This is a genomic window from Leptospirillum ferrooxidans C2-3, assembly GCF_000284315.1.
Taxonomy (GTDB): Bacteria; Nitrospirota; Leptospirillia; order Leptospirillales; family Leptospirillaceae; genus Leptospirillum; species Leptospirillum ferrooxidans.
This window is the reverse complement of record NC_017094.1, coordinates 1727974-1843316: the sequence shown is the minus strand read 5'-3', so window position 1 is coordinate 1843316 and position 115343 is coordinate 1727974. Positions and strand designations below refer to the sequence as shown.

Sequence of the window (115343 nt, the reverse complement as noted above, 5' to 3'; positions counted from 1 at the left end):
AATGAGTGAAAGAACTGAAGGGTCCTCAACAAAAAACTGGAGAACATCCGTTGCAGGACAAGTGGATGGAAAAACTGTAGTACGGGGGTATCCCCTAGATGATCTGATTGGAAATGTTTCTTTTGCAGAGGGGATTTATCTGGTTTTGAAAGGCGAACTTCCTTCGGAAAAAGAACGAAAAATGATGGAAGCAATGCTGGTTGCTTGTATTGACCATGGGATCGGTCCACCATCAGTGGTTTCGGCCCGAACGGTTTACTCCGGGGGGAATCCATTGAATGCAGCTGTTGCCGCCGGGGTTTTGACTTTGGGTGACCACCATGGCGGAGCGATTGAGCAATGTGCAAAAATCTATCAGGAACAATTGGGTGCTGATGTAACGGATGTGACAGCCCATGCACGCCAGGTTGTTGAAGACTTTTCCAAAAAGAAAAAACGTTTTCCGGGATACGGCCATAAGCTTTACAAGCGAGATCCCAGAACCCTCCGTATTCTTGACCTGGCTAAAGAATATGGGTTTTCCGGGCGTTACGTGGAGTTTGCTGTTGCCATCCAGGATGCCTTGGAAGCGCAGTCACAAAAACCGCTTCCCTTGAATGTCGATGGAATGATTGCAGCGGTTATTTCCGAAATGGGACTTTCCTGGAAGACAGGGAAAGGGATCTTTATCATCGGCAGGATTCCAGGACTTGTTGCCCATATCGTTGAAGAATGGAATAGGGAAAAGCCGTTCAGACGTCTTGAGGAAGGCTCCTATGAATATGATGGTCCAGGAGTGAGACCCGTTCCCAAGAAATCCTGATTTTGGGATAGGATTGATTTCTTGATGTCTCCTTTTTTCCAATGGTTTAAGATAGAGCTGACTCTCTTTAAGGGGTCAGCTCTTTTTCTTCCTTTCATGTTTCATGATCCTTCCCATTCATCACCCATCTTCTCTATAAGGAAGCTCAATGATTGAGGATAATGCGGATCTTCCAGGACAGGTAACTGTACCGATTCCCGATGCTGTTTCTTCCGCGCCAACAGGGGCAGGGGAAGATGAACCACCGTCTACCCATAATGTGGTTCCAGGATGGTATGTGAAGGGAATCAAGCTTGTTCTCCTGAGTCTTCTATTGATCCAGGTGGTTGCCATGATATGGGGAACGGTAGAAACGGCTCTTGCTGCCTTCCGCCAAGTTCCGAACGGTCTTTTGATGGTTTTGAAAAGCCTTGTGGTGAACTCCTTGTTAGTATTGGCCCTTCTGGAGGTTTCCCGAACGGTTATGGCCTATTTTATTCTTGGTCGTGTCAAAGTGACTTTTATTGTGGATACCGTTCTGGCACTCCTTTTATCTGAAGCTGTGGTGACATGGTTTTCGGGTGAGGGAATTGAGAGAATTCTTGAACTGATCGTTCTGATTCTCTCTCTGGCTGTGCTCCGGTTTGTTGCAATCCGCTATCAGCCTCCCCGCCAGGAGGGACCCGATTTCTCCGCTCATTCTCTTGCACTCCAGAAGCTCCTGGAAGTAGTTCGTCGAAAAGGGAACGGGAAAAAAAACTCCGGATCGACGCAATGAGACGATTTTTGTCGGTGCATGGGCGTTGATGATGACAGGGCTGATCTGTTAAAATCCCCACACGAATTAAAATAGAAGATCATTGGTTCATTCAGATTGCTTCTGGTGGTGTGTCTTGAGCGAGTAACCTCAAATAGGGGAGTTTCCATGTTCAAGTATGAGAAACCCGATAATGCGAAAATGATCAAGGTGGGTATCAATGGGAAAGACTGGAGTGTTCCAGAAGGTCTGACCATGATTCAGGCCATGTGGTACACCGGCCATGAAGTCATCCATGGAATCGGTTGTCTGGGTGGCGTTTGCGGAGCCTGTGCAGCCGTATATAGAATGCCCGGGGACTTCCATCTTCATAATGCGCTGGCTTGCCAGACTCTTGTCAAGGAAAATATGGCGTTTAGCCTGATTCCATCCTTCCCTTCCCAGCGCGCTGATTACAAGATCGAGGCCATTGCGGATACGAAGGAAGAACTTTTCAATCTTTATCCTGAATCGGCTACCTGCAGAAATTGTAATGCCTGTACAGAGGTCTGTCCGCAGGGAATTGATGTAAGGGATGCTGTATGGAGATCTGTTTTTGGGGATTTCAAGGGTGTGACGGAAGGGACAATGAGTTGCGTCATGTGCGGATTATGTGTTTCCCGTTGCATAGCCGAGATGGCTCCTCATGAAATTGCGCTATACGCAAGAAGAGCTTACGGAAGTCAGGAGCTGAAGTTCCCGGATAATCTTCTCCATCGAATGGAAGCTATCGAGTCCGGAGATTTTGATGCAGAATTATTCAGGCTTATCTCCCTTTCACCGGAAAAGTTAAAATCCGAATGTGAGGTGAAATGAGTCAGGATCAGAAATCGGCCCTCCCGTTGTACGATCGTCTTCCAACCTTTATCACGGATGAACCACCCTCACTCACTTCTGAACAGCGAAGGGAGCTTCTGGACCGCTATTATCCCGACTATCGCCCGGAGGGAAAAACAACCCTCAGGGTCGGTCCTAACAAAGGCAATGTCGTTCCAGAAGAAATCGCCAATATTCTGGAAACCCGAAGTCGACTGCTTCACCCTGATGTAGCTGAAAAACCTTCCGATCCGGATATTGAAGTGGATCTCCTGATCGTCGGAGGGGGGGGAGCAGGGATTGTTGCCGCTCTTTTTGCAAAAGAGACGGGTGCATCTGTTCTTCTCGCAACAAAACTCCGAATCGGAGATTCCAACACTGTAATGGCAGAAGGTGGCATTCAGGTTGCATTGGGTGATGATGACAGCCCAGCCCAGCATCTGAAGGATGCCTACAGGGGGGGACATTTTACTGGCGATCCTGAGCTTCTTTCTGTTTTGGTGAAAGAAGGCCCCGAAGTGATTTCATGGTTGGTCAAGAAGGGGGTCCTTTTTGATCGGGATGCTCATGGAAGTCTTGCTCTCAGAAAAGGCGGGGGAACAACGCGTCCGCGTTTGATCTCTGCAAAGGATTATACGGGCCTTGAGCTTGTCAGGGTTCTGAAAGAAGATCTTTTGAATTCGGGGATTCCGCTTTGGGAGTTCAGTCCCGCTGTTGAACTGCTGGAAGGTCCGGATGGTTCATGTGCAGGGGCGGTCCTCCTGGATGTTGACAGCGGAAAGCTGAAATGGGTGAAAGCCAAGTCTGTGCTCCTCGCGACGGGCGGAACCGGTCGTCTCCACATTGGTGGATTTGCTACTTCCAATCATTTTGGGGCAACAGGAGATGGTCTTGGAATGGCCTATAGAATGGGCTCACCTCTCTTGCATATGGAAAGTTTCCAGTATCATCCGACCGGAGTCATTTACCCTTCTGAAATGGCCGGGATGCTCATTACCGAAGCTGTTCGCGGTGCCGGAGCGAGACTTTACAATAAAGAAGGCAAAAGATTTGTCAATGAACTTGAGACAAGAGATATCGTGGCGTCCGCCATTATTCGCGAGTGTTCGGAGGGTCGGGGAGTCAGAACCCCAGCGGGGCACTTCGGCGTTTATCTCGATTTGTCGGAAATTGACAGGGAAATGGGGGAGGGGACTGTGGCCAGACGGTTCCCCAATATTCTGAAGTTGATGTCCAAGCACGATGTGGACTGCTCCACCCATCCGATCCTGGTGTACCCGACTCTCCACTACCAGAACGGTGGAATCTCTGGGGACAAGGAGGGGCGCAGTCCTGTCAAACATCTTTATGTGGCAGGAGAAACGGCAGGAGGTTTGCACGGTAAAAATCGTTTGATGGGCAACTCTCTCCTCGAAGTTTTGGTCTTTGGCCATCGTGTGGGGTTGGCTGCCGCCAAGGAAGGGATGACTCGTAAGCCTTTTTCATGGCAAGAGGTCGGTTTCGGTCACGTTAAACGATTTGAGTCAGCGCTTGATTCTGAGTTCCATGGAGTAGAGCGTCCCGAGGGGCCCTTGCTATTCCCGGATTATCGCCGGAAAGCATCAGGCGATAATGCTTGATGTTTTTAATCATTGACAATGCATCCGGAAGGAGCGTCGTTTGAATATTCATGAATACCAAGCCAAAGAACTTTTTGGCCAGTATCAGATCCCTGTCCCCAAAGGTGTGATGGTTGAATCAGTTGCTGAAGCAGAAAATATGATCAAGACCAACCCTCTTTTTCAGGGAGCCAGTGGTCAAGTTTTTGCTGTCAAGGCACAAATCCATGCAGGCGGTCGGGGTAAGGCTGGCGGAGTCAAGATCACAAAGGAATTCTCAAACATTCCCGAAATTGTCTCCGGTCTCCTCGGTAAGGTTCTTGTGACCCACCAAACTGGTCCGGAGGGTAGGCAGGTTGGCAAGGTCTGGATAGAGCAAGGCTCCCGGATCGATAAAGAGTTTTACCTTGGTATGGTTGTTGACCGAAATCTCCGAAGAGTGACCCTGATTGCGAGCACTGAAGGGGGGATGGAAATCGAGGAAGTGGCCCAAAAACATCCCGAGCGGATTTTCCATCTTTCTGTAGACCCTTGTGAAGGGTACTCTCCTCATATCGGGCGACGCTTGTTTTATTTTCTGGGACTTCCTGCGGAGACACAGACTGCTTTTGTCAAGCTGGTGGGGGATCTTGTCCGATTCTTCCATGAGAAGGATGCAAGTATGGTTGAAATCAACCCACTTGTTCTGACAGCGGAAAAAACGCTGATCGCTTTGGATGCGAAGGTCGGATTTGATGACAATGCCATCTATCGCCAGCCTGTCACAAAGGTGTTGAGAGATCTCGCCGAAGAAAATCCCCTCGAGATCGAGGCCTCAAAATATAATCTCAATTATGTCAAGCTTGATGGAAATATTGCCTGCATGGTGAATGGTGCAGGTCTTGCGATGGCGACAATGGATGTCATTGCCTTGGCCGGAGGATCTCCTGCGAACTTCCTGGATGTTGGAGGAGGCGCGAGCAAGGATACTGTTGAGCAGGCATTCAGGCTGATCTTGAGCGATCCTCACGTCAAGGGGATTTTTGTCAATATTTTTGGTGGAATTGTGAGGTGCGAACGAATCGCTGGCGGTATTATTGCAGCAGCTCAGGATGTCAAAATCAATGTTCCCCTGGTTGTTCGACTTCAGGGTACAAACGCTTCTGAAGGCCGAGAGATGTTGCGTACGTCCGGGCTTGCCATTGAAGTTGCCGAAGAATTGTTTGAAGGTGCCGAAAAAATTGTCCTTGCGGTGAAGAAGGGGGGGAAATGAGCATTCTTGTCGACCGCTCCACAAAGGTTATTGTTCAGGGTATTACCGGAAAAGAAGGCTCTTATCATGCAGGAGCATGCAGGGACTATGGCACTCATATTATCGGAGGTGTTACCCCGGGAAAAGGCGGGACAACCCATGAGGGTTTCCCCGTTTGGAACTCTGTGCATGAAGCGGTCGAGGCAGAGTCTCCGGATGTCTCCCTGATTTTTGTGCCCCCTGCATTTGCTGCTGATGCCGTTCTGGAGTCGATCGCCGCAGAGATTCCTTTGATTGTTTGCATTACTGAAGGTATCCCTGTTCTGGATATGGTCCGTGTCCGACGCGTTCTGGATACGAAGAACGCTGAAGGATCAGTCATTCGCCTGATTGGCCCCAATTGTCCCGGGATCATTACACCCGATGGTGCAAAAATAGGCATTATGCCCGGCTATATCCACAAGCGGGGAAAAGTTGGTGTTGTTTCGAGAAGTGGGACTCTGACTTATGAGGCTGTATGGCAGCTGACTCAGCTTGGTCTTGGTGAGTCGACTTGTGTCGGGATCGGAGGAGATCCGGTAAGGGGCTTGAATTTCATCGATGTTCTGGCGTTGTTCGAAAATGATCCGGAAACGGAAGCCATTGTCATGATCGGAGAAATTGGCGGAGAAGATGAAGAAAAGGCCGCAGCCTTCGCAAAATGCCATATGAAAAAACCTGTTGTCGGCTTCATAGCTGGTCAGACAGCTCCTCCTGGAAGGCGTATGGGACATGCAGGGGCCATTGTTTCTGGCGGGCAGGGAACAGCGAAAGACAAGATGAAGACGCTTGAAGGGATGGGTGTTACTGTTGTTCAAAATCCTTCAATGATTGGTCAGACAGTTCTTGAGGTCCTGAAACGGTCCTGAGAAGGGGTCGGCCCTCCGATCGCTTGGAGGGTGGCATAAGAGGGCCCGGAGTTGTTCTCCAGGCCTGGAGTTGAGATGAATACCACTTTCAATCTGGAGGAGTTTACGCATGGCAGCTGAAATAAAAGTTGGAGATATCGCACCTGATTTTACCCTTGAAGATCAAGACAAAAACAAGGTTACCCTCTCTTCTTTCAAAGGAAAAAAGAATGTCGTACTGGCCTTCTACCCATTGGATTGGAGCCCCGTTTGCACAAATGAGAATGCCTGTTTTTCAAATGATCTTCCGAGGTTCTCCGATGCAAACGCAGAGATTTTTGGTATCAGCACCGACAGCACCTGGTGCCATAAGGCATGGAAAGATGCCCTTAAACTCAAGCATAACCTCCTGTCTGACATCAAGAGAGAGGTTTCTCGCAATTATGGACTCTTGATTGAAGAAGCCAACATCAACAAGCGCGCGACTGTGATCGTCGATAAGTCAGGTGTGGTTCGTTATGTTAAGGTTCAGGAAATTCTGACAGCTCGTGACGATCAGGATATCCTGAAGGCATTGGCTACTTTATAAGGTATTTCTTTTTTGGATTGGGGAGGGGGTGAGCAACTGCTCATCCCCTCTTTTTGATTTTTGATCAGCGCGAGTCGGTCAGAAGAAGGCCGGAATGTTTCCAAGGCTGGAATTTTGTTTGGTTGTGGTTTTATTTTTGGGATGGGGATTGCGGTAAATCGAGAATGATCTCATCGTTGGAAGCCGTTTGTGGGTATGAGTAGACCAGATGAAGGGTCATATGGGCGAGCCCTGTGAGTGTTCCCCTGTATAGATAGAGCATGGGAATGAATTTCTGGTTTTCGGCCGGAACAACGGCATCCTTGTGGGCCATCACCCGGTCCACCCAGGACTCCTTCCAGATGACAGGATAAATATCCGCATATTTTTTATCTGAATGATGCAATACAAAGTCAGAAGTGTCCGAGCCTCTCAGTCGATAATTCCTCTTGTCATCGGTGGTGAGATCCAAAATGCTGTGTCTCAGGTGGACCCTCAGTGTCCTGGATCCTTTATCAAGGACACCAAGTGGTACGAGAATGAATGTGATGCCATTTTTGGAAATCATCTGGACATTTTGTGGCTCAATCTGAATAGGCGATTCTGTGCTGAGGTGACATCCTGATAAAAGAAGCAGCCCCCACGCAAAAGACGTGAAAGCCTTCCGAATGGAAAAGTTTGAAGTTGTCGCTCCCATCCCCTTGCTCACCCGCAGCAGGAACCACCGCCGCAGCAAGAACCTCCCCCTGATGGTGGCGGTGAACTCATGCCACCGGAATCCATTCCGGACATCTGGGATCCTGCGACTGAACTGCTGAAACTTGACGGTATTTTTTTAAGATGGTGGCTTTGGCAATGGATACAGGCTGTTTCCCCTTCCTGGACCCTGATGGACTGAAGCAATGAAAATGTGTGATGGCATTCGTCGCACCGATATTCATAAATAGGCATTGTAAGGCTCCCCCGGAAATTTCATTCAAACAGAAAGACAATTGTTTTTCTGTAATCAATCTATCAGAAGGAAGGAGAGATCATCAAGGAGAGGGTGAAAATTGCTGACGCTTTCCTTTTCCCTGTGCGCCTGCGAGTGGCGGGTCCTTGTCCTTTTTGATGGGTTCTGGAGGTGTTTTGGGGAAGTGTAGGGGAATCGTTGCGGATAATCTGGCGGGAGGATGTCGGACCCTTTTCTCTCGCAATTGGCTCGGGATTGTTCCCGGGGGATATTTTGAAAGATCCGTGTGACAGGAAGATCAATATTATGTCTTCGGACTGTCATCTTTCTTTTAAATGGCTCCTCAATTTCAATGGAAAGCCATTCAGGTCCTTTTTTCCGTCTGATGAAAAATTGAGCGAGGTACGATGGAAAAAATTTTTTATCGAATTTTATCTGTGGGGAGAGCCTTGTTGACATCTTTTTTTTGAGATCTATAATGGGGTCAAGTGGTGGAAAGTGGGGGATTGTGGTGAGTCTTTTTCGTGGTCGATATCAGCATGCATTGGATGACAAGGGTCGTGTTGCGATCCCTGGCCGTTATCGGGATGTTCTCGATGAAACAGGCGGGGATTCGACTCTGATTGTGACCGCAGAGCCTGATGAATGCCTTTCCGTTTATCCGTTGGCGGTATGGACCGAGCTTGAAAAAAAGATCATGAATCTTCCCCAGATGAACCCTGATCTGAAGACATACCTTCGTTTCGTTGTCGGATTTGCCACCGAATGTGTTCCTGATCGTCAGGGGAGGATTCTTCTTCCTGCACCCTTAAGAGAGTTTGCCCATCTTGAGCGGGATATCTGGTTTGTCGGAGTCCTTGATAAATTTGAGATATGGAATGGGGATCGCCTGATGGAAGTGACAGGAAAAGACAGAATCCGAAGCGTTTCTCAATCCCTGACAGGATTATTTTAGAGGGGAAGTCTTCTTGAGGGCAGAAGAGATGGATGAGGGTTTATTCGGGGAGCAGGGTGAAGAGGGGGAAGTGGGCGACTCCCATATACCGGTCATGCTGTTTCCGGCGATCGATGCTCTCTTGGTCACCCCGGGGGAATGGTATGTCGATGGCACTTTTGGCCATGGAGGACATTCCGGAGAAATTCTGGCGAGGGGTGGCAATGTTCTCGCATTTGACGTGGATCCAGCAGCTGTTTCAAGAGGAAAGAGCACCTACGAAAAAGAGTATCCCGGCAGGTTTTTGATTGTGTCCGAAAATCATAGAAGGGTGGCGGAGATTGCGAATAGCCATCATATCCGGCCAAGGGGAATCCTGATCGACTCAGGATGGGCAAGTTCCCAGATGACGGATGAAAGCTTGGGTATGTCTTTTTCAAGCGATACTCCTCTCGACATGCGAATGGATCCCACGCTTGATTCGAGTGCACTCGATCTTCTGGAAACACTCGGTCAGGATGAGCTAGTTCAGATCTTTTCTGATCTGGGAGAAGAGCCAATGGCCTGGCTGATTGCCCGGAACATGGTAGAGGCCAGAAGTCGCGGTCATTTGCCCAGAACAGGAAAAGAGCTGGCAGCTTTTGTGTCAGCGGTTTATTACCGTAAGGGTTTTCGGAGAAGTCGTAAACACCCTGCAACAAGGGTTTTTATGGCCCTTCGTATAGCTGTCAACCGGGAGATCGAGTCCCTGACCCTTGGGATAACCGAGGGGAGAAAAGTTCTGCCGGTCGGTGGAAGGATTGTGGTGATTTCGTTTCATTCAAGAGAGGACAGGGTGGTGAAGCATCTGTTCCGGGATTGGAAACAGTCAGGCTGTGGGCAGATCCTTTTTCAGAGGGGGGTTGTTCCGGATCAGGCAGAGATCCTTGCTAATCCCAGAGCCAGGAGTGCCAGAATGAGGGCCTTTTCCATTGATTGAGATACTCCGTCCAGTCCTCTCTCTACGATGGGCTTTATGGTTTTTTTTATTTGCCCTTGCTGTTTTTCTGTTCAGTATGAGTATTTCCATTTTTAGCGTGCACACTGATCATGATGTGATTCGACTCCGGTCCGAGATCGGAAGTCTTATGAGGCAGGAAAAGCTTCTTGAAATCCAGAAGGCGGATCTGATGACCGAAAGCCGAGTTATGTCCTACGCCCGGAGCCATCATCTTGTTCTTGCCAATCCTGCTTCTGTTATTTACTTGCATTAATGTTTTAAACAATCAAATGGTATCTGGAACCACCTTTCTGACAGGATGGGTTCCAAAGGGGGCTGGATGAAGAGCAGGACAAGGGTCATAATGGTATTTGTCCTGTTCGGTTTTCTGGGAGTCGCTCTTCGTTTGGTGTTTGTCCAGGCGGTCGGCCGCGGGAACTATGCCCAGCTTTCCCTGAAGGAACATCAGCGTATTCTCCTTGTCCATGGAGAACGAGGTGTCGTTCTGGATCGAAACGGTGATGTACTGGCCTCCAACCGGTCCTTGCCTGGCCTTGTTTGTGACCCAACTGTCATTAAAAAACATTCTTCGGTTCTGAAAGTTGCCCAGAAGATTTCTTCACCTCTCGGTATTCCAGTCTCCCGCCTCGTCTCAATGTTGAATAAAAAAAGCCGTTTTGTGTGGATACGCCATGACCTCTTTCCCCAGACAGCCTCGGAGATAAGGGATCTGCATATTCCTGGGCTTTATATCATGAACGAAGAGAGGCGTTTTTACCCGGGAGGGGAAGCGTTCCATACCCTGATCGGGACGACCGGAACGGATAATTCCGGACTTTCAGGAATTGAAAGGAAGTTTGACAGGGAGCTTTCGGGCCATACGGGAGGACGCATCATTGAGGTTTCGGCGCGTGGACGTTCTTATTTTTTCAGGGATCTTGTTCCCCCTGAAAAACTGTCCGGAAATGTCATCCGGCTGACAATAGATGGTGAACTGCAAAAATATGCCCAGTTGTCACTTGATGAAGAAGTGGACAAGGTACAGGCGGAAGGAGGAGTTGTTCTCGTTATGAATCCTAAAACGGGAGCTGTCCTTGCAATGGCCTCCAATAACAAGGGAATGGCAGGCCAGATCAATCCTGCCGTTTCAATGGTCTATGAACCAGGGTCCATTTTTAAGCTTGTGACCGCTTCAGCCGCTTTAAACGAGAAGGCCGTCTCTCTGGGAGAGCAGTTTGATGGACATGATGGGGTCTTTTACATTCCCGGAGGCGTCCTTCACGACGATGAGCCCCAGAAAAGCCTCAACCTGGCGGGCATTCTGGCAAAATCCAGCAACATCGGGATTTCCCAGGTTGGTCTTAGGCTTGGTCCCCCCCGATTTTACCATTATATCCGTCTGTTTGGATTTGGAGCCAGGACAGGGATCCCTTACCCGGGAGAGTCTTCCGGAATCCTTCACCCCCTTTCCCGATGGTCACATCGCTCCATTTACAGCATATCCATGGGGCAAGAGATTGGTGTAACACCTATTCAGCTTGTGACAGCGGTCAGCGCCATAGCAAATGGCGGGAAGCTTATGGAACCATTCCTTGTGAGCTCGATCACATCTCCAGATGGAGAAACCATCTGGAAGGGAAAGCCACACTTGGTTCGAGACGTTATTTCCAGAAAAACATCAAGAACCCTCCTCGGGTTGATGGAAAATGTGGTATCACCGGGTGGAACAGGAGCGAATGCCTCCATCAGCGGCTATGATGTGGCTGGAAAAACCGGAACAGCCCAGGTTTATGATCCCCTGAAGAGGGCTTATACCCGAAGGAGAACGATAGACTCCTTTGTCGGCGTTCTTCCTGTGCAGGATCCTTCCCTGGTGATCCTTGCCATTATTGTCAAGCCAAAATCCCTTTCATGGGGAGGGACAGTGGCCGCTCCACTTTTCAGGAAAGTCGCTCAAATGGCTCTGGTTCACTTCGGTATTCCTTCCCCGCCACCCTCCGCTTCTCCAGCAGAGTCCTATCCGGTTCGAATCATAGCTGAGGCCAAAAAGATCAAGGAGGGAGATTGAAAGAGCATCCTGTTCGCAAAGACCGGCAATGGATCAAAAGTGTTCTGCCCGATCCGGCTTGGGGAATGTTTCCGGACAATATAGGGGGGCTATCAGATGATTCCCGATCAGCTTGTGAGGGGGATCTTTTTTTTCTGAGGCATGGAAAAAATGGGGTTAACTGGGCGTTCCTAGAGGATGCGATAAAAGCAGGAGTCCGACTCGTCGTAACGGATTCATCCATTCGTTCCAACTGGTTGACCGAAGCAATTTTCCATTCCGTGCCGGTTGTCTTTGTCGATGATCTCCTCAATACCATGGGACGGGTTGCCTCATCCTTCTGGGGGAATCCTTCGGAAAAGATGAAGGTTGTGGCTGTGACTGGCACCAATGGTAAGACAACTTCCAGTTTTTTGACCCGTTCTGTAATGGTTCAGTCTGGTATCCCCACGGGGTTGATTGGCACTGTTGTTTTTGATATTGGCGATGAAGTTGTTGAAGCCACCCAGACGACTCCGGGAATTCTGGATCTGCACCGATTGTTGGGGGAGGCTTGGTTGAAAGGGCTACGTGGCATGTCCATGGAGGTCTCATCCCATGCTCTTGATCAGGGACGGGTTTCAGGACTTTCTTTTTCGGTGGTGCATTTTACCAACCTGACTCGAGATCATCTGGATTATCATCCTGACATGGAGTCCTACTATCAAGCCAAAAAACGTCTTTTCTCCAGACAAAATCCGGATGGAAGCCATCCGATATGTGTTGTCAATGGCGATGACTCCTGGGGGAAAAGGCTCATCTCCGAACTTGTTTTGGAAAAACGGACCCCTATCATTATTGGCGAAAGTCAAGATGCGGATATCTCTCCCAAAAATGTTTCCATAGGTATCGATGGAATCAGGGGGGTGATCCGCACCCCCAAAGGTGATCTTCATATCGAATCTCCAATGACCGGCCACTATAACCTGATGAATATCATGGGCGTGATTGGGTGCTCTATTGCGCTCGAAATTCCTCTTGATCTGATCTCCAGGGGGATCTCTGCCCAACATGGAGTTCCTGGCCGGTTTGAGGTCATCCGGTCGGATCGGAATATATCGGTGATTGTCGATTATGCCCATACCGATGATGCCCTGGAGAATTTGCTTGGCGCCGTTCGTCCATTATGCAAGGGAAAAGTGATTACTGTTTTTGGATGCGGCGGGGATCGGGACAGGGGGAAGAGACCCCGGATGGGTGAAAAAGCCGGAAGATTGTCAGATATGGTTATGCTGACTTCAGATAATCCGAGAACGGAGGATCCCGAGCGGATCCTTGACGAGATTGAACCGGCTCTCAAGGGGACAGGAACCCCGTATGAGCGTATTGCCGACAGGAAAAGAGCGATATTCCGGGCTATTTCCATTGCCAGACCCGGAGATAGTGTTGTCATTGCCGGTAAGGGCCACGAAAACTATCAGATTCTTGGAAAAATAAAACATCACTTCGATGATCGGGAGGTTGCAAGAGAAGCTCTGGGGATCGATCTGTGAGTCGCCGGATAGTGGAGGATGTCTGGATGACTTCTTCAGAGGTTCTTGAGGCAACCGAAGGAACTTGGTGCAATAACGTGGACTCTTGCCCGGATGATTTCCGGGGAGTGTCAACAGATAGTCGCAATATTAAAAGAGGGGACCTTTTTCTTGCTCTTTGCGGGCAACGATTTGACGGCCACTTCCATCTTCAGGAAGCGATGGAGAAGGGGGCAGCTGCAGCCCTTGTCGAAAGACCGATGTCCGGAATGATTCCGCAGATATTAGTGAAAAACACGCAAAAGTCCATGCTTGATCTTGCGAGAGTCATTCTTCGAAAAAGACGGGCAAACGGCGGGAAGATGGTTGTTCTTACGGGAAGTGCCGGAAAAACGACTACAAGAGAATTGATTCGCCTGGGTTTGTCTTCATCTGGGGAGCCTGTCCTGGCAAGTTCCGGGAATGAAAATAACGAGATTGGGGTTCCCCTGACCATTTGGGGATGGAAGAGCTCGGAACCATACGCTGTCATTGAGGTCGGTGTCCGAAAAAGAGGAGATATCGGATACTTTGGCGATGTCGTTTCATCGGAATGTCTGGTGATTACCTCTATCGGCCCCTCACATCTCGAGACACTCGGAACGCTTCGCGGTGTATGGGAAGAAAAAAGCCAGTTGATCGAAACCATCCGGGACGGTGGATTCCTGATTTTGCCAGAAGATGTTTGGAAACAGTTTGCGACCCCTATGCAGCAAACATTGCTCGAGAAAAGGAAGATCCATCTGGTGTTGACCCGTATGAATGGTCATGGTGTCCCAGCGGCCGGGAAAGATGCGGAAACATCCATCGGCCACAGAACGATGACGATTCTTGAAGGGTCCTTTTGTCTCAGGGAGTCGGGATATTTCTTGCAGGGAAGTTTTGAGTCCACTGATTTTTCGATCAAGATGGAAATTCCCTCCCCGGAGCTTGCCATGGATATGCTTCTTGCCATGGGGGTATGTGGAGTTTTCGGGACTGATCTTTGTAAAGCGTCAGAGGCCATCGGAGATTACAAGGGTGGATCAGGAAGGATGCAGCCTTTAAGGTCCAAAAATGGAATTCTCTATCTTCTTGACCACTACAATGCGAATCCCCTTTCGATGGAAGCGGCTTTTTCCCTTGTTGATAATTATCACCGGGGAGAATGGTCTGGCGGAAAAATATGGGGAATCCTCGGAGAGATGCTTGAATTGGGGGAGGACTCAGAGTCGTGGCATCGATATGTGGGACAAAAAGCGGCACGTCTTCCCTGGGGAGCCATCTGGTTCAAGGGCAACCACTTTGAATCTTTTCTGGAAGGGTTTGTGTCGTCAGGGGGGAATCCATCGCTTCTCCATCGAATTACCGGTAAAGGTGATCCGGATGATCGTTATCGTCTTATTGCTCCGGGAGATATTGTTCTTCTCAAGGCTTCCAGAGGTACCGCCCTGGAGACGGAGTTTTTTCACCTTGGACTGGAGTTGTAATGCTGTATCTTCTTCACTATTTTCATCATGATTTTTCTGCCTTCAATCTATTTCGCTACATAACGTTCAGAACGATATATGCTTCCCTGTCAGCTCTTGTCTTGGTTCTCCTCTTCGGTCCCTTCATGATCCGTCTTCTTGTTCGTTTCCAGATTGGGCAAGAAGTTCGGGATGATGGTCCTCAATCCCATCTTTCAAAAAAGGGCACCCCGACGATGGGCGGGATTCTGATTCTCATAGGAATCATGATTCCGGTTCTTCTTTGGGCTGATCTCTCGAACAGGTTTGTCTGGATGGTTCTGGTGGCGCTTTTGGGTAACGGAGCCATTGGATTTCTGGACGACTATCTGAAGATCATCCGAAAACAGTCGAAGGGGCTTCTGGCCTGGCAAAAGTTTTTGCTCCAGACCGTTCTGGGGCTGATGCTGTCGATCTGGTTCGTGGAAACCTCTCCTGATACGCGCATCATCATTCCTTTTTTTAAAGCGATCAATCCTGATCTCGGGATTTTTTTTCTGCCATTTGCAATCGGAGTCATTTCCGGAACATCAAATGCCGTGAATCTGACCGATGGCCTGGATGGTCTGGCAATTGGTCCGGTCATCGTTGTTTCCATGTCCTTTCTGATCATCTCCTATCTTACGGGGAATCAGGTCTTTGCTCATTATCTGGAGTTGCCGGGAATGCCGGGAGCGGGTGAGCTTTCTATTGTTGCGGGTGCCATGGCCGGAGCTTCGCTGGGATTTTTATGGTTCAACGCCTATCCGGCATCTGTTTTTATGGGGGATGTTGGCGCCCTGGCTTTAGGTGGAGCCCTTGGAATGATGGCAATCATTACCCGGCAGGAACTCCTGCTCCTGATCCTCGGAGGCATTTTTGTTGCAGAGGCACTTTCGGTGATTGCTCAGGTGGCGTCTTACAAGATTCGAAAAAAGAGAGTTCTCAGAATGGCTCCCCTGCATCACCACTTTGAATTGGGGGGAGTGAGTGAGCCAAAACTGATTGTCCGATTCTGGATCGTCGCTCTGGTTCTTGCCTTGGTCAGCCTTAGTACATTGAAAATTCGCTAAAGGGGATAAGCAATGGCTGTTTCGGAGACACGAATGCTTTCAAAGATTTCAGTCAATCAGGAAGAAGCGACTCCCAAGGAAAAAGAACAGGTCATGGTGCTTGGAGCGGGACGATCAGGGATAGCTGCGGCCAGGCTGGCTGTTTATCTTGGTGGGGATGTGACATTGAAGGACGAGAACATCGACTGTCTTTCTCCTCTCCTCAAGGAGCAGCTATCAAAAGAGGGCATTCATCTAGACCTTGGAAAAATCCTGAAGCCGCTCGACTTCGGAACAGCCACGAAGGTGATTGTCAGCCCGGGCCTTCCCCCTGAAAAGTGGTCAGGGCTTGCGGTCCCTGAATATGACAGCAGGGTGATTGGAGAGCTGGAATGGGCTTCGGCACTTTCTCCCTTTCCACTTCTTGCCGTGGGGGGAACAAATGGAAAATCGACAACATCTGCACTGGCGGCTCATTTTCTAAGAGCATGCGGTCTATCGGTTTTCCTCGGAGGGAACTTTGGTACGCCCCTTTCGGAGGCGGTTCTGTCGGAACGCAAGAGAATCGCACAAGAGTTGTCTCCTGAGTATGATGCTGGCGTTGTCGAAATATCGAGCTTTCAGGCAGAAACCATGAGTCCTGTCAGATCCTGGTTCGATCCTGTTGTCCATCTTTTTCTGAATATTACTCCTGATCATCTTGACCGCCATCCTTCAGAGGAAGCGTATCGACGGGCAAAGTGGCAGTCATTTCGAGGAATTTCACCATCTCATTTTACTGTGTTCAACGGTGATCCGGAGTCAGGACTCTACCCTCTCCGAAAAACTCCCGGTCGACCGGCCTTTTTCTTTGCGAGCCGGAAAGGAGCCTCTCCGGAACTTCCTGTTGAAGAAGCTCCGGTCTTTCTTCTATCGGAAGACGGAAAGACCGGAAGAGTCTCGGGATTCCCCGGACAAAAGGGAGAAACAGAGATATGGCAGCTTGACGGCTTTTCTTTGCCGGGTCTTGGAAATCGCCAAAATCTTGCAGCCAGTCTTTTGGGAACGCTGATTTTTTTAAATGAGCAGCGAAAAATTGGGAAAGTTCGAGGCCAGGACTCCGGAGATATGCCGTTTCCAGAAAAGACATTGCTTTTGGAAAGTCTGTCCGGATTCAGAGGGCTCCCCCATAGGATGGAAGTCATAGCAGAAAAAAATGGCATCTGTTTCATCAATGATTCCAAGGCAACAAATGTGGATGCGACATTGATGGCCCTTAAGGGGTTTTCAGTGAAGAGCGGGAACAAGGGCGGAGATGATGCAGATGCAAGATCTCTGATCCTGATTATGGGTGGACGTGACAAGGGTGCTTCCTATTTTCCACTGGCCTCTCCGGTCAAGGATCTTGTCAGGGTGCTGATTGTTCTTGGAGAGTCAAGGGAGGTGATTGCAAAGTCCCTTTCCTCCTTTTGTGAAACGATTCCGGTTTCAAGCATGAAAATGGCTGTCGATGTCGCCTTATCGAAAGGGCGAGAGGGAGACACGGTCCTTCTTTCGCCGGGTTGTTCAAGCTATGACATGTTCCACGGGTATGAAGAGCGTGGAAATGCCTTTGCCATGCTGGTGAGGGAAGCTCTCGGAGTCTATAGGGGAGGGGCTTGATGGTTCAGGACTCAACTTGCCATACGGGTGTTCCGAAAAAGATAGAAGACCCTGAAAAAACTGAAACAATGGATGGGCAGGACGGAACAGGCCCTTTCAGTGTTGACCGGACCCAAAAAATGGACATTGTCCTGATCTGCAGTGTGATCCTTTTGATCTTTGTCGGAGTCGGGATGGTCATGTCGGCTGCAATCGCCACCAATCAACCGTTCCGCCTTTTTAACCGGCAGATGATATCGGCCCTTTTGGCCATTGCCGTAATGCTTGTGACCTCAAAGATTGACTACCATTTCTGGTCCCGCCACCGGTTTCTGGTCTATATGTCCGGACTGGGTCTGTTGATGCTTTTGTATGTTCCCCATGTTGGAATGGTGATGAACGGGGCAAGGCGCTGGATACATCTTCCAGGGTTGACTCTTCAGCCTTCCGAGATTGCCCGCGATGCGATGATCTTTCTTGCTGCGGTTCTTCTGAACAAGGCGTATCAGAAACGCAAGGATTCTCCCGATCAGTCTGGACCCCTCGAGATTCCTTTGAAATCCCTCTTTATTTTCAGTATTCCTCTCTCTATTTATTGCGCTCTGATGCTAAAAGAGCCGGATTTTGGTTCTACAGCATTTATGGTCATGATTCTGGGAACGATGTTTTTTCTGGCCGGTCTCTCATGGAAAAGATTGTTCCAGATCCTTGGCATCACCGTTCCGGCCGCCTTGTTATTTGTGTTTTTTCATCGCTATGCACTTGAACGATTCCATAACTTCACACTGGCCCATCATAGTGCTTCGTCGGCTACGACCCAGCTAGGGCAGTCTCTTGTTGCGCTTGGGGCTGGAGGACTTGCGGGGCTTGGGCTTGGCCACGACTGGGTCGGGGGAGGTATTCTTCCTGAGCCGGGGACGGATTTTATCTTTGCGTTGGTGGGGGAAGAATTTGGGCTTATCGGAACGCTCATGATCCTGTTTTTTTTCCTGCTGATCTTTTTCAGGGGAATGAGTATTGCCGGAAAAGCCCCGGATTTTTTGGGGAGGATTCTGGCACAGGGATTTACTCTGTCAATCGGAGTTGAGGCCATTTTCAACATGGGCGTTGTAACCGGTCTCTTCCCGACAAAGGGAATTCCTCTGCCTTTCCTGTCCTTTGGTGGCTCTTCATTGCTTTCAAATGCGATCGGTGTGGGAATCATCCTTTCTGTGTCCAGATTCTCAGGGAAAGATGCCCGTGAGCTTGCCACAGCTCCTGTCGGGGAGGCGATCACTCATCCGGAAGTTCCGGTTCATGGCCGCTAAAAGGTTCCCTCTTGAACGTGTTCGACGACTTTTGGTGACGGGTGGGGGGACGGGGGGCCATGTCATCCCTGCTATAACCATTCTGGATGAAGCACGGAAAAGGGGGGTTGCGGTCCTTTATGCTGGTGCGCCTGATAGCCTTGAGGAACGACAGGCGAAGAATCGCTCCATTCCTTTCTCGCCACTCAAAGTAACAGGTTTTGCTGGAAAGGGGGTGAGTGAAAAAGTTCGTGCGCTGGGGATTCTTCCCGGAGCGATCAGGAAAGCCAGTCTGCAGATCAGGGCATTTTCTCCCGATCTTTTGATCGGTACCGGAGGATATGTCCAGATTCCATGGGTTGTTTCTGCCGGTTTTTCTGGCGTTCCGGTAGTCCTTCTTGAACCCAACGCGGTTTCGGGTTGGTCGAACAGGATCTTGTCCCCCTTTGCCCAGATCATATCGACAATCCACCAGGATGCTCCATATGGAGGCGTTCCGGTCCGGGGGATTCCTGATGTTGGCTCAGTTGAACGATTCCGGGAGCCTCTAAGGATTGTTGTTGTGGGGGGGAGCCAGGGTGCCAGAGCTCTCAATGAAGGAATACCAAGGATACTCTCCGATCTTTACGGGAAGCCCGGAGTTCCCGCTTTTTCGGTTGTCCATCAAAGTGGAGAAAAATGGCTTGAGATGACTCGCTCCGCATACAACGGGGCCCCTTTTGAGGTTGATGTCTGCGGCTTTCTGGAAAACTTGCCGGAATATTACCGCACGGCATCTCTTGTGATCTGCCGTTCCGGAGCGATGACCGTGACCGAGGTCACCGCAGCTGGCGCTCCGGCAGTTTATATTCCTTATCCGCATGCTATTGGTGACCATCAGAGGCGAAATGCCGAAATCATCGCCAACTGCTCGGGTGGGTGGATATGGAGAGAATCCCTTATCCAGGAATCAGGGTTCTCCCATTTTTTGATCAATGTATTGTCCAATCCGGACCTGCTTTCAAAAACCGGGGAGAATGCCCGCCTCAATACTCCGGCGGTTATGGTGGATCGATGGTTGGAACGGCTATCACCAATATGGGGAAATCTTTCCAATGCCTGAAAATTAATCCATAATGGCAATTGCTTGGGGGCAGCTTGGCCGCCGTGGTGGTGGGGGCTGTTCCTGACTGAACGAGGGAGAATAGGTGTATGCTTAGATACATGGTCAAATCGCTTCATTTAGTGGGAATCGGTGGAAACGGGATGGCTCCCATTGCAGAAATTCTTTTGGCGAAGGGGTTTCGTGTTACGGGATCAGACAGCTACCAGACAGATTTGACCAGAAGGCTTTCGGAGCTTGGCGCCACAGTTTATCTTGGACAAAGAGCCGAGAATGTGGGCGATGTGGATGCGGTTGTTGTTTCAACAGCTATTTCCTCGGAGAACCCTGAGGTTCAGGAGGCTCGGAAACGGGGTATTCCTATTGTCCATCGGGGAGAAATGCTGAGCGAGCTGATGAGAGGGACTGTCGGGGTTTGTGTTGCCGGCTCTCATGGAAAGACGACAACAACTTCGATGATCTCGACTCTCCTTTATCTCGGAAATTTGGATCCGACATGTGTTGTCGGTGGTCGTGTCCATCATTTCGGGGCTCATGCAAGAGTGGGAAAATCCTCTTTTTTTGTTGCAGAAGCTGATGAAAGCGATGGATCCTTCCTGAAGCTTCCGCCAATCATCTCCGTCGTTACGAACATCGATCAGGAGCACATGGATTTTTATGGTTCCTATGATCGTCTCAAGGCGGCGTTTCTGGAGTTCATGAATCATGTTCCATTTTATGGGAAGGTCTTTGCCTGCATAGACGATCCTGGCGTCAGGGAGTTGATCGGGAATGTCAGTCGTCGTGTGATTACTTATGGGGCGAGCCCAGATGCCATGATTCGTGTGGTGGGTGGTGCCGAGGGAATTGTGGTGAATGGTCTTTCCTCAACCTTCTCGGTGGAAGGACATGGCGAGAAATGGGGATCTTTTTCACTGGAAGTTCCTGGCCGTCATAATGTCATTAATTCTCTTGCGGCCATTGGTGTTGGGCGGGAACTGGGAATGCCCATGTCGGAAATCCGCGAAGGACTCTCCCGATTCCGGGGAGTCGGGAGACGATTTACTATAGTGGGTGAAGAGTCGGGTGTCCTGATTGTTGATGATTATGGCCATCACCCGACGGAAATTGAGGCAACTCTATCTGCTGCAAAACAAAGCTTTCCCGACAGAAGGCTTGTGGTTGTTTTTCAGCCGCATCGTTACAGCAGGACGAGAGATCTTCAGTCCCGCTTTGCCCACGCTTTCCTGAAGGCCAACCTGCTGATACTGACTGAAGTCTATGGCGCGGGAGAAAAGCCGATTCCCGGGGTGACCGGAAGATCCCTTTGTGAAGAGACTCAGAAGGTAATGGGGGCTGATCGCGTGCTTTTTGAAGGGGATCGCCAGCGGTTGCCGGCATTCCTATCCGAGATTGTTCGGTCTGGTGATGTTCTTCTGACCCTTGGAGCCGGAGATATTACAAGCCTGGGTCAGGAATATCTGGACATGGTCAGGAGTGTCAGCCGAATTTCATGACAAATTCAGGGGCGATAACGGGGCTCAGGAGAGAGAATCTTTCAAGGCATTCGACGATCCGGATCGGTGGTCCGGCGGAGTATTTCTTTCTTCCTGAGTCTTTTGATGATCTTTCTCGAATTCTGGCAGATGTCGCATCGGGATCACTGCCCTCTCCCCTGCGTTTTTTTGGGAAAGGCTCGAATATTCTTTTTTCGGACGCAGGTCTGTCGGGAACGGTCGTTAGTACAAAACGACTGACAGTGTTGACGGTTCTTCCGGATGGGAGTTTTCTGGCCCAGGCGGGTGTTTCTATGCCTTACCTCTCCAAAGTGGCTGCTTTTAGCGGACGGTCCGGATTTTCTTTTATGGCCGGGATCCCGGGAACAGTCGGGGGTGGTGTCGCTATGAATGCTGGTACTCCGGAGGGGGATTTTTCCCGCATCGTAAAGAAGGTTCGTGTTGTCTCACCAGAGGGTGTTATTACCACCCTTTCAGGGGATGATCTTGACTTTTCTTACCGCCATTCGATTTTTTCGGGTGAAGCTCCGGAGTGTGGGGTGATTCTGGATGTCCTTTTGTCAGGAGAGGCTTCTGATCCTGCTGTTTTGCAGGAGAAAGGGAAGGAATCCCTGATAAGAAGAAATGAACGTCAGCCTCTTGATCGACCGAGTCTGGGATCGGTTTTCAGAAATCCCCAATCAGACCATGCTGGCCACCTTATCGAAATCTCCGGATTGAAGGGAGTCCAGAAAGGGGGCATCAGCATCAGTCGCAAGCACTGTAATTTTTTTGTCAATGAAGGATACGGAACGGCAGCAGAATTTCTTGACCTGATGGAGGAAGTTCGCCAAAGGGTCAAGACTCTTACGGGATTCCTTTTGGTTCCGGAAGTCCAAACACTGTTTTAGTCTGTCACATCGTGAGTGTTTCAACCGATTGTTCAACGGTATTTTCAAGGGGATGATTCGTGGTTTCAAGGTTCGGTCGGGTAGCGGTTCTTTACGGAGGAGATTCTCCTGAGGCGGAAGTTTCAAGAATGACGGGCGAAGGTGTTCTGTCTGTTTTGTCCAGCCTTTCAGTGGTTGCGAGGGGAATGGAAGTCGGGCCAGGACTGCCGGCGCTTCTATCGGAGTTTCATCCTGATGCCTGCTTTCTGGCAACTCATGGAGGAAAAGGGGAAAATGGAGCGCTTCAGGGATTGCTTGAAGTGATGGAGATTCCCTATACCGGGACCGGAGTCCTTGGGTCCGCACTTGGAATGAGCAAAAGTGTGTCCAGGAAACTGTTTCGTTCCGGAGGGCTTGTCGTGCCGGAAACACTTGAATTTTCCTCGAAAGATTTCCCCCGGGATCTGGCCCTTCCTTTTCCGTATCCCGTGATCGTCAAGCCGGAGTCAGCCGGTTCATCGATCGGGATTTTGAAGGTGGATTCTCCTGAATGTCTTCGAGATGCCATTTCTGATGCGATGTCGCATTCCTCTAAAGTGCTCGTGGAGCCTTTTCTTGTCGGGCGCGAAATTCAGGTGGGTCTCTTGTTCGGAGAACCGATTGGCATTATTGAGGTTGTTCCTGATCCCAAAGAGCCTTTTTATACCTTTTCCTCAAAATATCAGCCCGGCGGATCCCGCCATCTTTTTCCGGCTGCGGTTACAGAGCCGGAAGAAAAAGCCTTGCATCATGCGGCAAGTGTGGCTTGGGATCTTTTGGATCTGAGGGGGGTTGCGCGGCTTGACACAATCCTTCTGCCGAGTGGGGATGTCGTTGTTCTGGAGATGAATACTCTTCCCGGAATGACGAAAACATCGCTTTTGCCCGAGATTGCCATGGGGATGGGAATTCCTTTCCCTGACCTGGTCTGCCGCATATTAAATGGGGCATGTCTTGATAGTGCTCCCGTTTCACAACTCAAACAGTAAAAGATGGGTGATCCTGCCCCAAACACTGCTCCCTTAATTCTTAAGGGTAGTATGAGAGGGAAGGGGCGGTGGATTCTCGTCCTCATCTTTTTCCTGTTTCTCGCGATCCTGATCTTCCTGCCATCCCCGAACCGCCGCACTTCATCAAAAGCCTTTCATCTTGTCCTGAAAGGGGGAGTGGCTGTATCAGAGCGGTCGGTGGCTTTCTGGATAGGTCCAGATCCCATCTCCAGAATGGGATCGAATGAGACAATTCGCTTATGGGTCTTGCATCATCCCTGGGTCAGGACTGCGGCTCTTGTTCGTCAGCCATGGGGTGGTGGTTCCGTTATTGTTGATTTGCAGAAGCCTGAAGCGATTCTCCGTCCTCCAACAATATTTTCTCCCGGACAGCCTTCTTTTCCATGGGGACAACCCAAAATCCTACCCTATCTGCTTCCGACAGGAAAAGTTGTGACGGGGTTGTCCGTTTCCCGTTTCAGAAGTCTTCCTGAGGTCATTCTCCAGACACCACTCAAGCTTGGGGATGGTGAACGTGTGCTCAAAACGATCCGGAGAGAACGGAAATGCCAGGATCACGGTGCTCCCGAAGGAAAGACATTCGTTTTTCTGGGGAAACATGAAATCAGGATGCTTCCTGACCATGCTTCTTACTATCTGGTTCTTCCGGAAGGAAAATCATGCGATCCATTCCGAATGCTCGCCAGATTCTTCAAGACGCACCCTATGGATCCAGGAGGCCACCTGAATGTGGGGGAAGGGGGGGCTGTTCTTGGGATCGATCTTCGGTTTTCAAAAATGATCCTTTTGAGACAGCGAGTGGAAGAGAAAGCTCTTTCAGGAAAACATGCACCCAGAAAAAAGTTGTGATCATTTTGAAGGTGTGAGAAAATCACCCGGTCTTGTTGTTGATATCATAAGCGGTCCTGATGGTTCTTTCTGGGGAAATCGGTGGGGAAAAGTGTAATGATGATGAGGGTGGTATTCTTATGGAATTGAAGGAATCGCAACATTTTCCGGAAACGTCTCTGTATGCGGCTCTTGATCTCGGTTCGACGAAGGTTGTTGCGATCGTCGGAAATGCGCTCGAAGACAACTTGTTCGAGATTGTTTCTGTGGGAGTTGCTCCTACAGGAAATTTTATCAGAAATGGGACGATCGTTGATGTCCAGCAGGCTGTATCTGCAATCAACCGGGCGCTGGATCAGGTGGTCAGGGTTGTTGGAAGGCCGGTGAAGAAGGTTGTTGTCGGTTTTGCCGGTGGCGAAGTGGTTGGGACCGATCAGCGTGTGATCGTGGCATTGAGGGACCGGGAAGTTCAGCTTCCGGATATAGAAAAGGTCATGCAGGAAGCCCGTTCAATGGTGAACCGGCCTGTATCGGAAATCCTGCACGTTATTCCGAAATCCTACACAATAGACGACCTTTCCGGAATTCCCAATCCCATCGGGATGGTCGGCAATCGGCTTGAGGCGTCGGTCCATGTGATCAAAGGGTCGGAAATGGTCATTGCCAACCTGAAGAGAACAGTCGAACGGGCCGGGCTTTCGGTATCGGATGGTGATCTGATCCTTCATCCTCTTGCCAGTGCGAGGGTTGTTCTTTCCGAGGATGACAAAGAGCTTGGGGTTGTTTTGGTCGATATCGGTGGCGGAACAACCAATGTTGCGGTTTATGTCAATGGGGCCATTGTCGGGGTGCGGGTCATTCCTCTGGGTGGCATCAATATGACTCGGGATCTGGCTATTGTTCGACGTGTTTCCCAGGAAGAGGCCGAGAGGATCAAGATCCAGACGCTTTCAAGACTCTCTCCTGCCGAACCAGGCCCCGACGGGACCGAAGGGGCTGTTGAGGCTCTCGATGCGCCTTCCAGGGAGGTTGTCGAAATTGTTGAGGCCAGGCTCGTCGAGATTCTGGAGCGGGTTGTGGCCTGCCTCAAGGAGATGAAGGTGGATATCCAGTATCTTCAGCGTGGGGTTGTCCTGACGGGAGGCGTGAGCAATATGCCGCAGATGGTTGAAATTGCCCGGAAGGTTTTGTCTCCCCTTCATATTACCCTCGGGTCTGTGGAGTCCCGTGTTCAGGGAGTGGTGGATCGGGCATCTCTTCCGGAGTACTCTTCGGCGGTGGGGCTTCTGTTCTGCGCAAAGGATCATTGGGGTGAGATGGTTCCTGAATTGGATTCTCCAAAGCAGGAGGTCCTCCTGTCTCCTCCTGAGAAGAAGCCAGCTGGCTCCATCTGGAGCTGGATCAAGGAAATTATTTGATGGAGAGCCCCAAGGGATTTTGTTTTCGAGATAAGCCGGATTCCCGGGTATGAAAACATATGTGAAAGGATCGTTCTGATGGAAGACCAGAAGCCGATGATCGACTATAACCAGTCCGGTCTTTTGAACGCTCGCATTATCGTTGTAGGAGTCGGAGGAGGCGGATGCAACGCTGTTTTGTCGATGATCCAGGCGGAAGTGTCGGGAGTTGAGTTTGTTGCAGTCAATACGGACCTTCAGGCATTGAACAGGGTTCCCGCAAACAGGGTCCAGATCGGCGGGGCAACCAGCCGTGGACTTGGTGCCGGAGCCAACCCCGATATCGGCAGAAAAGCGGCTCTCGAGGACATTGACAAAATCCGGAATGTCCTGAAGGGTGCGGATATGGTTTTTGTCACAGCGGGAATGGGCGGTGGGACCGGTACCGGAGCGGCACCAGTTGTTTCTCAGGTTGCAATGGAGCTTGGAGCCCTCACCGTTGCTGTCGTTACCAGGCCCTTTTCCTTTGAAGGGCCAAAGAGAGAGGCTAATGCCCAAAAAGGGCTGGCGGATCTGAAAAAAAATTCGGACACACTGATCGTTATTCCCAATGACCGGCTGATGTCTGTGGTGGGCAAGGATGTTCCCCTGACAAATGCGTTCAAGACGGCAGATGATATCCTTCGTCAGGGCGTGCAGGGGATATCGGATATCATCACGAAACCCGGGTTGATCAATCTGGACTTTGCCGATGTCCGGACAACGATGTCCAAAATGGGCCGTGCCGTTATGGGAATCGGATCAGGGACCGGAGAAAAGAGGGCCGTTGAAGCCGCCAGAAACGCGATCAACAGTCCCCTTTTGGAAGAGGCTTCCATAAGGGGCGCAAGAGGTGTTCTGGTGAACTTCAGCGGAGGATCAGACATGACTCTCCATGAGGTGATGGAAGCTTCAAATCTTATCCAGGAGGAAGGTCAGAAGGGACTCAATATCATTTTTGGAACAGTGGTTGATGAGTCTCCCCAGGAGGCTATCCATATCACTGTGATTGCGGCAGGTTTTGACCCTCCGGAGTCCGAAACACTTCCGATCTCCGAACCTTTGGCTTCTTCCGGGGAGATTGATCCTGAGGCACTCCAGGCGATTCCCGCCTACCTCAGGAGGCAGACGCCTGTGGTCAACAAGCTTCCTGGTGAGAAGGATGATGGCGAGGATCAGGCAGAGTTCGATCCGGCGCATATTGATACTCCGGCCATATGGAGAAAGAGGGGAGATGCCTAGTGTACCTTCGCCATCCACTCCTGTCTTCATACGGGATTGAACATGGTTTTGGACTTGCTCTTTCCAAGGATCCTGCGAGCAGGCCACTAACAGCCCGTCAGGTCCATGGGGTGGATGTAAGAAGGGTGGATGAAAACAGGGACGCTGCTTTTGAGGCGGATGGTCTATGGACCGAGGCCCCGGGAACAAGAATCGGGATCTGGACGGCAGATTGCCTCCCTGTTTTGTTTGCCGACAAGGGGGGGCGGGTTGTGAGCGCCGTTCACGCCGGATGGCGGGGTGCGGTAAGGGGAATTGTCACCGAAGCTCTTGAGCGCCTCAAAAAAGAGGGAAATGTACCACCTTCCAACCTTCTTGTTGTTCTGGGGCCATCAGCGGGTCGTTGTTGTTATGAGGTCGGTCCGGAGGTTCATTCTGAAGCATTGTCCCGCTATCCGGACTTTTTGGGCCGGAAGGCACATCCGAACCATTTTGACCTTCCTGGACTGGTTCTTCACCAGCTCGCTTCTGCTGGAGTTCCTTCGAGCCAGACAGGTTCGATCGATCTGTGCACGATCTGTCACCCTGAGCTTTTTTTCTCTCATCGTAGACAGGGATCCTTGAGGAGTGGCCGTTCCATGATCAATTGGATTCAATCCGCAACGTGACCCGAGAAGAGATTCTCTCCATTCGACTCGGACTGATTCGTGAGCTGATCGCAGTTGAGTCCTCCGCTCGGGGAGATGCATCTGCCGTGGAGGTTGTGGCAGTAACGAAGGCGGCATCCGATAATGATTTCCTTGCAATGTCGTCCTTGCATCTTCCCCTTGCGGAGAACCGATGGGAAAAGCTCTCGGCAAGGCTTGCGCTACTGGGCAATGCCGGAAAGGGTATCCCTTTTCACTTCATTGGGGCCCTTCAGCGAAGATCGACAAAAGACAAAGGTTTTCCTGTCAACCTGATCTCAAGCGTTGACCGGGAGAATATTTTGCCAATCCTGAATCAAATGGCTCTTCAGTATGGTGTTTTCCAGAATATACTTGTAGAGCTCGATCTCTCCGGGATCCCTGGTCGAAGCGGTGTGTCGCCTGACTCCCTTCCTGTCCTTTTGGACGCGATTTCAAAGTATGGGTCACTTGTTCTCAAGGGACTCCTCGTTATGGGGGTTCCTCCATCTCCTTCGGGAGACCTGTCTGAGACGATCCGGATCTTTGATGGGGGGAGGAGGCTTTTCGATTGGCTATCCGGACAATGTTCAACGGTGGACACTCTTTCCATGGGGATGAGTGGAGATTATCTGGAGGCGGTTCGGGCGGGCTCCACACAGGTTCGCCTTGGAACAATCCTGTTTGGAAAGGAAGAAATCATTGGGAGATCACACCCTGTCTAACCCCTCGGCCATATGGGTGATCGGATGCGGGAAAATGGGGGAAGCCTTTCTGAGAGGGGCTCACGCGTATTTTTCCGGGATGGGCCGGGAGAAAGATCTTCTGGTCATTGAACCGGCTGATGCCACCAGGGAGCGGGTTGCTTCCCTTTATGCTGTTTCCACCTTTTCTTCAGTCGAAAAAGCCATTGAAAATGGACGTTTCCCTGAAATCATATTTCTGGCCGTAAAGCCCGACCGATTCTTATCATTGGCAGGAGAGCTGAAGCGCCTTTCTTCTCCTGTTCTGGCGATTTCTGTTATGGCAGGAATCACTCTGGCACTCCTTGAACGGCATGCTCCGGAGTTCCGATGGGTCAGGACCATGTCTAATCTTGCACTGACAACCGGAGAGGGCATGACCCTGATTGCTCCGGGATCCACGGCAACGTCTTCTGATGAACGACTTGTCTTGGACCTCTTTTCCCGGATGGGGAAAGCGCTCATTCTTGAGGAAAAGGATTTTGATATCGCGACGGCTCTTGCGGGTTCAGGTCCGGGCCTTATGGCTCTCGTTGGCGACGCTCTTGTCGATGCGGGGGTATTGTTTGGTCTCAAGAGGGAGACAGCTTCTCTTCTGGTGGCCCAGATGTTTTTGGGAACGGGAACACTCCTCCTTTCCGGGTGTTCTCCTTCAGAGCTGAAGGGGTATGTCTCTTCCCCCGGTGGAACAACGATTGAAGGAATCGCAAGTCTTGAAGACAGGGCTGTCAGAGGGGCATTCATTGAGTCCATTTCGGCTACAGTGAAAAAGTCCAGACAGTTATCTGGAGATCCCTCCGGCTCTGCCGGAGCCAAAAACTGATTTATGCACCAATATGCAGTTCATCAAGGAGAGGATTGTCAATGCTGCTTTACCGGCTTCTCTATTTATATTCCTGGATCGTGATCATACGCGCCCTGATTTCATGGGTTCTTCCCGATCGGTCCCACCCTGTTGTAAGGTTCCTCGAGATGTTGACCGAGCCTGTTCTGGCTCCGATCCGGAAACTTGTTCCTCCAGAAAAACTAGGAGGAATGGATATCTCGCCGTTGATCGTTATTTTTTTGATTCAGGTTCTTCAGCACTTTATCTACTGATATTGAGCCTGATCTTAACGGATGAAGTCTGGTTTCCATTTCTGAGGAGGTTCTTTGATGATAGACCATAATCGTATCAACGAACTGAGGCACATGGAGTTTGCAAAGGCTTTTCGTGGTTACGAGCCTAAGGAGGTCGATGCTGTTCTGGCCCAAGTTATAGCGGAAATGACGGAGCTTCTGGATGAACGGCGTGGTTTTGAAGAAAGAATTGCAGAATTTTCCGCCCGCTCAGGGGATCTTTCGGGAAAAGAAGCATTGTTGGGATCGACTCTTTTAAAGGCCGAGCAAATAGCCGAGTCACTCAGGGAGTCGGCCCGTCGAGAGTCCGAGTCGATGATCGAGGAAGCTCGCAAGGAAGCTTCCCGTATTCTTGACGAGGCGAGAACAGTCCATGCGAGGTCCGTTCTGGAGATGGAGGGAACAAGAGATGAGTGGTTACTCGGGCTTTCAAGTGTCCGCCAAGATGTCCAGAAGCTTTTGACTGGACTTTCCCAGCTTGAGGAAAAGTGGTTGTTTCTGGATCCTGACCGAAGTTTGGGGACGGGGGAGCCGGAGACTGATTCTTGAGCTCTCGGAAAGATCAAAACAGTTCAAGGTTGTTTGTCAGGGTCCATCCAGGCAAAAAAACTGACCGCTTCTATCTTGTCAATGAAGAGTTTCATATCGATCTTTCCTCAAGAGCCATTGAGGGTCAAGCGAATCAACATCTCTTGAAGTTTCTGGGGAAGATACTCTCTGTTCCGCCATCGTCTCTTGTGATTGAACGAGGGTTGTCAGCCCGTTACAAGGAGGTGGGGTTCCCCATTTCACAGGAGAATTTGATGGAGCGAGTCAGGGGGGCTGTCTCAGTATAATGGGTCAGTCGAAGGTCAGGTTGGCGCTTTTCACTTCATGGCCATCGTCTACTCTGATGTCCAGGGTAATCGAATCAACAGGAGAGCCGCCCAGCCACAACGTTCTTTCCGATGTTTCACCAGGAGCAATCGGCTCAAACAGAAGGTATGTCGGAGGAAGTTTCAGCGGAATGATTGATCCGTTTCCAATTTTGTAATGGGCTCCGAGAATCTGATACTTGATTGGTGATTTTCCTGTCAGATGGATCTTGAAGTAGGCCACCGAAGGGGAAAGCATCATCTGGATGTTCATGTTCCAGTCAACACCCTGTATGCTTTGAAATGTTGTTCTGGTACTGATGCTTCTTTCCGAAACAATCTTGTGTTTTCCAAAAAGGGGCTTTCCGGAGAGTCCCACGATCGATCCGCCGATTCCGGCAACCAATAAAAGACCGACAACAATATAGACGGCAACCGCTGTAGGTGAAAAGCCAGGCTCCTCCCTTGGCTTTGAAGGCTGGAAGAAAGCCTCATCCGGCAACTCCTGATATGGGCTTTGCCCATCCTTCGGGTTTGGCGCGGCAGAAGAATCAATATTTTTTGAAGCATGGCGACTCTGCTCACCATGTTCTTTGGAATCTCTTTTGGGGGGTGTGGCCGGTGAGGAAGTCATCTGGGCTCTGCGGCTCCGAAAAAAATGGTCACTGTCTTTTCTCCTGATCAAACATAATTTATCCATTCTAACGCTAGTCGGGTCTAAGGGCAAGGACATTGTCCCAAAGCACAGTCATTTCCTCCATCGATTGGTGGTTAATCCATGACTGGCAGAAATGGGAACCATAAAAATCATTATTTTCCGATTCTGATGCTCAAGTCTTATACTGGTGTTCAGTTCGTGATCTTTCCTCTATGATCAAGGGGGGGCTTTCGGGAATCGCTCATTCGGAATTTTTTGGGTTGAGGAAAAGGTGGGGATAAGATGGATTATGACCTGATCACGATTGGTGCTGGCGGTGGAGCTTATCCTGCTGCTTTTAGACTGGCACGCTTGGGATTGAAGATCCTGATGGTTGATTCCAAGGGAGTGATGAGCGGGAATTGTCTGGCTGAAGGATGTGTGCCCTCGAAATCTGTTCGAGAGGTTGCTGAACATTGGGAGCGACAACGGCGATTTTCTTCCTTTGGACTCAAGGGTGATCTGGTTCTCGATTTTGAGCGGATGATGAACCACAAGGATTCCGTTCAAAAAGTGCGTTATCAGCAGCATGACGGGGAATTATCCAGAACTCCGGGGCTTTCCCTTTTGAAAGGGAAAGCCAAAATGGTTTCCAAGCACGATATTTCCGTTTTGACCGATGATGGGGAAAGACTGTTTAGGGGAAAACATATTCTGATCGCAAGCGGTTCAGATGTCTTTATTCCTCCGATCCCCGGTGCCAACTTGTGTCTGACAAGCCATGATCTTTATAAAATGAATTCTGCCATTCATTCATGTCCGTCTTCGGTGATTGTGATCGGGGGTGGCTATGTTGGACTTGAAACGGCAACATTCTTTGCGGCATTCGGATCATCTGTTACGGTTCTTGAGCTTGGAGATCAACTGCTTCCGGGAATTGATTCCGAAATCGTTTCAATGCTTGTGCCCCAACTTTCCTCCCTGATTACTCCGGTTCTTTCTGCACAGGTTCTTTCGGTTACATCTCAATCAGAGGGAAAAAAGAGAGTGAAATATCGTCACAATCAGACGGAGGTCGATATTTCCGCCGAGATGGTTTTTATGGCGGCGGGGAGGCGTCCGGTCATCCCGGATGGTGCGAGGGAGGCAGGGGTTGTTATGGGCCCCAGAGGAATTGAAGTCGATGACCGGATGAGAACGAATGTGCCTCATGTTTTCGCGTGTGGGGATGTGAATGGGAGAACACCCCTTTTTCATGCGGCGGTCAGGCAATCTCTGGTCTGCGCACATCAGATCATGGGGGGAGAGCATGCTTCTGACAGGATGGATTTTGGATCGGTGCCAACAACGGTTTTTACCCTGCCGGCAGCTTCTTATGTGGGATTGACGCCATCAATCCTGAAGGAGCGTTCTATCCCCTTTAAAAGAGCCACGTATTTCTTCGAGGAAGATTCTCGAGCCCAGATTTTTGGGGAAACCGCCGGTGGGATCCATCTTTTTTTCCATTCTGAAACACTGAAACTTTTGGGAGGGTATGTCGTCGGAATCGATGCGGAAAATTTAATCGGGGAGATCGGCCTCGCCGTTTCTGCCGGACTGTCAGCCATGGACCTTGCTTCTTTTGCCGACCAACATCCAATGGCATCAGAGGGAATTTCCAAGGCAGCAAGGTCTCTTTTCTAGAAAACCCAGAGATATAAAACCGGTGTGAAGGAAATCGTTTTTTCTGAGTGATCTTTTATGGGTTTTATGGAATCCTAAAGGAGGAGTCATGGCAAAAGAGTTGAGTCCTTTGGATCTTGAAGGTATTGATGGCTATTGGCGCGCGGCAAACTATCTGTCTCTCGGGATGCTGTATTTAAGGGAGAACCCGCTTCTTAGGGAACCTCTCGCACCATCTCATATCAAAAGGCGCCTTCTGGGCCACTGGGGATCCGATCCCGGACAGAGTTTTATCTGGGTCCACCTCAACCGGCTGATACACGAACAGAATCTCAATATGATGTATATCAGTGGACCTGGACATGGAGCGCCTGCGAGCCTTGCCAATGCCTACCTTGAGGGGACCTATTCCGAGGTTTATCCGGATCGTGGACAGGATATCGAAGGTCTCCGGCAGTTTTTCCGAAAATTTTCAAGTCCTGGCGGAGTAGGCAGCCACTGTACTCCCGAACTGCCCGGGTCGATCAATGAGGGCGGGGAACTCGGATACAGCCTGTCCCATGCGTTTGGAGCGGCGTTCGATCATCCGGACCTGATCGTGACAGCTGTTGTGGGTGACGGAGAAGCCGAAACAGGCCCTTTGGCCACCTCCTGGCACTCGAACAAGTTCTTGAACCCGGCACAAGACGGAGCCGTACTTCCGATCCTTCACCTCAACGGGTACAAGATTGCTAACCCAACAATCCTTTCCCGCATTTCCCCTTCAGAGCTGAAAAGTCTTTTTATCGGATATGGATATTCCCCTTATGTTGTGGAGGGGGATATCCCGATGGAGATGCATCGGACGATGGCCAGAACGCTCGACCGGTGTATTCGGGAGATTCGTTCGATCCAGCGTCGTGCCCGGGACGCTGGGGATTGTCGCCGCCCTCGTTGGCCGATGATCATTTTAAGAACACCCAAGGGGTGGACTGCACCAAAAACTCTTGATGGCCACAAGATTGAGGGTTTCTGGAGGGCCCACCAGGTTCCTATCCTTGATGTGGAGAGCAATCCCGCTCATTTGAAAATCCTTTCGGAATGGCTGTCCAGCTATAGGCCAGAAGAGTTGTTCGACCAGAACGGTCAACTTTTTCAAAAGTTCAGGGATCTTGCCCCGAAAGGAAACAAGCGAATGAGCGCGAATCCCCTTGCCAACGGTGGACTTTTGAGAAAACCGCTACGACTTCCCGATTATCGAAACTATCAGGCCACATTTTCCAAGCCAGGAACAAAGTATCTGGGAAATACCACAGTGTTGGGGGAGTTTTTCCGGGATGTCTTTCGTGAAAACCCTGACAATTTTCGTTTGATGGGGCCTGATGAAACCGCTTCGAATCGTTTGAACGCTGTCTATGAAGCTTCCCAAAAAGCCTGGATGGCTGATATCCTTCCGGAAGATGCCGACGGCTCCGAGCTTTCAAAAAACGGTCATGTGATGGAGATGTTGAGCGAGCATACCCTGGAAGGGTGGCTCGAGGGATATCTCCTGACGGGACGGCACGGTTTTTTTAACACTTATGAAGCCTTTGCCCATATTATTGACTCGATGGTCAATCAACATGCCAAATGGCTTGAAAAATGCAAGACGGAGGTTCCCTGGCGTGCGCCTATTTCTTCGTTGAATATTTTGTTGAGTTCAACGGTCTGGCGTCAGGATCATAATGGTTTTACCCATGAAGATCCGGGGTTCATTGATGTCATCTCGAACAAAAGCCCTTATGTCACAAGAGTCTACCTTCCTCCGGATGCAAACTGTCTTTTGTCGGTGGCGGATCACTGCCTGAAAAGTACTGATTACATCAATGTGATTGTGGCGGATAAACAGCCCCATCTCCAGTTTCTGGATATGGACAGCGCCGTTCGCCATTGTGCAAAAGGTGTCGGTCTCTGGGAGTGGGCTTCAAATGATACGGGTAGTGTGCCGGATGTGGTCATGGCGAGTGCCGGAGATGTGGTGACGATCGAGTCGATCGCTGCAGTGGCCATTTTGCGTGAGCATTTTCCGGATCTCAAGATCCGGGTTGTGAATGTTGTCGATCTCTTCAAGCTTCTGCCCGAATCGGAGCATCCGCACGGACTTTCGGACAGGGACTTTGACAGCCTTTTTACGATGGACAAGCCAATCATCTTCAATTTCCATGGTTATCCGTCACTTATTCATAAATTGGCCTACAGGAGAAAAAATCATGGGAACCTTCACGTGCGCGGATACAAGGAGCAGGGAGGACTGAACACCCCTTTGCAATTGGCGATTGCGAACCAGATTGACCGCTTCAATCTGGCGATCGATGTTATCGACCGGGTTCCGCGCCTTCAATGCACAGGTGCCCATGTCAAGGAGTGGCTAAAGGATCAGATTACCGACCACTTGAACTATGCGAGGGAGGAAGGTCTTGACCGGCCGGAAATCACCGACTGGAAATGGCCTTTCTAGCTTTGGAAAACGGCCGGTAAAAAAAGATTTTTTCGATTGATTGAAAACTTTAAAGGAGGTCACTATGACGGCAACAGGTAAAAAGTCTTTACGACTTGATGGATTAACAAAGCTTGGTCAGAGCCTTTGGCTTGACAGCATCAGCCGGGAGCTGATGGACTCCGGGGATTTGAAAAACCTGATTGAAGTGGTCGGGATCAGGGGGATGACATCCAATCCGACCATTTTTGAAAAGGCCATTAATGGAAGTCCCTCCTACGATAATGAGATAGCTCTCCTTTCCCGGAAAGGCTATTCAACCGAGCAGATCGTTCGATTTTTGATGGTGAGAGATATACGGAGAGCTTGCGACTTTTTCTTGCCTCTTCATAAGGAATCGGGTGGAAGTGATGGATTTGTGTCCATTGAAGTGAGCCCACTTTTGTCACGGGAGACAAAAGCAACGATTTCCGAGGCGAAGTTGCTGCATGCGCTTGTTGATCATCCGAACCTGATGGTCAAGGTTCCAGGAACCCCTGAGGGGATGCCGGCCATCGAGGAGCTCACTTCGATCGGCATTTCTATCAATGTGACCCTTCTGTTTTCTCCGGAGGCCTATCGAAATGCGGCAATGGCCTATGTAAAGGGGCTCTCACGCTTTCTTGAAAAAGGTGGAGATATTTCCCGGGTCCATAGTGTTGCGAGTGTTTTTGTCAGCAGAATCGATACAATGGTCGACCGGAAACTTTCCGATCTCAAAAAACCGCAGGCAGATGCTTTGAAAGGTCGTCTGGGAATCGAAAATTGCCGCACAATCTATGCGATATTTGAGGAGATCTTCAAGGGGGAGTTTACACAAAAGCTTTCATCGAAGGGAGGAAATCTTCAAAGGCCTCTATGGGCATCGACCGGCACGAAAAATCCCGACTATTCCGATGTTCTCTATGTGGACTCGCTGATTGCTCCGGATACGGTAAACACCGTACCCATGGCAACATTGAAGGCATTTGTTGACCATGGAAAGATTTCTCCGGCACTGTTGGACAAAAAAGGAAGCGATCAGTCCTTTTACAAAGAGCTTGCCTCTTTTGGAGTTTCTTGTGACCAGGTTTTTCAAACCCTTCTTGAGGAAGGTCTCAAGGCATTCGAGCAGTCTTTTGAGACATTGAATCTGGCGATTCAGGAGAAGGTCAAGTCAATCAACCCTGGCCGACCTTCTCCTGCTGGAGTTACGGAAACACAGCAATGGGCAGATGAAATGAAAGTATTGATCGGGACATGGGAAAAAACGGGAGTTCCAAAACCGTAATACCCCTCACATAAAAAGCCCCTGAAAGCTTTTTTATGCTTTCTGGGGCTTTTCTTTCAACCGAATTCCGTCTATTTTTGCGACAGTATCCACTTGACAACTTCCTCGGCCTGGGGAAGGGGGAGACCTGGATGAGGGGGCATTGCCATACCGCCTGTGTCGGCGGTCCAGTTTCCTCCACCTCCGGTGATGATCTTTTGTGCAAGAACTTTGACAACTCCTTTTTTCCCTCGGTAGCGATCTGCGATCATTTTAAATGAAGGGCCCACCAGCTTTTGGTCAACGCTGTGGCATGAGGCGCAGTCCTGCGACCCCATGATCTTCTGCGCATCATCTGCCTGGGCTGTGGTCGTCACGATAAGTCCTGAAAAGAGTGACGCAAGAATCACCGCTTTTTTAATTTTAACCTCCTTTTTAAACATTTTTAGCCTTTTCTGAGAAGGATAGCAGTATTTTACTCCCTTTGAAGGAAAAGTAAAACCAGTTTTTGGGAGGATTACCCAAGCCTTCTCCTGAAAAAGTGGCTGGCGAGTAGAAGGGTTGTGAGCCCAATGGCCAAAAGAGCCAAATACTCCGGTAATAAAATGGAAATCCCTGCACCCTGAAGAAAAACTTCTCTCAAGATCACCATAAAATACCGGAGCGGATTCAAAAGTGTCAGATCCTGGATGAAAATCGGCATGTTGGCAATAGGGCTTGCGAATCCCGACAGAATGATCGATGGGACAAGAAAAAGGAACGCCCCCAGGAGACCTTGCTGTTGGGTTGAAACAAGGGAGCTGATCATCAGGCCAACTCCGAGACCTGAAAGAATGAACAGGAAAAGACCGAGGTAAAGGGCTTCCAGGGAACCCCTTAGTGGAATGTGGAAGATGAGCACTGCCAGCACGATGATCCCTGTCGCTTCGACCATACCGATGACAAATCCCGGAAGAACCTTTCCCAAAATGATTTCGAACGGAGTCAGTGGAGTGACGAGAAGCTGGTCAAAGGTCCCTTCTTCACGTTCCCGGGCGACGGATAGTGCAGTGACGAGCAAAGTCACCACAAGCGTCAAAAGACCGACGATCCCGGGGACAATGAACCAGCGGCTCTTGAGATTCGGGTTATACCAGGCGCGCAAGGTGATCGGAGCGATCGGTGTCGGAATTCCCCTTGCCGTAGCAATGTCTGTTGTGTAGTTGTTGACGATCGTTTCGACATATCCAAGAAGGATCATCGCGGTATTGGACTGGCGACCATCAAGAAGCGCTTCAACCGTTGCCGGATTTGAGGAAAGCAGGTTCCGGCTGAAATCGCTTCTGATGTGGAGAACCAGCAGGACCTTTCTGTTGTCGATTAACGGGGCCACTTCCTGCTCATGTGTGATTGTCCCCACAAGTTTAAAGTTTGGGGATCCGGAAAACCTGGCAAGAAGCTGCCTTGAGTAAATCCCGGTGTCTTCGTTCCATACGGCATAGGAAATGTTATTCAGGTCAAACGTTGCGGCATAGCTAAAGACAAGCAGCTGGACGGTGGGAGGGACAATCAGGACCATCCGGCTTTTCTTGTCACGAAGAAGAGCCAGAAACTCCTTTTGAACAAGTCGTAGGATCCTTATGATTCTTTGCACTATTCAATCCTTTTTCTACTGATGCGGCGAATCAGGGCGAAAAGAAAGATGCTGAACAGGAGAAGTGCGACCGAGTTGGGAATGATGACCCCAGGAATATCTCCAGCAAGAAAAACCGATTGGAGAATCGTCACGAAATAGCTTGCGGGAATGATATGGGTAATGGCCTGGATGAAGGAGGGCATGGAATGGATATCAAATATAAAACCGGACAGGATAAAAGCCGGAAGAAATGTAAAGACAATGGCGATTTGTCCGGCAACAAACTGGTTTTTGGCTGCAGTGGAGATAAGGAGCCCCATGCCGAGGGCAGAAGTCAGAAAGAGAGATGATGTGATGGTCAGAGTCAAAATCGAACCTCTTAACGGAACTTCAAACAAGAATCGGCTCATGAGGACAGACAGTGCCATTCCGCTCATCCCCAACATGAAGTAGGGAATGAATTTTCCGATTAAGATTTCTCCAATGGAAACAGGTGTGACAAAGAGAGCTTCCATGGTGCCCCTCTCCCATTCCCTTGCGATGACGAGGGCTGTAAGAAGTGCGCCGATCAGGGTCATGATAACAGCAATCAGACCAGGAATGAGAAAATCCCGGCTTCTATTGTCCGGGTTAAACCAGATCCTGACCTTAAGACTTATTGGTAGCGTTGAGGCGAGTCGCCCTCGCTGATTTCGAAGAGTCAGCCACGTTTGCCATGTATTGGTCAGATAGCCCTCGACCAGTCTTGCCGTATTGTCATCAACTCCATCGACGACAACGTGGATGGGTGCGTTGTGAAACGATTCAATACCCCTTCCAAAATTTTCCCGAAGCCAGAGAATGCCTTCCACATCCTGACGTTTGAGAGCACTTATGGCATCGTGAATATTGGCGTATGGCCTGGGTGAAAACCAATGGGAGTTTCTGAGACTTGCGATGAACCCCTCTGATGCAGGAGTCCGGCTGTCCTGAACAACCGCAATGGGGACATGGCTCGCATCGAGCGAAACACCATATCCAAAAATCAAAAGGAGGACAAAGGGCAGGACAAGGGCAATGGCAAGGCTTGAAGGATCTCGCAGAATCTGCAGAGATTCTTTATATACAAGTGCCCGTATCCTGTTTATTTTTAATGATAGAGAAGAGTGACGAGTGGGTTGTCTCATTTTTAATCACCCTGTGTTTTTTTGAAATTCAGACAGAAGGGACACAAAGGCATCTTCAAGAGAGGGGTCGGGGATTTGGGGTGTTCTTGTCTTTTCCTTGATTTCGGCGGGACTGCCCATGGCAAGAAGTGCCCCTTGTGCCATGATGAGCAGTCGGTCACAGTACTCCGCCTCTTCCATAAAGTGCGTTGTCACCAGAACGGATACTCCGACTGTAGCCAATGCATTGATGATATGCCAGAACTCCCTTCTGGCATTGGGATCAACGCCTGAAGTCGGCTCATCAAGAAAGAGAATTGAGGGTTCGTGAATCAGTGCGCAGGAAAGGGCGAGTCTTTGTCGGAAACCCAGCGGGAGTATGCCGGAAGAGACATTTTTATAGGGTTCGAGTTCAAAAAAGTTCAGTGAATCCTGGATTTTCTCTTTTTGCAGGGTGCCGGAAAGACCATAGGCGCTACTGTAAAAGATCAGATTTTGAAAAACCGTCAGCTGAGAGTAAAGCGAAAATTTCTGAGCCATATACCCGATCTTCCCTCTCGCCTGTGCCGCCACTTTTCGCACATCCTCACCGGCTACGATGAGTTTTCCTGCCGTCGGTTCCAAAAGCCCCGCAAGCATCCGGAATGTTGTGGTTTTTCCAGCCCCATTGGCTCCCAGAAGACCAAAGACTTCTCCTTTCTTGACATGGAATGTCAGATTGTTCACGGCTTTGAATGAGTCAAAGTAACGATCAAGATTTTCGACTTCAATGGCGTCGTATATCACGCTATCATTGCCTTGCGTTCTGGACATCTTCTGGTAAAGACGATCGATCGAAATGGATTTGACATTTTCTTTGGTGACTTTTTTGATCCGGGACATAAAGGCATCTTCAAATCGGGGAGGGGCTGATTTCAGAATGATCTTCCCCAGATTCTCAGGAAAGATCGGAGGAGTGTCCCCATCCATGACGATTCGGACGGTCGATCCCTCAAGCACCGTGTCAACAACTCCGGGAAGAAGCGAAATTTGAGGTTCCACGGTCCTGAGTGATCCGGTCGTTTCAGCACGGTATCCCCGTCCAGCCACCTCTTTCCGGAAGGATTCCGGGGGACCACTTCCAAGGACTTTTCCATTGTAGAGAATCAGGATTTCGTCACATCGCTCGGCTTCATCAAGGTAGGAGGTGCTTACAAATAAGGTGGCACCTGACTCACTGACGAGCTTTCGAAGAATTTCCCAGAGCTCTCGACGGGATACAGGGTCAACCCCTACAGTGGGTTCGTCCAGAAGAAGAATCGGAGGCTGATGGACCAGTGAACATGCAACTCCCAGTTTTTGTTTCATCCCCCCCGATAATTGGCCGGCCAGACGTTTTTGAAAAGGAGACAGACCGGTCATCGACAGGAGGGGAGCGTAAAGCTCTTTTCGGCGATCTTTCGGTACACCCTGCAGATTGGCATAGAGATCCAGGTTTTCCTGAACGGAAAGATCCTCATAGAGTCCAAACTTCTGGGGCATATATCCCAAGGATCCCTGAACTGACAGGGGGGCTTTGGATGGGTCGTTTCCCATGATCCGGATATCTCCTCCGTCCGGCCAGAGAAGTCCTGAGAGAAGTCTCATCAGTGTTGTCTTTCCGGCACCGTCAGGACCAATAAGACCAGTGATTGAACCTTTTTTCAGGGAAAAGCTGATCTTGTCGAGCGCTGTAACAATACCTCTTGGAGACGGAAATGTTTTTGTCAGCTCATTGACGGTGATCAGTCCTTCGGAAGTGGGGATATCAGCCACGGGGGGAGAAATCCGGTCGGGAACCATCAGGACATGTTGCCGGTGAAGATTTGGGGGAATGAAGCGGAATGGTGACAGTGACAGGCATTCCCAATCGGAGTTCTGTCGTCGGGCAGCTCAGGTACACTCGCAGTCGATAGACAAGGATTGTTCTCTGGTGGAGTGTCTGAACCTCCTTGGGGGTGAATTCCGATGTCGGAGAAATATATCCGATATAACCGGAATAGATTTTTCCGGGGTATGAATCCGAGGTAATGTCAGCGCCCATGCCTTCATGGACTTTGCCAAGCTCGGGTTCTTCAACATAGACGCGGGCCCAGAGAGGGTGGGATCGTGCGATGGTATAGACTGGGGAGGAGGGGAAAGCCATGTCGCCGGGTTCAAGGATTCGGTTCTGTACAACCCCATCCACAGGTGCATAAACCTTTGTATCAACGAGTTGCCGTTGATCAAAGGCAAGTTGGGCCTCCGCCTGGCTGATCGATGCCTTTGCGGCATCAAGGGCTTCCGTCGCGTCGTCAAGCTTCTGTTCCGAGTTGAACTGGGCATGTGCGAGCTTTTTGACTCTGGTAAAGGTTCTTTGAGCGTCGATCAACTGGATCTTGTTCCGGGCGAGGGTCGCCTTGTCCGCATCCACCATGTCCTGATAACGAATCGGATCCATCGTCGCCATCAGCTCGCCTTTCTTGACGGAGGAGCCTTCAAGATAGAGAAGTTTTTTGATCCTCCCCGTGTCATGAAAGGCGAGCTGGACTTCCCTCAGGTCAATGTTTCCATAAAGAGTCAGGCTGTTTTGGGTGACGTTTCCGGAGGGGAAGATTTTCTTGTGGAAGACTGTAAGGATGATGGCGGTGAGGACGATAATTGCCAGAAGAAACCGTTTTTTGGTGGACATGCCGGGACTCCATGCGAAAGGTTGTGATTCGGTGCAACCAAGTGGCATGATACCACAATCTCCAAAAGGTTAAGCTTTTTATAACCAAGAAAATGGTGCCATAATAATTGTATTGAATGGACTTTGAAATCGATATGTCGGACTTTTTGGGTAGGTTGTTATGGGGCTGGAGGAGGGTGTTCGTGGAGAGCTGTTTCCGTAAAACGATTTCAGCCGTTGCTTTTTTTTGCGTTTTAGTGAAGGCAGTTTTCCCGTTCGGGACCTCACTTGCTCCTGCATTTGGATCGGATGAGATGGTGTCTCTTGTTGAGGCGGTGCAGGAATCACTCTCCAACCGGCCTGATCTCAAGGCCGAGATCTATCGTGTAAAGAGTGCGAAAGAAAGGATCGGGGCGTCAAAATCCAATTATTATCCTCAACTTTCAGCAAGCTTTGAAACAATTTACGGGAACAGTTTCTTCGGTTTTTTTCTGTTTCCTGGGTATAATTATGCCGACCTGAATCTGTTGACCGTTACGCTTTCCCAGACCATCTATGATTTCGGAAGGACCGGTTCTCTTGTTTCACAGAGCCGTTGGGCGTTTGAGCTCGAAAAAAGCCGGGAAGCCGAGATCTATCAGGAGACCATCCGCGCCGCAGAGACGGATTACTTCAACCTCCTTTCAAGCCAGCACCAGGTTTTGGCCGACAAGGAAAATCTTGCCGATGCGGAGGAACAGCTTGCCCGTGCAAAGTACCGCTTTAATGCTGGAACCGGGATCATCCTTGATGTCACAAGGGCTCAGGTCAATGTGGAATCGGACAAGCTCCAGTTGATCCGGGACAAGGATGCGGCAAGGTCGATCGGCATTGATCTTGCCGAAGTCATGGGACGCTCCAAATCGGAACGGCTTGTTGCCGGAGATGTTTTTGTAGACCCAAACAAGGGAACATCTCCCGATTTTCAAGCCGATCTCATTCAGGCAATGAAACATAGGCCCGAAATGATCGAAGCAATGGATCAGGTCCGGATGTCCCAGTCGGCACTGAAAAATGCCAAGTCTCAAAACTATCCCTCTGTGACAGGTCTTTTTCAGTCTTTTACCGCTACAATGCCACAGGGAAGCCTTCCCATTCCCTATGCTCCCAACAACACACCCTATTCGACAGTGAATCTTGGTGGAGTTGTGAACATCCCCATCTTTGAGGGGGGTCTGATGATGCATCAGATATCGCAGGCTCATTACGATCTGTCGTCCTCCATCGAATCCCGAAGGTCGGTTCGCCTGAAGGTCATCACGGATCTGAAGAAGGCCATCCTTGAAATTCGTGATGCCACTCAAAGATTGGTGGAGGCGAGAACCGAACGAATGAATGCAGAGAAAAACGAAAGTCTGGTCGCGGAGGCGTACCGGGTGGGTTCTGTTCATTCGGTTGATGTTATGGATGCCCAGGCTGCCTTGAGACAAGCACGCGAGTCTGTTATCCAGGCCCGATACCAATTGATGGTCGGATACCTCGATTTTCAATACGCCCGTGGAACCTTATCCACTCAAAACTTATTTTCTTCTCAAAAATAGAACCACTTACCTTCTCCTTGGATCTTTTTTGGGATTCTGTGCGATTGACAGATGTTGGAATATTTTTTATCTTGTCTTGAGACTAAGTTTCAATGTTATGGTTTCAGGGCTGTAAGTCATATGGGGAGGTTCGCTGAAAAAGGTTATCTTTACAATCTGCCTCGCCTTGCTCCTTCTTTCGGACCAGGGATGTGCAACGGCTCCGAAAGGTGCCGAGTCGAAGCGCTCCCTCATGGAGGAGTACTCAAGGGATATAAGCTCGCATCACATTGATGCGGCCCGTGCAGCCCTTCTTGAAGGGACCAGACTCTATCCGACCGAGACCGTTTTTTGGAATGATCTCGCTTATCTCGACTTTCTTGAGGGGCATTACCCTTCCGCTGCAAAAATGCTGAATCGCGGCCTCATGATCGACCCTGGCAACCAGGGGCTTCTTCTGAACAAGGCGCGTCTTTATTTGGCGGAAGGGGATGTTGCCAATGCAAAAAAAATTCTCTTTCGGATGTTGCCACGTCACCCATGGCTTCATGGGTACCGTCTTCTTCTTGCCATTGTAGAAGTCAAAGATGGAAATATTGAGGCAGGACGAATTCTTTTTGAGGATCTCAATGATCATCATCCGGGTGATGCCCTGATTAAAAGCTATCTTCAGAAGTTAAACGAATCGGAAAAATAAAGAGCAGATCCGGAAATTGTGTTCAATGTGTTTTGGAGGTCTTGTTTGTCTTTCAGGTCAATACAGCATCGTCGCAGCTTTTGGCGGCAGTTCAGGCTTATTTTTTTGCCTCTGGCTCTCTCGGTCTTGATTCTTTTTTCTTTGGTCAGTTCTGTTCATTTTTATCGTCAGGCATATATTTCCGGATCCCATTTTTCTCCACTGACTCCCAAATCCCAGCGCTCTTTTTCCTTTAATGTGGCAAGGGCCAATCTTCCGGCTGATTCCGGAAGCGAGCTTCTTTTGAAAATCACCAAAGAAAAAAACGCGTTTGGAAGCACCCGATACTGGCATTCTGGAAGCGTTGTTCTCTCTCTTCCTCTTCAGATTTCCACGTGCGGAATTTGCATACGGTTGGCTCTATGGGATCCTGGTGTCTATCGTGTAACGCTTTCCAATCATTCAGGTGATCTGGTTTTTTCGTCTTTGCTGACGGTCATTGCTCCTCTGGCTCTCTATCGGGACGATATCATCCTGATTTTTGTGACGCTTTGGTTGTCCTGGGCTTCTGGACGGCTCGCCGTTTCCATATTGGGTGGGGAAAGGCCATTTATTCCGGTAGACATGCAACGGAAAGTTCAAATGGGACTCATTGCGGCAGGATTGATGGCCCTTGGATTGATTTTTATTCCCTATCCAGAACTTCACACACATCAAGCTTCGAAGACCTCAATCATGTCCATGGGATCGGATTCCCCTTCAGGAAAAGAGCCCTCCACACTAGAGTCCGAAGGACGTATTGATGCTGTTCCGATTGCTCTTTCCCCACCGGGGACGATCATACCTCCCGGATATCTGACAATTCGCCATCATATGGATTCCTGGACGGAGTTTGGTCGCACTCTGACCGTTTTTGAAGGTGCAACGGCTTCGCTTGGGGCAACCGGCTCATTCTTCCTTTTGCCGGATGACGGGCGATATTTTTTATCCCTTTGGGCATCTACCTCTTCGGGAAAATCACTTGCGGACACTCATTGGGTTCTTCGATCCCTACCTGTTTCTCCACCGCTTCCTGTGGCTCTTCTTTCGGGACTTGCCCTTTTTTCCCTTTCCGGATTCTTTTGGGGTTTGCTGATCCGTACGCCATTTTATCGGCACTCCGGAAAGTAGGGGGAAAGAAACTCCCGCATTCCTGAGTTTTTCTCTCACAAAATGATCAATATTATACGCATTTCTTGCAGACAGACTGTTGCACCTGTAGAATGATCCTATTAGACAAAGAATTTCTAGCGAAAAGAGGGGTGCCGGGTTTTTCTAACCTGCTCTCTGGAGGTTTTTTATTATGGCAAGAGTTTATTCCCCAAAGGCGGGGGACAGTTCAGTGCCGTTTGAGGAAAAAATATTTGATAAACCGGAGAAAGCCTCTGATCCGGGATTCCGGGAACGTCTTGAAGAGGCGATAGCGAACGCCACGAGATCTCTCCTTGATCGACAGCATCCCGATGGATATTGGGTCGAACCTCTTGATGCAGATGTCACCATCCCAGCTGAATATGTCATGTTCCAGTTTATTCTCGGGAGAAAGGATGAAGTCTTTTTCCGTGAGGTAGCAGAGTACATTCTTTCCATTCAGGGTGCTGATGGTGGGTGGCCTTTGTTCACTGGAGGGACGGCTGATATCAGTGCCAGTGTCAAAGCGTATTTTGCCTTGAAACTTCTGGGCTATTCCCCCGACCACCCGGCTCTTGTAAAAGCCCGCGCATTGATTCTTGAAAGAGGCGGAGCTACGACCGTAAATGTCTTCACGCGGATTATCCTGGCGCTTTTTGCACAGTACGACTGGAAGGGAATTCCTGCCCTGCCGTGTGAAATGATTCTTTTGCCAAAATGGTTTCCTCTTTCGATCTATACGATTTCCTATTGGTCCAGAACGGTGATTATCCCGTTGTTGATCATCTATCACTATAAGCCGGTCACTCCGATTCCTCACGGGCAAGGGATTGATGAACTTTTTTTAAAGCCCATGGAAGAGGTTCATTTTGGTTATTCCTGGGACAAGAAGGTTTTGTCCTGGAAAAATCTGTTTTTTGTGCTGGATTACTTTATTCAGCACTGGAATCGCCATCCACCTTCCTTTTTAAGAAAAAAAGCTTTGTCGAAAGCGGTTGAATGGCTTATCCCCAGAATGAAGGGGGAGGGAGGTCTTGGAGCGATTTATCCGGCAATGGCCAATAGCGTCATTGCACTTAGGCTTTCGGGCTATTCAGACGATCATCCGCTTGTGAAAAGGGCCATCGCCTCCATTGATGACCTGGTTTTCTCCCGGGACAATATGCAGTCAGTCCAGCCATGCCATTCTCCAATATGGGATACGGCACTCAGCCTTGGGGCCCTTTTTGAGGCCGGAGTTTCTCCGGATCATCCGGCCATTTCCCGTTCTCTTGAGTGGTTTCGGAGAAAAGAAGTGAAAACGGTGGGCGATTGGGCTGTGCATGTAAAAGGTGTTGAGCCAGGTGGATGGGCATTCGAGTTTGAAAATGACTATTATCCAGATGTGGATGACACCGCGGTCATTCTGATGGATTTTGCCAAATGGACAAATGGCTTCAAAGGGTACGAGGATGTTGTCAGGAGAGCGGCCAGGTGGGTTCTCGCAATGCAGTGCACAGATGGCGGATGGGCTTCTTTTGACAAGGACAACGATCTCCTCTTTCTCAACAATATTCCCTTTGCAGACCATGGCGCACTGCTTGATCCGTCAACTGCGGATCTGACCGGACGCGTTCTGGAGTTTTTGGGGCTTTATGGGTATCGCCCTGATTTTCCACCGGTCGCCAGGGCACTGGACTACTTGCGTCGCGAACAGGAAGCTGATGGTTCATGGTATGGTCGGTGGGGAGTCAACTACATTTACGGGACATGGTCGGTGATCTCCGCCTTTAGGGCATTGGGTGTCGATATGAAATCTTCCATGGTCCAGCGTGCGATGAGTTTTTTACTTGATCATCAAAATGACGATGGCGGATGGGGTGAAAGCTGTCTTTCCTATTCCAAAAAGGAAACTGCTGGCGTGGGAGAGTCGACCCCCTCACAAACAGCATGGGCACTGATTGCGCTTATTCATGGAGAGCATGCGGATCATCCACAGGTCAGGAAGGGAATCTCCTGGCTCCTTGAAAACATGCGCCCTGATGGTCGATGGAATGAAACGCTCTACACGGGAACCGGTTTTGCGAGGGTCTTTTATCTTCGTTATAACATGTACAGGGATTACTTCCCGTTGTGGGCGCTAGCCCTTTATCAGAATGTCCATTTCGAAGGGGCTTCCCGGGTTTCCGGGAAAGTGGCCGTCTGGAGGAAGCAACCCTTTGCCCCTCTCTCCTCATTCTTCTAGTCAGGATCTTGATTTCCCTTCCCGACCCATTCTGATTCTGACTCCGCTAGAGGAAGAAGCCCGGTGCTTTCTTTCCGGGCTGATTCCTGTACTGAAAAGACATGGTCGATCAGTTCAAAGGAAAAATGGAGAAATCCTATCGGAGGGGCTCTTCCGGTTGAGAGTCATTGGGATGGGGCCACCAGATCAGGATGATGACGAACTCCTCTCTTCTTTGAACCCGGGAGATATTGTTTTGCTTTCAGGGTTTGGGGGAGGACTTTCAATCCGTGCCCAGAAGGGAAGTGTCTTTTTTTTCTCCTCCATTGAGACTCTTCAAAAGGGAATTTCCCAATCTCTTCCAATGGCTCAGACGATTGATCTCCCTGCTTCGATAGAGATGGGGCGGATATTGGGATTCTCATTGGGAAGGGGCGTTACTCTTCCCCAGATAGTGGGGAGTCCTGATGAAAAAAAAGAGCTGTTTCAGGTAACAGGGGCCGATGTTTGCGATATGGAAACAGGATCATGGGAGAGGGCCATTCACTCCCGGGGTTGCCACTTTGTTGCGTCAAGGGTCATCTTTGATGGCTCGGATGAATATTTGCCGGAATTTTTAGGAGATTTGGTTCAAAAAAATGGAAAACTTTTTCTCCCCAACCTCTTTCGGGCGCTCCTTTCGCCTCCAAAGCTTTTGGCATTGATAAAGCTTGGATTTTCCCAGAAGGTCGCGAGAAAAAGTCTCGCCAATCTGGGCGAGAGGGTTGGGGTTCTCTTGACAGAAGGTTCAGAGGGGAAAAATAAGGAAGCCATCTTCAGGATTCTCCGATTATTGAGCTTGTGTCTTTTCTTTTTGATCAGCCATCCCAACCACTCTTATGCGATTCCTGTCCTTCCCCCGCCTTCTTCGTCAGGTCCCCCCGGAACGGGACCGTTTTTAGCCCCGGGCAATGGTGAGAGTTTTCCACAACTGCCAATTGGTGTTCCCTCTCCGTTTTCCTTTACCAGCCCGACTCAAAACACGGTGGTGATCCCCTTGCCGGCCATTGGTGTCAGTTATAATACGGGGGTTACGATTGGTACGATCGTTCCAATCCTTTCAGCACTCCCAAGTGGCCGGATTACATCCATCCTCGCACCTTCCATCACATACAATCCCTATCTGGGCACTCAAGTGGGTGCACGTTATTACCGTTATTACAAGGGCAACCTTAAAAGATGGCACCTGATCGGTCTCCAGTCCAACTCCATCTGGAATTTTTACGAATTTCACTACAGGGATCTTTCCATGGGAGATGGGAGATACATCCTGGATATCCGCCTGAAGGATTTCAAGAATCCGGCAGCCCGTTTTTATGGACTGGGTCCTGATTCTTCATTCGGCAATCAGACGAACTACACTTTGTCAGAGGCATCAGCTCATGTAACGATTGGTGCCAACCTTGACCATCAAAAAATCAGGGCCTGGTTTATGGAACGACTGAGGGAGTATGGCGCATCACCCGGAGTCATCCCCGGGATGCCATATTCCGGAACAGTTTTTCCAACTGTCAACGGAATTTCGAACAGTCCTGTCATCATTTCCCATCGGGCCAACCTGACTTACGACACGAGGGATAACCACCTCATTCCAACTACCGGAACATATGCGAGGGCCTTTGCCGAGCTTGACCAGAATGAAACGGCCGGTGAGGTCAGTGTCTTTGACCGTTTTAATGCGGAATACAAAACATGGATCCCCCAGGGAGATAATGACCAGAATGTCTTGGCGATAAGAGGGATGGTCAACCTGATGAATGGTCCCAATATTCCTTTTTATGCCCAAAGCATGTTGGGAGGAGCCTATACCCTCGAAGGATTTGGTACAGGCCGTTTTTATGACCTGGATGCAGCTATTTTCAATGTTGAGGAGCGGATCCAGGCTTTTGACATGACGATGCTTGGTGTGACCAGCTCATGGCAGATCGCACCATTTTTGGGGGTCGGAGAGGTTTTTCATGACCAAAGGGAACTGACCAACCCTTCCCTTTATGCGATCAATCCTGGTGTCGGTTTCCGGGCCCTTGTCCAGCCAAATGTGGTCGGACGTCTCGATATAGGCTATTCAACCCAGGCGGGTCCCGTGGAGTTTGTCGGTATCGGATTCCCCTTCTGAAGGGTTTCTCTTATCCTCTCTTCGGCTTTCGTGTCATTTTGTTTGGTGACCGCCTGAATGGTTCGCTTGTTGCTGTCCAGGAGAGTGCATGAGAGGTAAGAGATGGGTGACAGAAACAGGTCGACCGTGCCCATCAGAAGTCCGTCTGTGAAAAAAGTGGGGAGCGAGACATCGCTATAGTGTCTGAAAGTAAAAGCTGGCCGGTCAAAGACACATGTTGCAATGGATGTTGTCTGTGTTTTTCCTAGTTTGTGGACATCCCTGGCGGAATTGACCATGTAACGGTTGATTGTGTATTCGTTCGGAAAAAAACGGGCGGTGTAGCGAGTGATATGCCATTTTTGATTTTGGTCAAACCAGAAGACTTCATCTCCCTTGATGAGATGCTTTCCGATGGTGTATCTGGGGTCTGACCATGCGAATCCGTCTTTTTTCAGGACAGGTTCCATTTGGGACTCCAGTTCGGAGGATGGAAAAACCGTGTCGGGAAGTTCGATCTTGCCTGCATCCAATGCACTCTGGTCTTTCAGGGGGACCGGAGCGGTTGTACAGGAAGCAATGATTAAAAAAAGGGCGGAACTGGTGAGGAACTTTCTGATGACTGTTATCTGCTCGATCAAAAAAACCTCTTTAGAAAATGTCGGTTGAAGTGGGACAATGTCAGGAGACGATGATGGTAGAAAACTGCCTTTCATTTTATCACAGGAGTTCTCTCCTGAAAAAATATGAAATCTTGAAGGAGTTGTGATGGCGAAAGGAAATCGAACAGCCCTTGTTACGGGGGCGACAGGTTTTGTCGGCTCGCATGTGGCAAGATTGCTGATCGAGGAAGGTTACTCGATTCGGTGTTTGATAAGAGACGGCAGTGACAAAAGGAATCTGCCGGAAGAAAGTGAGACCGTTTCCTGGGTAACGGGTGATCTTCTTGATCCGCTGTCTCTCGTTCGTGCTCTTGACGGGATGCAGGAGTTGTATCATGTAGCCGCAGATTATCGATTGTGGACCCCTCGGAAAGGTGAGATCATTCAAACCAATGTTGAGGGGACTCGAAATATGCTGGAAGCTTGCAGAATATGCCGTCCTGAAAGGATTGTCTATTGCTCGAGCGTTGCCGCACTGGGGACTCGGACGGATGGAATCCCGATCAATGAGACGATGGAAGTTGACACAAAAACGCTGATCGGGGAATATAAGCTGTCGAAGTATCTCTCAGAGCAGTTGGTATTGTCTTATGCAGGGGGGCATGATGGGGGAGTATCTCTTCCCATTGTGATCGTCAACCCCAGTGCTCCAATCGGGGAGAGAGACATCAAGCCGACTCCAACGGGCCGGATTGTTCGGGATTACATGCGCAAAATGATGAAGGCGTATGTTCGGACAGGACTCAATGTCATCCATGTTCGGGATGTGGCCAGGGGCCATCTTCTGGCAGCACAAAAGGGTATTCCCGGGCAGAAATACATTTTGGCGAATCAAAATATGCAGTTGATCGAAATATTTCATCTTTTGGCAAAAATAACGGGAGTGCCGGCTCCGAAGGCAGAGATGCCCCGGTCTCTTCTTTTTCCCGTTTCCGTGGTGTCTGAGGGGATCTCCCTCTTGACAGGCCGTGAACCGCTTGTTCCTTTTGATGCGGCTCGAATGGCCCATAAAATGATGTTTTTTTCAGGAGATAGGGCTGTTAGGGAGTTGGGCCTCGTCTTGACTCCTGTTGAAAAAGCTTTTGAAGATGCTGTCGTGTGGTTTTCAAAAGAAGAGTATATGGGAGCCGGGACCTTTCCGGGCTCAGTGGGCTGACCTGAAGTGAGTCGAAGAGCTTGTCCGTTGTCTGACAACCGTTCGAAAGTCGGCTTTTGGCAAGGGTCATTTTAACAATCAGGAGAAATTGATGGATATATTTTTACCGGAATATGCAGGAGTTTGTGTTGGTGTGAAGCTTGCAATCAAACTTGCGAACAAGTCTGCTGAAGAGTCAGTGGGCCCTGTTTTCATTCTCCATGAAATTGTTCACAATACCCATGTCGTAAAGGATTTGGCAAACCGGGGAGTGCAATCGGTCGATGCTGTCTCTGAGGTGGATCGTGGCACGCTGATCATCAGCGCACATGGTGTCGCTCCCGATGTCATCAAGGAAGCCCGGGATAAGAATCTTGAAGTGGTTGATACAACCTGTCCTCTTGTTTCAAAGATCCATCGCATCGTCCGCAATCTTGCCGACAAGAATTACACGATCCTCCTCTTGGGTGAGGAGAGTCATGATGAAGTGATGGGTGTCCAGGGTTGGGCAAAGGAACATATCCATATCTTCCACAAACCGGAAGAGATTGATCGTCTTCCTGTTGTCAGCGGCCCGGTGGCATTGGTTTCCCAGACGACTCAGAGTATCAAGTATTTTGACGAGATCCTTGCCCTCCTGACCGTCAAATATCCCCAGCTCGAGGTCCACAACACCATTTGTGATGCGACCGAAAAGCGTCAGACATCCGCTCTTGAGATTGCCGGCGACATGGATGTGATGATCACTGTCGGCTCCACGACAAGCGCCAATTCCCGCCGTCTTCAGGAGGTGTCTGCCGGTCTTTGTCCAAAATCCTACCTGGTGGACAGTGCCAAGGATATCAACCCGGAGTGGTTTAACGGAAGCGAGCGGGTCGGTGTGACTGCAGGAGCATCCACCCCGGACTGGTTGATTGAGGGTGTGATTGAACGGTTGGGCGAGATCTCGAGCGAGAGAGGCTATGCTGTTACGGTCAATCGCAGTGAGTCTGCAGAAGAAGAGTTCATCTCCACACATTAAATTTTTGTGGATAGATCTTGTTCCCTCGTGTTTTTAGAAATTATGCAAAAGACAGGATATGGGGCTGTTACCGTTCCCGGCGCTTTTTTCTGAGCCGTTCCGGAGAGTCCCCAAAAAAGAAAGGTTTCGGATGCTTAGAACATTATTTTTAAATCCTCCTTCCTTCTCGGATTTTGATGGGGGAGCGGGGGCACGATATCAGGCAACCAGAGAGGTTCGCTCATTCTGGTATCCGACTTGGCTGACCTATCCGGCAGGAATGATGCCAAACTCCCTTGTTCTGGATGCTCCTCCTATGGGGTGGGGAGTGAAGGAAACTCTGCGTTTGGCCAATGACTTCGATATGGTTATTTTATATACAAGCACCCCATCTCTGAATAACGACATTGCGACGGCAAAAGGCTTCAAGGCCATCAATCCATCAATGATTGTCGGTTTTGTCGGACCACACCCGAGTGTGTTGCCGGAGATAACGCTAAAGGCTGATAATGTGATCGATTTCGTTGTCCGGGAAGAATTTGATTATGCAATTCCGGAGATAGCGTCTGGCAAGCCTTGGGATGAGGTTCTGGGGATCAACTTTCGAAAGGATGGAAAGTTTTACGCTACCCCGGATCGAGCGGTCTTGGAAGACCTTGATGTTTTGCCGTTTGCTTCCGAAGTCTACAAGAGGGATCTGGATATTTCCCTGTATGAAATACCCTGGATGAAGCATCCTTACGTTTCCATCTATACCGGAAGGGGTTGTGGTAGCAAGTGCACATTCTGTCTTTGGCCGCAGACCTTTTCAGGGAATGTCTACCGGACCCGATCTGTGGAAAATGTCATCTCGGAAGTTGAGTACATTGTGAAAAACTTCCCGGGGATTCAGGAGCTCTTTTTTGATGATGATACTCTTACGGAATATCGGGACCGTACGCGGGAACTCTCTCATGCCCTGAAGCGATTTAACCTGTCCTGGGGATGTAACTCCAAGGCGAATGTTGATTTTGAGACCCTTAGCATCATGAAGGATTCCGGTTGTCGGGTGATGGTTGTCGGGTATGAGTCTGGTGACCAGCAAATCCTGAATAATGTCAAAAAAGGCATCCGTGTTGACCAGGCCAGGGAGTTTACGAAAAATGCCCATCAACTTGGTATGACAATTCATGGAACCTTTATTGTTGGTCTCCCAGGAGAAACTCCTGAAACAATAGAGAAAACCATTGATTTCGCTTGTGAGATGGATATAGAGACACTGCAGGTTTCTCTGGCTTCTCCCTATCCCGGAACACATTTTTTTGAGCTTGCAAGGGAAAAAGGATATATGAGCGAAATCGATATGGTGAATGGTGACGGAATTCAAAATTGCAATATCAGTTACCCGGAAATCAGTGCCAGAGAGATATTTATGGCCGTTCCAAAGTTTTACCAGCGCTTCTATTATCGTCCCAGCTATATTTTTAAAGTTCTGAAGCGAGCAATGAGGGATGGCAAGGAAGCCCGGAAAATCTTTAGGGAAGCTGTCGCTTACTTTCGCTTCCTTTCTAAAAGGAAAGCAGCTCTTAAAACTCCACCGGCCTCGGTTGCCTGAGTTATTTGCACCTGTGGTCTGACAACAGTATCTGAAACGGTTGGGCTGTGGTGCTGTCTTTCCCGCAGCGCTCAGCCCGGAGCCAAAATTGCCGCCTTTTGTTTTTGATTTTTCTCTCATCCTCCTTTCTCTCGGGGGAATAGGTCTTCTTTTCGATGGTCTGGCCTGGTGGTCAGGCCATCGTCATTTCAAGAAAAAGACTCTCTCTGATCCGTCAATATGGCCTTATGTTTTGATGATCAAGCCGGTTGCCGGTCTGGACATTGGCGCCAGAGAAAACTTCCTCTCGCTTATCCATCAGGATTATCCTCATTTCTCCATTGTTTTTGTTGTTGGTTCTATCGATGACCCCGTTCTCCCCCTCATTGAGGAATTGTGTTCTGCTTTCCCGGATTGTGTTTCCATCAAAATTGTGGATGGACCAAGAGGCACGAACCGGAAAATCAGCAATGTGTTTTTGTTCATGGAGCAGAACTTGTTTCCTGATGCGCCTTATATCCTTTTGAACGATAGTGATATCAGGGTTGGAGCGGATTATCTCCGTTCGATCATGAGGGAAGCTCTTGAAGATCCTAAAATTGGTATGGTGACATGTTTTCAGCGCGGCAACCCCACAGGTCCTGGAACAAGTCAAATGGCTTCTATCATGTTGAACACCGAAGCGATTCCTCAAGGGCTCTTGGCAGCAGCGCTTGCTCCCATCGATTTTGCATATGGCCCAACAATGCTGATGCGAAGGGAGGCACTCTTGAAAATGGGCGGTTTCGGCCCTATCCGGAATCTTTTGGCAGATGATTTTCATTTGGCGCAAGGGATCCTCAGGGAAGGTTTTAGGATTGTTTTGTCAAGATATATTGTTGACGCACAAATTCCGGACCAAAGCTGGCGCTCCTTTTGGGAGCAAGAGAGAAGGTGGGTCATTACCTATAGAAGCTGTCGTCCTCTTGGATACTCTTTTTCCATCATATTAAGGCCTTTTCCATTTCTATTCTCTTCAGGGGTATTGTTCGAATTGGCCGGTGATCCTTTTCTTTTGATCTTTTCACTGTTTTTGTGGTGTTCGCATCTGCTGATCCTCTCTGATCTATCCAAAAGATTCGTATCGCGTCCAATTGGAAAAAGACAATTACATTTGTTGTTCATTAGGGAAATCCTTTCATTGGCGCTTTATTTTGCAAGTTTTGGGCATCAGATCATCTGGCGGGGAAGGCGTTTTTCCGTTCTCAAGGGAGGGCAATTGATGGAATTTCCAAAAGGGCAGTCATAGAATCATGCTTATTCATTATAGTGAGGAAGCTATGCACGGACCGATTGCTTCTATTGGAGGGTGGACATTTTTTTCAGGATTTTTAGTGGCTTTGATTCTGGAACATATCGGTTTTATCGTTCTTTCAAAAGGAATGAGGGAATCAAGAAAAAGCTCAGGGGAATCTGCTGCGGAACGTTTCAGGGGAACGATTGTCAATCCTTGGGTATGGGCTGGAGTCTCTCTGCAGGCGATTTACTACATTATGCTATTGGGATTTCTCCAGCGTCTTCCCGTCAGTCTGGTCATCCCCATGACAGGATTCGGATATGTGTTGACCGCGATGATGGCCAGAATCTTTTTGAAAGAGCATGTCTCCTTTAATCGGTGGGTCGGAGTTCTACTCATTACTTCAGGGGTTATTCTTGTTTCGAGGAGCTAGAATCCTGAAAATATTGCCGGCAAAACATCAAAGGATAAGGGACTTTTTTCATGGAATAGATCCAGCAGATTCATTCCACGGGCTCTGATTCTCCTTGGTCGCTGCAGTACAGCCACCGGCCTTAGCCCGAATTGAGATTGTGTTTCGTTGGGTGTTGCCTCTTCCTAAAGATTGACGAATCTGATCCCAGTCATTCCAAATGCTCTTCCCGTTCCGATAGGCGATATGACGAGAAAATCCTGTTTAGGACTTTTCATGGTTCGGACTCTTTATCGTTTCGTGGTTTCAATAGAATTTTTATAAGCTATTTGCTGAAAAAAACTTGAATATTTGCCCGCGCATTCCCCTTCTTAGGCCATGGGTCAAGAGGGGGTCAAGCGGGCGGTTTTGTTTTTCTTCTTCCCGCTTTTTCAGTTGTTCCTTGGCTTTCGACATAGCGACGGACCGTTTCCAGTGTCGCTGCGCCTACACTCCCCACATAGTAGGCCCGATGCCAGAAATACGGCTTCCAGTAAAATGGCTTCAGATGGTCCGAAAAACGATTGCGAACCCGTCTGGCCGAGGCCGTTTTCAGATTGTTGATCAGTGTGGAGATGTTGAGGGCTGGGTGGATCTCCGCCAGAAGATGCACATGATCCGCTTCCCCTCCGAATTCCAGCAAGGTGCATCGCCAGTCCGACAGGATCTCGCCGAAGGCGCTCTGTAAATATTCCAGAAGATCCGGAGAGAGCACCTTGCGCCGATACTTTGTCACAAAGATAATGTGTAGCTTAAGAGAATAAACGGCATTGGAACTAGACTTGTTTGGTTGAGTTTCCATGTAAGTAAAGGTATCATGCTCTCATGCAGACCGGCAAGCGCTTCCGCGCGTATCCCACTCCCGCCCAAGAAAAGATCTTGCTTCAATGGATCGGACACCAGCGGTTCATTTACAACGCCAAGGTGTCCGAAGACCGGTATGACCGGGCCTTCGCCAAAAAAGCGGTCTCTCTTTCGGGAACGCCCGTTCCCGTCGACCAGGAGTACGCCCGGTTCATCGGACCGGAGACCTCCTGGCTCCGGGAGGTTCCCTCCCCGATCCTCCGCAACGGGGCAGTCCGGTGGAAACAAGCCTACGCCCGCTTCTTTTCCGGCCTGGCCCGGCGGCCCACGTTCAAGGTGAAGGACGGACGGCAGTCGGTCTGGATCACCTCCGAACTGTTCTCCTTCCAGACCAACGATGAAACGCAATGCGGAGAACTGATTCTGGGAACAAAGAAATTCCCGCTCGGGGTTCTGTCCTTCAAGGCCCAGACCCCGTATTCCCGTCCCGCCTCGCTTCACGTCTCGGTCGAGGCGGGGAAGTGGTTCATCTCCTTCTCCTCGGACGATGGACTCCCGGAACCGAAGGAGGAGGACACGGTCTCCTGGCTCCGGATGTTTTCGGAAGAAGAGCTTGAGGGCAAAACCCTGGGCTTCGACCGGGGCGTGACGATTCCGGTGATGGCCAGCTCCGGCCGGAGGATCGACTTTTCCGACATCCAGAAGGCCCGGATGGAGAAAAAGGAACGGACACGGAAACGCTGGCAACGAAAACTCGCCCGGCAACAAAAAGGGTCGCAGAACCGGAAGAAGACGAAACGACGCCTGGCCCGGTCCTTCGAGTATGCCAAGAACGTCCGCAAGGACGTGATCCACAAGGCCACCCGCGACCTTGTGTCCGATCCCGACCGGACCCTTTTCGTTGTTGAGGATCTCAAGGTCAAAAACATGACGAGGAGCCCTGAGCCGAAAAAGGACGAATCCGGACGGAATGTCCGGAACGGAGCCCGCGCCAAGGCCGGACTCAACTGGGCGATCCTGTCGTCCTGCTGGGGTCTGTTCGTGGTGCTCCTGTCCTACAAAGCCCGGAGATCCGGAAAGCTCGTCATCAAGGTCTCTCCTCAATTCAGTTCGCAGGAATGCGCCCGGTGCGGGCACATTCATCCGGACAACCGGCCTTCCCAGGCCGGGTTCGTCTGCCAGCGCTGTGGACTCGCGGACAACGCCGATCTCAACGCCAGCCGTGTCATCGCCAAGAGGGGCATTCGTCTTCTTCTGGAAGGGAAAGTCCCGCAGAAGACGATTCGGCGGTGCGGGATCGGAAAACTCAAAACACTAGGGCCGGAACGGTCCGAAGTCAAAGCCTCCGGAGAGGACGATAAGACGCGAAGGACCAAACGCCTTCGCGCATCCTCGGCGAAAGAGGAACTTCCGCTCGCGAGATCGGAAACCCCTCCTACAGCGCAAAGCGCTTAGGAGCGGGAGAGTTCATTAGAAAAGGGAAAGTAAACGACAGAGAAAGTGTTCATCTCTAGAAAAAGGTCTTAATGGATGGGTATTCAATTTTTTTCGATTATTTCTGGGCATATTGGGAAAGCCTCTTTCCTCTTCAGCCTGTTTCATGATCATTGAATTGTTTCTGATATGATGTGAGAAAAAATATTGAGATTCATTCTCCAAGATCCGGACCTTCCAATAAGAGCTGAGTATCGAGGGCATTAAATCGATATGCTGGAAAAATATTTATCCATTTCTGGTGCCCAATTCTTTTTCTCTTGGAAGGTTTTCATCCTGGGAGTCTTGATCAGCGCTCTTTTTTCCCCCATTGATGCTTCGGCCGTCCAAATTCTTGGTGATGAAAACCCTTATCTGAATATGGGAGCAGGTGTCTTCAATCTGGTTGGTGGAACGAGTGAACACAGGTACGGATATCCTTCGTATGATCATTCTCCGGCGGAGGGTGACGTTGAATACCAGTCAGGCAAGACCTTTTATGGAATTGGATATGCTTTGGGGTTGTTGGCTAATAGTGATGGTGCTGTTGATGGATATGGTGGTATTTATTTTAACATTGCGCTCTCTCCCCACTGGATCTTGACCCCGATGGGTGGCATCGGAGGTTATGATCAGAACAATAGCAAATTTTTGGGAAGTGTGTTTATGTTCAGGCTGGAAATGACCTTTTCTTACCAAATGGATAATGGCGACCGGATTGGTCTGAAATTCGGTCATTTGTCCAATAGTGACATTGCTCACTCCAATCCTGGAGAAAATGAAGTGTTACTCAATTATGCCGTGCCCCTGAAATTTCCTTAGACTGCTTGGGGATAGGGGATTTCCCCGAATGTTCCCAGAAAAGATCGATTTTTCAGGAATGCATACCGCTCACTAGAAATCTTTCATGCGTGCGACGATATTTTTAACGGATTTTCAGGGAGATATTCTTGATTCTTCTTTTTTTGAAGACATTACTGTTCAGGTGGTATGTTTTCTTTTTTCTGTTTCTGGGGTTTGGGTTCCTTCTCCGACAAGTAGGTACATTGGGGGCGAGTGCTCGCTTTGCCCTATCTTTTATTCTCAGTTATTTTTGTGAGTGGAGCTCATCGTTGCCAATGGGGTGGTTCCCTTTTGGCCATTACACTTACTTGCCGACAACGCATGATCGAGAAGTTTGGATTGGTCATCTTCCCTTTATGGACTTTCTTTCGTTTTCTTTTTTAATGGTCGCAAGCCTGGGTGTTGTTGTTCGTGTCTGGGGGCTTTCCATCAGAGAGGCTTTGAGTTGGCCCGTCAGGCTCGTCTGGCCTGTTTTATTTCTTGCGGATCTTCTGTTTTTTGGTATAGATATGGTGATCGATCCTGTTGCACTGAGAGGGAATCGATGGTTTCTAGGTCAAATTTATTATTACCCGGACGGTGGAAGTTACTTTGGCGTTCCCCTCGCCAATTTTTTAGGATGGGCTGTTTTGGGGGCTATGATCTTGTTTTCCTGGCGTATTGTGAGTTTTGTAATTCCTATCCACAAGCTCCCGATTCAAAAATCAGATCATTGGCTGGAAGTTGATCGGTGGGGACCCACTTTTCTCTGGTTTTCCGTTTTCCTGTTCAATCTGGGCATTGCTCTTTACTTGGGTGAATTGTTTTTGTTTTTATCCGATCTGATCGTGATTACTGTTTTGCTCAGTATCGTCTTTTTCACTAAAAATGTATTTTGGAGGCGATTCCCATTACGCTCTTCCGATAAGGTTGATCGATCCTGAGTGTCTGGATTGATGTTAGTAGCAAGTAGAGTTGTCCGGTTTTATAGCAAATGAGTTGTCCGCTTTTTTTCATTTGAAAACTCCGGGTTTCCCCGTTCTCAGACATGAGCTTCGACCGGGCGGATTCCGGTCGAAGGAGCTTTGGTTCGTGGTTCCTTTTTCGTTTTTGGAATCTCCGGTTTTTCGACAGGATAGTCGGAAAGCTTCCGGGGTCCATGAAACAGGGAGAGCGATCCGTCGGGATGCCGGTGGATCTTGACTGTGGCCCGGACGTAATGGAGCCGGTACCGGTCGGAAGGGATCTGAAGGGTCCGTCCTTCGAAAGACACGCAGTTGTCGTTGCCAACAATCCGTTCGTGGTGCTCACAGAGGATCTCGTCTATAGAGTCTCCGGTCCAGGGAACGAAGGCCGATCCTTCCTCCGGGGCCCGATGGGAAAATTCGGTATTGAAGGCTGGAAGATAGACGTCGGACAGATAGCGGTTGGCCGCTTCCATCGTCGTGATTCCCGCCAGGGCGAGCTCTTTGGGAAGACGCTCCTGATGGGTCCGGAAAGCCCGTTCACTGCGTCCCCGCGCTTCGGGGGAGTAGGCGGCAATCATTTCGATGCCCAGCTGTTTCATCGCCCGTCCAAACTGGGTGAGGTTCTTCTTGTCCACCTTCCCTCCCGCTTCCGGCGTGACCCAGTAGTGGCTGCCCCGGTCTGTGTACAGGGAGGAAGGAAGCCCTTTTTTCCCGATCACCTCCCGTATCCCCTGAAGACTGGATGCGGTTCCCTCCTCCTCCACAAAGAACATGCTGTAATGCTCATTGGTCGCATCATCCATCGTCACCACCAGATCCCAGATCTGTCCGGACACCCAGGGATGACTGCTGGCATCCTGATGGATCATCATCCCTTCCCAGGCCGCACGTTCCCGTCTCTTCCGGTGCTTCCCCTTGCCAGGAGCTTTCCGGACCGCTCCGTTCTCCTGAAGCGTCTTCTTGACCCAGGTATAGCTCCGTTTCCCGCCTTCTTTCCGGTACCAGAAGTGAAAGTGTTTCACGTTCCAGCCATCATGCCGGCTCCGGTACTTTTCGACCAGTCCCAGGGCTTCATCGACCGGGGCCCGTCTCGATGAGGCCTGGGTGAGTCGTTTGTCCAGAATCCCCTGGATCCCTTCCTCCTCGACTCGCCGGACATATCTCCGGAAGGTCCTTTCACTCATCCCGAGAATCCGGCCGGCCTCTTCCTGAGTGAGGCATCCTTTCTTCCATTCATTCCAGGTGTCTTCAAAACGCATCTTCCGGATCTCCTGTAGCACATTTGTTCGGTCCATTCTGGCTCCTCCTCGGACCCATTATGGAACCGGACAAGTCTTGCGCTACAAAACCGGACAGATTATGTGCTCCCTACACTGAGTGTCTGGATTGATTGACCTTCCTTCAAGCCAACCCTATAATCTTTTCATGAGCGAACATAACCCAAAAGAGAGTTGTCGACCAGGACCGAACCATTTGCTGAGCCCTGTTTCTGCAGATTTGTCGGGAAAGGGGTGGGGCGTCCTGATTGTTGCCCATGGAAGTCCTGAAGAGAAGGGCAATATTCATTTTCGCCAAACTTTTTCCATGCTCAAAAAAATGCTTCCCGGGGTCGATCTGAAGCAGGGGTTCATCGAGCATGCGGCCCCTTCTGTATTGGATTCCATCCGGGAATTTCCCTCGAACGTGGAGGGGATTGCGATGGTTCCATACCTCCTTTTTGACGCAGGTCATTCCAAAAGTGATGTCCCTTCCTATATTTCTGAAGCCAGAAATCTTTTTCCGGAGTTGCGGGTCATTCGTGAGTGGGCTTTGGGCATAGACCAGGTCCTTGTCGATATTCTTCTGGATATTCTTCCCCCTGCAGACAAAGACAAGAAAGAGGCTCTTGTTCTTATAGGGCGAGGAAGCCTGGATCCGAATGCAAATGCTTCCTTGTACTATCAAGCCCGTCGTTTATGGGAGCGCAGGAGGGGAGGAGATCCAAAAGTCACCTTCATCGGAGTGACAGAGCCCAGATTTGCTTCGGTCATGGCCGAATTGAAGCCGGATTTCGACCGATTGCTAATTGTTCCCGTATTTTTATTTGAGGGCGTTCTGATGGACAGGATTCGACATCAGGCCAGTCAGTTCCAGGAGAGAACCGGATATGATGGCGAGATCCTGATAACCCCGGCTTTTGGAGATCATCCGCTTCTTCTCGCCCACATGGCTAAAAAGATCACCCGTCTGCTTTATCTTGGACGGACTCCAATGCCAAGATGGCCTGTTGTGCGATTTGAGTCTCTGGAGGGTAGTGGTTCATAGAAGTTTTGCCAATAATGAATGGTATCCCAATCAGTATCAAGACCGAGAGGAAAAAAATGCGCCCTTCCGTTAAAAATGATCTCTTTTTAAAAGCATGTCGAGGGGAGGCCACTTCCCGTCCACCCATCTGGATCATGAGACAGGCCGGGCGTTATATGCCGGAATATCAGGCTCTTCGAAAAAATACAACTTTCCTTAATCTCTGCAAGACCCCTGATCTTGCCGCTTCGGCAACGCTTCTTCCCGTCGATATGCTTGGAATCGATGTGGCCATTATTTTCTCGGATATCCTGGTTCCGGTTGAGGCAATGGGACTTGAGTTGATCTTTTCCGAAAAGAAAGGACCTTCTTTTCCATCTCCCGTTCGAACCCGCAAAGATGTTGAAGCCCTTTGCACACCTGATCCACTTGAGAAAACGGGTTTTGTTGCACAGGCAATCAAGGAGTCCAATCGACGAATTGATGGGCGAATTCCATTGATCGGTTTTTCCGGATCACCTTTTACGCTGGCGACCTATATGGTTGAGGGGGAGATCTCAAAGGATTTCAGCCGGGTGAAGAAAATGATGTTCCAAGATCCTGATACCCTGCACCTTCTTCTTGAGCGCGCAACAAAAACCGTTATTGATTATCTGAAAATGCAGGTGGATGCCGGAATCCATGCTTATCAGCTTTTTGATACTTGGGCAGGATCGCTGAATCCTGTTCACTATCGCGAGTTTGCCCTTCCCTATACGAAAAAAATTGTGGAAGCCCTTTCTCGGGAAGGGGTTCCTTCACTTTTGTATGTCAATGGAAGCTGTGCACTTCTTCCGGACATGATTCAAGCGGGTACGGATGTGATATCGGTGGATTGGAGAGTCTCTTTGCCAATGGTGCGAAATATTATTCCGGAGGGGAAAGGCATTCAGGGGAATCTTGACCCTGTCAGTCTTCTGGGAACATCTGAAGCATTGAAGAAGGAGGTCCACAGAATCCTTGCCGAAATGAAAGGACGAAAAGGGTATATCTTTAACCTGGGCCATGGGATCCTTCCGGAAACATCTGTTTCTATGGCTCAGTATTTGGTAAAACTGGTTCAGGAATCCTAAAGAAAAAAAGATCCTGCCCTTCCTGTTTGATTGGGTAGCCTGATTTTGATGAGGACAAGAATGACTCCGAATATGATGGCCGGCACGCAGGTTAGCCGCGAACTTTTAAAAAAATATGATGTGGCTGGTCCACGCTATACCAGTTATCCGACAGCCCCTGTCTGGACAACGGATTTTACAGCTGAAAATTATAGGGATGCCATTAATAGGGGGCAGTCCAAAAAACCAGATAAACCTCTGTCACTCTATTTTCACCTTCCGTTTTGTGACAGCCTTTGCTATTTTTGTGGATGCAGTGTCATTATTTCGAGAGATCGAGGAAAGACGGCTGACTATATTGATCTTCTGGCAACAGAAATGGCTCTTGTCGGTCCTTTATATTCCAAAAAACGCAAAGTGGTTCAGCTACATTTTGGAGGTGGATCCCCTTCCAATCTGACCCCCCCTCAAAATCGGTTGCTTTTTTCTCACATCAATAAATGGTTCAATGTGGATTATTCTCAAGGGGAAATCTCTGTTGAGATTGATCCAAGACACGCATCTAATGATTATCTGGCTTCAATTCGCGATCTTGGTGTCAACCGGATCAGTATGGGTGTTCAGGATTTTGATCCCAAGGTTCAAGCAGCCGTCAACCGGATTCAGCCCGTAGCTTTGACAGAGGGTGTTTTTAATGAGTGCCGCAAGCTCAATTTTAATGGAATCAATATTGATCTGATCTATGGGTTGCCATTTCAGACGGTTGAAGGGTTTGCCCAGACGCTTGATCAAGTCATCCGCATGTCTCCGGACAGGATAGCTGTTTTCAATTATGCGCATGTTCCGTGGTTGAAGAAACACATGGTATTGATCAAGGAGAAAGACCTTCCTTCTCCAGAGGTCAAGTTTGCATTGATGTCGATGATTTTGGATCGCCTCACCGGTGCTGGCTACGTTGTTATCGGAATGGATCATTTTGCCAAGCCAGATGATGAATTGACCAAAGCCCAAAAAGAGCACTCTCTCTATCGAAACTTTCAGGGATATACGACCAAGGCAGAAGCGGATCTGGTCGGAATGGGAGTCACTGCAATCAGCATGGTGGGGGATGTTTACTCCCAGAACCTGAAAAGTCTTCCGGACTATCAGAAGGCTGTTATGGCCGGGGATCTTCCTGTTCATCGGGGATATAAGCTTTCTCTCGATGATGAGATGCGCCGTCTGGTCATTACTCGAATCATGTGTGACCTTGAGATCAACCGTCAGAATGTCCTAGATCCTTTTGGAAAGAACTTCGATCAAGTCTTCACAAAAGAAATTGAGGAGCTAGACAGGTTCCAGCAGGATGGTCTTTTAATCATTACTCCTGAAAAAATCACCCTGACAACAACAGGGAGAATTTTTATGCGAAATATTGCAATGACATTTGACCGTTATCTTAATGTTTCTGCAAAAGGGCCTCTTTTTTCGCGAACGCTTTGATTGCAATCTGAAGAGCTGTTTGATTGGGGTAGATCATGGAGGGGGACTCCCTCTCCCTTCTTGCTCTATTTTGCTTTCCCCGCAAGAACGTTTCCAAAAGTGAGGGGTTGCCATCCCGATTGATGCCGATAACCGCCAAAATTGGCTGCAAGACGGGTTATCTTCGTTAGAAGCAGCCCACCTCCTTGAAATTCATGGCCCGAATCTTACTGCCGATTTTTCCCAGCCACTCTTCTCCCGTATTTTTTCTAAACTCTGGTCACCCGTTCCCTGGATGCTTGAACTTGCGGTTATTCTGGAGTTTTTCCTGGAAAGGTATCTGGAAGGATTTATTATTCTTGTCCTTCTACTTTTCAATGCTATTCTTGGGTTCTTTGAGGAAACGCAAGCACAGAAAACACTCGCTGCACTCCAGTCAAAACTTGCGGTCAATGCATCGGTCTTTCGAGATCACAGCTGGAGCATAGTATCCGCATCCATCCTTGTTCCTGGAGATATTGTCCGGATCACGATGGGTTCAGTTGTTCCCGCAGATATTGTATTGCTTGAAGGGCAGCTCCTTCTCGATGTTTCTCTCTTAACTGGAGAATCTGTTCCCAAAGAGGTGGGAACAGGAGAGAGCGGTTACTCCGGATCTCTTGTTCGTCGTGGTGAAGCTCTTGCAAAAGTCATGAGTACAGGTGTTCATACCCGCTTTGGAAAAACGATTCAGCTCGTCAAGACAGCCTATGTGGAAAGTACTGAGCAAAAAGCGATATTGCAGGTTGTCAGAAATTTGACCTTTGTGAATGGAGCCATTTTTTTCTTTGTGATGGGGGCCGATCATTCGATTCCGGTAACCGAAGTGCTTCCACTTCTTTTGACAATCCTTCTCGCTTCCATTCCGGTCGCGTTGCCAGCAACTTTTACTTTGGCGGCGTCTTTTGGTGCGAGACTTCTCGCCGGAAAAGGAGCCCTTTTAACCAGACTCTCCTCTTTGGAGGAAGCTGCTACTATGGATATTCTGTGTGCTGATAAAACAGGGACGTTAACAAAAAATGAGCTGAAGCTCATTGCTGTTGTTCCATTTGGAAAAGCATCCGGGGACGATGTTCTCAAAATGGCAGCCATGGCCAGTAACGATGGAGGGCAGGATCCGGTCGATCTTGCTATTTGTAACGAAGCAGCGCGCCTCAATATCCATATGGATCGATCAAGGTTGACACAGTTTGTTCCGTTTGATCCTCAGACAAAGACCGCCAAGGCGATCTGGACTGACGAGTCCGGAGAGGTTATCTCCATCGAAAAAGGAGCTGTCCGGGCAATCTTGAACGAATGCGCTTTTTCTGAAGATGCTCTGATAAAGGCTGAGAAATGGCAGTCAGAAGGCTTCAGGGTTCTGGCGGTATCCATGGAGAAGTTAGGTTTGTCATCAGTTGAGGGGCTGGTCGTATTGACCGACCCTGCGAGAGATGATTCCTCAAAATTGATTCAGGAGCTCTCTCTTTTAGGTATACGGACGGTCCTTGTAACGGGTGATGCTCCAAAAACCGCATTGCATCTTGCCAGGGAGGTTGGTATTTCCGGGGAACTTTACCCCCGTCAGACGATTTCTGAAAATGACTCACCTGGCTCCTACGGAGTTTTTGCGGGGGTCTTGCCGGAGGACAAGTTTAACCTTGTGAAAGTTTTTCAGAAAGCCGGCCATATTGTGGGAATGTGTGGAGATGGCGCCAATGACGCACCTGCTCTCAGCCAGTCCCAGATGGGCATATCTGTGTTGACCGCGACCGATGTTGCGAAGTCTGCTGCGGGAATCGTCTTGACCCGGCCCGGTCTTGAGGGAATTGTTGAAACGGTGTTGGAAGGGAGAAGGATTTTCCAGAGGATTCAGACGTATACGCTGAACTCTATTGTTAAAAAGGTTGTGACGGTGTTGTTTCTTGCAATAGGTCTGCTTGTGACCCATCACGCAGTCCTTACCCCGCTTCTGATGGTCATTATTTTACTGACAGGAGACTTCCTCACGATGTCCCTGAGTACGGATAATGTAGAAGGATCAAAACGACCCAATGTCTGGAATGTACAGGGTTTGACCATTACGGGGGGGATTCTGTCATTTATCTTTTTGACTTTTTCAACGACCATCCTTTTTCTCGGGGTGAAAGCTTTTCATTTGTCTCTTGGAAGCATTCGTTCGCTTGCATTTTTAACGCTTGTTATTGGGAATCAGGCCACTATCTATGCTATCAGGGAAAGGGGACCTTCCGGAAACTCTCTTCCTGGAAGATGGCTTATTCTTTCTTCTGTTGTTGATGTATTGATCGCGCTGGTTCTGGCCCATTTTGGCGTTTTGATGAAACCTCTTTCGAATCAGATTGTATTTGTAGTGTTTTTAGGGGCATTTCTATATATGATCATTTTGTACAGATTGAAAATCGTTATTTTTAATAGGTTTTTGATGCAGTGATCTTTTCCTGAAAGTTTTGGATTCTTTGGCTCTTGCCAAGAGCCATTTTTCAAGCTAGAATTGGCGGGTTGAAAGAGTGAAATCTCTCAAATCCTTATGGGGCTGTGGCGCAGTTGGGAGCGCGCAAGACTGGCAGTCTTGAGGTCAGGGGTTCGATCCCCCTCAGCTCCACCATGTTTTACTTCAGAATGTTTTTATCCTCCATCGATTTCCAATTGAATATTCTTCGTTACTCGGGATGGAATATTTGAAAAAAGTTTTTTTTAACTATCCCCCTCCCATGATTTTCTGCTAACTCAATTTTTATTTTTAATTTCAAGCACAGACCTTTTTCCAGTAGGTTTTTTAACCTTATCACATGGTTTGTTCGCTGGTATCTCCTCAAAAGCTGAAAATATCCGTATGTTTTCTGTTTTATTTTAAATATTTAAATGAAATATGACGCTAAGATTTATTTTGCTAAAGGATGCATGCCCTCCCCACACCACAGTGAAATTGCTTCTGCTTTGTCGGCCATTCGTTACGATTCCATTCCGATCATTATTTTAATGAGACCCTCCTGCCTAAAATCCGCCATAGGTCTTTGGGATTGTTAAAGTGATTCTCCCGCGTAGAATATATCGTTTAAGTATCAATAGAATAATAAATAAACAGCATGGATGAGAATGAAGTTAGATGTTTGTTTTTGGCATTCTTCTCTTGGTATTGATCTGGAATACATTTTCGTCGCAAAGCATGAATGTGCGAATACTGTTCTGTTGGGAGTGTTTGTGTAATCTCTTTTTTTGTCTGGATTTTGTGCGATACCTAAGTGTCCGCTCTTTTGTAAAATGCTTTGAAGACCTTTACTATTGCATTATTTTTCATAATGCGCTAAAAATACAATGCGTGCGAATTGGCAACGTTTTGGGTATGGCGGATCACGGGAGTAGGGTATTCAAAAGATGTGTTCTGGTGCTTTCTGAATATTCTCAAAGATGTTTGATCTGTTATTATGTGCGAAAAATTGAGTTTCTGGAAGGTTATCCCTGAAAAGAATCAATCCTAAAAATATGCTCTCCAGACTTGTTGACTGATTTCGCCAATGAGATATTCCGAAGATGTCTTCGCAATGTGGTCGCATCCTGCTCCGCAAGCGGCAAACTTGAAGTTTTCGCCCCAATCTCCAGGAAGACCAGTCTGCTCTATCCCTTCCTATTTTTTGGTCGAATGGGATGGCCTGAAAGGGTTTAAATCCTTTTATAAAAAGGAGAGAGGCGCGATGCGTTTGCGATTCGTGCTGAGATTTAAATCGGTCAAATCAACATCCGACTCGTTTCTATTGTTTCGCAATAGGGCGAAACAATGAATGAATCGAGAATCGGGATGCATGATTGTTTTCCGGCATGGATAACAATCATCCCAACTTTACAAAGGAGTAAAGCGGTATGTCGTCCTATCAGAAGTTGATCCCCCCAAAAAATGGTCAAAAGATTGAAATGAAAGATGGAAAGCTGGTTGTTCCTGACAATCCGATCGTTCCCTTTATTGCAGGCGATGGAACTGGGCAGGATATCTGGAATGCTTCCGTTCGCGTTTTTGATGCTGCAGTGAAGAAAGCATTTGGCGGAAAGAAAAAAGTCGAGTGGTTTGAGGTGTACGCCGGTGAAAAAGCCAATGAAGTATACGGACCCAATACATGGCTTCCGGAAGATACCCTTGCAGCTAACCGTGAGTTTAAGATGTCCATCAAGGGGCCTTTGACAACACCTGTAGGCGGCGGTATTCGTTCGATCAATGTGGCACTTCGACAGGAACTTGATCTCTATGCATGTGTCCGACCTGTTTCCTGGTTCGGGTCACCTAGCCCGGTGAAACATCCTGAGCTCGTCGACATGGTTATTTTTCGTGAAAACACGGAAGATATCTATGCTGGCATAGAGTGGGCAACTGGAGATCCTGTCATTCAGGAGCTTTATAAAGTTTTTGAAAAAGCTGGTGTCATGAAGAAAATCCGTTTTCCAAAAACAGCCAGCATCGGGATTAAACCCGTTTCGGAAGAAGGAACAAAACGTCTTGTGCGTGCTGCTATCCGTTTTGCTCTTGCCAATAACCGCAAAAGTGTGACCCTTGTCCATAAGGGGAATATCATGAAGTTTACGGAAGGCTATTTCCGTAAATGGGGATATGAAGTTGCAAAGGATGAGTTCGGAGATAAAACAGTCAGTTGGGATGATTGTGGTGGAAATGCTCCGGCTGGAAAGCTCCTGATCAAGGATGAGATTGCTGATGCTTTTCTTCAGAAAATTCTTCTCCGCGCCAATGAGTATGATGTTATCGCAACACTGAATCTGAATGGAGATTATCTCTCTGATGCGCTTGCTGCCCAAGTGGGAGGTATCGGCATTGCTCCTGGTGCAAATATCAATTACGAAACCGGCGCAGCCGTATTTGAGGCAACCCATGGAACTGCCCCGAAGTATGCAAACCAGGACAAGGTTAATCCAGGTGCGGTGATTCTGTCTGGTGAGATGATGTTCCGTTACATGGGCTGGAATGAAGTGGCTGACCTGATTCTCAAGGGTCTCCGTGGGGCTGTTCACAACAAGCGGGTGACTTATGATTTTGCTCGCCAGCTTGAAGGCTCCACAGAGCTTAAATGCTCAGAATTTGGAGATGAGATCATCCGGAATATGTGATCGATTTGACCTTTGTTTCCGCTGTTATGGAAAAGAGGAAGCGAAACGCTTCCTCTTTTCTTAAAGATATTGACATGGTGCTGGTATCGTTTTATGATCGAAAGTGCAAGGTGGACTGATTTGAGGTCTGTTGCAACCACCTAAAAAAAGTGCTAAAAGTCCAGGTATTTACGCTTGATTCCATGTAAACCCTGTGCTCGTGCACCGGGTTTTTTTTTGGCTTGATTCTGACAGGAGATCCAATGGCGCGTGCCCCTTACCTATTTACTTCCGAGTCTGTGACGGAAGGTCATCCAGACAAATTATGTGATCAGGTCTCCGATGGAATTTTAGATGCAATCCTTTCTCAGGATCCAATGGCAAGGGTCGCCTGTGAAACACTCACAACGACTGGTATTGTCATTGTAGCCGGAGAGATTACTGCGCGACACAATACCCAATATGAAGATATTGTCCGTGAAACGGTGAAAGAGATTGGTTATACGGATGCTTCTTTCGGCTTTGATTATAAAACTTGTTCTGTCCTGACAGCTGTTCACTCCCAAAGTCCGGATATTTCTATGGGCGTTGATACTGGAGGTGCGGGGGACCAAGGGTTGATGTTCGGAATGGCGGTCAATGAATCCGAAGAACTGATGCCGATGCCAATTCTGTTGGCACACAGGCTGACAAGGCAGCTTTCCAATGTGAGAAAGACGGGGCTTCTCCCCTATCTTCGTCCGGATGGAAAAGCTCAGGTTTCGCTTCGGTATGATGGATTTAAGCCAGTAGGCGTTGAGACAATCGTTGTTTCAACCCAACATGCTCCTGAAGTGACACAAGAGGAAATTCGTCGGGATATTATTGAAAAAGTGATTAGACCGGTGATTCCAAAAAATCTTTTGGATGAAAAGACCGTGACGTTTCATATCAACCCGACAGGGAGATTTGTGACCGGTGGTCCAATGGGTGACGCGGGGTTGACCGGCAGAAAGATTATCGTTGACACCTATGGTGGTTGGGGGCGACATGGAGGGGGAGCCTTTTCAGGAAAAGATCCGACAAAGGTCGACCGTTCTGCATGCTATATGGCCCGATATATAGCAAAAAATATTGTGGGGGCAGGATTGGCTTCGCGTTGTGAAGTTCAGTTGGCTTATGCGATCGGAGTTGCGGATCCGGTTTCAATTCATGTGGAAACACAGGGAACCTCGACCATTCCTGATGACCGGATCGCTGAAATTGTAGCGGAGATCTTTCCTCTGACACCAAAGGGAATCATTGATCACCTGAAGTTGCGCCGACCCATTTACAAAAAAACGGCTTCTTATGGCCATTTCGGTCGACTCGAAGAAGATTTTACATGGGAGAAGCTTGATCAGGTGGACAATCTTCGACGTGAGGCTGCAAGAAAAGGCTAGTCAGATAGTTTTTATGGAATGCTTTGTGAGTTTTTAAACTTGGCTTTTTACTTTTTTTTTTGAAAGGATTTTTTCTTATGGATTTTGATATCAAAGACAAGTCATTGGCTGAAGCTGGAGCTCATCGGATCAGCTGGGCAGCCAGGGATATGCCGGTTCTCCGTAAAATTGCCGAGGACTTTGCCCGGGAAAAACCCTTAAAAGGCATTCGCATGTCGGCATGTCTCCATGTCACCACAGAAACGGCTAACCTGATGAAGGCATTAAAAGCCGGTGGAGCCGATGTCTACCTTTGCGCTTCCAACCCACTCTCAACACAGGATGATGTTGCCGCCAGCCTTGTTGTGAATGATGGTATTCCGGTATTTGCAATCAAGGGGGAGGATAACGACACCTATTACCGACATATCAGGGCCGTTCTGGATATAAAACCCCATGTCACCATGGATGATGGTGCAGACCTTGTCTCCACACTACATTCGCATTATCCCGAATGGGTCAAGGAAATGATTGGCGGAACGGAAGAGACCACGACCGGAGTCATTCGATTAAAGAGCATGGCCCAGAAGGGTGTGTTGGGTTTCCCTGTTGTTGCTGTCAACGATTCACAGACCAAGCATCTTTTTGATAATCGTTACGGAACAGGACAGTCGACTCTTGACGGTATCATGAGAGCGACCAATCGTCTTTTTGCTGGATCGACCGTTGTTGTTGCCGGATATGGATGGTGTGGTCGGGGTATCGCAAGAAGAGCGCAGGGAATGGGTGCCAGGGTCATTGTTACCGAAATTGATCCGATTAAAGCCCTTGAGGCAGTCATGGATGGCTATTCCGTTGCACCAATGAAAGAAGCTGCCAAGCTTGGAGATTTTTTTATAACGGTGACAGGGAATATCAATGTCGTTGGAGCAGAGGCTTTTGATGCGATGAAAGATGGCGCCATTGTCTGCAACTCGGGACATTTCAACGTTGAACTGAACCTTCCTTATCTTGAGTCCATTTCTAAGGAGCGCTCCATCCTGAGAGATTTTGTGGAAGAGTTTGTGACCAGGGATGGTCGCCGAATCATGGTTCTCGGAGAGGGAAGACTCATCAATCTTGCTTCCGCTGAAGGTCACCCTGCTCAGGTTATGGATATGAGTTTTGCAAATCAGGCATTGGGTGCGAAATATTTGGTTCAGAACAGAAAAACACTTGAAAAGACTGTTGTTCGTCTCCCAGAAGCGGTGGATCAGGATATCGCTGCTCTGAAGCTTGCGGCACTGGGGGTAAAAATTGAAACGTTGACTGAGGAGCAGAAGGATTATCTTGCTTCCTGGGAGATGGGAACCTGAGGTTGCTATGAGAATGTTAGTAAATGGAAAACGCAAGGATGTTCCTGAAGGAACATCCTTGTCCTCCTATCTTGAGATCGAGGGTTTGGATCCTCAATTGGTTTCAATGGAGTTGAATGGCCGAATTGTAGAGCGTGAAGAATGGCCTTCTACACTTTTGAATGAAGATGATGAGCTTGAAATTCTCTTTTTTATGGGTGGTGGCTTGTGACCTCTCCGGAAGGGGACGTTATTCGAAATCCTTTGGCGTTGATCGGGAATACACCGCTTCTTCCCTTGTCAAAGGTGACGGCGGGTCTTGACCGGACTGTGTGGGTCAAGCTTGAGTCAAGAAATCTTGGCGGGAGTGTGAAGGATCGGCCGGCTCTTTTCATGATCGAGCAGGCTGAGCGGGATGGCCGACTTGGCAAGGATGGTCGCATTGTTGAAGCAACCAGCGGAAACACTGGTATTGCCCTTGCGCAAATTGCTGTCCTTAAAGGTTATGCCATTACCATCGTTATGCCTGAAGGTGTCTCCGGAGAGAGGGTTTCCCATCTCAAGGCTTTGGGGGCGGAAGTCCTTTTAACGCCATCAAGGGAAGGAATGGTGGGCGCTATCGGAAAAGCCACCGAGATGGAAAAATCCGAAAAAGGTCTTTTTATGCCGAGACAGTTCGAGAATCCCTCAAACCCTGAATCCCATTACCGTACAACAGGTCCTGAAATCTTCCGCCAATTGGGTCGGGTTCCGGATGGATTCGTTGCTGGTGTCGGGACAGGTGGCACGATTAGTGGTGTCGGACGATATCTTCGGGAGAAAAAAAGGGATCTCAAGATATGGGCACTTGAACCAGCCGCTTCCCCAGTCCTTTCAGGGGGGTCTCCTGGTCCTCACCGGATACAGGGAATCGGTGCCGGTTTTGAGCCGAGGACATTTAATCGATCTGTTGTTGATCGGATTGAGAAGATCTCAGATCGTGAAGCAATTGATATGGCCAGACGTCTCTCTCAGGAAGAGGGGATAATGGCAGGGATCACTTCAGGTGCTAATGTTGTTGGGGCGCTTCGCTTGGCCGGAGAGTTGCCTCCAGGCTCACATGTTGTGACAATTGTTTGTGATAGTTTTGAACGATATTTTTCGATGGAAAAATATTTGAACCTCTAGTGTGTCGTTGGTTTTGATTCTGCCGCCGTTTGGCAAAATCAAGCTTATGAGGATGTTGCGATGGAAATGACAGAAGATCAGATACACCGGTATTCCCGGCATATATTGTTGTCCGAAGTGGGCGGGAGTGGTCAGCTAAAGCTCTTGAACTCCAGAGTCCTGATCATTGGGGCGGGCGGCCTTGGAAGCCCTGTGGCCCTCTATCTGGCAGCTGCAGGGGTCGGGCATATAGGAATAGTGGATATGGATGTGGTTGATCTTTCCAACCTGCAACGCCAGGTGATCCATCACTCCAAGGATGTTGGCAGGCCCAAGGTTCTTTCAGCTTCGGAAAAGATGATTGCGCTGAACCCTGATGTTGAGGTGAAAACCTATCAGGCACTCCTGAGTTCTGAAAATGCCCGGGAGATTGCTGAACCTTATGATGTCATTGTGGATGGTACCGATAATTTTTCGGCGAAATTTCTGATTAATGATTTGGCTGTTCTCACTGGAAAGCCCCTTGTTCATGGTGGCATCCTTCGATTTTCCGGTCAGGTGATGACGATTGTTCCTGGACAAAGTGCCTGTTATCGTTGCATTTTCAGGGAACCACCACCAGCTGGAGCTATCCCGACATGCTCCGAGGCCGGTGTTCTCGGTGTTATTGCCGGAGTGATTGGTTCAATTCAGGCCACAGAAGTTTTGAAGTTCCTTTTGGGAAAAGGCGACCTTCTGACGAACCATCTTTTAACTTACGATGCCTTGACTGTTCTTATTCGAAAAGTGGGTGTCCGGAAAAACCCCCGTTGTCCCGTTTGCGGTGACAATCCAACCATTACGGAGCTTCACGATTATGAGCAACCCGTCTGTGCCAATCCAGTCTGATCCTTCTGCCCATTCCGGCGTGAAAGCGCTAAAATGCCGTGAATGCGGCAGAAGATATGAGCTTTTAGCCATACATGTCTGTGAGTTTTGTTTTGGGCCCCTGGAAGTTGAGTATGATTATGAAGTCATTGGACGGAAGATCTCTCGAAAATCGATTGAGGCTGGTCCAGTTTCCCTCTGGAGATACAAAGATCTGTTGCCTGTCCTTGGAGAGCCTACGGCTGGACTTCATGCCGGTATGACGCCACTGGTACGTGCAGATCGCCTTGGTCGGGCTCTTGGCCTGAAAAACCTATACGTTAAAAATGACACAGTGAATCATCCGACCTTGTCTTTCAAGGATCGGGTTGTGGCGGTGGCGACTACAAGAGCCAGGGAATTAGGTTTTACAACAATTGCCTGTGCTTCGACCGGCAATCTTGCCAATTCGGTTTCAGCTCATGCTGCCAGTTGCGGTATGGAATGCTTTGTTTTTATTCCACATGATCTGGAAGCAGGAAAGGTTTTAGGTAACCTGATTTACAAGCCAACGGTCGTTTCAGTCAAGGGAACCTATGACGATGTGAACCGGTTGTGCAGCGAGATTGGCGCAGAATATCCATGGGCTTTTGTCAATATCAACATACGCCCATATTATGCTGAAGGCTCCAAGTCGTTGGCTTTTGAAACGGCTGAACAGCTGGGGTGGCGGGTTCCGGACCAAGTTGTTGTTCCGATTGCGTCGGGATCCCTTTTGACAAAAATCTGGAAAGGTTTTCACGAGTTTACCCGCCTCGGCCTTGTGGATGAAAATCCGCTTTTGAAGGTCAATGGAGCCCAGGCATCGGGATGTTCGCCTGTTTACCAGGCATATGTTTCCGGAAAAAATCACATTGTTCCTGTTCGTCCAAATACCATTGCCAAATCTTTGGCGATCGGAAATCCTGCCGACGGATTTTATGCTCTTGATGTTGTTGGAAAGTCAGGTGGGCAGGTTGAACAGGCCACGGATTCGGAAATCATCGACGGAATGAAACTTCTTGCTGAAACAGAAGGTATCTTTGCCGAGACTGCAGGAGGGGTGACTGTGGCCTGCCTGAAAAAGCTGGCAGAAAAGGGAGCCATACGACCGGATGAGCTAACCGTTGCTTATATAACCGGAAATGGACTTAAAACCATGGAAGCTCTTGCAGGTTCTTTGTCCCAGCCGGTCAGTATCGACCCCAACCTGTCTTCCTTTAGACAGATCGTCAACCCGAAATCCTAGGAGGATTCATGTCTGTACTGGTTCGCATACCGACTCCCTTAAGGCCTCTTGCCGGTGGGCAATCTGAGCTTTCGGAGGAAGGAACATCCGTAAAGGAGATCTTGGACAATTTGATCACGCGATTCCCGGCAATGAGGGAAAGAATGATGGATGAGTCCGGTGAACTTAGACGGTTCATCAATATTTATGTCAATGAAGAGGACATTCGATTCAGGGAGGGTGTGGCAACTCCGATCTCTCCCGGTGACGAGGTATCTATTATTCCGGCGATTGCCGGGGGGGCTTAGTTTAATGGCACAACTCCGAATTCATTTGACCTTCCCCGAGGACCGGGTTCGGGATCCAATCATCTACGAGATCTCCAAAAACTTTCAGGTCATTCCGAATATCCGCAGAGCGGATGTTTCGGATAAAACCGGATGGATGGAGCTTGAGTTGGTCGGAGACCTTTCTGAGATTGAATCGACAATCGATTGGCTCAGAAAAAAAGGTGTCCACGTGGATCCACTTGAGAAAAGTATCCTTGAGGGGTAACCGTACTTTATTGGAAGAATGTTTCGTTTTTTAATATCATCAATCAGGTAGGACCCCGCTTATTTCATTCAGGGAAGAGACTGGAAAAAATCTCCAGGGGAGAGATCAATGAGTCATGGGATTGCAAAGCCGGTCAATGAGATGACTGAAGAGCAGATCATTCGTTATGGCCGCCACATTATCTTAAAAGAGGTAGGGGGCATTGGTCAGCGGACCCTGTTGGGTTCGAGCGTCCTGATTATTGGAGCGGGCGGTTTGGGAAGTCCTGTGGCTCTTTACCTGGCCGCTGCAGGTGTTGGCAAGATTGGTCTGGTGGACCTTGACACTGTTGACATGTCAAATCTGCAAAGGCAAATCATCCATTCCACCGCGACATTGGGTGTTCCTAAAGTTTTATCGGCACAAAAGACGATGAATGAGCTCAACCCGGATGTGCAGGTTATTTGCCATCAGGAACGATTGACATCCGAAAATGCCATGGAGCTTTTCTCCGGGTATGATGTCATTGTTGACGGGTCGGATAATTTCGGAACGCGTTATGTTGTAAATGATGCGGCCTATTTTTTGAAGAAACCACTGGTTTCCGGATCGATTCTGAGGTTTGAGGGGCAGGTCATTGCAATCAGGGGATACATGGATACACCTTGCTATCGCTGTCTCTACCCTGAGGCTCCACCTCCAGGACTGGTTCCTTCTTGCTCGGAAGCGGGAGTTCTAGGGGTTCTTGCAGGAACAATTGGAACATTGCAGGCAGCTGAGGTCGTCAAGCTATTGCTGGGAATCGGTGAGCCCTTGTCGGATCGCCTCCTGCTTTATGATGCCCTTTCAATGGATTTTCGGAGAGTTCGGGTCCCAAAGGATCCTGAATGCAAGCTTTGTGGTCCCAAAGCGACGATCCACTCGGTAACTGGTTCCACCGACGTGATCTGTGCCATTTAGTTCAAGGTTGTCTCTTGGCGAATGAATCTCCCCAGCCTATTTTTTTTTCGATGGCACTATACCAGTCCATTGTTGCCCATGCCCGTTCGGTGCACCCAGAGGAATGTTGTGGTCTTATTGCCTCAGACCAAAAAGGTACCCCGGTCCGTGTCATTCCCATGACAAACACCCTTCACTCTCCTGTCAGATATCAGATGGATCCCAAAGAGCAGTTTTCAGTCGGGAAATCCCTTAGGCTCGATGGATTGTCGCTTTGGGGAATCTACCATTCTCATTCTATCTCCGAGGCTTACCCCTCTGTGGTGGATGTGAACCTGGCCTATTATCCGGATCTTTTTTACCTTATCACTTCTCCCGTAACGACACCTCCCAGTTTAAGAATGTTTCAGATCAAGGACGGTAAAATAACGGAAGTTCCTCTCATTGTGAAGGAGGATGATTGATGAGTCGACGGATTCTACTGATAGAGGATGAAGCGGATATTCGGACATTGGCCCGACATTACCTTGTCCAGGAACATTATGAGGTTCTTGAGGCATCAAATGGAACAGATGGTCTTGCGCTTGCAAAGTCCCAGTTGCCGGATCTGATTGTTCTTGATCTGATGCTCCCGGGAATCGATGGGCTTTCCTTGAACAGAATGCTGAAAAAAGACACCAAGACAAACCAGATCCCTGTTATCATTCTGACGGCAAAATCCGATGAAACAGATCGGATTATTGGCCTCGAACTTGGAGCGGACGACTATTTGGTAAAGCCCTTTAACCCCAAGGAGCTGCTTGCCAGAATACGGGCGATCCTGAGGAGGGTTCATCTGGAACCTCAGGTCAAGGCGGATGATATCATTCGGATCGGAAGTATCTCCGTGAATGAGTCCCGGCATGAAGCCATTGCCCAAGGTGTCACAATGCCATTGACAGCCAAGGAGTTCTCCCTTTTGCAGACATTGATGAAAAATGCTGGTCGGGTTCTTGACCGGGCCACTCTCCTGGATCTTGTCTGGGGCGATGACTATGAGGGGACCGATAGGACAGTGGATGTCCACATCAGGAGGCTGAGAAAGAAGATGGGGCCCTTTCAGGACAAGATCCAGACTGTAAAGCAGATCGGGTATAAGTTTTCGGATGATCCAGACGGGAGTGATTGAAAGTGACCTTCCGGGGTGTTGTCATAAGCCTGTTTCTGATCTCTTTTTCAGAAGGCTGGTTCTTTTCGAGACTTCATGAGACGTTCGAACGCTCCATATTAATTCTCTCCTCATTGCTATTTTTATTCCTACTGTTGAGCCTAATTTCCCGCAGAATTCGCTTCCAAATTAAGACAGCGTTTCAAAAGCCACAAAAAATGCAGGAAAATACCTGGTTTGATGATCTTCTTGATGAGATTTATATCCAAGTCAGTCGATCCCATGCCGAAAAGCTTCTAAAAGAGTCTGAAGTCAAAGAGCTTGCTGCCCGATCAGAGGCTGTTCTTGATCATATGGTTGAAGGAGTTGCAGTCACTGACACAAAAGGTCATGTTCTCCTTCATAACAAGTCATTCTGTCGTTTTTTTCCTGATGAAACGAGAATTGTTGGCGAATCTCTTGGATTGCTGGCGAAAAAAGCTGGAATTGACGATCTGATTGAAGAGGTTCTCTCGGGGAATCATCCTGTTCATACGGAAGTAACTTATTCGGGCGGTTTGTCGAAGACGTGGAGTCTTCTTGGGATTAGGACACCGGGAGATGGAGCTCCAAGGTCAGGGTATGGAATTTTTTTGTTTTATGATCTGACAGAGATGCGGAGGCTTGAAAGGGTCCGGAAGGATTTTGTGGCGAACGTATCACATGAAATCCGAACACCGTTGACCTCTATCTCTGGTTTTGCTGAAGCATTGATGGATGGTGCGATTGATGATCCCAAAACAGCAAGAAGCTTCCTTGAAATCATTGTGAATCAGTCTCACCGTCTGAACTCGATCGTGACCGATCTGCTTCATTTGGCCACGCTTGAATCCGGTAAAGCCAGTTTGATAATGAAGCCAGTGGAACTGGCTACCCAAGTAGATCGTATTCTGGAAGCAGTTCGCTCGGTGGCGAAAGAAAAAAATATCTTTCTTGAAGTGGAGATTGACCCTCCCTCACTCATGTATGAAACAGATGAAGGCAAGATGAATCTTGTCCTCTCCAATTTGCTTGATAATGCCTTGAAGTATACTCCTGCGGGGGGAACGGTCCGTATCTCCGGACAGCTTCTTTCGGGACGGATCGAAATTGCCGTAAGCGATTCCGGGATAGGGATTCCCAAGGAAGATTTGAGTCGGATTTTCGAAAGGTTCTACCGGGTGGATCGGGCGAGGTCGCGGGAATTGGGAGGGACTGGATTGGGACTTTCCATTGTCAAACATGTCCTTGAGCTTTTGCGCGGGGAGATCCGTGTGAAAAGTCATCCCGGAGAAGGATCGATGTTTATTGTCTCACTTCCTTCCAAATAGCGTTTCTTGTGCTGAAAATCAGATCAGGTTGCCATGATTTTTCCCGGGAAACGATCTGTCGGTTTTGAAATCTTCTTTTCAAGAATTCCTGCAGTGATTCAAACGATTGTGCCAATAGGGAGCCTCTCGGATATTTCCCTGATGTGTTAATCTTTTTTCCGATCCATGGAGTGATCTTATCCCCCTCTTTTTCCCGGTGTCCAAAGCAGCCTACCGATTTCTGGTGTCATTTGAGTGGCCATCAACTCCCATTCGTCTGTTTGAAGCCTGAGCGAGGGGATTGAACGGTCATCCGGATTTCTTTCTTCGGAGCATGGGAAGTTGTGGGGCAAGTATCTTCTCCTCGCCCTTATTTCCTCGGGCAGATGATGTCTGTCAGTCATCCTGCAATCTCGACAAGCCTCAAGGTCTGTGATAGCCTCATGTCATGATAAAGTGGCCATCCCAGAAGGACTTCAAATGAGGCTTTTTGAGATAGTCGATGAGAGGTGGAGAGTTCTTTTCGATGAGAAATCGGTCGGTTCAGGTATCTGTTGTATTCTTGTTGTTGTCTGCCTTTTCACTCTTGTTTTTTCAGCCACTCGTTGCAACTGCCAGTCCGATGCAGGATGGTCCAATCGGTTTCTACTTGATGAATCAGGAGAATCTGGGCTTAACAGCTGATCAGGTTTCAAAATTGCAGGCGATCAGTATGAAGTTCCAAAAACTGAAAGAAGTGGAGAAAAACCGGATTCACCTCATCCATATGGAAGGCATGCAGCTTCTCATGCAAAAAGATGTCAATGTCAGTGTACTAAAAAAGGATATTGACAGGGTTTTGCAACATAAGAAAAACATTATGACAGCCCGGATTGAAATGTTGTCAGATGCCCACAAGGTTTTGACCGACCAGCAGTTTGCGAAAGTTAAAAAACTATTGCAACAGATGATGATGGGGGGGAATGATCATCCCATTTCACCGCCTCCTGTGAAGCACTAGAATTTTGTGAGCTATCTGAGCGTTCTTTTTTTGAAATCATGAGAGGGAGGGGGGGCTCCCTCCCTTTTTTTGGCTTGGGCACTTTCCCAAGTCTTGCTCTCAGGAATGTGTCCTATCGATAGGTTTTTAATCATGAGGTGATCTCCATGGTAATGGCGGGCGTTCATGTTTCCATTGCCGGTGGAATATCGGAATCTGTTTCCAGGGCTTCCCGTATCGACTGTTCCTCTTTCCAGATTTTCACTCACTCTTCGAGAACATGGGATTTCCCTGAATTCACAGATCAAGAGGTTGAAGAATTTCGCAGCAGATGTCTTTCGGAGCTCTCTGGCGCTCCTTTCCTGATTCATGCCAGCTATTTGATCAACGTGGCTACCCCTCGCCCGGACCTTATCCTAAAATCATCAATCACGCTGAATCTCGAATGGGAGCTTGCCAACAGGCTAGGTGCATTGGGCTTGGTCCTTCATCCGGGATCTAGTGGGGGTGCGCCAATAGGAGAAGCACTTGAACGCGCTTCAGAGATGATCTCATCCGTTGTTGAGAAGAAGTCATCCGGAAAGACAAAACTGCTTATAGAAAATACGGCAGGAGCTGGTCATACCCTTGGTAGATCTCCTGAAGAGATTGCTCGTATTATGGAGCTGGTGGGGCAACCAGAGAAAATGGGAGTCTGCCTTGACTCATGTCATCTTCTTGCAAGTGGGTACGAGATCAGAAACGAATCAGGATATTTGGAAACGATCTCCCGATTCCTTGATGCTGCCCCCAAGAGGAAGGTGGATGCTTTTCATTTGAATGATGCTTATGCTGCTCTGGGTTCCGCAAAAGATCGGCATACACATATTGGTATCGGTCATATCGGTCCGTGGTTTTTTTGGCGACTCCTCCATGATCAGCGGTTTTTTGATACTCCAATGGTTCTTGAAACTCCCAAAAAAGAGGGGACTCCGGAGGATATATTAAATCTTGCGGTGATCAGGAGACTTGCTGAAATGGAAAATCCGCCCGAAAAAAATGATCCTGTTTTGGGCAATCTTATTGATCAGTTGAGGGAGTTCGCTCCAAAATGACAGATATGCTCCGGAATCACTGAAATGCTTGTCGACCTTATTGAATCCGTCCAGTCCTTTAGCCTTATGATCTATCATGCGGCGAGATATTCCCTGATAAACTTCAGAAGCAGGGAAGTTCTGATCCAGATGGATCGTATCGGGGTCGGATCGGTGCCAATTGTTTTTTTGGCAAGTCTTTTTGCAGGACTCGACATGGCATTGCAGTTTGAGGTTGTTATGGCTCCCTATGGTGCCAAAGCGCTTTTAGGTAAAGTGGTGACAACGTCGATCGTCCGGGATATGGGGCCGGTGATGGCATCTCTTGTGATGTCCGCCAGAGTGACAAGCGGCATTGCTTCCGAAGTCGGGATGATGCAGGCCACAAGCCAGATAGAGGCTTTGTCCGTAATGGGTGTTGATCCGATTGATCAAATCGTGGCTCCCAGGATCCTTTCAGGGATTGTGATGATGCCAATCCTGTCTGTCATAGGGGATTTTCTGGGGATTTTTGGCGGTCTTGTGATCGCTTTTTTGGCTGCACATATTCCCGCTCCGCTTTATTGGTCTGGGGTAAGGGAAGCATTGACACTTCCAAACTTGGTGAATGGAGCGGTTAAACCGATTTTTTTTGGATTTATCCTCACATCTGTCGGGTGCTTCTATGGAATGAAAGCCGGAGGAGGTGCCGCGATGGTTGGTCGGACAACCACCCGAGCTGTCGTTGCAGCTGCGGTCTGGATACTGGTTGCGAATTTTCTGATCAGCAAGCTTCTTCTCAATCTTTGGGGAAACGAAGGGTGATCCAGTTCGAAAACGTTTCCCTTGGGTATGGTGAAAAGGTCATTGTCAGGGATATCAATATCGAAATCCCCGATGGGAAAACGCTCGTGATATTGGGAGGAAGCGGTTCGGGAAAGTCCACTCTTCTAAAGGGAGTTTTAGGGCTTCTTCACTGCATGACTGGAAGGATTGTGGTGAATGGTGCGGTCGTTGACAGCCTCAGCCAAAATGAACTCCTGTCTTACCGCCAGCGAATTGGGATGGTTTTTCAGGAAGGGGCACTTTTTGATTCGTTGACGGTTGGAGAGAATGTCGGTTTCTGGCTATGGGAGCACACCGACATGACCGATGCTGAAATAGAGGAGCGAGTTCGACTTCTTCTCAGCTTTGTTGGGCTTATCGAAACGATCAACTTATATCCTGGGGAGCTATCCGGGGGGATGAAGCGGAGAGTTGCGATTGCAAGGGCAATGGCTCCCCAAGATCCGATGGTCATGTTATATGATGAACCCACCACCGGGCTGGATCCTTTTACCTCAAAGTCCATTTGTGACCTGATCAGGCAAGTCCAAAAGGAGTTTGCCGCATCGAGCCTCGTTGTGACACATGATTTGCAGGATGCCTTTCGCGTGGGGGACTTCTTTACATTTGTAAAGGACGGATCACTTGTGGTCACAGGTGACCGGAATGTCATTTCAGAAAGTTCTGACCCATTTGTCAGGACATTTCTGGCGGTATGAAGCATCGGTTTGTTTGCTCTGATGGCAGAGTTTCGGGGGGATGGGTCGATTTATGGCCATGAAAAGAAGCGTCAATGTGAAATTTTCGGAAATGCGTGTGGGAATCATCGTCGGGGTGAGCTTTCTTTTGGGCATCCTCGCCATTGTGACCTATGGAAAGGTCCATGAGATATTTTCAAAACAGGTCCACCTGACCGTACTTTTCAAGGATGTAAGGGGGTTGACGGTCGGTGCACCTGTTCGTCTTGCCGGTATCACTAGTGGATTTGTGAAGGAGATCCATCTTGTCCAGATCAAGGGAGAGCGATTTGTGCAGGTCGGACTCCGTCTGGACGCAACACGTCTTCCTGACCTTTCGGAAGAGGCCACTGCAAGAATCGAGACACAGGGACTAATGGGAATCAAGTTTGTGGAGCTTATTCCCGGAGATCTGAGCAAAGGCCCTTTAAATCCTGCGATTCCTATCATGGGTTCCGGAACCCAGACCCTTGAGTCCGTTCTCGGAAAAGGGAATCATCTGGTGAAAAGCCTGAATGCGCTTTCTTTTGAGTTGAACAGACTCATCGGTGGCTTGAACTCTGGAGAAGGGACGATCGGCTCTCTTGTCACAAGCAAGTCCCTGTATCAGGATCTTGATGCGTCTGCAAAAAATCTCAATGCCATTACCCAGACGATGAGAACTGGAAGCGGTACGATTCCCCAGTTGATGAATTCTCCCGAAATGGCCCGAAGACTTTCAAGAAGCATTGATCATCTTGACCAATTGTTACAGGCGGCGAACGATCCGAAGGGAACTTTCGGAGAGTTGTCGCATGACCCGGATATGGCGAAATCACTCGCTCAAAGTTTAGCTTCCCTGAATACTCTGCTGAGAAATCTGGCAAATGGAAAAGGGGTGGCGGGAGAGCTTTTAAATAATGAGCAAATGACGGCAAAATTTAATGCGACGCTCGATCGGGTCAATGATTTGCTGAAGGACATGAAAGATCATCCACACCGCTATTTTACAGTAGAAGTCCATGTTTTTTGATGGAGAGACTCTCATTTTTCCGCATGATGATGAACAAGCTGGTTCGCGATGAGATTTAGGTTTTTCTTTTTCATCTTGATGTTTCTCTATGTTTTTTGCCAGTGGGTAGTCGGTCGGTTCTTTTTGTCTCTTGGTTTCAATCCGCTTGTTGTTTATTTTTATTGGTTAACCTCTGCAGCTATGGTTTTCTGGCTGAATCTTTCTTTCCGTCTGGGGCTGAAAAGACCATTTCGCCTGTTTCCCGTTTTTTTTGGGCAGTTCTTTTTTTCCGTTGTTATTTCTGGCCAAATCGCGTTGGGATTTTTGCTTCAGCTGATGTTTTCGAATCCCGTAGGATGTCTATCCTGTCTTAATCTCAAGCAGACATGGCCAGTCGTTTTTTCAGGTCTCATGGTCGTTTTTCTGGTGTCGTTTTTTTACCGTCTGAAGGGTCCCTTTGTCAGAAACATAACAATTGAGATTCCTCATATGTCTGATGGCTTGAATGGGCTTAGAGTTGTTCAACTGTCTGATGTCCATGTGGGTGGGTTTCTGTTTGAACGGGACCTCTTAAGACTTCGGGAGACAGTTCTGTCCCTGGCACCAGACCTTTTGGTATTTACTGGGGACATGATCGATCACTCCATTGAAGAAGTCCCACGATTTTCAAGAATATTTGGAGATGTCCAGGGGCGCTACGGGCGATTCCTTGTTATGGGAAATCATGAACAATGGATCGGTGGCAAGGACGTTTATTCAGCTTTTTTGGATGGGGGGTTTGATCTTCTTGAAAATGATAGCAGGGCTGTATCTATAAAGGGTGCAGATCTTTGGGTTGTAGGGTTGTCCGACCCAGCCGGAAAAGAAGTCTCTCCAGAAGGGGGGCCCAATCCGGCGCTCGCTTTTTCCAGAATACCAGAAAGCAATGAAAGCCTTGTCATTGTGATGGCACATCAACCGGATGTCTGGAAGACTCTTTCCCCTTACCATGCTGACCTGACACTGTCCGGTCATACCCATGGTGGCCAGATCGGAATGTTTCGCAGCGGGTGGAATTTGGCAAGACTGTTTCATCGTCTGGATATAGGACTTTTCAAGCGTACCTCGAATGGGCGACTGCAACAGCTTTTCATCCATGGCGGCGTCGGGTATTTTGGTGTTCCTGTTCGACTTGGGATCAGACCTGAAGTTGTTGTCCTGACACTCGTCAATAAGCTTATTCAGAATGAAGAAAAAGTTCATGCAAAACTTCCGGCCACATAGCCTGAAGACCATGCCCACTGAAAGTTATATCCTCCTAGCCATCCTGTAACGTCGACAACTTCTCCGATAAAGAAAAGACCTGGAACTCTCTTCGACTCCATACTTTTTGATGAAAGCTCATGGGTCGAAACGCCGCCAACAGTGACTTCTGCTTTTCTGAATCCTTCGGTCCCGGTGGGGATTATGGAAAATCTATGGAGGTTCTTCTCGATCATTTTGAGTTGGTTAAGTGAATAGTGACCAATGGCTTTGTCTTCCAGCCAATTGCGGCAATAGTATTGTGCAAATTTTTTTGGAAGATATTGGGCAAGTGCTGTCGAAAGCAATTTTTTTCCTGGGTAATCGGCCAATAATACATCCTCAAGACCCGGTAAAAGATCCAGTTCAATCGGGTCACCAGAATTCCAATAAGATGAAATCTGGAGAATGGCAGGGCCGCTGAGTCCATTATGAGTGAAAAGGAGATCTTCTCTGAAGCTCATCTTGTTGCAGGTGGCAATGGTGTGTATGGATATCCCCGCAAGGTCCGGAAATCCTGATTGTGTTGTTATTGGGACCAGGCCGGGTTTAAGTTCCGTGACTTGCAATCCAAATTGTTTTGCAAGCTTGTAGCCGAAAGGGCTTGATCCCGTTTCAGGAACGGACAACCCTCCGGTTGCAATCACGAGAGATGGCGCGGAGATCGCTTGGTTTTCGATCAGGACCGTAAATTCTCGATCTTTTTTGCCTGCTTCATGATGGACCTCGACAACTTCTTTGCCGGTCAGAAACTCAGCACCCGTTTCAAGACATTCCTGCCTCAGCATATCGATGATATCTCTGGATGTATTTTTTAAGAAGAGCTGGCCAAGTTTTTTTTCTTGCCAGTCAATATTATGTTTTCGGAGGTATCCGATAATATCTTGTGGTGTAAACCTTGACAGTGCAGAGCGGCAAAAATGCGGATTTGCCGAAATATAGTTTTCCGCTCCAACATTTTGATTGGTAAAATTGCACCTTCCACCTCCGGAAATGCGTATCTTTCCAGCCAGTGTTCTGGAATGGTCCACTAGGAGCACCCGGCGTCCTCTTTCTCCTGCGGAAATCGCGCACATCATTCCTGCTGCCCCTGCTCCGATAATAATAACGTCCTTATTCATCGGATAAGGCCAAATGTTCAAAAAATGACGAAGGGTGAAAGCGAATGGCGTTATCGGAAATCAAGCTATCTTTTTGATGCATGTGTTCCAGTCTTCCTGGTAATAGAATGAAAGAGTTTTCCTATGGTGAGAGCGCTCCGATAATTCCTGCCCATTCCCCTTTGTCAGGGAATCCAGGAAAGAGGTAATTGATTCCTTTTTTCCGATAAATCAGAGTGGGGGTTTCAAGACCACCATTCCCCAGAAGCTTCAGGATGCGGTTGTTCTTTTGAACCATGGAGCGAAATTTTGGAGAGGAAATGATGGGTGCTCCGCCCTCTTCGTTTTCTGTATCAAAGTTGATTTCGTCTTTGCTCAGTTCAGCAAATCCGTTTTTCAGGATGGCTGAAGCCTTTCCGATCGATCCTGACTTGAGAAATCCGACAGGAATCCACCGTATTTCGATTGTTTCTGGAATGGGGTGCTGATGGATCATGAGAAAAAGGCGATGACACCAGATACAGTTTGGATCAAAGAAAATCCAAAGAACTTTGGATCCCTGTCCCTGCGAAAGAAATGAGGTCTCTTTTTCTAACAGATCCATTTTGAAAGGGGAGACCTTGATCTGATCTGCTTCATCTTCCTGAAATTGTGTTTTTTTGGGAGCAGAATTGGTTTCTTCTTTCAGAAAGGCATCCGCAGACTGTTTGGTGAGGTTGATTCCATTTTTGTCAAAGAGGGTTCCAGCAATGAGTGTTTTCGCATCTGCTGTGGCGTAGACAATCGCGAGATGGGTTGAATTCTCCTTGATCAAAATTCCAGTCAATCCGGAAGGACCATTGAAGGTTTTGACAACAGTCACCTTGCCCTTGGTGATCCCCGAGAGGAGGATCTGGGCCTTCGGGATTGAAAGAAGCGTTGAGTTTCGGGGCTGGAGTGACTGGCATGTCGTCAAAAGAAGAAAAAAGAATATCGGGAAAAGCGAGAGGGGACGAAATCCGGGAAGCTTGTCCAAGTTGGGTCCTTCCAACCGAAAAGTTTGCATGATGGTCTTTTGAGAATTGAAGAGATCATAAACATATTAGCAGATCACTAAAAAAGGCGCCGTATTGACCCGGCGCCTTTTTGGTATGTTGAACCATGGATCGATCAGATCTAGAAGCTGAATCCGGCGGTGATCGGGATGTAGAATGACCCATTTTGTCCCTGCGTAAATTGGGGAATAAACTGGGGAAGGTAGGCGACCTTGGCTTCTACAAAAAAATAGGCGAAATTGATACCGATTCCGGCATCACCATAGCTGGACCAACCGTGAGAAAGCTCAGTGCCCCCAAAGGCGGATGCTCCGGTTACGAGCTCCTGATAGGCTCCTCCTGCATCGACAACAGCGTAGAAAAAGTGTTCGGGATCTCCCAAAAGGTTAAACTCAAGACCAGCTGTAATGGGGGCGGACTTGATGGAGTTGGCGGAATAAAAACCACTCTGGTTTCCCTGGAACATGTTTCCTTGGGCCATCATCCTGAATGCGATGTTGTCGGTCATCCAGTAGGCAAATCCAATTCCTGCTCCGTACCCGTTTTCAAAGCTCTTTGCAAAGGTTTGATTAGGACCTGTTGGATTGATCGGAAGATTGGATGAGTCGAGTGCCGTAAAGTCATAGTTCCCGAAAACCATCAGGTTCAGCTGCCCATTGGCGGCAACTCCAGCAAAGGCTTTAGTGGGTACGGTTGAAGCCAAAAGGAGAGCTCCGACAAGAAAAAAGGCAGAAACGGTTTTGATGAATCGTGACATTTTGGGTGTCCTCATGGTGGATTCCTTTTCCTTCAGGGTTTTGTCATTCCTGAAAAAGAAAACTGTTTTTTGACTGTGTCAAGCGTTGCTTATGGCCAAGTACGCTTTGGATACGTGAGTCCTATCGGAAGAATGCTCCCAAATCTTGAGAGGGATCCTCCGGCCTTCATTGTGTCGTTCATTTTTTTGTATTTTTCTCAACCCTGAGAACAAGTTCATGAGCTAGCTTGACCGCTTCTGTCATTGATCCCGGATTGGCAATGCCTTTTCCAACGATATCGTATGCTGTGCCATGGTCCACTGAGGTCCTGATGATGGGAATCCCGACTGTGACATTAATGCCTTGGCCGAATGAGAGCATCTTCAGAGGAATGAGGCCTTGATCATGGTACTGGGAGACGACGATCGAGTATCTTCCTTGGGCTGCCTTAGCGTAAAGCGTATCTGCAGGAATGGGGCCATCGACTTCAATTCCTTCTGATCTGGCTTCAAGAATGGCGGGGAAAATGCTCGTTGCCTCCTCGTTCCCGAACAGTGAAGCCTCTCCCGCATGCGGGTTCAGTGCGGCAACCGCGATCTTCGGGTTTTCAAGACCGAGATACTCGGTGGCTTGTTTGGCAAGGCGAATGGTTTCCAGAACCCTCTCCTTTGTGATTTTTGAAGCGATGTCTTTAAACGGGATGTGTGTGGTAACGAGGATGACCCTGAGTGGACCTCCGACAAGCATCATCCCGTAATGTTCTGTATTCGTGAGTGCTGCGATCAGTTCTGTGTGGCCGGGATATTGATAGCCTGCAGCATGAAGCATCTTTTTGTTCAGGGGGGCCGTTACAATACCAGCAACCTTTCGGACCATGGACAGCTCCACTCCCTGTCTGACACAGGCATAGGACCACCTGCCGGCCATGAGCCTGTTTGACTCCGTGATGATTGATTCGAGTGGTTTGTCCAGACTGGGAATCATGACATCCATGACTCCCGGGTCTTTTGAAAACTCTTCGGCATCTGTGATTGTCCTGACCACGAGGGAGGGTTCGTAACGTCGGGCGACATCTTTCATGATTTCCGGGTCACCAATCACAATCCGGTCGACTTTTTGAATCTCGGGATTCAACCAGGACTTGACGATCACCTCCGGCCCGATTCCCCCCGGATCTCCCATGGTGATTGCAAGTGGTTTTTCAGAGTTAGTGAGAATATGGGGTGACATGGTGTTCCTCCTCCGTTTGATTGGGTTCTATGTGAATGATCACTTCGACGACAGCTGGGTGTTTCTCCCGGATTCGACTTTCCACCAGATGGGCAATCCCATGTGCCTGGGAGACGGTAAGGGATCCATCGACTCCAACGGTCATATCCATGGTGATATGGGACAATGAGCCGCGGGATCTGGTCTGGTAACAGCTTTTGACTCCCGGAGTGGATAAGGCTATTTCAATGATTTCCTGTGGATCGAGCGGAGAATGATCGGAGAGGATCTTTGTTCCCTCCCGCATAAGCTCCCAACCTGCGTGTCCGATCAGGATCGCTATGGCAAGGCCCGCAATTTCATCGATGACAGGGTACCCCAGTCCGGATGCCACTAATCCCGCAAGCACCGTAAACGAAGACAGGATATCCGATTGGAAATGGAGCGCATCGGAGTGGACAAGAGCATTTCCGGTTTTTTTGTAGACAACCTTCTCAAGACTCATCGTGATCGTCTGCACAGCCATGGCCAAAAGCATGATGACATAGGAACCCGATGTGACATTCGGTGTGATCTGGTTATGGAACTGATCATATGTTCTTGAAAGAACTTCATATCCGGTAAAAAGAAGCAGGGCGCTCACTCCCAGCTGCGCAAGGGCTTCAAAGCGGATATGTCCGTAAGGGTGATCTTTGTCAGGGGGCTTTTGGGCAACAAGAAGTGCCGCCAGGCACAGAATCCCGGAAACGGAGTCCAGAAGGGCATGGTAGCCGTCCGCTAGCATGGATACAGAGTGAATCCTGTGGCTCCACGTAATCTTTGCCAGTGCCAGAAAAATATTGGTTGAAAGGGAAAAGGTCATGATGCCTGTTGGAGTCATGAGTCTTTTTGTGATCCCCTGTAAAATCACAGGACCCTTTTCCGTAAGGCCTCTCCTGTATAGGAGTTCCTGCTTTTCATCACTTCCTCCGGCGAGCCTGTCGTGACAATCTGTCCTCCCCTGTCCCCGCCTTCCGGCCCGAGATCAATCAAATGGTCTGCTCCCCGGATGACATCAATGTTATGTTCGATAATGATGACTGTATTTCCCTGTTCGACAAGTGTATGCAGTGTATCCAAAAGCTTTTGGATGTCCGCGAAGTGAAGGCCGGTAGTCGGCTCGTCGAGAATGTAAAGGGTTTTGCCGGTCGATCTTCTTGAAAGTTCCTTGGACAGTTTGATTCTCTGCGCTTCTCCTCCGGAAAGAGTCGTGGCGGCTTGTCCAAGATGGATGTAGTCAAGCCCAACATCCCGAAGGGTTAAAAGCTTGGATCGGACAATCGGGACGGGTGCAAAAAAATCCAGTGCTTCCTCCACGGTCATGGAAAGGATTTCCGAGATGTTTTTTCCGTGATAGAGAATCTCCAAGGTCTCCCTGTTATATCGGAGTCCATTGCACTGATCGCATGTGACGTAGACATCCGGCAGAAAGTGCATTTCGATTTTGAGGACTCCATCGCCCTGGCAGGCTTCGCAACGTCCGCCTTTCACATTGAAGCTGAATCGTCCTTGTTCATATCCTCTTGCCCTGGATTCCGGAACCTGAGCGAAAAGGTCCCTGATCGGGGTGAAAACACCGGTATAGGTGGCTGGATTGGATCGGGGAGTCCGTCCGATCGGGCTTTGGTCAATGTTGACAACTTTGTCAATCCTGTCCACACCACGAAGTTCCCGGCACTTTCCGGGCTTTTCCCGTCCCTGGGAGAAGACCTTTGCCAAGCGCTTGTATAGGATATCGATGACAAGTGTGCTTTTTCCCGATCCCGAAACTCCGGTAACGACTGTCATCATCCCTAGGGGGAAATGGGCATCAATATTCCTGAGGTTGTGTTCCGACGCACCGATGATGGAAAGCCATTCCGATGGTTTTTGAAGATTTTTTTTCCGTTCGATCTTCTTTCTTCCCGAAAGGTAGTCACCGGTCAGGGATTTTGGATCGTTACGGATCTCAATGGGGGTTCCATGGGACAGGATTTCTCCTCCCATCCTGCCGGCACCGGGCCCCATGTCCACAACATCATCCGCGAGCAAAATGGTTTCTTCATCATGTTCAACAACAATCACTGTATTTCCGATATCCCGCAGATGAAGAAGAGTTTTGAGAAGTTTCTGGTTATCCCGGGGGTGAAGTCCGATGGAGGGTTCGTCGAGGATATACAGAACTCCTGTTAATCCGGACCCGATCTGTGTCGCAAGACGGATCCTTTGGGATTCGCCACCGGAAAGAGTACCGGCGCTTCTTGAGAGCGTCAGGTACTCAAGTCCGACCTCCCGAAGAAAATTCAGCCTCGAACGGATTTCCTTCAGGATCCTTTCGGAGATGGTTTTTTCTTTTTCGGAAAGAGTCATCTGATCAATAAAACAAGATGCCTGATGAATCGTCATGTTCGAAAAGTCCCTGATCGAAAGATCAGAGACACGAACGGCGAGCGCCTCGGGGTTCAGCCGGGCTCCACCACAGGCATCACAATCCTTTTCGGACATGACGCTTTCAAGCTCCGACTTTGCCCAGATGGAAAGATTCCCCTTATGGTAAAGATCCTGCAAAAAACCAAGGAGGCCTGCAAATCGGATGTTCTGTGGGGAACCCTTCTCTGGAGAGGTTCCATGAAAGATCATCTCCCTTTCCGATTCCGGAAGTTTCCCAAATGGAGTGAACCTGGAAATTCCGGAGATTTCCAAAAACTTGATGAAACGGTTTCGAATGTCGGAAAAGGCTCGGTGTTCCAGAATCTTGATCGCCGTTTCCGCAATGGAGAGATCCGGGTAGGGTACGAGAAGTGTCGGGTCAACCTCAAGGAGGACTCCGAGCCCGGAGCATTTTGAACAGGCTCCATATGGAGAATTGAAGGAGAATAGTCGGGGTGTGATTTCCGGAAGGCTGATATTGCAGGTCGTGCAGGCCTGACGCTCTGAAAGAATCAAGTCTGTTTTCAGGTCAGGGCGGTGGATGATGACCATCCCGCCGCCATGAGTCAGTCCTGTCTCGATGCTTTCGGCTAGTCTCTGCCGGATTCCCTCTCTAAGAGAAATACGGTCGATAACGATTTCAATCCTGTGGGATTTTTTTCGGTCAATCTCCGTGATTTCCTCAATGGGCATGACAACTCCGTCAAGCCGGATGCGGGTAAATCCTTCTTTCAATATCCGTGCGATCTCTTTTCGATATTCTCCCTTTCGGTCAGAAACCGTCGGGGCGAGTATGATGAGCTTTTCCCCCTCGGGACCGCCCATGAGCTGATTGACCATCTGTGTCACTGTCTGTGGGCTGACGGACTGTCCGCATGACGGGCAATGGGGATGGCCGATACGGGCAAAAAGAAGCCTCAGGTAATCATGGATTTCTGTCACCGTTCCCACCGTTGATCTGGGATTTTTGGAGGTGACCTTCTGGTCGATTGCAATGGCGGGAGAGAGGCCGTCAATACTGTCGACATCTGGTTTGTCCATCATCTCCAGAAACTGGCGGGCATAGGCAGAAAGGGATTCTACATAACGTCTCTGTCCCTCAGCGTAAAGTGTATCGAAAGCCAGAGAGCTTTTCCCCGACCCTGAAAGACCGGTAATCACCACCAGCTTGTTCCGGGGTAGGGAGATATCCAGATTCTTCAAATTGTGTTGTCTTGCTCCCTTGATCACAATGAAGTCCATCGGAGAAGTGGCTCCATTGGATTGTGAAATGGGCTTGGCAGCTTTCCTTGATGGCATCAGTTTGATCCTTCAGGGCTTTGGGCAATGGTTGTTCCCGGAGGGATGTCCATTGTGAACGATTGGTTGGGGAGTGTCGAAAGTGTCCGGATATCGGTAAGGGTGATCGAAAGTATGACGCCGTTGACCTCCATGAACACAATTTTTTGGGGAAGCCATGTTTTGGGGTCGATGGTAATTCTGGCGAGGGCCAGATGTCTGTCTGCTTCTTTGGGTACCAAAGAAATCGTCTCCCCCGAAACACTTTTCCCGGGAGACTCGGGACGTATGTAGAAATATTGGTCAAGCTCTGCGATTTTTTCCAGCAAAAGTGCAGGGGTCTCCGGAATGGTCCGGCTTTTGAGTGTTTTGTTGATCAACTGAGTGTTTTGAGGAATATAAAATGACATTTTGTTTCCTAACAGCAGAAGGACCTGTCCCTTGGGTTTTTGGTAATGGAGGATCATTTTTCCTCCCTGCCCAAAAATCAGGTCTCCCTCCGACCGGATCGCTCCACTATTTGGCGGGGAGAGTGTCTGGCGGAATCTTGCAGTAAAGCCAGGGTGTTTTTTGACGGAGGCTGACATTTTTTTCAACATCCCCTGGGGGGAGAGCTCTTCCGCATGAACAGGGATGGCTGAGATGGAAAACAGAAAAGCAGGTAGTGCGAGCCAGGCAATGGCCGCCACTCTGGATAGCGTGGTCGGGATTACCACTTTTGTATCAATCTTCCTGTTCATGATTTCTATGTCCTTTTAAAAGCGGTCTCGGTTTACTGCCATCCTGTTTTCCGATCAGCCCTTCCTCTTCCATTCGTTCAATGATGCGAGCCGCCCGGTTGTAGCCGATCCGGAGGTGTCTCTGTATGAGGGATGTGGAAGCTTTGCCCTGCCGTCGGACAATGGCGACTGCTTCTTCATAGAGGCCATCATTGGAATCCGAGGAGTCATCATCGTCCATGGAGCCGTATCGGGTTTGCTGATCTCCGGGAATTTCCGAAAGGGTCAACCTTTCCATGATATCGCCAAGGCTGTTGTCTGTTCCAGTGGAGACTCGGGGAGATTCTTTCCAGAAGGTAACAAGCCTTGAAAGTTCTGATTCGGAAATAAAGGCTCCATGAAGTCTCCTGAGCGCATCCGTTCCCGGAGGCCTCATCAGCATATCGCCAGCCCCCAGAAGACTTTCTGCACCTCCTTGGTCGAGTATGACCCTGGAGTCGATCTGGCTTGTTACCTGAAATGCGATCTTTGTCGGAATATTTGCTTTGATCAGCCCGGTCAGGACAGCAACAGACGGTCTTTGTGTTGCCAGTATCAAATGGATGCCGGCCGCTCTCGCCATCTGGGCCAGCCGAATAATGGGCGGTTCCACATCTTTTTTCAGACTCAGCATGAGATCGGCAAGTTCGTCGATCAAGACCACTATGAAGGGGAACCAGTCTTTCTCAGGCACCGCCTTTCTGTATTCGCTGATGTTTCTGACACCGGTGTCTTTCATCAAATCATATCGCCTGATCATCTCATCTGCGAGAATCCGCAGTTTGGATGCGGCAATCTTGGGGTCGGTTATGACCGGTCCCAGAAGATGTGGTATGCCTTCATAGGGCGCAAACTCGAGTCTTTTGGGGTCGATCATGATAAATCTGACATCTTCCGGTCTTGCGCTCATGAGAATGCTTGCAATGAGGACATTCATGCAGACGGATTTTCCCGTTCCCGTTGCACCGGCAATTAAGAGATGCGGCATTCTGGCAAGATCCACTGCGTAGGGATCACCGTTGATCGTTTTCCCGATGGCCAGGGAGAGGGGGGAGTTGATAGAGCGAAAGCTGGGACTGGAAAGGATTTCCCTGAAAGTCACAAGTTGTCTGACAGGGTTTGGAACTTCGAGGCCAATCGTGGATTTTCCGGGAATGGGAACATGGAGATTGACTTGAGGGGCTTTTAATGCCATGGAAATTTCGCTGGTCAGACTTGTCACCCGGCTGACCTTTGTTCCAGGAGCAGGCAGAAATTCAAAGAGGGTCACGACGGGACCGGGTTGGGATCCAACCATCTTTCCCGGGACGCCATAAGTCCTGAAAAGGTCGGCAAGTGTTTTCTCTGTTTCCCTTATTTGAGATTGGGGCATGACCTCCTTTGCTGTTCCCGATGGATCGAGAAGGTCACTGGTCGGGAGGGGTGGTCTGGAAAAATCGGATGGGCCAGAAGGTCCGGGGAGATTCTTTTTGGAATTTGGGTTCGGTTTTGGTTTTTGCTCGACGGCTTCTTCTTTTGCTGGCAGGGGTTCAACCATCTGGCTCGGATTCAATGGTGAGGTCTCTTCTTCTTTTACAACGATGTATTGGGGATCGGTGTCCTTGACCAATAGAGATCTGATCGAGTCCCTTTTTTGTCTCAGCCAGTCTGTGATGGATATTCCTTTTTGACTTCCAATAAAGGCCACAATTGGAGCAAGAAGAAATAAAAGCGATGTGAGCAGCATTCCTCCCAGAATGAGCATGGAGCCAGGCTTGTTCAGCTTTGAAAGGGAAAAGGCAAGAATTTTTGCACCAATGGTGCCACCAGGCTGGTATGGGGCGGTGAGAGTTTTGGAAAATATCATGCAAAGAAGTGGTGGGAGGGAGAGTGTTAAGAGAATCCATCCCAGGATAGACCATGGGGGTGGATTTTTTGACTGTCGGTGAAAAAGTGAAAGACTCGCCAGAAGGATAGGGGCAAGAATGGCGGATAGCCCAAGCGATTCATAAAGGACGGCTGCCACACTCGCACCCCAGAAACCCATGGTGTTTCGGGGTATGGAAAGGCTTGAGACGGTCAGGATGGACGGGTCGCTGCTGTTTGATGTCAACAGGGACATCAAGAGAAACAAAGTGAGCGTCCAGAGAAAAACTTGCTGCACTCTTCGAAGGAGCGTGTTCATATGATGAGACTCCCTGGAGGAGTCCTTTTCCGTCAGTTTGTCCACACTCAAGATTTTCCTGCTGATATGATTTTATGGGACATTTTTACATCTCGAGTATGATGGGAATGATGACAGGGTCCCGCTCAAAGTTCTTCTTGAAATACTTTCTAAGGCTATTGTGGATCATTGTTTTGAGAGCGGATGACTCTTTCCTGACCTCAGGCTCGGAGGAGTTGATGGCAATTTCCACATGAGTTTTGATCAGCGCTGTCAGTTCGAGAGAAAGATCTGAGAGGACAACACCCCTGGTTGTGACTTCAGGACCCATGACCATATCACCAGTTTGCTGGGAAAGTGCAACGATCACGGTCACAATGCCATCCGAGCCAAGCCTTTGTCGATCGCGGATCACAACTTCTTCGACATCTCCAACACCTTTTCCATCCACAAAGGTTCTTCCGCTGGGTATCTTCTGAAGTACTTCAGCCTGATCCGGCCCAAGTTCAAGGACATCACCGTTTTCAATGACAAAAACATTATGTTCCGGGACCCCTGTAGCCATGGCTGTCTTTGCATGTCTTGAAAGCATTCTGTACTCACCATGCATGGGTACAAAGAACTTTGGTTTGAGCATCCGGATCATCATCTTTTGATCTTCCTGACTTGCATGGCCAGAAACATGTATTTCAGAGACTCTCTGATAATGGACAACAGCGCCTTTTCTGGAGAGGAGGTTGATGATTTTGCCGATGGCCCTTTCGTTTCCGGGAATTACCCGTGCGGATAACAAAATCGTGTCATTTGGTCCGATGGCAATATGTTTGTGATCACCAAGAGCCATACGGAAAAGGGCACTCATTGGCTCCCCCTGGCTTCCGGTTGTGATGATTGTCACCTCCCCGGGGGGAAGTAGGGTTGCCTGGTCAAGTTTTATAACCTTGTCCGCAGGGATGTGCAGATAACCCAGTTCAGTAGCGATCTTGTAGTTTGTTTCCATCGAGCGGCCAGTAAATGCAATCTTTCTTCCCAGCCGGATAGAAACATCCGCCACCTGTTGCAATCTGTGGATATTGGATGAGAATGTTGCCACGATGACCCTTCCTGGTGCCATTGAGATCAACTGATGAAGTGGTTCAGCCACGAGGGCTTCCGACAGGGAAAGCCCGGATTTTTCTGAATTGGTGCTGTCACTCATGAGACAGAGGATGCCCTGGTCTCCGAGTGCGCAAAATCGGTGCATGTCGAAATGCTCTCCGTCGATGGGGGTCAGGTCAACCTTAAAGTCACCGGTATGGAGGATTGTGCCGGCCTCCGTTGTGATCGCAAAGGAAACCCCGTCTGCGATGGAATGGGTAATCCGGATGGGTTCGACCGAAAAGGGCCCCATTGTGCAGGCTTCTCTCGGCTTCAGTGTCACAAGCTTCGTTTCTGTAATGTTTTTATGTTGCTTGAGCTTGCCTTCAAGAAGTCCAAGTGTCAGTGCTGTTCCAAAAATCGGAACATTGAACTCCCGAAGAAAGTAGGGGACGGCTCCAATATGGTCTTCATGACCATGGGTCAGGAAAAGTGCAAGAACTTTTTTACGATTTTCCTTGAGATAGGAAAAGTCTGGGATGATCAGGTCAATGCCGAGAAGATCGTCCTCCGGGAAAAGGACGCCGCAATCCACAACAATAATTCCCTCGGATGTTTCATATGCGGTCATGTTCATTCCAATTTCACCGATTCCACCTAATGGAATGATTCTTACTTTTCCGGGTAAGATCGGTTCAGGTGGGGCAATGGGCTGGATATCTGCATTCACTGGATAATATTCTCCTTGTTCTGTTTGTTCGGATTCCGGTTCTCAAAGATTTCTCCGGTGTATTCGTGTTTTTGTTTCAGGTTTCTTGCATTGTCATGGATATGAGATGAAATTCCTCCGGAAGCAACCGTTCGACTCTTTTTGCCGGAGAAAGTCCTGATAGATTGATGATCTCCTCAAAATCACTCTTAGGTGTTTCTGGAAAAGCCAGTTGTAGAGCGTTTTGAAGGGTCCTTCTCCTGTAAGAAAAAAGTTTTCTGGATAAAGTTAATGCATTGCGTATTTGTTCCCTCTCTCCATCGCTCTCAAAGATCCTTGGCTGGATCAGAACAACAGAGGAGTGAACCTTTGGTGCCGGATAGAAAGATCCGGGCTTCAGATCGAGAACCTTTCTTGCCGAAGCCGAAAGCGCCATCGCTACCGACAGATGTCCGTAATCATCGGATCCTGTGGAAGCAACGATCCTTCTGGCCACTTCACGCTGGAACATCAGGACCATTTCCAAGGGCGGTTTTGGAGTCGACAAAAATCGAAACAACAATGGTACGGATATATTGTATGGGAGGTTTGACACGATCCGGTAGTCCCCTCCGGAGAATGGGGGAGACTGGTAGGCATCTCCTTCCCCAAAAGGATAATCAAGCGCATCGGCCCGGATGATCCTGACTCCGGGAATGGTTCCGAAACGCTCCGTTAGGTCTGGAATCAGAGTGTTATCCTTTTCCAGAAGGATAAGGTTTGATGTTTTATTCAGGAGAGCCCTTGTGAGAATCCCTTTCCCCGGTCCGATCTCTATCAATGGTGTTTCCTTCGGAATGGCGGGATCAAGGAAATCCACAATTTTTTGAGCTATGGACGGATCAGTCAGAAAATTTTGCCCCAGACTTTTTCTGGCTCTGTGGGGCGGGATCGTCATCATCTTTTCCATGGGGGGAGCAGGAGCTTCTCCGATCTTGAGATTTTGTTTTGATTAGTTGTTCGAATAGAATATCACAAGGGAAACCATAGATGGTTCAATTTGGACTCAAGAAGAGAGAAAAATCAACCGTGGGCGAGTTGCGCCTTTCGAGGAGCGGGTATCATCGAATTCGATGCATTTGAAAAGCCTCCTTACCGGCAGGCGCTGATTCTTGTTAACCATGGTGAAGACGATATACGGTGGGCCTTTCGCTGGTTTGTCCTTGTCTCCATCCTGCTTCACGGCTCCTTGTTGCTTTTGATGATCAAGGATCCTGCGCTTTTGAATCGTCTTGAGGATCTGATCGCTCCACAAAAACCACCGATGACCGAGGCGATGAGAAAAAAGCTGGCAGAAGAAAGAAAGCCTGTATTTGTTGACATCCTTGATCCATCAAAGGTTCCTCAATCGACCCGGACGGTTGCTCCGCCGCTTCCGAAAGGACATTCCCTTTCAGGCAAGCCTAACCATCATGACTCGAAAACAGTTTTAAGGCCATCGACCGCACCCCCTCCGCCAAGAGTGGTAACGCCCCGTCCAAAGGTTGCACCATCGGAGCCGGAAAGGGAAGCTCCCCTTGCCAAGATGGAACCCGGGCTTTCACAGGTCAAAAAATCCGAAAGGCATGATCACCCTAATCATAACAAAGCCAAGGAGACTGAAAAACATTCTGAACGAATGGCTAAAACGGCTCCAGTCTCTCCAAGTGAAAAACCGGAAAAACCAACGAAAATTGTCCGGAAAATCTCACCAAAGGATCTCAATCGGATCTTGTCCCAGGAATCTCTGGGGGATCCTTTTTCCAAGAACCTGAATCTTTCCAAGGATCTATCTCCGGCATATTCGGACAAGCCCGATCCAACAGACCGGATTATGGCCAATCTGGAAGATGAAACCTATTCAAGCTATATAAAGCGAATACAGGAACGCTTTGAGACAATAGGAGAATATCCTGAAGAGGCTGCCTCTCGGGGAATAACGGGCCGGGCTCTTGTGACCTTCCGAATCCTTGCGGACGGAACACTGGACGGGGTGACTCTTTCAAGAAGTTCCGGGTCGGCCATTCTTGACGAAGAAGCATTGAGAATTGTCCGTGTGGCATCTCCCTATATTCCACTCCCGACCGCCTTTCATAAAAAAGAGCTAACATTGACCTGGGCCTTTATTTTTTATAACGGAGGGTTCCATGTCATTCAATAGGTTCTCCGGGATTGTCTTGTCTGTTTCCATAACGATTCTTTTCCCATTTTTTTCTGCTTATGCGGATACTTCCCTCCAGGGTCGATCTTCTGGAAATCCACTTGTCAGGGTTGTCAGAGATCTGTCTTTTGGGGATGAAAAAAAGGCGAAAGCAGACATCCGAAAGATTACAGTCCCGGAAGTCAATGGATTTTCCCGGCAGCGACGCAATCAATATTACCTCCTTGAAGGATACCTCAATCCTCCAGCTTCCCTGTCGGATTCCAAAATCAGGAAAGTCCTGAGACATGTGGGCAGGAATGCGGACCTTGTTTTCTGGAGAGCCTACCAGGGACAGATGGGAAAGAAATATTCAGGGGACTCTCTTTTTCGCCGATTGTCAGCAATGTTCCCAGACTCGAATTATTTTCATCCGGAAGGAGGATCTGGTTCCCATTCCGCTCAGGCGTTGTGGCAACGATCCCTGTTGGAATATCACCGGGGCCATTTCCAACGGGCTTTGGCACTTTGGAAGAGCATTTACCAGGATCATCCTCTTGCTCCGGAAGCGGGGCTTGCCCTCCAGCGTTTACCAAATAACGCATCCATGGGGGCATTCCTGATCCCACGTTGGAGAACACTTTATTCCATGGGACAAAAGAAAATTGTTTTGAATGAAGCATTGGCCTATCTCAAAACTCGTCCTGCTTTTCCCTATCGCGACCGGGCAATCCTTTTTGCGGCTTCCGGCCTTCTTTCCGAGTCCAGAAAAGATGAGGCACTGTCCCTGATTGAAAAAGGCAAGTCGGCAAAAGGGGCAAAGCTTTTGTCATCTTTGTGGCTTGAAGGGTGCTCGGCAGAAGGTTCCAACACGGTGAAGCAAGATTGCCTTCACCATTTTCTCTCCCGTTATCCTTTGTCTATAGCAGGAAGAGTCCTTTCCAATGCTTCTCTCCGGGCCTCGATTGCGTCGGGAAAAACCACTTTTGATCCTCTCTGGTTACCTCCGCCTCCGCTGAAGTCCCTCTCATCCGGCGAGACTTCCTTGTGGCTTTCAGGGCTCTGGTTCTTTTCCCATGGAGAAACAGAACAAGCCCGTACCCTATGGAAGGAGCTTTCCTCAATCCTGATAGATGAAGGGGATGATGAGCTTCTTCCCCGTGTCACTTATTTTTTGGGAAGACTCGATGCACGGGAACATCGACTTGAACAAGCCCAAAGACGCTACCGCAAGGTCATGAAGTTATGGCCCGAGTCTGTTTATTCGCTTTGGGCGAGTTTGTCCTGCGGAGACGATTGCGGGAGTTTGCCTGTTGCCTTCCATCATCCGTCTCCACAGATGTCTCATTTGACGTTGTCCCATCGGCAGAGGCTTCTGAAGTTGATTCAATTGGGGTTGTGGGGGGCCGCCTGGACCGATTATGTTGCGTATCGGGATCATTTGATGACGAAGGAGAGATTTCTCAGGTATGGAGCTTTGGATCTTCATCTTGATCCCGTCCGAAAACTTCTCCTGATCGATGCTGTTCTTGGAAGAACTCGACCATCGATTGTTTTATCCAAGACCGAGTCTCTTTCTCCATCAGTAATTTCCGCTTTTCAGCGGTCGGGGGTTCCGGTTACATGGGCTGTGTCCATTGCCCGGCAGGAAAGCCGGTTTGATCCAACGGTCCTGTCTATCGATGGAGCCATGGGAGTGATGCAGCTCATGCCGATGACGGCACTCTCCACGATCAGTCATGAGAGCCCTTCGCTTTTGGAGGATGCCCGCTTGAATCTCGGGTCACTTCGGGGTGATTATGTCAATGCCCTGATTGGTGGTCTATATCTGAAGAGACTATTTGATCATTTTCCGGGAAACCCGGAGCGTGCGGTTGCCTCCTATAATGCGGGAATGCACTCGATTGTCAGGTGGTCAGGCATTGCATCGATGGATTGGGACTTTTTTATCGAAGGGATTCCCTATACTGAGACCAGGCGTTATGCGAGGGAGGTTCTCTGGAACCACGCTGTTCTCCAGAAGTCCCCTCCGACTCTTTTTATCTCAGGGAGATGAAGTAGATGCTTTTCGGAGATCCGGTCGAATGGGAGCATGCCCGGACGCTTCAGGACGCAGTCCATTCCCTGAAGGCACTTCTCGATCTTCAGACAAAGGAAATCCTCTCCCTTCGGCAGGAGCTTCGCTCCGTTGAGGGGGAAAAGGCAAGGCTTATTCATCGCCTCAATCTATCGCATCGGGAAAGGGTGTTTTTGAGAGAAACACTGAAAAGGATTGAATTGACTCTGGAAAAGGCGCTCGACTCTTCCAATGACAAGAGTCGTCCGGAAGGTCATAAAACCACATGAAGACCTCTCAAAAAAATACGGTCTGTTATGTTCGTATCGGTGAGCAGACACTCACCATCAAAGGTGTCTTCGAGCCCGAACAGATGGCAGAGTCCGGGCGGATGATTGCGGCTCATGTTGCCAAGATCATGGCATCTGATAATCTGAAAATGGAGGTCATAGGGCTTATTGTTGCCATCGAAAAGAACTATGAGGTTCTGAGTAAAGACCGAGAAATATCACAGCTCAAAAAGGAAAATGATCGCTGGAAAAGTTTGTTTGATACGACTGTAAAGAATCTTCTTGATATCCAGGCATCTTCCAAGAAAGTACTTGTTGATCCAGGAAGACAGGAATAGAATGATTGAAGCCCTGCTCTGTACGAGGCGCGGTTTAATTTGTTACCTGTAAATCTTGAGAAATGGTGTGTCAGTGTTCATGGTGAGCATGCCCGGAAACCTCCGGGAAGCCTAAAATGGCCTACAGCACCAATCCTTATCCCCTAAGGTATCTCAAAAAAAACCGTAACGGCAGTAGCGGGGCATTATTTGATCATGTGACGGTCTTTTCCCGACATTGCCCATTCCCCGATTTTCCCTATAGCAGGATGCCAATTCCATGAAATCCATTTTTGGTGATGGTCCACCAAGCCTTCCTTTTGCGACTCTTGCCGCTCGTCTTTGGCCTGAATCACTTGATGGTCCATTGGGATTTATCGGACAGGATGTTTCAAAGGAGGGAGGGGTCCTGCGTCATGTTCTGGAAACGGGTTTTTTGCGGTCACTGGTTCTTTATGGTCCTCCAGGATGTGGAAAATCGGCTTTTATCCATCTTTTTTTCAAGCTGCATAAAGTTTGCCAAACAACACTGAGGGGCTCGGAAACATCCGCTTCAGAAATAAGACAATCGATTGATCGGGCAAAGGGAGACCGCAAAGCAGGTTCGAGACATGTTCTTGTCGTGGAAGAAATAGACAGGCTTGGAAAAACTCACCAGGATCTCCTGATCGCGCCGGTGGATGAAGGGGATATTATTCTGATTGGACTTTCGAATGAAAACCCCTTGAGAACCTTTCTCCCGGCTCTTGCTTCAAGAGTCCTTTCGATCAAGTTTCGCCCTCTTGTTCCTGAGGAGATTGGCCAGATTCTGGATCGGGCCATTTTGTTTCTTTCGGGACAGTCCGGTCGGCCAGTTGTCATTTCTGGGAGCGGGCGAAAACTTCTTCTTGAGAGGTCCGGTGGAGATGCAAGGAGAATGCTTGGCGCGCTCGAATGGGCTTTTGAAATGGATCGCTCTCACTCCGATCAAAAGGAGGTTGTGATCGCTGAAGCCTCCCTCCTGAACGGAATGGGGCAAACAGGCGGGCTTTATCTTGATCGGGAAAATCATTTTGATTTGATTTCATCATTTATCAAGTCGGTCAGGAACCACGATCCAAATGGAGCTCTCCATTGGCTTTCCCGGATGATCGAGTCAGGGGAGGACCCTCTGTATATCGCCAGAAGATTGATTATTCTGGCCTCCGAAGATATTGGGCTTGCGGAACCTTTTGCCCTGACGATGGCGACGTCTTGTCTTGCCGCAGTTTCTGCTATCGGATTGCCCGAAGCGCGTATTATTTTGTCAGAAACGACCATTTACCTTGCCCTGTCTCCAAAAAGCAATGCCGCCTACAAAGCGATTGATCGCTCCATTCAAGCTGTCAGGGATGGGTTTCTTCCGCCCGTTCCTATTTATTTTAAGCGAGAAGGGAAGTCCAGTTATCTTTATCCACCTGATCAGCCAAAGGGAATTTCTCCCCAGAGGTCGATTCCGCCTGAACACAACTACTATCAGCCCGGTCAGTCGGGTTGGGAGAAGGGCTTACACTCCAGAAATGGAGAGGAGGCTGATTAGGGGAAATGGATGGAGAAATCCGGAGTAGTCTTTCGCCACTTCGGTCGGATAGTTCTTATTGTTAATTAGTTTATATTTAAAAAAGAGTTATGTGTTTAAAGGTTTCATTTTGACCTGTATTGTGTTATGATAATTCTTTGGAATATTGTGATGATTTTATTATCTATTTATGAAATATGAAAAAATGGTTTTCAAAATGGATTTAAAGAAGAATGCTGAGGTGGTCTCATGCTCACAGGCATAATAATATTTTTGGGCGTTGGCCTCGCCTTGGGGGTAGGTATTGTTTTGGGCCGCTCCCTTGCCGAAAAGAAGGTTGACGGGATTGTTGCTGAGAGAAAACGGATTGCTTCTGAAATTGAGGAAGAGGCTATTCGACGGAAGGAATCGATTGTCAGAAACGCCGAGCTTGAAGCCAGAGAGATCGCATTCAAGGCGAAAGTCCAGTTTGAGGAAGAGGCTAACCAGAGAAGGCAGGTCGATCTGGCCAGAGACCAGGCGCTCAAGCTTCGGGAATCTTCCATGGAGGATTTGCAGAAAAGCCTTGAGGCACTGAAGCTGAAACTCGAAAAGGATCTTGAGGGACTGAAGCTCCGGGACAGGCTTCTCGTTGCGAAGGAATCGGCTCTTGAAGAAATGATTTCTCTAGAGCATCGAAAACTGGAAGAGATATCCGGTCTGTCCCTGGAAGAATCCAGGGAACGGCTATTGCGTGAAGCGGAAGACCTTATTCGGATGGATGTTTCCCGTTCTGCACAGAAGTTCGAGCGGGAGGCAAAGGAAAACGCCCAGCGTAAAAGCAGGGAGATCATGACCCACGCTATCCAGCGATATGCGAATGACCATGTGGCAGAGGTCAGCGTTTCAGTTGTTCCAATCGCCTCAGAAGATGTGAAAGGACGGATTATTGGTCGTGAAGGCCGTAATATAAGGGCATTCCAGTTAGCGACCGGGGTCGATCTGATTATTGATGACACTCCTGATGCCATTATTATCTCCGGCTTTGATCCATTACGCCGAGAGGTTGCAAAGATTGCTCTTGAAAGACTGCTTCTTGATGGTCGAGTTCATCCCTCCAGAATCGAGGAGGTTGTGGAGAAGGTTCGAAAGGAGCTTGACCAGACGTTGAAAGAAGAAGCTGAGCGAGTCGCTTTTTCGCTTGGAATTTCGGATATTCATCCTGAAATTCTGAAGCTTGTGGGGAAGCTCAAGTTCCGGACAAGCTATGGCCAGAACAATCTTTTGCATGCACAGGAAGTGGCCAACCTGGCCGCCATGATGGCGGCAGAGATCGGAATTGATGCCAAGCTGGCAAAACGTGCTGCATTTTTGCACGATATCGGAAAGTCTCTGACTCATGAAAATGAGGGGACTCATCCTCAGCTTGGAGCCGAAGCGGCCAGAAAGTATGGCGAGCCTGAGGGGGTTATCAACGCGATTGCCTCCCATCATGGAGATGTTGAGCCATCTTGTCTGGAGTCTGTTCTGGTTGCGGCAGCCGATGCGATCTCGGCAGCCCGGCCCGGTGCAAGGCGTGAAAGTATGGACGCTTATTTGAAACGACTAGAAAAACTCGAAGATATTGCCAACTCCTTCAAGGGCGTTGAAAAGGCTTACGCAATTCAGGCAGGTCGGGAGATTCGCATCATTGTCAAGCAGGATGAAATCAATGACGAGGATCTTTCGACCATCTCAAGGGAGATCGCGAAGAAGATCGAGTCTGAGTTGACATACCCCGGTCAGATCAGGGTGACAGTCATCAGGGAGAGTCGGATCGTCGAATATGCCCGCTGATGAGTTGAATCATTCGCTATCTTGGATCGTGGTTGTTGGGGATGTTTTTGGTCGACCTGGCCGGAAGGCCTTGTCATTGGGGCTTGAAAAGATCTCTTCGCAAAGAAGAGTTGTTTTTACAGTCATCAATGGCGAGAACCTGGCCGGTGGGAAAGGGGTGAACACAAAGACCGCCCAAGAATGTTTTGATATGGGCGTATCGGTGATTACGACGGGAAACCACCTGTTTGACCAGAAGGGTGTGATCGATCTGCTCCAAAAGGATGGAAAGGTTCTCCGTCCGCTGAATTATTCGAGTCTTTGTCCCGGGGTTGGTTCAGGAATCTATGTTCTTGATAATGGTTTGAGAGTCGGAGTCCTGAATTTGATCGGAAGGGTGTTCATGGCTCCATCCGACTGTCCTTTTCACGCGGCAGACCAAGTTTTGTCCGGATGGAGTGATCAGGGGATATCGCCTGATTTGGTCCTTGTGGATTTCCATGGAGAGGCCAGCGGAGAAAAGCGGGCGATGGGGTTCCATCTTGATGGGAGGGTGGCTGCCATGTACGGAACCCATACCCATGTCCAGACGAATGACTTGGAAAAGCTACCTGGAGGTTCCTGGTATCTCACCGATGTCGGTCTTTCCGGCCCGCATTGGTCGGTTATTGGGGTTGCTCCGGAAATGGCCCTTTCAAAATACCGGACACATGTCCCGGCCCCTTTTACTGTGGGAGAAGGGGAGTTGTTGTTTTGTGCCCTTTTGCTGGGGATTTCCTCAACATCAAATGGGGTTCGTATCGAAAAGGCTGAGCTTTTCCGGGAGGTCTTTCCTTAAGATGGCGATCGATTCGGGTCGTTTGAAAAATACTGGAATTCAGGATGTTTTCACCGTTTCGGAATTGACGCTTGCTGTCAAGGGGACGATTGAGTCCGCTTTTCCCGGAACGATCTTTCTGGAGGGGGAATTGTCGAATGTCAAGGTGGCAAAACCATCCGGCCATGCCTATCTGACCTTGAAGGATGACTTTTCCCAGATAAAAGCCGTCTTTTTTCGTGGCGCAATGGAGATGTCACGAATTGTCCCCAAGGATGGGTTAAAAGTTTTAGTGCGAGCAAGACTCACTGTTTATGAAGCCCGTGGAGAGTATCAATTGGTGATTCTCTCGATGGAGGCTTCCGGCTTGGGACGTTTCCATCTGGAGTTCCGACGGGTGAAAGAGTTGCTTGATTCGGAGGGGCTTCTTGCTCCAGGACGAAAAAGACGAATCCCTTCCTTTCCGAGAAAGGTTGCCTTATTGACGAGCCGGACAGGCTCTGTACTCTGGGACTTTCTCCGGATCTCCGGACAAAGGAATCCAGCGGTCCCTATTGTTGTTGTTCCCGTTCGGGTTCAGGGTGCGGGCGTGCCAGAAGAGATTTTCTCCGCTCTTCTGGCAGCGCAGGCCATTCCTGAAGTGGATGTTATTGTCATCGCAAGGGGCGGTGGTTCAGTGGAAGACCTGTGGCCATTTAATAGTGAACGACTGGCAAGGGGAATTCTCTCTTCATCTGTGCCCGTTGTATCAGCTGTGGGACATGAGACAGATATCACGATTGCGGACCTTGCAAGTGACCTTCGCGTTGCAACTCCATCAGAAGCAGCTGAAAAAGTGATTTCTGACAATCGACCTATCTTATCCAGCTTGGGTATTCTCGACATGCGAAGTCGAAGGGAAATGCTCCGTCTCCTTGCAGATGTTCAAAGCAAAAGGAAGTCCCTTGATGAGCAACTTCATCGTTTCCCTCACAGGCTTTCTTCCAGGGTTCATTCTCTGGATTGGTTTTCCAGAAGAATGGGCGCCTCCATGGGCGCGCGCCTTTATATCGCCAGAAAACAACTTGACCGACAGTCAGAAGTCATGAGAAGTCTTGTTACCGCTCAGAAAAATCTATCCTCAGAAAAACTTTCGAAGTGGGTGTCTCGCCTGAGAAGTCCTTCAGAAGCCACAATGGTGACACATCGTCTCCTGTCTGCTTTCTTTTCTCGTCTTTCCCAATCATTGAATGTTACGATCGGCGAACAGGCTGCCCGTCTCTCTTTTTATGAAGACAGGCTTGTCCGATCGATGTCGCTTTCAGCTTCTCGTCTTCGGGAACGCCTTGGTCATCTTGAGGGAAGTATTGCCCAACTTGGGCCAATGGGTGTTCTCCAGAAGGGATACGCTCTTTTGTTTCATCTTGAGTCTGGCCAGCTTGTCACACAATCTTCGCCTCCTCAAAAAGGGGAAAGACTTTCTGCAATGATGGAGGGCTATTCCTTGATCCTCAGTGTTGAGAATGTGGCTGCGGCCCATCTTGAGGCCCCATCCTTTCCTGTCTCTATTTCACCACATGGAGCAATAGGAGAGGAGAATAGTGGTGGCTAGTCGTAAATCCTCTCAAGGAGCCGATTCTTTTGAGAAAAAAATGGCCAGGCTAGAGGAGATTGTTTCCCTCATGGAGGGTGGTGGTCTTCCGCTGGAAAAAGCCATAGCCCTTTTTGAGGAAGGGGTTGTTCTGTCGAAGGAATGCCGGGGGGTTCTCGAGAATACGGAGCGTCGCATAACTCTTCTGATGAAGGGGGATATGGAAGTTCCCTTTGAGGATCAGGTTCCGGTCAATAAAAACGAGGAGAGAGAGAACGGTGGTTGAGTTGGTCAAAAATAATTCCGGGAAAGAGATAGAAGCTTTTCTGGACTATGGTAAAGCTTTGGTGGATTCCGCATTGTCTTCCCTATTTCTGGAGCCATGGGCGGGTCGGTTCGGTCGTTTGTCCGAATCTATGCGGTATAGCCTGCTCGCTGGTGGAAAGCGGATTCGTCCAATCCTGTCGATGGCGGCGCTTTCTTCTGTCGGTCATGATCCCGAACCTTATATCCCACTTCTTCTTCCTCTTGAACTCATTCATACCTATTCATTGATTCATGATGATCTGCCTGCAATGGATAATGATGATCTCCGTCGTGGAAAGCCAACCAATCATGTTGTTTTTGGGGATGCAACAGCAATCCTTGCAGGGGATGCCCTTTTGACTTATGCCTTTACGATTTTGTCCGATCCCCGTTATGATGAGCTGTCTTCTGAAAAAGTGAGACTGGCTGTTGTGCGGGAGCTTTCTCACGGATCGGGTCTGGCTGGAATGGTTGGTGGTCAGATGCTTGATATGGAAAGTGAAGGTCGACGGATTTCTCTTGAAGACCTGGAGTTTCTGCACAGGCACAAAACAGGAGCACTGATCCTTTCATCTGTCAGGATTGGTGCATTGTTAGGGGAGGCAGGTGCTTCCGAATTTAACTCACTGGATCAATATGGTGAATCAGTCGGCGTCGCGTTCCAGATCGCCGATGATCTCCTTGATGTTGAGGGTGATGCCGCAACTCTTGGAAAGGCAGCACAAAAAGATAACAATCATTTAAAAAATACATATCCCGCCCTCCTAGGTATTGATGGGGCCAAAAAAATGGCAAAAGAGAAGCTTGAAGCTGCTCTTGATGCTGTTTCCGGGTTAGGTGAAAAAGCTGATCATCTGAGGGGAATTGCACGATATATTATAGAGAGAAGGAATTAATGACTGACATCCTTAAAAGAATTGGTGGGCCAAGAGATATCAAAAAGCTCACAATGGACGAAATGGGGAATCTCGCACAGGAAATTCGATTGGAAATGATCCAAGTCCTTTCCAAAGTTGGTGGTCACTTTGGAGGAGGACTTGGTGTGGTGGAGCTGACGATCGCACTGCATCGCATTTTTGATACTGAGCGTGACAGAATTGTCTGGGATGTTGGGCATCAGGCTTATCCCCACAAGATGCTGACGGGACGTCTGGACCGCTTGTCCACAATTCGTCAGTGGCAGGGGCTTGCAGGTTTTCCGAAACGGGAAGAGAGCCCTCATGATGCCTTTTCCGCCGGCCATGCCGGGACGGCCATCTCCGTTGCCTTGGGAATGGCAGAGGCCAGGGATCTCTCGGGGGACGATTATCGGGTAGCCTGTGTTGTTGGGGATGGATCTCTTACGGCAGGTATGGCCATGGAAGGATTAAACCAGGCCGGGCATAGGAATAAGGATCTTCTCATCATCCTTAATGACAACGAGATGTCAATCTCTGAGAATGTGGGTGCCTTGTCCACAATGCTTGCTCGAATTACATCCGATCCCAGATGGTCAGGGCTTCGTGAAAAAACCGAAGATGCAATGAAGGGAATCCCCGTCATCGGAAATCAGGTCGCCAAGTTTGCTCGTGCAGCCCACGATTCCATGGTCGGAATGATCTCCCAGCCAGGGATATGGTTTGAGGAGATGGGACTCCATTATGTAGGTCCTATTGATGGACATGATCTTCCATTGCTTTTGGAGACATTATCCAGGCTTCGGAATCATCCTGGTGCGGTGTTGCTTCATGTGATCACGGTCAAGGGAAAGGGATATGCACCTGCTGAAAATAACCCGGTCAAGTTTCATGGGGTAACACCCTTTGACATTAAAACCGGTGAGTTTATCAAAAAGCCCTCATCGAGGCCGACTTACACTAAGGTCTTTTCCCAGACAATGCTAGACCTTGCTGAGATTTTCCCCAAGCTTTTTGCCATTACGGCAGCCATGCCCGAAGGAACCGGTTTGTCCGATTTCTCCAAAATCCATCCGGATCGTTTCTGTGATGTGGGAATTGCCGAACAGCATGCCGTTGCTCTTGCTGGCGGAATGGCTGCCCAGGGAGCCAAACCTGTTGTAGCGATCTATTCGACTTTCCTTCAGCGAGCATATGACCAGCTTGTTCATGATATATGTTTGCAGAATCTTTCTGTGTTTTTTGCTCTGGACAGGGGAGGACTCGTCGGGGAGGATGGGCCTACGCACCATGGGGTGTTTGATATCGCCTACCTGAGACATATCCCGAATATGGTCCTGATGTCTCCAAAAGATGAAAATGAGTTGAGACATATGATGTATACAGCTCTCAGGCATGAAGGACCAATTGCTGTCCGATACCCAAGAGGTGAGGGTGAGGGAGTCGGGCTTGAACAAGATTTCCGGGAAATCCCCATTGGAAAGGCAGAGGTTCTTTCCGAAGGTTCCGATGTAACCCTTTTGGCCTATGGGCAGATGGTTCCTCTTGCTGTTGAAGTAGCCAAACAGCTCGCTCTTGAGGGACGGTCTGTAGGGGTTGTCAATCTTCGTTTTGCCAAACCGCTTGATGGAGAACTCCTTGAAAAGCTGATTTCCGGGAAGAAAAAGCTGGTTTCCATTGAGGAAGGTTCTTTGATAGGAGGTGTTGGTGCAGCCATTTTGGAGTGGTCTTCGGATCATGGACTTCTATCTTCGACGAACCTGATGCGTCTTGGTATTGGAGATGAGTACGTCGAGCATGGAGGAATCAAGTTTTTGAGGGATCATGTCGGTCTGACATCCGAAAAGGTTTTGGAAAAAGTCAGGACATGGATTTCCGGAGGAAATTGATTTCCCAAAAGGTAGAGGTATCATTGGGAGACATTAAACGGCTGGACTCCCTTGTTCTCAAGAAGGGATGGGCAGATTCCAGGGAGAGCGCTTTGATCCTGATTGAAAGTGGCAGGGTCAGCGTTAAAGGGGTTGTTAAAAAAAAACCATCCGATCAAGCCAGATTTGATGATCTTTCTTTATTGCCTGAAAAATCACTTCCTGCTCCTTTTGTTGGGAGGGGCGGGGAGAAACTTCAGGGTGCCCTGAATTTTTTTGGGATTTCTCCTGAAGGGCGTTCGTATGTTGATCTTGGGGCATCAACTGGTGGCTTTACGGATTGTTTGATCAGAAAAGGTGCGAGTCGAGTTCTGGCAGTAGATGTTGGCCGTGGACAACTGGCATCGTCACTCCTTTCAGATAACAGAGTTTCCAGCATTGATGGTGTGAATGTGCGCCATCTTGGCTCTTGGGTTCCTTCATGGCCAGTGGATGGAGTTGTTGCTGATCTTTCATTCATTTCTCTTCGGAAAATTCTTCCGACCGTTGAATACCTGTTGCGAAGCGGAGGCATTTTTCTCCCGCTTTTCAAGCCTCAGTTTGAAGCGGCTTCCCGGTTTGTCGGTCCCGGAGGGGTGGTTCGGGACCCGATTTTGCAACGGAGTTTGATTGCCAGCTTCTTTCTTTTTGCCGAGGAATCAGGATGGCAGGTCAAGGGGTGTTTCCCGTCCCTTATCCAGGGGAGAAAAGGTAATCAGGAATATCTCCTCTTCCTTTCGAGAAAGCCTCCCCAATAAGGGAACGGTCTATTCCATTTCAAATGAAAGGCGTTTTTAGACTTGAAACTAATCGTCGGAGGTGGTGCGGGGTTTATTGGTGGGGCACTGTCAAGAGAATTGGCGTCCTTGGGAATGGAGGTTCTTGCGATCGATGACCTCAAAAGTGGTGTTTCTCCTCTGCTGGCACAGAAACGATTGGCCTTTGAAAAGGCAGACCTCTCACAACCCAAGCTTCTCAAGCGCTATGTCGATCCTAAATTACCTTTCGTATATATTCATGTTGCAGGTCAGTCTGATCCGGATGTGTCTGCGGAACAACCTGAAAAAGATTTGGAAAGAACGATTCTCCCTATTCTTCGTCTGACAGAGTCTTTGAGTGATCTTCCGATTGAAGCTGTTGTCTTTGTCAGCACAGGAGAGGTCCTCTCCGGAGGTAGTCAGGAGCCGAAAGATGAGTCGACCCCGGCCAATCCTGAAAATCCTTACGGTTCAGCACATCTTTTGGCTGAACGATATCTTCAGTATCGTCTGGGTGCGCAAGGAGTTCCTTTTTCGATTGTGAGACTTCCCCCGGTTTATGGTCCAGGAATGCGCCAATCTGCGGAGGGAGGATTTATTGCCAGGGCTTCCAGGTTCATTTTGGACGGATATCCGTACTGGTCAATGCGACTCAAGAACAATGGCTTGAAATATAGAGATTACCTTTACATTGATGATGCGGTGAGAGCCATCACATCCATTCTGACCGAAAAGGTTAGAGGAGTTGTCCATATTTCCGGATATGAGGCTGGAACTGAGAGAGAGGTTTTTACACAACTGAGACTTCTCTCCGGTAGAGATGTTCCCTTAGAGTATGAAGGCGGAACGGCTCCGGTCGGTCGTGCAAGAGTGCTTTCCACAAACAGGCCGGATTCGGAATGGGACTGGATGGCTGAGGTGAGTCTCTTGGAAGGACTAAAGAAGACTCTGGAGTACTTTATGAGTCATTCAAAATGAGTTTCATGTCTGTATGGATCTCTCACCCGGACAGGAATGAAGCCTGCAACCTTGTCGAATCCCTTGTTGAGAAAGGGCTTGTCGCCTGTGGTCATGTCTTTGAGCCAGGTCTTTCTATCTATCGATGGGAAGGGGATGTTGTCAGGGGGATAGAAGTGATGATCCTTTTAAAGACAACATCCGATTGTTCAGATCTGCTGATTGAGCAGGTCAAGAAAAGTCATCCGTATGAGGTTCCTGAAATCATTTTCCAGGCGATTGATGGAGGATCTTCTTCCTACCTCTCCTGGATTTTGGAATCTATTTCCCCACTTCATCCAAAAGATACTCCACCAGGTGAAACCTAATGGCAAAAATGCCAAGAACCGTTACTATCACAATCCTTCCGGGGGCAACGGAAAAGTCCATTCAATGGACTCTTCCTCGTTGGATGTTTCATCTTGTGATTGTCGGTTTTGTCCTGTTTTTGTTCGGAATCGGCACAATGATTTTCTTTTATGTCGTAGAAGCCAAAAAATTTGTTTTTTATCATAACTTGATTCTTGAGACCCAAACACAAAAAATGCATCTTGAGGATTATCGGAAGAAGCTGGAACAACTTGAGGCTGAACTATCACAGGTCAATCTTCTTGATGGCCAAATATCAAAAATGACGGAAGGCTCGAACACTGGAAATCCTTCTTTGAATTCACAGGGGGAAGCTTCTGGGAAAGTGGATCAAAATGTTTCACCGAACTTTAGGGATTCATCCAATGGGGGGACTCCCTCCAATCTGAAAAGGTCTGGAGGTGTTCCGGTCGTTTTAGGAAAGAAAATCAGATGGAGCCATTTTGAAATTCAGGGGCAATGGCAAATGCCTCTCAAGGGTTGGATCACTTCTCCTTTTGGAAAAAGAAAAAGCCAGATGGGAACAGGAGAAGAGTTTCATCCGGGAATCGATATTGCGCAGAAAGTCGGGACTGTGGTTATGGCCCCCTCTGATGGTTTTGTTCTCCAGACCGGATTTGCGTCAGACTATGGCCGATATGTCATGTTATTTCATGGGATGGGGCTGACATCGATTTATGCTCACCTTGGAAAAGTGGACGTTCGTGAAGGTGAGATGGTCCACCGCGGGAATATCATCGGTACTGTTGGTCTTTCGGGGATGACAAATGGTCCTCATCTCCACTTTGAGCTCAGAAAATTTGGGAAACCTATCGACCCTATAGCATTTTTGGCAAGTGAAGTTCTGACTGAATGATTGGGAAGACCATCTATCTTAGGAGTGATGATGTTTAAAGATTTGCTGTCGTCTATTTTTCCGACTCGAAACCAAAGAGAATTGAAGCGAATATACCGTATTGTTGATTCCATCAATGCTCTTGAACCCCAAATCTCGCGAATGTCAGATGATGAACTTAGGGGCCAAAGTGAGTTATTCAAAAAGCGGATTGCAGCGGGTGAAACAACGGATGATTTACTTCCAGAGGCTTTTGCCGTTGTTCGGGAGTCCGGAAAAAGAGTGTTTGGGATGCGACACTTTGATTCCCAACTGATCGGCGGCATTGTCCTTCACGAAGGTAAAATCGCAGAGATGAAAACGGGGGAAGGTAAAACGCTGGTTGCGACCCTGCCGGTCTATCTCAATGCATTGGAGGGGAAGGGCGTTCACGTTATTACGGTTAATGATTATTTAGCAAGAAGAGATTCGGAATGGATGGGGCATCTTTATCATTTTCTGGGTCTTACGACGGGAATTGTCCAGCATGATATTGAAGATGTTGATCGCAAAGCCGCTTATGCTGCAGATGTTACTTACGGAACCAACAATGAGTTTGGATTCGATTACCTGCGTGACAATATGAAGTATGACCTTTCTGAGTTTGTTCAACGGGGGCTCCATTTCGCTATCGTGGATGAAGTGGACAGTATTTTGATTGATGAGGCTCGCACACCTCTTATTATTTCTGGACAGGCTGAAGAGTCAACCGATATGTATGTGAAGGTTGACCGGATCATGAAGCACTTGAAAAAAGACCTCCATTTCAAGGTGGATGAGAAACTGAAATCTGCAACTCTGACAGATGAAGGGAATAATGCCGTTGAGGAGTTGCTCGGTATCCATAACCTTTACGATGTCAATAATATATCCTGGTTCCATCACGTCCTTCAGGCTCTGAAAGCCCACCATGTCTATCGTCGGGATGTCGAGTACGTGGTGAAAAATGGAGAAGTGATCATCGTTGATGAGTTCACCGGCCGGCTTATGCCGGGACGCCGTTGGGGTGAGGGCCTCCATCAGGCTGTGGAAGCAAAAGAAAAAGTGGCTATCCAGATGGAGAATCAGACGTTGGCAACGGTCACCTTCCAGAATTTTTTCCGTATGTACGGAAAA

The 115343-nt window shown here is 48.8% G+C and carries 105 protein-coding genes, 1 tRNA gene and 1 other RNA gene (1 of these 107 running past the window's edge); 86 read left to right on the top strand and 21 right to left on the bottom strand.

The genetic code is table 11. From position 1 onward, the window contains the following. The first annotated feature begins 1 nt into the window (after window position 1). From LFE_RS09310 to LFE_RS09280, 7 genes are all read left to right on the top strand, one after another. Window positions 2-802, top strand: a complete 801-nt coding sequence (locus tag LFE_RS09310; RefSeq protein WP_014449967.1) for a citryl-CoA lyase — start codon at window positions 2-4, stop codon at window positions 800-802. A 148-nt stretch (window positions 803-950) separates the two neighbouring features. Then, on the top strand, window positions 951-1559 hold the full coding sequence (locus LFE_RS13205) for a phosphate-starvation-inducible PsiE family protein (RefSeq protein WP_014449966.1): 609 nt from the start codon (window positions 951-953) through the stop codon (window positions 1557-1559). A 147-nt stretch (window positions 1560-1706) separates the two neighbouring features. Continuing rightward, complete coding sequence (locus LFE_RS09300) at window positions 1707-2393, top strand: 4Fe-4S dicluster domain-containing protein (protein ID WP_014449965.1); 687 nt, start codon at window positions 1707-1709, stop codon at window positions 2391-2393. Next, a complete protein-coding gene (locus tag LFE_RS09295; RefSeq protein WP_014449964.1) occupies window positions 2390-4012 on the top strand; it encodes an FAD-binding protein in 1623 nt (540 codons plus the stop codon). Before LFE_RS09300 ends, LFE_RS09295 begins: the two co-directional genes overlap by 4 nt. A 40-nt stretch (window positions 4013-4052) precedes the next feature. Beyond that, complete coding sequence (sucC, locus tag LFE_RS09290; protein ID WP_014449963.1) at window positions 4053-5243, top strand: ADP-forming succinate--CoA ligase subunit beta; 1191 nt, start codon at window positions 4053-4055, stop codon at window positions 5241-5243. Further along, window positions 5240-6130, top strand: coding sequence for a succinate--CoA ligase subunit alpha (sucD, locus tag LFE_RS09285; RefSeq protein WP_014449962.1), 891 nt, complete (start codon window positions 5240-5242; stop codon window positions 6128-6130). Before sucC ends, sucD begins: the two co-directional genes overlap by 4 nt. A gap of 109 nt (window positions 6131-6239) precedes the next feature. After that, on the top strand, window positions 6240-6698 hold the full coding sequence (locus tag LFE_RS09280) for a peroxiredoxin (RefSeq protein WP_014449961.1): 459 nt from the start codon (window positions 6240-6242) through the stop codon (window positions 6696-6698). 130 nt (window positions 6699-6828) lie between these two features. On the opposite strand, the gene LFE_RS09275 is transcribed toward LFE_RS09280, so the two are convergent. Both LFE_RS09275 and LFE_RS14740 read right to left on the bottom strand, forming a co-directional pair. Further along, the gene (locus tag LFE_RS09275; protein ID WP_014449960.1) at window positions 6829-7413 is read right to left on the bottom strand and encodes a hypothetical protein; all 585 of its coding nucleotides are present in this window, start codon (window positions 7411-7413) and stop codon (window positions 6829-6831) included. Beyond that, window positions 7383-7628, bottom strand: a complete 246-nt coding sequence (locus LFE_RS14740) for an FmdB family zinc ribbon protein (RefSeq protein ID WP_081495409.1) — start codon at window positions 7626-7628, stop codon at window positions 7383-7385. Before LFE_RS14740 ends, LFE_RS09275 begins: the two co-directional genes overlap by 31 nt. A 512-nt stretch (window positions 7629-8140) precedes the next feature. On the opposite strand from LFE_RS14740, the gene mraZ reads away from it, so the two are divergent. The 22 genes from mraZ to LFE_RS09160 all read left to right on the top strand — a co-directional run bounded on the left by mraZ (window position 8141) and on the right by LFE_RS09160 (window position 29927). Next, window positions 8141-8584, top strand: a complete 444-nt coding sequence (gene mraZ / locus LFE_RS09265) for a division/cell wall cluster transcriptional repressor MraZ (RefSeq protein WP_014449959.1) — start codon at window positions 8141-8143, stop codon at window positions 8582-8584. Window positions 8585-8597: 13 nt separating this feature from the next. Then, window positions 8598-9542, top strand: a complete 945-nt coding sequence (gene rsmH, locus LFE_RS09260; RefSeq protein ID WP_014449958.1) for a 16S rRNA (cytosine(1402)-N(4))-methyltransferase RsmH — start codon at window positions 8598-8600, stop codon at window positions 9540-9542. A 148-nt stretch (window positions 9543-9690) separates the two neighbouring features. Continuing rightward, complete coding sequence (locus tag LFE_RS14550; RefSeq protein ID WP_269763939.1) at window positions 9691-9816, top strand: hypothetical protein; 126 nt, start codon at window positions 9691-9693, stop codon at window positions 9814-9816. Window positions 9817-9882: 66 nt separating this feature from the next. After that, entirely contained in the window at window positions 9883-11610 is a 1728-nt protein-coding gene (locus tag LFE_RS09250) for a peptidoglycan D,D-transpeptidase FtsI family protein (RefSeq protein WP_148272614.1), read from the top strand. Continuing rightward, on the top strand, window positions 11607-13121 hold the full coding sequence (locus LFE_RS09245) for a UDP-N-acetylmuramoyl-L-alanyl-D-glutamate--2,6-diaminopimelate ligase (protein ID WP_014449955.1): 1515 nt from the start codon (window positions 11607-11609) through the stop codon (window positions 13119-13121). The genes LFE_RS09250 and LFE_RS09245 overlap by 4 nt, the downstream gene beginning before the upstream one ends. A 26-nt stretch (window positions 13122-13147) precedes the next feature. Continuing rightward, on the top strand, window positions 13148-14608 hold the full coding sequence (locus LFE_RS09240) for a UDP-N-acetylmuramoyl-tripeptide--D-alanyl-D-alanine ligase (protein WP_014449954.1): 1461 nt from the start codon (window positions 13148-13150) through the stop codon (window positions 14606-14608). Continuing rightward, window positions 14608-15678: a phospho-N-acetylmuramoyl-pentapeptide-transferase gene (mraY, locus tag LFE_RS09235; RefSeq protein ID WP_014449953.1), complete on the top strand. Its 1071-nt coding sequence runs from the start codon at window positions 14608-14610 to the stop codon at window positions 15676-15678. The genes LFE_RS09240 and mraY overlap by 1 nt, the downstream gene beginning before the upstream one ends. A gap of 12 nt (window positions 15679-15690) precedes the next feature. Further along, a complete protein-coding gene (murD, locus tag LFE_RS09230; RefSeq protein WP_014449952.1) occupies window positions 15691-17298 on the top strand; it encodes a UDP-N-acetylmuramoyl-L-alanine--D-glutamate ligase in 1608 nt (535 codons plus the stop codon). Continuing rightward, complete coding sequence (locus LFE_RS09225) at window positions 17298-18584, top strand: FtsW/RodA/SpoVE family cell cycle protein (protein WP_014449951.1); 1287 nt, start codon at window positions 17298-17300, stop codon at window positions 18582-18584. Before murD ends, LFE_RS09225 begins: the two co-directional genes overlap by 1 nt. Continuing rightward, the gene (locus LFE_RS09220) at window positions 18574-19665 is read left to right on the top strand and encodes a UDP-N-acetylglucosamine--N-acetylmuramyl-(pentapeptide) pyrophosphoryl-undecaprenol N-acetylglucosamine transferase (RefSeq protein ID WP_014449950.1); all 1092 of its coding nucleotides are present in this window, start codon (window positions 18574-18576) and stop codon (window positions 19663-19665) included. The genes LFE_RS09225 and LFE_RS09220 overlap by 11 nt, the downstream gene beginning before the upstream one ends. A gap of 89 nt (window positions 19666-19754) precedes the next feature. After that, window positions 19755-21161, top strand: a complete 1407-nt coding sequence (gene murC / locus LFE_RS09215) for a UDP-N-acetylmuramate--L-alanine ligase (RefSeq protein ID WP_014449949.1) — start codon at window positions 19755-19757, stop codon at window positions 21159-21161. Continuing rightward, window positions 21158-22051 carry a UDP-N-acetylmuramate dehydrogenase gene (murB, locus tag LFE_RS09210; protein WP_014449948.1) on the top strand — a complete coding sequence of 298 codons (894 nt, stop codon included), beginning with the start codon at window positions 21158-21160 and terminating at the stop codon, window positions 22049-22051. The genes murC and murB overlap by 4 nt, the downstream gene beginning before the upstream one ends. A 59-nt stretch (window positions 22052-22110) precedes the next feature. Further along, window positions 22111-23058, top strand: a complete 948-nt coding sequence (locus LFE_RS09205) for a D-alanine--D-alanine ligase family protein (RefSeq protein ID WP_014449947.1) — start codon at window positions 22111-22113, stop codon at window positions 23056-23058. A 51-nt stretch (window positions 23059-23109) separates the two neighbouring features. Then, the gene (locus LFE_RS09200; protein ID WP_041774312.1) at window positions 23110-23928 is read left to right on the top strand and encodes a cell division protein FtsQ/DivIB; all 819 of its coding nucleotides are present in this window, start codon (window positions 23110-23112) and stop codon (window positions 23926-23928) included. A 59-nt stretch (window positions 23929-23987) separates the two neighbouring features. Further along, window positions 23988-25325 carry a cell division protein FtsA gene (gene ftsA / locus LFE_RS09195; protein WP_014449945.1) on the top strand — a complete coding sequence of 446 codons (1338 nt, stop codon included), beginning with the start codon at window positions 23988-23990 and terminating at the stop codon, window positions 25323-25325. Window positions 25326-25421: 96 nt separating this feature from the next. Beyond that, window positions 25422-26585 carry a cell division protein FtsZ gene (ftsZ, locus tag LFE_RS09190; RefSeq protein WP_081495460.1) on the top strand — a complete coding sequence of 388 codons (1164 nt, stop codon included), beginning with the start codon at window positions 25422-25424 and terminating at the stop codon, window positions 26583-26585. Further along, window positions 26585-27232, top strand: a complete 648-nt coding sequence (gene pgeF, locus LFE_RS09185; protein ID WP_014449943.1) for a peptidoglycan editing factor PgeF — start codon at window positions 26585-26587, stop codon at window positions 27230-27232. The genes ftsZ and pgeF overlap by 1 nt, the downstream gene beginning before the upstream one ends. Continuing rightward, complete coding sequence (locus LFE_RS09180) at window positions 27229-27954, top strand: alanine racemase (RefSeq protein WP_014449942.1); 726 nt, start codon at window positions 27229-27231, stop codon at window positions 27952-27954. The genes pgeF and LFE_RS09180 overlap by 4 nt, the downstream gene beginning before the upstream one ends. Beyond that, the gene (gene proC / locus LFE_RS09175) at window positions 27932-28795 is read left to right on the top strand and encodes a pyrroline-5-carboxylate reductase (protein ID WP_014449941.1); all 864 of its coding nucleotides are present in this window, start codon (window positions 27932-27934) and stop codon (window positions 28793-28795) included. Before LFE_RS09180 ends, proC begins: the two co-directional genes overlap by 23 nt. Window positions 28796-28836: 41 nt before the next feature. Next, a complete protein-coding gene (locus tag LFE_RS09170; RefSeq protein WP_014449940.1) occupies window positions 28837-29070 on the top strand; it encodes a YggT family protein in 234 nt (77 codons plus the stop codon). A 57-nt stretch (window positions 29071-29127) separates the two neighbouring features. Next, window positions 29128-29640 carry a DivIVA domain-containing protein gene (locus tag LFE_RS09165; protein WP_014449939.1) on the top strand — a complete coding sequence of 171 codons (513 nt, stop codon included), beginning with the start codon at window positions 29128-29130 and terminating at the stop codon, window positions 29638-29640. After that, window positions 29637-29927, top strand: a complete 291-nt coding sequence (locus tag LFE_RS09160) for a DUF167 domain-containing protein (protein WP_050989517.1) — start codon at window positions 29637-29639, stop codon at window positions 29925-29927. The genes LFE_RS09165 and LFE_RS09160 overlap by 4 nt, the downstream gene beginning before the upstream one ends. Before the next feature lie 4 nt (window positions 29928-29931). Here LFE_RS09160 and LFE_RS09155 read toward each other — a convergent pair whose 3' ends face one another. Next, window positions 29932-30579 (bottom strand): hypothetical protein, encoded by a 648-nt coding sequence (locus LFE_RS09155; protein WP_014449937.1) that lies wholly within the window; start codon window positions 30577-30579, stop codon window positions 29932-29934. 306 nt (window positions 30580-30885) lie between these two features. Here LFE_RS09155 and LFE_RS09150 point away from each other — a divergent pair, with 306 nt between their 5' ends. The 3 genes from LFE_RS09150 to tal all read left to right on the top strand — a co-directional run bounded on the left by LFE_RS09150 (window position 30886) and on the right by tal (window position 36008). Continuing rightward, window positions 30886-32265 (top strand): dihydrolipoyl dehydrogenase, encoded by a 1380-nt coding sequence (locus tag LFE_RS09150; protein WP_014449936.1) that lies wholly within the window; start codon window positions 30886-30888, stop codon window positions 32263-32265. An 88-nt stretch (window positions 32266-32353) separates the two neighbouring features. Beyond that, a complete protein-coding gene (locus tag LFE_RS09145) occupies window positions 32354-34720 on the top strand; it encodes a phosphoketolase family protein (protein ID WP_014449935.1) in 2367 nt (788 codons plus the stop codon). Window positions 34721-34784: 64 nt separating this feature from the next. Continuing rightward, window positions 34785-36008 carry a transaldolase gene (gene tal / locus LFE_RS09140; protein WP_014449934.1) on the top strand — a complete coding sequence of 408 codons (1224 nt, stop codon included), beginning with the start codon at window positions 34785-34787 and terminating at the stop codon, window positions 36006-36008. 71 nt (window positions 36009-36079) lie between these two features. Here tal and LFE_RS09135 read toward each other — a convergent pair whose 3' ends face one another. From LFE_RS09135 to LFE_RS09115, 5 genes are all read right to left on the bottom strand, one after another. Next, entirely contained in the window at window positions 36080-36430 is a 351-nt protein-coding gene (locus tag LFE_RS09135) for a c-type cytochrome (RefSeq protein WP_014449933.1), read from the bottom strand. Between the two features lie 74 nt (window positions 36431-36504). After that, on the bottom strand, window positions 36505-37620 hold the full coding sequence (locus LFE_RS09130) for an ABC transporter permease (RefSeq protein ID WP_014449932.1): 1116 nt from the start codon (window positions 37618-37620) through the stop codon (window positions 36505-36507). Beyond that, window positions 37620-38768: an ABC transporter permease gene (locus tag LFE_RS09125; RefSeq protein ID WP_014449931.1), complete on the bottom strand. Its 1149-nt coding sequence runs from the start codon at window positions 38766-38768 to the stop codon at window positions 37620-37622. The genes LFE_RS09130 and LFE_RS09125 overlap by 1 nt, the downstream gene beginning before the upstream one ends. Window positions 38769-38774: 6 nt before the next feature. Beyond that, window positions 38775-40568 carry an ATP-binding cassette domain-containing protein gene (locus tag LFE_RS09120; RefSeq protein WP_014449930.1) on the bottom strand — a complete coding sequence of 598 codons (1794 nt, stop codon included), beginning with the start codon at window positions 40566-40568 and terminating at the stop codon, window positions 38775-38777. Next, on the bottom strand, window positions 40534-41436 hold the full coding sequence (locus LFE_RS09115) for an efflux RND transporter periplasmic adaptor subunit (RefSeq protein ID WP_014449929.1): 903 nt from the start codon (window positions 41434-41436) through the stop codon (window positions 40534-40536). The genes LFE_RS09120 and LFE_RS09115 overlap by 35 nt, the downstream gene beginning before the upstream one ends. 182 nt (window positions 41437-41618) lie before the next feature. Between LFE_RS09115 and LFE_RS09110 the strand changes: the two genes are divergently transcribed. The 5 genes from LFE_RS09110 to LFE_RS09090 all read left to right on the top strand — a co-directional run bounded on the left by LFE_RS09110 (window position 41619) and on the right by LFE_RS09090 (window position 49178). Beyond that, window positions 41619-42995: a TolC family protein gene (locus tag LFE_RS09110; RefSeq protein WP_014449928.1), complete on the top strand. Its 1377-nt coding sequence runs from the start codon at window positions 41619-41621 to the stop codon at window positions 42993-42995. Between the two features lie 166 nt (window positions 42996-43161). After that, window positions 43162-43671: a tetratricopeptide repeat protein gene (locus LFE_RS09105; RefSeq protein ID WP_014449927.1), complete on the top strand. Its 510-nt coding sequence runs from the start codon at window positions 43162-43164 to the stop codon at window positions 43669-43671. 45 nt (window positions 43672-43716) lie between these two features. Next, window positions 43717-44820 carry a hypothetical protein gene (locus LFE_RS09100; RefSeq protein WP_014449926.1) on the top strand — a complete coding sequence of 368 codons (1104 nt, stop codon included), beginning with the start codon at window positions 43717-43719 and terminating at the stop codon, window positions 44818-44820. A 172-nt stretch (window positions 44821-44992) separates the two neighbouring features. Then, window positions 44993-47044, top strand: a complete 2052-nt coding sequence (gene shc, locus LFE_RS09095; protein ID WP_014449925.1) for a squalene--hopene cyclase — start codon at window positions 44993-44995, stop codon at window positions 47042-47044. Next, on the top strand, window positions 47019-49178 hold the full coding sequence (locus LFE_RS09090) for a BamA/TamA family outer membrane protein (protein WP_041774307.1): 2160 nt from the start codon (window positions 47019-47021) through the stop codon (window positions 49176-49178). Before shc ends, LFE_RS09090 begins: the two co-directional genes overlap by 26 nt. Here the strand turns inward: LFE_RS09090 and LFE_RS09085 are convergent. Next, window positions 49124-49798 (bottom strand): hypothetical protein, encoded by a 675-nt coding sequence (locus LFE_RS09085; RefSeq protein ID WP_014449923.1) that lies wholly within the window; start codon window positions 49796-49798, stop codon window positions 49124-49126. The genes LFE_RS09090 and LFE_RS09085 overlap by 55 nt on opposite strands. A 127-nt stretch (window positions 49799-49925) precedes the next feature. Between LFE_RS09085 and hpnA the strand changes: the two genes are divergently transcribed. From hpnA to LFE_RS09060, 5 genes are all read left to right on the top strand, one after another. Continuing rightward, entirely contained in the window at window positions 49926-50975 is a 1050-nt protein-coding gene (gene hpnA, locus LFE_RS09080; RefSeq protein WP_014449922.1) for a hopanoid-associated sugar epimerase, read from the top strand. Between the two features lie 91 nt (window positions 50976-51066). After that, window positions 51067-51975 carry a 4-hydroxy-3-methylbut-2-enyl diphosphate reductase gene (gene ispH, locus LFE_RS09075; RefSeq protein WP_014449921.1) on the top strand — a complete coding sequence of 303 codons (909 nt, stop codon included), beginning with the start codon at window positions 51067-51069 and terminating at the stop codon, window positions 51973-51975. Between the two features lie 130 nt (window positions 51976-52105). Then, entirely contained in the window at window positions 52106-53548 is a 1443-nt protein-coding gene (gene hpnJ, locus LFE_RS09070; protein ID WP_014449920.1) for a hopanoid biosynthesis associated radical SAM protein HpnJ, read from the top strand. Window positions 53549-53636: 88 nt separating this feature from the next. After that, window positions 53637-54815 (top strand): glycosyltransferase, encoded by a 1179-nt coding sequence (locus tag LFE_RS09065; RefSeq protein ID WP_041774304.1) that lies wholly within the window; start codon window positions 53637-53639, stop codon window positions 54813-54815. A gap of 31 nt (window positions 54816-54846) precedes the next feature. Then, the gene (locus tag LFE_RS09060) at window positions 54847-55236 is read left to right on the top strand and encodes an EamA family transporter (protein ID WP_014449919.1); all 390 of its coding nucleotides are present in this window, start codon (window positions 54847-54849) and stop codon (window positions 55234-55236) included. A 373-nt stretch (window positions 55237-55609) separates the two neighbouring features. Here LFE_RS09060 and tnpA read toward each other — a convergent pair whose 3' ends face one another. Continuing rightward, complete coding sequence (gene tnpA, locus LFE_RS09055; RefSeq protein ID WP_014449918.1) at window positions 55610-56056, bottom strand: IS200/IS605 family transposase; 447 nt, start codon at window positions 56054-56056, stop codon at window positions 55610-55612. Between the two features lie 23 nt (window positions 56057-56079). Between tnpA and LFE_RS09050 the strand changes: the two genes are divergently transcribed. From LFE_RS09050 to LFE_RS09035, 3 genes are all read left to right on the top strand, one after another. Beyond that, window positions 56080-57513 (top strand): RNA-guided endonuclease InsQ/TnpB family protein, encoded by a 1434-nt coding sequence (locus LFE_RS09050; RefSeq protein WP_014449917.1) that lies wholly within the window; start codon window positions 56080-56082, stop codon window positions 57511-57513. A 324-nt stretch (window positions 57514-57837) separates the two neighbouring features. Next, window positions 57838-58353 carry an acyloxyacyl hydrolase gene (locus LFE_RS09040; RefSeq protein WP_198408000.1) on the top strand — a complete coding sequence of 172 codons (516 nt, stop codon included), beginning with the start codon at window positions 57838-57840 and terminating at the stop codon, window positions 58351-58353. Between the two features lie 128 nt (window positions 58354-58481). Further along, complete coding sequence (locus tag LFE_RS09035) at window positions 58482-59297, top strand: carotenoid biosynthesis protein (RefSeq protein WP_320409189.1); 816 nt, start codon at window positions 58482-58484, stop codon at window positions 59295-59297. A gap of 98 nt (window positions 59298-59395) precedes the next feature. Here the strand turns inward: LFE_RS09035 and LFE_RS09030 are convergent, their stop codons facing one another. Further along, window positions 59396-60616 (bottom strand): ISNCY family transposase, encoded by a 1221-nt coding sequence (locus LFE_RS09030; RefSeq protein WP_014448322.1) that lies wholly within the window; start codon window positions 60614-60616, stop codon window positions 59396-59398. 91 nt (window positions 60617-60707) lie between these two features. Between LFE_RS09030 and LFE_RS09025 the strand changes: the two genes are divergently transcribed. From LFE_RS09025 to LFE_RS08905, 24 genes are all read left to right on the top strand, one after another. After that, a complete protein-coding gene (locus LFE_RS09025; protein WP_232502518.1) occupies window positions 60708-61625 on the top strand; it encodes a sirohydrochlorin chelatase in 918 nt (305 codons plus the stop codon). A gap of 56 nt (window positions 61626-61681) precedes the next feature. Further along, entirely contained in the window at window positions 61682-62716 is a 1035-nt protein-coding gene (hemE, locus tag LFE_RS09020) for a uroporphyrinogen decarboxylase (protein WP_041774978.1), read from the top strand. Window positions 62717-62776: 60 nt separating this feature from the next. Continuing rightward, the gene (hemN, locus tag LFE_RS09015; protein WP_014449912.1) at window positions 62777-64177 is read left to right on the top strand and encodes an oxygen-independent coproporphyrinogen III oxidase; all 1401 of its coding nucleotides are present in this window, start codon (window positions 62777-62779) and stop codon (window positions 64175-64177) included. Between the two features lie 112 nt (window positions 64178-64289). Then, the gene (locus LFE_RS09005; protein ID WP_081495405.1) at window positions 64290-66626 is read left to right on the top strand and encodes an HAD-IC family P-type ATPase; all 2337 of its coding nucleotides are present in this window, start codon (window positions 64290-64292) and stop codon (window positions 66624-66626) included. A gap of 98 nt (window positions 66627-66724) precedes the next feature. Further along, window positions 66725-66800: transfer RNA gene (locus LFE_RS09000), tRNA-Ala, on the top strand. A 1253-nt stretch (window positions 66801-68053) separates the two neighbouring features. Further along, entirely contained in the window at window positions 68054-69304 is a 1251-nt protein-coding gene (gene icd / locus LFE_RS08995) for an NADP-dependent isocitrate dehydrogenase (RefSeq protein WP_014449910.1), read from the top strand. 242 nt (window positions 69305-69546) lie between these two features. Beyond that, a complete protein-coding gene (metK, locus tag LFE_RS08990; RefSeq protein ID WP_014449909.1) occupies window positions 69547-70704 on the top strand; it encodes a methionine adenosyltransferase in 1158 nt (385 codons plus the stop codon). Between the two features lie 77 nt (window positions 70705-70781). Continuing rightward, window positions 70782-72038, top strand: coding sequence for an adenosylhomocysteinase (gene ahcY / locus LFE_RS08985; protein ID WP_014449908.1), 1257 nt, complete (start codon window positions 70782-70784; stop codon window positions 72036-72038). 7 nt (window positions 72039-72045) lie between these two features. Beyond that, complete coding sequence (gene thiS, locus LFE_RS08980; protein ID WP_041774976.1) at window positions 72046-72249, top strand: sulfur carrier protein ThiS; 204 nt, start codon at window positions 72046-72048, stop codon at window positions 72247-72249. After that, window positions 72246-73184 carry a cysteine synthase A gene (gene cysK / locus LFE_RS08975; protein ID WP_014449906.1) on the top strand — a complete coding sequence of 313 codons (939 nt, stop codon included), beginning with the start codon at window positions 72246-72248 and terminating at the stop codon, window positions 73182-73184. The genes thiS and cysK overlap by 4 nt, the downstream gene beginning before the upstream one ends. 60 nt (window positions 73185-73244) lie before the next feature. Beyond that, on the top strand, window positions 73245-74051 hold the full coding sequence (locus LFE_RS08970; protein ID WP_014449905.1) for a HesA/MoeB/ThiF family protein: 807 nt from the start codon (window positions 73245-73247) through the stop codon (window positions 74049-74051). After that, window positions 74020-75297, top strand: a complete 1278-nt coding sequence (gene thrC, locus LFE_RS08965) for a threonine synthase (RefSeq protein WP_014449904.1) — start codon at window positions 74020-74022, stop codon at window positions 75295-75297. The genes LFE_RS08970 and thrC overlap by 32 nt, the downstream gene beginning before the upstream one ends. Window positions 75298-75305: 8 nt before the next feature. Further along, window positions 75306-75584, top strand: a complete 279-nt coding sequence (locus LFE_RS08960; protein WP_014449903.1) for a ubiquitin-like small modifier protein 1 — start codon at window positions 75306-75308, stop codon at window positions 75582-75584. 4 nt (window positions 75585-75588) lie between these two features. Next, window positions 75589-75831 (top strand): NIL domain-containing protein, encoded by a 243-nt coding sequence (locus tag LFE_RS08955; RefSeq protein ID WP_014449902.1) that lies wholly within the window; start codon window positions 75589-75591, stop codon window positions 75829-75831. Window positions 75832-75939: 108 nt separating this feature from the next. Beyond that, complete coding sequence (gene moeB / locus LFE_RS08950) at window positions 75940-76770, top strand: molybdopterin-synthase adenylyltransferase MoeB (protein WP_014449901.1); 831 nt, start codon at window positions 75940-75942, stop codon at window positions 76768-76770. Between the two features lie 14 nt (window positions 76771-76784). Beyond that, entirely contained in the window at window positions 76785-77213 is a 429-nt protein-coding gene (locus tag LFE_RS08945; RefSeq protein ID WP_014449900.1) for a M67 family metallopeptidase, read from the top strand. Further along, window positions 77213-77917, top strand: a complete 705-nt coding sequence (locus tag LFE_RS08940; protein WP_014449899.1) for a response regulator — start codon at window positions 77213-77215, stop codon at window positions 77915-77917. The genes LFE_RS08945 and LFE_RS08940 overlap by 1 nt, the downstream gene beginning before the upstream one ends. 197 nt (window positions 77918-78114) lie before the next feature. Next, window positions 78115-79245, top strand: coding sequence for a PAS domain-containing sensor histidine kinase (locus LFE_RS08935; protein WP_148272610.1), 1131 nt, complete (start codon window positions 78115-78117; stop codon window positions 79243-79245). Between the two features lie 631 nt (window positions 79246-79876). Further along, window positions 79877-80224 carry a hypothetical protein gene (locus LFE_RS13200; protein WP_148272609.1) on the top strand — a complete coding sequence of 116 codons (348 nt, stop codon included), beginning with the start codon at window positions 79877-79879 and terminating at the stop codon, window positions 80222-80224. Window positions 80225-80376: 152 nt separating this feature from the next. Then, entirely contained in the window at window positions 80377-81297 is a 921-nt protein-coding gene (locus LFE_RS08925) for a deoxyribonuclease IV (protein WP_232502517.1), read from the top strand. Window positions 81298-81321: 24 nt separating this feature from the next. Beyond that, a complete protein-coding gene (locus tag LFE_RS08920) occupies window positions 81322-82080 on the top strand; it encodes an MlaE family ABC transporter permease (protein ID WP_014449895.1) in 759 nt (252 codons plus the stop codon). Then, window positions 82077-82799 carry an ABC transporter ATP-binding protein gene (locus LFE_RS08915; RefSeq protein WP_014449894.1) on the top strand — a complete coding sequence of 241 codons (723 nt, stop codon included), beginning with the start codon at window positions 82077-82079 and terminating at the stop codon, window positions 82797-82799. Before LFE_RS08920 ends, LFE_RS08915 begins: the two co-directional genes overlap by 4 nt. Before the next feature lie 40 nt (window positions 82800-82839). Further along, entirely contained in the window at window positions 82840-83829 is a 990-nt protein-coding gene (locus LFE_RS08910) for an MlaD family protein (RefSeq protein ID WP_232502516.1), read from the top strand. 78 nt (window positions 83830-83907) lie between these two features. Then, window positions 83908-85071 (top strand): metallophosphoesterase, encoded by a 1164-nt coding sequence (locus LFE_RS08905; RefSeq protein ID WP_014449892.1) that lies wholly within the window; start codon window positions 83908-83910, stop codon window positions 85069-85071. Here the strand turns inward: LFE_RS08905 and LFE_RS08900 are convergent. The 10 genes from LFE_RS08900 to rsmA form a co-directional block, all read right to left on the bottom strand. Beyond that, a complete protein-coding gene (locus tag LFE_RS08900) occupies window positions 85047-86210 on the bottom strand; it encodes a BaiN/RdsA family NAD(P)/FAD-dependent oxidoreductase (RefSeq protein WP_041774294.1) in 1164 nt (387 codons plus the stop codon). The two genes, LFE_RS08905 and LFE_RS08900, sit on opposite strands and share 25 nt — an antisense overlap. A gap of 121 nt (window positions 86211-86331) precedes the next feature. Then, window positions 86332-87204, bottom strand: coding sequence for a thiol:disulfide interchange protein DsbG precursor (locus LFE_RS08895; RefSeq protein ID WP_014449890.1), 873 nt, complete (start codon window positions 87202-87204; stop codon window positions 86332-86334). A gap of 140 nt (window positions 87205-87344) precedes the next feature. Next, entirely contained in the window at window positions 87345-87980 is a 636-nt protein-coding gene (locus LFE_RS08890) for a hypothetical protein (protein ID WP_014449889.1), read from the bottom strand. Between the two features lie 178 nt (window positions 87981-88158). Further along, complete coding sequence (gene pdxA, locus LFE_RS08885; protein ID WP_014449888.1) at window positions 88159-89190, bottom strand: 4-hydroxythreonine-4-phosphate dehydrogenase PdxA; 1032 nt, start codon at window positions 89188-89190, stop codon at window positions 88159-88161. Next, on the bottom strand, window positions 89168-90049 hold the full coding sequence (locus LFE_RS08880) for a cation diffusion facilitator family transporter (RefSeq protein ID WP_148272607.1): 882 nt from the start codon (window positions 90047-90049) through the stop codon (window positions 89168-89170). Before LFE_RS08880 ends, pdxA begins: the two co-directional genes overlap by 23 nt. A 26-nt stretch (window positions 90050-90075) precedes the next feature. Further along, window positions 90076-92916 (bottom strand): excinuclease ABC subunit UvrA, encoded by a 2841-nt coding sequence (uvrA, locus tag LFE_RS08875; RefSeq protein ID WP_014449886.1) that lies wholly within the window; start codon window positions 92914-92916, stop codon window positions 90076-90078. Next, window positions 92916-93635 (bottom strand): LolA family protein, encoded by a 720-nt coding sequence (locus tag LFE_RS08870; protein WP_014449885.1) that lies wholly within the window; start codon window positions 93633-93635, stop codon window positions 92916-92918. The genes uvrA and LFE_RS08870 overlap by 1 nt, the downstream gene beginning before the upstream one ends. Further along, window positions 93619-95862, bottom strand: coding sequence for an FtsK/SpoIIIE family DNA translocase (locus LFE_RS08865; RefSeq protein ID WP_232502599.1), 2244 nt, complete (start codon window positions 95860-95862; stop codon window positions 93619-93621). Before LFE_RS08865 ends, LFE_RS08870 begins: the two co-directional genes overlap by 17 nt. Window positions 95863-95902: 40 nt before the next feature. Further along, window positions 95903-97603 carry a ribonuclease J gene (locus LFE_RS08860; protein ID WP_014449883.1) on the bottom strand — a complete coding sequence of 567 codons (1701 nt, stop codon included), beginning with the start codon at window positions 97601-97603 and terminating at the stop codon, window positions 95903-95905. Between the two features lie 76 nt (window positions 97604-97679). Continuing rightward, on the bottom strand, window positions 97680-98519 hold the full coding sequence (gene rsmA, locus LFE_RS08855; protein ID WP_050989514.1) for a 16S rRNA (adenine(1518)-N(6)/adenine(1519)-N(6))-dimethyltransferase RsmA: 840 nt from the start codon (window positions 98517-98519) through the stop codon (window positions 97680-97682). Between the two features lie 102 nt (window positions 98520-98621). On the opposite strand from rsmA, the gene LFE_RS08850 reads away from it, so the two are divergent. The 17 genes from LFE_RS08850 to secA form a co-directional block, all read left to right on the top strand. Further along, window positions 98622-99761 carry an energy transducer TonB gene (locus tag LFE_RS08850; RefSeq protein WP_014449881.1) on the top strand — a complete coding sequence of 380 codons (1140 nt, stop codon included), beginning with the start codon at window positions 98622-98624 and terminating at the stop codon, window positions 99759-99761. Next, window positions 99748-101796 carry a lytic transglycosylase domain-containing protein gene (locus tag LFE_RS08845; protein ID WP_014449880.1) on the top strand — a complete coding sequence of 683 codons (2049 nt, stop codon included), beginning with the start codon at window positions 99748-99750 and terminating at the stop codon, window positions 101794-101796. The genes LFE_RS08850 and LFE_RS08845 overlap by 14 nt, the downstream gene beginning before the upstream one ends. Window positions 101797-101801: 5 nt before the next feature. After that, window positions 101802-102086: a hypothetical protein gene (locus tag LFE_RS08840; protein ID WP_014449879.1), complete on the top strand. Its 285-nt coding sequence runs from the start codon at window positions 101802-101804 to the stop codon at window positions 102084-102086. Beyond that, window positions 102083-102424 carry a hypothetical protein gene (locus LFE_RS08835; RefSeq protein ID WP_014449878.1) on the top strand — a complete coding sequence of 114 codons (342 nt, stop codon included), beginning with the start codon at window positions 102083-102085 and terminating at the stop codon, window positions 102422-102424. Before LFE_RS08840 ends, LFE_RS08835 begins: the two co-directional genes overlap by 4 nt. A 7-nt stretch (window positions 102425-102431) precedes the next feature. Then, window positions 102432-102612, top strand: a non-coding RNA gene (gene ssrS / locus LFE_RS13470) — 6S RNA. A gap of 71 nt (window positions 102613-102683) precedes the next feature. Further along, window positions 102684-103961: an AAA family ATPase gene (locus LFE_RS08830; RefSeq protein ID WP_014449877.1), complete on the top strand. Its 1278-nt coding sequence runs from the start codon at window positions 102684-102686 to the stop codon at window positions 103959-103961. 228 nt (window positions 103962-104189) lie between these two features. Then, on the top strand, window positions 104190-105755 hold the full coding sequence (gene rny / locus LFE_RS08825; protein ID WP_014449876.1) for a ribonuclease Y: 1566 nt from the start codon (window positions 104190-104192) through the stop codon (window positions 105753-105755). Then, window positions 105745-106572: a TIGR00282 family metallophosphoesterase gene (locus LFE_RS08820; protein ID WP_070100180.1), complete on the top strand. Its 828-nt coding sequence runs from the start codon at window positions 105745-105747 to the stop codon at window positions 106570-106572. The genes rny and LFE_RS08820 overlap by 11 nt, the downstream gene beginning before the upstream one ends. Window position 106573: 1 nt before the next feature. Next, window positions 106574-108142, top strand: a complete 1569-nt coding sequence (xseA, locus tag LFE_RS13195) for an exodeoxyribonuclease VII large subunit (RefSeq protein ID WP_014449874.1) — start codon at window positions 106574-106576, stop codon at window positions 108140-108142. Beyond that, window positions 108135-108407, top strand: coding sequence for an exodeoxyribonuclease VII small subunit (gene xseB / locus LFE_RS08810; protein WP_041774291.1), 273 nt, complete (start codon window positions 108135-108137; stop codon window positions 108405-108407). The genes xseA and xseB overlap by 8 nt, the downstream gene beginning before the upstream one ends. After that, complete coding sequence (locus LFE_RS08805; protein WP_014449872.1) at window positions 108400-109323, top strand: farnesyl diphosphate synthase; 924 nt, start codon at window positions 108400-108402, stop codon at window positions 109321-109323. Before xseB ends, LFE_RS08805 begins: the two co-directional genes overlap by 8 nt. Beyond that, complete coding sequence (gene dxs / locus LFE_RS08800) at window positions 109323-111212, top strand: 1-deoxy-D-xylulose-5-phosphate synthase (protein ID WP_014449871.1); 1890 nt, start codon at window positions 109323-109325, stop codon at window positions 111210-111212. The genes LFE_RS08805 and dxs overlap by 1 nt, the downstream gene beginning before the upstream one ends. Window positions 111213-111235: 23 nt before the next feature. Next, window positions 111236-111988 (top strand): TlyA family RNA methyltransferase, encoded by a 753-nt coding sequence (locus tag LFE_RS08795; RefSeq protein ID WP_041774964.1) that lies wholly within the window; start codon window positions 111236-111238, stop codon window positions 111986-111988. A gap of 42 nt (window positions 111989-112030) precedes the next feature. Next, window positions 112031-112966: an NAD-dependent epimerase/dehydratase family protein gene (locus LFE_RS08790; protein ID WP_014449869.1), complete on the top strand. Its 936-nt coding sequence runs from the start codon at window positions 112031-112033 to the stop codon at window positions 112964-112966. Further along, complete coding sequence (cutA, locus tag LFE_RS08785) at window positions 112963-113313, top strand: divalent-cation tolerance protein CutA (RefSeq protein ID WP_014449868.1); 351 nt, start codon at window positions 112963-112965, stop codon at window positions 113311-113313. The genes LFE_RS08790 and cutA overlap by 4 nt, the downstream gene beginning before the upstream one ends. Beyond that, complete coding sequence (locus tag LFE_RS13190; protein ID WP_014449867.1) at window positions 113313-114209, top strand: M23 family metallopeptidase; 897 nt, start codon at window positions 113313-113315, stop codon at window positions 114207-114209. Before cutA ends, LFE_RS13190 begins: the two co-directional genes overlap by 1 nt. A 30-nt stretch (window positions 114210-114239) precedes the next feature. After that, on the top strand, window positions 114240-115343 hold the beginning of the coding sequence (gene secA, locus LFE_RS08775) for a preprotein translocase subunit SecA (RefSeq protein ID WP_014449866.1). The gene runs 1632 nt beyond the window's last position; only the first 1104 of its 2736 coding nucleotides appear in the window; the start codon lies at window positions 114240-114242; the stop codon falls past the right edge of the window.

Coding starts and splice junctions, on each gene's coding strand:
- LFE_RS09310 (WP_014449967.1), top strand. CDS start 2: ATGAGTGAAAGAACTGAAGGGTCCTCAACAAAAAACTGGAGAACATCC.
- LFE_RS13205 (WP_014449966.1), top strand. CDS start 951: ATGATTGAGGATAATGCGGATCTTCCAGGACAGGTAACTGTACCGATT.
- LFE_RS09300 (WP_014449965.1), top strand. CDS start 1,707: ATGTTCAAGTATGAGAAACCCGATAATGCGAAAATGATCAAGGTGGGT.
- LFE_RS09295 (WP_014449964.1), top strand. CDS start 2,390: ATGAGTCAGGATCAGAAATCGGCCCTCCCGTTGTACGATCGTCTTCCA.
- sucD (WP_014449962.1), top strand. CDS start 5,240: ATGAGCATTCTTGTCGACCGCTCCACAAAGGTTATTGTTCAGGGTATT.
- LFE_RS09280 (WP_014449961.1), top strand. CDS start 6,240: ATGGCAGCTGAAATAAAAGTTGGAGATATCGCACCTGATTTTACCCTT.
- LFE_RS14740 (WP_081495409.1), bottom strand. CDS start 7,628: ATGCCTATTTATGAATATCGGTGCGACGAATGCCATCACACATTTTCA.
- LFE_RS14550 (WP_269763939.1), top strand. CDS start 9,691: ATGAGGCAGGAAAAGCTTCTTGAAATCCAGAAGGCGGATCTGATGACC.
- LFE_RS09250 (WP_148272614.1), top strand. CDS start 9,883: ATGAAGAGCAGGACAAGGGTCATAATGGTATTTGTCCTGTTCGGTTTT.
- LFE_RS09240 (WP_014449954.1), top strand. CDS start 13,148: ATGACTTCTTCAGAGGTTCTTGAGGCAACCGAAGGAACTTGGTGCAAT.
- mraY (WP_014449953.1), top strand. CDS start 14,608: ATGCTGTATCTTCTTCACTATTTTCATCATGATTTTTCTGCCTTCAAT.
- murD (WP_014449952.1), top strand. CDS start 15,691: ATGGCTGTTTCGGAGACACGAATGCTTTCAAAGATTTCAGTCAATCAG.
- LFE_RS09225 (WP_014449951.1), top strand. CDS start 17,298: ATGGTTCAGGACTCAACTTGCCATACGGGTGTTCCGAAAAAGATAGAA.
- LFE_RS09220 (WP_014449950.1), top strand. CDS start 18,574: ATGGCCGCTAAAAGGTTCCCTCTTGAACGTGTTCGACGACTTTTGGTG.
- murC (WP_014449949.1), top strand. CDS start 19,755: ATGCTTAGATACATGGTCAAATCGCTTCATTTAGTGGGAATCGGTGGA.
- murB (WP_014449948.1), top strand. CDS start 21,158: ATGACAAATTCAGGGGCGATAACGGGGCTCAGGAGAGAGAATCTTTCA.
- LFE_RS09200 (WP_041774312.1), top strand. CDS start 23,110: ATGAGAGGGAAGGGGCGGTGGATTCTCGTCCTCATCTTTTTCCTGTTT.
- ftsA (WP_014449945.1), top strand. CDS start 23,988: ATGGTTCTTTCTGGGGAAATCGGTGGGGAAAAGTGTAATGATGATGAG.
- ftsZ (WP_081495460.1), top strand. CDS start 25,422: ATGATCGACTATAACCAGTCCGGTCTTTTGAACGCTCGCATTATCGTT.
- LFE_RS09170 (WP_014449940.1), top strand. CDS start 28,837: ATGCTGCTTTACCGGCTTCTCTATTTATATTCCTGGATCGTGATCATA.
- LFE_RS09165 (WP_014449939.1), top strand. CDS start 29,128: ATGATAGACCATAATCGTATCAACGAACTGAGGCACATGGAGTTTGCA.
- LFE_RS09155 (WP_014449937.1), bottom strand. CDS start 30,579: ATGACTTCCTCACCGGCCACACCCCCCAAAAGAGATTCCAAAGAACAT.
- LFE_RS09150 (WP_014449936.1), top strand. CDS start 30,886: ATGGATTATGACCTGATCACGATTGGTGCTGGCGGTGGAGCTTATCCT.
- LFE_RS09145 (WP_014449935.1), top strand. CDS start 32,354: ATGGCAAAAGAGTTGAGTCCTTTGGATCTTGAAGGTATTGATGGCTAT.
- tal (WP_014449934.1), top strand. CDS start 34,785: ATGACGGCAACAGGTAAAAAGTCTTTACGACTTGATGGATTAACAAAG.
- LFE_RS09135 (WP_014449933.1), bottom strand. CDS start 36,430: ATGTTTAAAAAGGAGGTTAAAATTAAAAAAGCGGTGATTCTTGCGTCA.
- LFE_RS09125 (WP_014449931.1), bottom strand. CDS start 38,768: ATGAGACAACCCACTCGTCACTCTTCTCTATCATTAAAAATAAACAGG.
- LFE_RS09120 (WP_014449930.1), bottom strand. CDS start 40,568: ATGGTTCCCGACCGGATTTCTCCCCCCGTGGCTGATATCCCCACTTCC.
- LFE_RS09115 (WP_014449929.1), bottom strand. CDS start 41,436: ATGTCCACCAAAAAACGGTTTCTTCTGGCAATTATCGTCCTCACCGCC.
- shc (WP_014449925.1), top strand. CDS start 44,993: ATGGCAAGAGTTTATTCCCCAAAGGCGGGGGACAGTTCAGTGCCGTTT.
- hpnA (WP_014449922.1), top strand. CDS start 49,926: ATGGCGAAAGGAAATCGAACAGCCCTTGTTACGGGGGCGACAGGTTTT.
- ispH (WP_014449921.1), top strand. CDS start 51,067: ATGGATATATTTTTACCGGAATATGCAGGAGTTTGTGTTGGTGTGAAG.
- hpnJ (WP_014449920.1), top strand. CDS start 52,106: ATGCTTAGAACATTATTTTTAAATCCTCCTTCCTTCTCGGATTTTGAT.
- LFE_RS09060 (WP_014449919.1), top strand. CDS start 54,847: ATGCACGGACCGATTGCTTCTATTGGAGGGTGGACATTTTTTTCAGGA.
- tnpA (WP_014449918.1), bottom strand. CDS start 56,056: ATGGAAACTCAACCAAACAAGTCTAGTTCCAATGCCGTTTATTCTCTT.
- LFE_RS09050 (WP_014449917.1), top strand. CDS start 56,080: ATGCAGACCGGCAAGCGCTTCCGCGCGTATCCCACTCCCGCCCAAGAA.
- LFE_RS09030 (WP_014448322.1), bottom strand. CDS start 60,616: ATGGACCGAACAAATGTGCTACAGGAGATCCGGAAGATGCGTTTTGAA.
- hemE (WP_041774978.1), top strand. CDS start 61,682: ATGCGCCCTTCCGTTAAAAATGATCTCTTTTTAAAAGCATGTCGAGGG.
- hemN (WP_014449912.1), top strand. CDS start 62,777: ATGACTCCGAATATGATGGCCGGCACGCAGGTTAGCCGCGAACTTTTA.
- icd (WP_014449910.1), top strand. CDS start 68,054: ATGTCGTCCTATCAGAAGTTGATCCCCCCAAAAAATGGTCAAAAGATT.
- metK (WP_014449909.1), top strand. CDS start 69,547: ATGGCGCGTGCCCCTTACCTATTTACTTCCGAGTCTGTGACGGAAGGT.
- ahcY (WP_014449908.1), top strand. CDS start 70,782: ATGGATTTTGATATCAAAGACAAGTCATTGGCTGAAGCTGGAGCTCAT.
- thiS (WP_041774976.1), top strand. CDS start 72,046: ATGAGAATGTTAGTAAATGGAAAACGCAAGGATGTTCCTGAAGGAACA.
- LFE_RS08970 (WP_014449905.1), top strand. CDS start 73,245: ATGGAAATGACAGAAGATCAGATACACCGGTATTCCCGGCATATATTG.
- thrC (WP_014449904.1), top strand. CDS start 74,020: ATGAGCAACCCGTCTGTGCCAATCCAGTCTGATCCTTCTGCCCATTCC.
- LFE_RS08960 (WP_014449903.1), top strand. CDS start 75,306: ATGTCTGTACTGGTTCGCATACCGACTCCCTTAAGGCCTCTTGCCGGT.
- LFE_RS08955 (WP_014449902.1), top strand. CDS start 75,589: ATGGCACAACTCCGAATTCATTTGACCTTCCCCGAGGACCGGGTTCGG.
- moeB (WP_014449901.1), top strand. CDS start 75,940: ATGAGTCATGGGATTGCAAAGCCGGTCAATGAGATGACTGAAGAGCAG.
- LFE_RS08940 (WP_014449899.1), top strand. CDS start 77,213: ATGAGTCGACGGATTCTACTGATAGAGGATGAAGCGGATATTCGGACA.
- LFE_RS08935 (WP_148272610.1), top strand. CDS start 78,115: ATGCAGGAAAATACCTGGTTTGATGATCTTCTTGATGAGATTTATATC.
- LFE_RS13200 (WP_148272609.1), top strand. CDS start 79,877: ATGAATCAGGAGAATCTGGGCTTAACAGCTGATCAGGTTTCAAAATTG.
- LFE_RS08925 (WP_232502517.1), top strand. CDS start 80,377: ATGGCGGGCGTTCATGTTTCCATTGCCGGTGGAATATCGGAATCTGTT.
- LFE_RS08920 (WP_014449895.1), top strand. CDS start 81,322: ATGCTTGTCGACCTTATTGAATCCGTCCAGTCCTTTAGCCTTATGATC.
- LFE_RS08910 (WP_232502516.1), top strand. CDS start 82,840: ATGGGTCGATTTATGGCCATGAAAAGAAGCGTCAATGTGAAATTTTCG.
- LFE_RS08905 (WP_014449892.1), top strand. CDS start 83,908: ATGTTTCTCTATGTTTTTTGCCAGTGGGTAGTCGGTCGGTTCTTTTTG.
- LFE_RS08900 (WP_041774294.1), bottom strand. CDS start 86,210: ATGAATAAGGACGTTATTATTATCGGAGCAGGGGCAGCAGGAATGATG.
- LFE_RS08890 (WP_014449889.1), bottom strand. CDS start 87,980: ATGTCACGATTCATCAAAACCGTTTCTGCCTTTTTTCTTGTCGGAGCT.
- pdxA (WP_014449888.1), bottom strand. CDS start 89,190: ATGTCACCCCATATTCTCACTAACTCTGAAAAACCACTTGCAATCACC.
- LFE_RS08880 (WP_148272607.1), bottom strand. CDS start 90,049: ATGACTCCAACAGGCATCATGACCTTTTCCCTTTCAACCAATATTTTT.
- uvrA (WP_014449886.1), bottom strand. CDS start 92,916: ATGCCATCAAGGAAAGCTGCCAAGCCCATTTCACAATCCAATGGAGCC.
- LFE_RS08870 (WP_014449885.1), bottom strand. CDS start 93,635: ATGAACAGGAAGATTGATACAAAAGTGGTAATCCCGACCACGCTATCC.
- rsmA (WP_050989514.1), bottom strand. CDS start 98,519: ATGACGATCCCGCCCCACAGAGCCAGAAAAAGTCTGGGGCAAAATTTT.
- LFE_RS08845 (WP_014449880.1), top strand. CDS start 99,748: ATGTCATTCAATAGGTTCTCCGGGATTGTCTTGTCTGTTTCCATAACG.
- LFE_RS08840 (WP_014449879.1), top strand. CDS start 101,802: ATGCTTTTCGGAGATCCGGTCGAATGGGAGCATGCCCGGACGCTTCAG.
- LFE_RS08835 (WP_014449878.1), top strand. CDS start 102,083: ATGAAGACCTCTCAAAAAAATACGGTCTGTTATGTTCGTATCGGTGAG.
- LFE_RS08830 (WP_014449877.1), top strand. CDS start 102,684: ATGAAATCCATTTTTGGTGATGGTCCACCAAGCCTTCCTTTTGCGACT.
- rny (WP_014449876.1), top strand. CDS start 104,190: ATGCTCACAGGCATAATAATATTTTTGGGCGTTGGCCTCGCCTTGGGG.
- LFE_RS08820 (WP_070100180.1), top strand. CDS start 105,745: ATGCCCGCTGATGAGTTGAATCATTCGCTATCTTGGATCGTGGTTGTT.
- xseA (WP_014449874.1), top strand. CDS start 106,574: ATGGCGATCGATTCGGGTCGTTTGAAAAATACTGGAATTCAGGATGTT.
- dxs (WP_014449871.1), top strand. CDS start 109,323: ATGACTGACATCCTTAAAAGAATTGGTGGGCCAAGAGATATCAAAAAG.
- cutA (WP_014449868.1), top strand. CDS start 112,963: ATGAGTTTCATGTCTGTATGGATCTCTCACCCGGACAGGAATGAAGCC.
- LFE_RS13190 (WP_014449867.1), top strand. CDS start 113,313: ATGGCAAAAATGCCAAGAACCGTTACTATCACAATCCTTCCGGGGGCA.